This window comes from Pseudomonas sp. B10, from assembly GCF_900156235.1.
GTDB lineage: Bacteria > Pseudomonadota > Gammaproteobacteria > Pseudomonadales > Pseudomonadaceae > Aquipseudomonas > Aquipseudomonas siliginis.
In genome coordinates this window covers 630,983-744,827 of sequence record NZ_LT707063.1, presented here as the reverse complement: position 1 = coordinate 744,827, position 113,845 = coordinate 630,983, and the positions used below count along the sequence as shown (strand labels likewise).

Genomic DNA, 113,845 nt, shown 5'->3' with positions numbered 1-113,845 from the left:
ATCGGACATGTGGACTACTCGGAAAGACCATTACGAAGGAGCGGGATCATAGCAAACCTGTGCGCTTTTGGAGCATGTGCAGCTTTTGCATGAATATCGCTCATGTTGGTACGAGCGTCATAACGGTAGAATCGCAGCCTTTTTTTACCATCGAGATCAGCAGCATGCCGCATCGCTTCATCAGTTTATGGTTGCTGGTCCTGAGCGGGAGCGTTGCGGCGCAAGATCCTGCCATTTCTTCTTCCATCTCCTACAGCCGAGATATCCAACCGATCTTCACCGAGAAGTGCGTAGCCTGCCATGCGTGCTATGACTCGGCCTGTCAGCTCAATCTCGGCAGTGGCGAAGGCGCCGCCCGTGGCGCGAGCAAGATGCCGGTATATGACGGCGAACGCACCCAGGCGGCACCGACCACGCGCTTGTTTTACGACGCCTTCGGCAAGCGCGCTTGGCAGCAGAAAGACTTCTATTCGGTACTCGATGCCCAGGGCAGTCAGGCCGCGCTGATGGCGCGGATGCTTGAACTCGGCCACAAGACGCCGCTGACGCCCAACGCCAAACTGCCAGAAGAGATCGTTCTTGGGCTCAATCGCAACAATCTATGCGCAATGCCTGCGGAGTTCGACGGATATGCCGGCGCGCACCCGAAAGAGGGTATGCCGCTGGCCGTCACCGGTCTGACCGACCAGCAATACCAGACCTTGCAGCGCTGGCTGGCGTCTGGCGCGCCGATTGACGAGCAGAGCCTGGCGCCGAGTGCCAAAGAGGCCATGCAAATCCTGCAGTGGGAAAACCTGCTCAACGCCCCCGGCGCCCGGCAGAGTCTGGTCGGGCGCTGGTTGTTCGAGCACTGGTATCTGGCGCACATCTATTTCAAGGACGGCGAGCCGGGGCATTATTTCCAGTGGGTGCGTTCGCGTACGCCGAGCGGCCAGCCGATCGACCTGATCGCCACTCGCCGCCCTAACGACGACCCGGGCACGCAGGTGTATTACCGCTTGTGGCCGGTGCAGGGGGTGATCGTGCACAAGACGCACATCACTTATCCGCTGAGCGCGGCGAAAATGGCCCGGATCAAAAGCCTGTTCTACAGCGGCAACTGGCAGGTCAACGCGCTGCCGGGTTACGGGCCGCAGAGCCGTGCCAATCCGTTTGCCACCTTCGAGGCGATTCCGGCGCAGGCGCGCTATCAGTTCATGCTCGATAACGCCGAATACTTCGTCCGCACCTTCATTCGCGGGCCGGTTTGCCGTGGGCAGATCGCGACCGACGTGATCCGCGACAACTTCTGGGCGCTGTTCCAGGCCCCGGAACATGATCTCTATATCACCGACCCGAACTACCGCGGCCGGGCCACGCCGCTGCTGGCGATGCCGGGGCAGAACGACGATGTCGGCAGCGTGCTGAGCCTGTGGCGCAACTATCGCGACAAGCGCAACGAATACGAGGCACTGCGCCGTGACAGCTATGCCGATCTGCCGGCGCCGAGCTGGTCGACGCTGTGGGCCGGCAACGACAACGCCTTGCTGAGCATTTTCCGCCACTTCGACAGTGCTTCGGTGACCAAGGGGCTGATCGGTGAGGTGCCGCAAACCATGTGGCTGTTCGATTATCCGCTGCTGGAGCGCACCTATTACCAGCTCGCGGTCAATTTCGACGTGTTCGGCAACGTTTCCCATCAGGCGCAGACCCGTCTGTATTTCGACCTGATCCGTAACGGCGCGGAGCAGAACTTCCTGCGCCTTATGCCCGCCGACTCGCGCGAGGACTACCTCAACGATTGGTACCAGGACGGCGGTCAATTCAAGATGTGGCTCGATTACGAGGCCATCGATGACGACAAACCGACCGCGCTGAAGCTCGACGAAAAAGACCCGAAACATGATTTCGCCATGCAATTGCTGGCGCGCTACGGCGATCTGAATGCACGGCCAGACCCGATCAATCGCTGCGACGGCGCTTATTGCTCGCGACCGAATATCGATCCGGCCTTGCAGAATGCCGAGCAGGCCTTGAGCCGTCTGGCCTCGCGCCCGGCCGCAGGGCTGAAAGTCATCGACCAGATGCCCGAAGCGACTTTGTTGCGTGTCGAAACCGCCAGCGGCAAGCGCGAGGTCTACAGCGTGCTGCGCAACCGCGCCCACAGCAACGTGGCGTTTCTGCTCGGTGAATCGCTGCGCTATCAGTCGGGGCTCGACACCTTGACGATCTATCCGGGCGTGCTCAGCAGTTACCCGAATTTCATGTTCAACGTCCCGGCCGAGCAGGTGCCGGCGTTTGTCGATGCCATGGAAAACGCCAGGGATGTCAATCGGTTCGAAAAGATCGTCGAGCGCTGGGGCATTCGGCGCAGTCATCCGCAGTTCTGGCTGTATTTCCACGATCTGAGCCAGTACATCCATGAAACCGACCCGGTGGAAGAGGGCGTGCTGGATATGAACCGGTACGAGAATCTTTGAGTATTCGCAGGCGTGTGCCCGGGATTCTTTCCCGACAAAAATACTAGGACTTTGTCAGCCGCGCCGATTGGCGTAAACTGCGCCCACGCCTGCGAGGAGTTTTTATGACCGCTATTACCATTACCGACGCCGCCCATGATTACCTGGCTGATCTGCTCTCCAAGCAGAACACCCCGGGCATCGGCATCCGTGTCTTCATCACCCAGCCTGGTACCCAGTACGCCGAAACCTGCATTGCCTACTGCAAGCCAGGCGAAGAGAAGCCTGAAGACACCGCGCTGGGGCTGAAAAGCTTCACCGCCTACATCGATTCCTTCAGCGAAGCGTTTCTTGATGACGCGGTCGTTGATTACGCCACCGACCGCATGGGCGGCCAACTGACCATCAAGGCACCGAATGCCAAAGTGCCGATGGTCAATGCCGACAGCCCGGTCAACGAGCGCATCAACTACTACCTGCAAACCGAGATCAACCCGGGGCTGGCCAGCCACGGCGGTCAGGTCAGCCTGATCGACGTTGTCGAGGACGGCATTGCCGTGTTGCAGTTTGGTGGCGGTTGCCAGGGCTGCGGCCAGGCTGACGTAACCTTGAAGGAAGGCATCGAGCGCACTCTGCTCGAGCGCATTCCTGAGCTCAAGGGCGTACGCGATGTGACCGACCACACGCAGAAAGAAAACGCCTACTACTAAGGTGTTCGCTGCGAACATGAAAAACGGCGCCCCGTGAGCGCCGTTTTTTTATGGGTAACTTTTGCCGCCCCCATTCGCGAGCAGGCTCGCTGCCACATTGAAATGCAATCACCTGTGGGAGCGAGCCTGCTCGCGAAGGCGTCTTCAAGGGCGATAAAGATGCGCATGCCCGGCGCGATACAACGAAGACTCGCTGAACACCTCGCTGCCCAGCACCCTGCCAACCAGAATCAGTGCAGTTCGCCGAAACCCTTTGGCCTCGACCTTTGCGGCAATGTCCGCCAGTGTACCGACGACCCAGTCCTGATCCGGCCATGTCGCGCGGTGAATCACGGCAATCGGGCAGTCCGCGCCGTAATGCGGCAGCAGTTCAACCAGTATCTTTTCCAGATGATTGACCCCCAGATGAATGGCCATGGTCGCGCCGTGCTGCGCCAGGCACGCCAGTTCTTCGCCGGCGGGCATCGCAGTCTTGTCGGCGTAACGGGTCAGAATCACGCTTTGCGAGATGTCCGGCAGAGTGAGCTCTGCGCCCAGCAGCGCTGCGCATGCCGCTGTGGCGGTCACGCCCGGAATGATCTCGAAAGGAATGCTCAGTTCACGCAAGTATCGAATCTGCTCACCGATCGCGCCGTACAGACCTGGATCGCCGGAATGCACACGGGCCACATCCTGGCCTCTGGCATGGGCCGTCCTGATCAGATCGATGATTTGTTCCAAGTGCAGTTCAGCGCTATTGACCACGATTTCGGCCTGATGACCTTCCAGCACCGCGGCGGGTACCAGCGAACCGGCGTAGATAATCACCGGGCAGCTGCGAATCAGCCGTTGGCCTTTGACGGTGATGAGTTCAGGGTCGCCGGGGCCGGCGCCGATGAAGTAGACGGTCATCGTTGAATCCTTGTGAAGAGGCGCAGGCACACTGCAGATGAAGCGTGCTCATGATCGATGGCGGGGATTATCGGGATTTTATGCAGCGCCGGCCAATGCCAGCGTGGCCTGCGCATATTTCTGCCGGTGGATCAGCAGTTTCGCCGGCGCCTGAATCAGTTGCTCGGCCAGCGCCAGCGCGGCGCTTTCCGCCACGCCGTAGCAGCCGGTGCGCTCAAAGGCGATCTGCGATTGATGGCTGAGGCGCTGCTGATAGGGCGCCAGCTCGGCACTGTTGAAATACTGCAGCGGCAGGTTCAATTGTGTGGCCAGTTCCAGCAACCCCGGTTCGTCGCGCTTGAGATCGATACTCGCCAGAGCCTTGACCGCTCGCAGCTCGATGCGGTGCGCCTGCAATGCTTGATCAAGTAACGCACGCAGCGTACTGGCCGGACAGCCGCGCTGGCAGCCGAGGCCGACCACGAAGGTCGGCGCTGCGCGGTCATCGGTCATGCCTGATAAGGGCCTGCGCTCTTGCGGCGGAACAACCACGCACTGATCAGGCCCAGAGCCAGCCAGAACGCGACGTTGGTCAGCTGCGAAGCGATTTTGAACTGGGTTTCCAATGCCTCTGGAGCGAGCATCGAATGCACCTGCGGTTGCGGCGCGCCGATCACATGCGGCACGGCGAGAATCGCCACACCCAGAAGCTTCATCAGCCAGTGACGGCTGAAAGCGATCAGTGCCAGGCCGACAGCGGTCGAAGCGGCAGTGCCGATCCACCAGATCTGCCGCGAAGCCAGATCGGCGGCGGCTGTGCCCGGCAACTCAGGTGGCAGGCCCAGGGTCGGCGCGAGAACGAACGTGGCGTAACCGGCCAGACCCCAGAGCAATCCTTGCGAGGTCTTGGTCGGCGCGCGCAAGGTGTACAGGCCGGCGAGCATCAAGGCGAAACCCACTGCCACCACCAGATTACCGCCAGTGGTCGAGACCACACGCTGCCAGCCGTCTTCCGGCTCCCAGGCTTCGCCATCATGGCTGTGGGCGGCAGTGCCAGCGGCGTGTTCGTGAACTTGCGCGATCGGTTCGGATTTCTCGAAGGTTTCGGCCTGCAGAATCAGTGGCGATACCCAGAAACTCTGTAGCAAGGTCAGGAGCAGGGCGGCCAGCAAGCCGGTGAAGCCTGCGGTTTGCGCGATACGCTTGATCATTTCGGCAAGCCTCAGTGGCACGGGAACGCGGCGCTGTGGCGGGTATCGTGGGCGGCGTTGTGCACCGCTTCGATGTGCGAGAAACCGGCGAACCAGACCAGGCTGGCACCGAGGATCGAGGCGAAGAGGGCGGCAGCGACGCGTTGGCCGAGTGTGGTGCTGCTGGAAATGGGGTCAGTGTGGCTGACGGTGTTGCTGATGATCGACATAGCGCTTCCCTCTGAAATGTCAGCGGGTAAACAGAGCGCATGAAAATCCCTGCGGGCCGGGCACGCAGGGATTTCGAACAGCGCCCGCCCACCGCGGGTTTGTTTGTGGTCAGCGACGCTTGCGCGTGCTGGGTGTTGCGGGCCGGTCTCCGGGCTCGCGAGGGGTTGACTGGTCGCCGACCTGCAAGCATCACCTTCCCATGCCGGGGCACAGTGGATCTGACGCTTCGCTCGCTTACCGTTGCGGGGGCAGCACCGGACTGACATGGCTTTGAGTAAAGCACATGATTCACCGGTTTCCCGTTTCACCCTGTGAAGGGCACCCGTAACAAGGTGGGCAGGAGAACATGGGTTTGGGTTTTTAGTCAATTTCCGGGGAGTTTTCGGTGCTGCGGTGGGGGTGTTTTTCTGATGTTTTTGTGTGTATATCCGTTGCTGCGGGTGTTGCTGATTACGGTTTCGCCCTTACGGCGAGGCACTTTTTCCAAACGCCGAAAAAGTACCCAAAAAGGCTTGCTCCTACGTTCGGCCCTCGCAGGCTCGGGTTCCTTCGCTCCGGGACTGATCCGGGCGCAGCGGCTCCGGTTTGCTTCGCTGCACCTCCTTCCGCTGTGTTCGACTGCGTCGAACGGTCGCTGCGCTCCCACGCCCGGATCAATCCCTCCACTCAGCCTTCCGACGTCGCTGGTGGATCAAAAGCAAGATCAAAAGCACTCGAGCTTGCGCTCATTGTTGAGTGGGGCGGCTGCGCTGCTTTGCTTTTGCTTTTGTGGGAGCGAGCCTGCTCGCGAAGGCGGCCTGACAGCCGACCTGGTCTTGAAGCACGCGATCCAACTGTAGGAGCCGCCGAAGGCTGCGATCTTTTGATCTGGCTTTTGCTTTTGATCTTTTGCCACTTCGGCAGGCTTCGTTATGGGATCGCTCCGGGTGTGGGAGCGCAGCTACCGTACGACGCAGTCGTACATCTGGAAAATTGAGTCGCTGGAGCGATACCGCCCGCCGCTGCACCCGCAGCAACGGATATGCCCTCGGTTCCGAGGCTCAACGCCCATTGACCCATCCCCACACCATGCGTAGCCTTGCGCTTTCGAGGTTCTTCGGCACTTGCCGAAGCTAAGAAGGGAACGCGGTCAAAGCCGCGGCTGCCCCCGCAACTGTGAACGGTGATGTTCGTTGCCACGCCACTGCCAGCTCAAACGATGAGCCAGCGGGAAGGCGCAATGGACGCCAGGCCCAACGCCTGAACGCCGTCAGCCAGGAGACCTGCCTCGTCACAGATTCTCACTACAACCGGGCGGGGTGATCCGGTGGCGAATGCTTCCGGCGTGCACGCGCGCTGCCGGTTCTCGTCCCGTATGCCCGCCGCTTGCCAAAGGGCATACCGATGAAAACACTGGCCAAACTCCCCGTCACCATCGTCACCGGTTTCCTCGGTTCGGGCAAAACCACGCTGCTGCGGCACATGCTCGATAACGCTCAGGGCCGGCGCATCGCGGTGATCGTCAACGAGTTTGGCGAGCTGGGCATCGACGGTGAAATCCTCAAGCAATGCACCATCGGCTGCACCGAAGAAGAGGCCAGCGGCCGCGTTTATGAGCTGGCCAACGGCTGCCTGTGCTGCACCGTGCAGGAAGAGTTCTTTCCGGTGATGCGCGAACTGGTCGCCCGTCGCGGTGACCTCGATCACATTCTCATCGAAACCTCCGGCCTGGCCCTGCCCAAGCCGTTGGTGCAAGCCTTCCAGTGGCCGGAAATTCGCAGTGCCTGCACAGTCGATGCAGTCATTACCGTGGTCGACAGCCCGGCCGTCGCTGCTGGCACCTTCGCCGCGTTCCCGGATCAGGTCGATGCCCAGCGCAAACTCGATCCGAATCTTGATCACGAGTCGCCGCTGCACGAGTTGTTCGCCGATCAACTGGCCAGTGCTGACCTGGTCATCCTCAACAAAGCCGACCAGACCAGCGCGGAAGATCTGGCTCGGGTGCGCGCTGAAGTCGCCGAAGAGCTGCCGCCAGCGGTAAAAATCATCGAAGCCAGCAATGGCCGTCTGCCGCTCGACGTGCTGATTGGCCTCGGTGCCGGCTCTGAAGAACATATCGACAGCCGCCACAGTCACCACGATCACCACCATGATGGTGATGACGACGATCACGATCACGACGCCTTCGATTCGATCTCCATCGAACTGCCGCAAGCCGACGAAAGCCTGCTGCTCGACGCGCTGACGCAATTGGTGGTGCAGCACGGCATCCTGCGGGTCAAAGGTTTTGCGGCAATTCCGAACAAGCCGATGCGCCTGTTGATCCAGGGTGTGGGCACGCGTTTCGACAAGCATTTCGACCGCCAGTGGGGCGCCGACGAAGCGCGCGTCACGCGTCTGGTGCTGATCGGTCAGGAGCTTGATGCGGCACAACTCGAAGCGCAATTGCGCGCTGCGCTCAGCGTTTAAGCCATGCACCTGCTCAGGACCCAGCCCGGCGGATTCGTCTCGGATGACAACATTGCCGATCTCGGACAAACCCCCGCCGAGCTGGTGATCCTGTGCAGCGGCGATTCCAGCCTGGCGCTGCTCGCCGAGGCTGCGCAGCAACTGCCGGATGACTACCCGAGCTTGCGCCTGGCCAATCCGATGCAGGTGCAGAATCATGCCTCGGTCGATCTGTATGTCGATGAAGTGCTGCGCCACGCCAAGGTCATTCTGATTTCGCTGCACGGCGGCATCGCCTATTGGCGCTACGGCGTCGAGCGGCTGGTCGAGCTGTCCGAACGCGGCGTGCAACTGATTCTGGTGCCCGGCGATGACCGTCCGGATCCCGAACTCAGCGACTTGAGCACGGTCAGCGCCGAAGTGCGCGATCGACTCTGGCAATTTCTGCGTCAGGGCGGCATGGGCAATGCGCTGGATTTCTTCCGTTGCCTGGGCAACCAATGGTTCGCCCGCGATTACCCGTGGAGCGAGCCGCAAACCCTGCCGCGCACGGCGATTTATCACCCACAGAAAAACAGCGCTGCCCTGAGTGACTGGCAAGCCGAATGGCTGCCCGGTCAACCGGTGGCGGCGCTGTTGTTTTATCGCTCGCATTTGCAGGCGGCGAACACGGCGTTCATCGATGTGTTCTGTCAGCGTTTGCAGGCAGCCGGACTCAATCCGCTGCCGATCGCGGTGGCCAGTCTGAAAGAACCCGGTTGCTTGTCGGTGGTCGAGGACTGGCTGGATGAAGTCGAGGCGGGGGTGATTCTCAACACCACCGGTTTTGCCCAATCGAGTCCCGAGGCGCCGCATCTGCGCCCGTTTCGCCGCAACATCCCGGTAATTCAAGCGATCTGCGCCCAGGACAATGAGCCCGGCTGGCGCGACAGCGAACAGGGCCTTGGGCCGCGTGATCTGGCGATGCACATTGCTTTGCCGGAGCTTGACGGGCGCATTATCAGCCGACCGATCAGCTTCAAGGATCTGGCCTGGCGCAGCGAGCGCAGTCAGTCCGATGTGGTCTGCTATCGCGCCCAGCCCGAACGCATGGATTTCGTCGCCGAACTGGCGCGGCGCTGGGTTGCTTTGGCACGCGTGCCGAACGGCGAAAAACGCATCGCCCTGATCCTCGCCAACTACCCGACCCGCGACGGCCGCATCGGCAATGGCGTCGGCCTCGATACGCCGGCGGCGGCGCTGAATATCCTCCGCGCTTTGCGCGAAGAGGGTTATCCGGTCATCGCTGAATTGCCCGATAGCGGCACCGAACTGATCCAGCAACTGCTCGGCGGCGTCAGCAACGACCTCGACAGTCTCGACCTGCGCCCGTGCCAGCAAAGCCTGGCGATGGACGATTACCTGGCAATGTTCAATGCGCTGCCGCAGGCGAATCGCGCGGCGGTAGTCGAGCGTTGGGGATCGCCACACAATGATCCGATGTGCCGCGACGGTCGCCTGATGATCGCCGGTCTGCGTTTCGGTCTGACCTTTGTCGGCATCCAGCCGGCACGCGGTTATCAGGTCGATCCGAGCGCGGTGTATCACGACCCGGATCTGGTCCCGCCGCACGGTTATCTGGCGTTCTATTTCTGGTTGCGCAACACCTACGGCGCTCACGGCGTGATCCATGTCGGCAAGCACGGCAATCTCGAATGGTTGCCGGGTAAAGGCGTCGGCCTTTCGGATAATTGCTGGCCTGACGCGCTGCTCGGGCCGCTGCCGAATATCTATCCGTTTATCGTCAACGATCCGGGCGAGGGCGCCCAGGCCAAGCGGCGCACGCAGGCGGTGATCATCGACCACCTGATGCCGCCGCTGACCCGCGCCGAAACCTACGGGCCGCTGCGCAATCTGGAGTTGCTGGCCGACGAATATTACGAGGCGCAACTGCTCGATCCGCGCCGCGCCCGTGAGTTACAGCGCGACATTCTGCAGCTGGTGCGGGACACGCAAATCGACCGCGAATTGCAACTGGATGCCGCGCTGGACAGCGATGCCGATGCGGCGATCTGGTTGCCGCGTTTGGACACTTATCTGTGCGATCTGAAGGAGTCGCAGATTCGCGATGGGTTGCACATTTTTGGTGAATCGCCGAGCGAGCGCTTGCGTATCGACACCTTGCTGGCGTTGCTGCGCATCCCGCGCGGTGACGGCAAGGGTGCGCAGTCGAGTGTGTTGCGAGCACTGGCCAAAGCGTTTGAACTGGGTTTTGATCCGCTGGATTGCGCCTTGGCCGATCCGTGGAGCGGCCCGCGTCCGCCCGAGTTGCAGGCCATCAGCGAAGAAGTCTGGCGCACCGCCGGCGACACCCGCGAACGCCTCGAACTCTTCGCCGCAGACCTGATCTTCCAAACACTGAATGTCCCCTTTGGGAGCGAGCCTGCTCGCGAAAGCGGTGTGTCAGTAAAAGACCAGTTGTCTGACCCGACGCCTTCGCGAGCAGGCTCGCTCCCACACGGGTCGGGGTGGATTGAGGTTAATTCGATACTCGAGCATCTGCGCGAAGTCGTCGCCCCGCGCCTCGACGCTTGTGGCCCGGCCGAAATGCGCGGTCTGCTCGACGCCCTCAGCGGTCGTTTCGTCCCCGCCGGCCCCAGCGGCGCGCCCAGCCGTGGCCGCCTCGACGTGTTGCCCACCGGGCGCAACTTTTACTCGGTCGACGTGCGCAATCTGCCCACGACTACCGCATGGCGCATCGGATTCCAGTCGGCAACGCTGATTCTCGAACGACACTTGCAGGATCACGGCGATCACTTGCGCCACCTTGGCTTGTCCGTGTGGGGCACTGCAACCATGCGCACTGGCGGCGATGACATTGCTCAGGCCATGGCGCTGATGGGCGTGCGTCCGGTCTGGGCCACGGGCAGTCAGCGCGTGGATGATTTCGAGATTCTGCCGCTGAGTCTGCTCGATCGTCCGCGAGTCGACGTGACGCTGCGGGTGTCGGGGTTTTTCCGTGATGCGTTTGCCAATCTCATCCGCCTGTTCGACGCCGCCGTGCAAGCGGTGGCCGCGCTGGACGAGCCGGACGATTTGAATCCACTCGCCGCCAAGGTGCGCGCCGAACGCCAGGCGCTGTTGCAGTCGGGCGTCGATGAAGATACCGCGCGGCGTCAGGCCGGGTGGCGCATCTTCGGCGCGAAACCGGGGGCGTATGGCGCCGGAGTGCAAGGCGCTATCGACGGACGTCTATGGCAGTCGCGCGAAGATCTCGCTGAGGTCTACCTGAACTGGGGGGCCTATGCTTACGGCGGTGCCGACGAGGGCACGGCTGCCCGCGAGCAGTTCAGCCAGCGCCTAAGCCAGGTACAGGCAGTTCTGCAGAACCAGGACAACCGCGAGCATGACTTGCTCGATTCCAACGATTACTACCAGTTTCAGGGCGGCATGCTCGCGGCGGTGGAGACGCTGCGTGGCGAAGCGGCGGCCAGCTATCACGGCGATCACAGCCAGCCGGATCTGCCGAAGATTCGTACCTTGAAGGAAGAACTCAATCGCGTGGTGCGCTCGCGCGCGGCGAATCCGAAGTGGATCGACGGAATCAAGCGTCACGGCTACAAAGGCGCGTTCGAACTGGCGGCGACGGTTGATAATCTGTTCGCTTTCGATGCGACCACGCAGTTGATCGATGACCATCAGTACGCGTTGCTGGCGGAGGCATATTTGCTCGATCCGGCGACCCGGGATTTTGTTCGTGAGCATAATCCCCATGCGCTGCGCGACATGACCGAACGCATGCTCGAAGCGCAGCAGCGCGGGATGTGGCAGGAGCCTGGGGCTTATAAGGAAGCGCTTGAAAACCTCCTGCTGGACATTGAAGAAGACACCTGACAGAACGCGATCCCCTGTAGGAGTGAGCCTGCTCGCGATAGCGATAGTTCGGCAAACCCATAAGTTGACTGATACACCGCCATCGCGAGCAGGCTCACTCCTACAATTGAAAACCTTTCACCGACCATGAACGAGTATCCAAGATGACCGACACCCCGCATTTCCCGCTCTCCGCCGTGGTCGGCGCCGATGACTTGAAGCTCGCCCTGTGCCTGAGCGCCATCGACCCGAAAATCGGCGGCGTACTCATCGAAGGTCCGCGCGGCATGGCCAAGTCGACGCTGGCCCGGGGCCTGGCGGACCTGCTCGCCAGCGGCCAGTTTGTCACTTTGCCGTTGGGCGCTACCGAAGAGCGGCTGGTCGGCACCCTCGACCTCGATACTGCCCTGAGCGACGGTCGCGCGCAGTTCTCGCCCGGTGTTCTGGCCAAGGCTGACGGTGGCGTGCTGTACGTCGATGAGGTGAATCTGCTGCCGGATCATCTGGTCGACCTGCTGCTCGATGTCGCCGCCAGCGGCACCAACCTGATCGAGCGTGACGGCATCTCCCATCGGCATTCGGCCAAATTCGTCCTGATCGGCACCATGAACCCGGAAGAGGGCGAACTGCGGCCGCAACTGCTTGACCGCTTCGGCTTGAACGTTGCCCTCAGCGGCCACACTGCGCCCGCCGAACGCGGGCTGATCATTCGCCGGCGGCTGGATTTCGACAGCGATCCACAACGGTTCTGCGCGCAGTGGGCGAGCGAGCAACACATCCTGCGTTCGCGCTGTGAAAGCGCCCGCGAGCGCTTGGCAGCCATCCCGCTGGATGATGCGGCATTGGCGTTGATTACCGAGCGTTGTTTCGCCGCTGGCGTCGATGGCTTGCGCGCTGATCTGGTGTGGTTGCGCGCGGCTCGCGCCCATGCGGCATGGCGTGGGGCCGATGCGATTGCTGAAGAGGATATCGACGCGGTGGCCGAATTTGCCCTGCGCCATCGCCGCCGCGAACACCCTTCATCCAGCGCCCAATCACAAGCGCAATCTCCCTCAGGCACTGACAGCAAATCCGGCGAAGGCCAGGGCCAGTGGGGCGAGATGCCGGCAACGGTGCAAGCCACCGGTGCCCGCCGCGAAGTTCCGAGCTGGCCGCCACAGGCAAAAAAGCCCTAGGCATTCGCCCCCGATCCGACGCGGGGGCGAATGCCAGACCCCGTGCCGGACAACTCGACAATGGCCGCCAGGGCCAACGCCAGAGCGCCAGCAGCGGTTCGGTGAACTGGCCGGGCACGCTGCTCAATGGCCGTCCTCAGCGCCGCGCTGATCTGCTGTTCCAGCAGCGTACCCGTTCGCCCCATGAAATCTGGCTGGTGATCGTCGACGCGTCGGCCTCGACCCGTCGCCATCAGGCTTTGAGCGATGCCAAGGGCCTGCTCGCGCAGCTGTTCGACGACGCTTACCGCCAGCGGGCGCGGCTGGCGTTGCTGACTGCCAGTGGTTCTGCGCCGAAATGGCAGTTGCAAGGCTTGAAGGCCTCAAGCGGCCTGAGCGCCTGGCTCGACGGTCTGGGCGCCGGTGGCGGCACGCCGTTGCTCGCGGCACTGGAACAGGCGCAGCAATGGCTGACGGTTAGACGCAAGCGCTTTCCCGCCGAACAGCAACGCTGCCTGATCGTGACCGATGGTCGCTTGAAAGAACTTTCAGGGTTGCCAGTGCTGGCGTGTCCGGGATTGCTGATCGACATTGAGCGCGGGCCGATCCGACTGGGCCGGGCAAAGGATCTGGCGACCGCGCTGCAAGCGCAGTATCAGCATATCGATGAGCTGGGTCTACGCTGAAATCCGCCGCACCGCTCGCACCCTGTGGGAGCGAGCCTGCTCGCGAATGCTTCTTCAGCAACGCTGAAAGTCTCCGATCAAGGTCATTCATACAGATTTTGAAATGATTTACCGCTGTGGAGCAGGCCGGTCAAACCTGTACGCTCGAAGGCCATTTTTCATTCAGGATCTACATGAACACCCTCTCGGAGCCTCCCAGTCAGCATTCTCCAGCGCAAAATTGCGCGGTTTTGATCCTTTTGCAGTATCCCGTCTTCCGACTCCCGACTATGGTTGATAACGCGGCTCTTGAGCCTTCGCGTTGCACTTCGCCGTGTCCGGCCGCCTGAATTCACTGAAGAGAGATCGAGACGTTTTATGGAATGGTTAGCGGATCCCACGGCCTGGTTAGGCCTGTTGACTCTGATCGTGCTGGAACTGGTGCTGGGTATCGACAACCTGGTGTTCATCGCAATTCTTGCCGACAAACTGCCGCCGCATCAGCGCGATCGTGCGCGGATCATCGGTCTGTCCCTGGCGTTGATCATGCGCCTGGGCCTGTTGGCGAGCATTTCCTGGCTGGTTACGCTCACGCAGCCGTTGTTCGAGGTGTTCGACAAGAGCTTCTCCGGGCGTGATCTGATCATGCTGTTCGGTGGCGTGTTCCTGTTGTTCAAGGCGACGATGGAGTTGCATGAGCGCCTCGAAGGCCACGTCGGCGAGCGCTCGACCAACACAACCTACGCGCTGTTCTGGCCGATCGTCGCGCAGATCGTGGTGCTCGACGCGGTGTTCTCCCTCGATGCGGTGATTACCGCTGTGGGCATGGTCGATGAACTGGCGGTGATGATGATCGCGGTGATCATTTCCATCGGCCTGATGATCGTCGCCAGCAAGCCGCTGACCCGCTTCGTCAACGCACATCCGACCGTGATCATGCTGTGTCTGGGCTTCCTGATGATGATCGGTTTTGCCTTGACCGCCGAAGGTCTGGGCTTCCATATCCCGAAAGGTTACCTGTACGCCGCCATCGGTTTCTCGATCCTCATCGAGGTGTTCAACCAGATCGCCCGGGCGCGGCGCAAACGTTCGATGCAGGGCGTGCGGCCAATGCGTGAGCGCACGGCCCATGCAGTGATGCGTCTGCTCGGTGGCCGCAAGCTGGCGGCGGAGGAGGTTGGTGAGGAAATCTCCGACCTGCTGGACAACGGTGAAGCGCCGGTGGCCGAGCTGTTCGACCGTCGTGAGCGGGTGATGATCAGCGGCGTGCTGCAACTGGCAGAGCGGCCGATTCGTAACCTGATGACGGTGCGCGCCGACGTTGACCTGATTGATCTTGCCGATGACGCCGAAACCATTCGCACGAAGTTGATGCATTCGTCGTACTCGCGCTTGCCGTTGATTCGCGATGGCGCGGTGGATGAGCCCTTGGGCTTCGTACACAAGAAGGAATTGCTCAAGGAGTATCTGGCCGGCAACGAGCCGAACCTGGAGCATCTGGCACGCAAGACCGTCAATCTGCTCGACAGTTACTCAATCCTCAATGCCCTGGAGCAGATGCGCGCGGCCTCGACCCACATCGCTTTCGTGGTCAACGAGTTTGGCGATTTCGTCGGCGTATTGACCATGACCGACATTCTCGAATCGATCGCCGGTGAGTTGCCCGATGCCAGCGAAATCGAAGGCCCGGATGTGGTCGAGGAGCGCGGCGGTTTTCTGGTCAGCGGCGCGCTGCCCTTGGCTCGCGTTCGCCAGCGTACCGGCTTCGATGCCGAGCCGACCGAGGATTATCAGACCATGGCCGGGTTGGTGATGAGCCTGCTGGATCGGTTGCCGATGACCGGCGATCGACTGGAATACGAGGGCTGGCAACTGACCGTCAAAGCGGTAGAAGAACGGCGGGTGACGCGGGTGTTGCTGGAGCGCGCTGCCGCGTAATCCTTGCGTTTTCTAAAAGCTGTGCTGGCCTTTTTGCGAGCGGGCTAGCTGCCACATTGCAACGCAGTTCAATGTGGCAGCTAGCCTGCTCGCGAAGGCAATTTGGCAGGCACTTCACAGCTCTGGGCTCGTTCAGAACATCCGGCGTAGGCGCCCATGTGGGACGGTACGCAAAGTACGAAGTGTCTGACGCAGCCAAGGCAGATCATGCTTCCGTTTACGCGCTGCAAAGGGGGCTTTGGTCTTGCCGATGTGCACGGTGAAATCCCGTGCGAGGGTTTCTTCAGTGCCGATACCTTTGAGCTTTTTCAGCAGCCTGCCGTTTTTATAGAACAGCACTGTTGGCGTGCCCGTGACATTCGGGTGCTTGGGCGATTGGCTGGTGTTGAGCATATAGATGTTGGCGCGCAGTCGGTAAGGCTCGGCAATCTGCCGAAAGATCGGCCCGGCCCATTCGCAGGCGGGGCAGTGATCATTGGCGAAATACAGAATGACCGGGCGCCAGGTTTTCAGGGCTTTGCGGTAAACCGGGGCCAGCGTGGAGGTTGTGTTTGTGGCGTTCATCGAAGGGTCCTTTTCAACGAGCGGGTAGGCTCCTTGACGTTAAAGGAGTAGGGGCGTCGCGGTCTACTGTCAGAAATTACAGGTGGGGTGCGTAACCACGAGATTAATCCCACAAGAACGCCAGATAGACCTGACAACCAATGCGGGAACCTCACAAGAAACCGCGTGGTAACCTCAATGCATTGCGCCGAGCATCACTTGGAGTGCTATTTTGAGCACTAATCAGAGCACTTCAAGAGGCACAGTTCATGACGCACATTGTTCTTTCTCACGTCGTAGCGAGTATTTCCGAATTGAAAAAAAACCCTATGGGTACAGTGGCAGCTGGTGGAGGCCGGTCTGTGGCGATCCTTAATCGAAACGAACCGGCCTTCTACTGTGTTCCTGCCAAGGAATATGAAGCAATGATGGAGCGCCTGGAGGATCTGGAACTGATCGCCCTTTGCAAGGAGCGAGAAAACGATCCGACCATCAAGGTATCCATTGATGACCTATGAACTGGAATTTTCTGAAAAGGCTTGGAAGGAGTGGCGAAAGCTTGGGTCGGAGCTCAGAGAGCAGTTCAAAGATAAACTTGTTGAAAGGCTGGCAAATCCCCACGTTCCGGCGGCTCGTCTGAAAGGATTGAGTAACGCCTATAAAATCAAGCTTCGAAGCGCTGGATATCGGTTGGTCTATCGGGTCAGGGACGAGGTACTGGTCGTGACGGTGATAGCCGTCGGGAAACGGCAGGGTGATGTCTACAGGCAGGCGCTAAAGCGCTGATACCGGGTCTTGTTCAACTGTCACCCTGATTCGCACCACAACGGCGCGATCTGAACCAAGTTGGGAACGCATTACCCTTTTAATGGCTGTGTCAGCTATTTCCTTCGTTCTAGTTCGGGCCAAACCCTTTGGTCCACGAACCATATCTTGTTGATTCCAAAAGCGTTCAACGCAATTACAGATTTCGCGAGATTCCTGTGGCACAATTTCTGCTGTCTATTCCGTAGTAACAAACCGTGTTCCGGTATAGCGGAATAAACACAATTGTGGAGTGCTTGCCATGCGTCGCCATCCTTCGTTGTTCAAAGCGTGTGTTTTTGTTCTTGCGGCTTCTTCCTCGGTCATGGGCCTGGCCCAGGCTGCCGACAGCAAGCTCGACAGTGTTCTCGCCCGTGGCAAGTTGATCGTGGGCACTGGCAGCACCAATGCGCCGTGGCACTTTCAAGGCGCGGACGGCAAGTTGCAGGGTTTTGATATCGACATCGCCAGGATGGTGGCCAAAGGACTGTTCAACGACCCGAACAAAGTCGAGTTCGTGGTGCAGTCCTCCGATGCGCGGATCCCCAACCTGCTGACCGACAAGGTCGACATGAGCTGCCAGTTCATCACCGTCACCGCCAGCCGCGCGCAGCAAGTGGCATTTACCTTGCCGTACTACCGCGAAGGCGTCGGCCTGCTGTTGCCGAACAACAGCAAATACAAGGAGATCGAAGACCTGCAAGCGGCGGGCGATGACGTCACCGTTGCGGTGCTGCAGAACGTCTACGCGGAAGAACTGGTGCATCAGGCATTGCCCAAGGCCAAGGTCGACCAGTACGACAGCGTCGACCTGATGTATCAGGCAGTGAACTCCGGCCGTGCCGATGCCGCCGCAACCGACCAGTCCTCGGTCAAATACCTGATGGTGCAGAACCCGGGCCGCTACCGCAGCCCGAGCTATGCCTGGAGCCCGCAGACTTACGCCTGCGCCGTCAAACGTGGCGATCAGGACTGGCTGAACTTCGTAAACACCGCGCTGCATGAAGCCATGACCGGAGTTGAGTTCCCGACCTACGCTGCCTCGTTCAAACAATGGTTCGGTGTTGATCTGCCATCTCCAGCCATCGGTTTCCCAGTCGAATTCAAATGATCCCGTGAGAGTGGGGCGAGTCAAATCGCCCCGCTCAAGGTACTGCTGACCATGAATTATCAGTTGAACTTTGCCGCCGTGTGGCGCGATTTCGACACCTTGCTGGCGGGGCTCGGGCTGGGCTTGCAGCTGGCGCTGGTGTCGATCGCCATCGGCTGCGTGATCGGCCTGCTGATGGCGTTTGCCTTGCTCTCCAAACATCGCGCCTTGCGGGTGCTGGCCTCGGTGTACGTCACGGTGGTGCGCAACACGCCAATCCTGGTGTTGATTCTGTTGATCTACTTTGCGCTGCCCAGCCTTGGCATTCGTCTGGACAAGATTCCGTCGTTCATCATCACGCTGTCGCTGTATGCCGGCGCGTACCTGACCGAAGTTTTTCGTGGCGGCTTGCTGAGCATTCCCAAAGGCCAGCGCGAAGCGGGGCTGGCGATCGGTCTCGGGGAGTGGCAGGTCAAGGCTTACATCACCGTGCCGGTGATGTTGCGCAACGTACTGCCGGCGCTGTCGAACAACTTCATTTCGCTGTTCAAGGACACCTCGCTTGCCGCTGCGATTGCGGTACCGGAGCTGACCTATTACGCGCGCAAGATCAACGTCGAGAGCTACCGGGTGATCGAAACCTGGCTGGTGACCACGGCGTTGTATGTCGCGGCCTGTTACCTCATTGCCATGCTGCTGCGTTACCTCGAGCAGCGTCTGGCGATCCGCCGATAGGAGGCTGCGATGTACCAATCTCCCAGTTGGTTGCATGAATTGTGGCTCGCCCGCGAGCCGTTGTGGCAGGGCTTTCTGACCAGCGTGCAGGTCTCGGCGCTGGCCATTGTGTTGGGCACCATGCTCGGCGTGGTTGCCGGCCTGGTCCTGACTTACGGCAGATTCTGGATGCGCGCGCCGTTTCGGCTGTACGTCGATCTGATTCGCGGCACACCGGTGTTTGTATTGGTGCTGGCCTGCTTTTATATGGCGCCGGCGCTCGGTTGGCAGATCAGCGCGTTTCAGGCCGGAGCCCTGGGCCTGACGCTGTTCTGCGGCTCGCACGTCGCCGAAATCGTCCGTGGCGCCCTGCAAGCTTTGCCGCGCGGGCAGATGGAGGCGGGGAAAGCCATCGGCCTGACGTTCTACCAATCCCTCGGCTACGTGCTGTTGCCTCAGGCGCTGCGGCAGATCCTGCCGACCTGGGTCAATTCGTCGACCGAAATCGTCAAGGCCTCGACTTTGCTCTCGGTGATCGGCGTCGCCGAATTGCTGCTCAGCACACAACAGATCATCGCCCGAAACTTCATGACCCTGGAGTTCTACCTGTTCGCCGGTTTTCTGTTCTTCGTCATCAACTACGGCATCGAATTACTCGGCCGGCACATTGAAAAGCGGGTGGCCTTGCCATGACTCAAGCTCAAGTTGCTTCACAGAATCAGGCGTTGCTGGATATTCGCGGCCTGCACAAACAGTACGGCGCGGTGGAAGTGCTCAAGGGTGTCGACCTGAGCATGCAGCGCGGTAACGTCGTTACGCTGATCGGCTCCAGTGGCTCGGGCAAGACCACGCTGCTGCGTTGCGTGAACATGCTTGAAGAGTTTCAGGGCGGGCAGATTCTGCTCGACGGCGAATCCATCGGCTATGACGAGGTCAACGGTAAACGCGTGCGTCACCCGGAAAAGGTCATTGCCCGGCATCGTGCGATGACCGGCATGGCGTTCCAGCAATTCAACTTGTTTCCGCACCTGACCGCGTTGCAGAACGTCACCTTGGGCCTGCTCAAGGTGAAGAAGATGCACAAGGACGAAGCCGTGGTGCTTGCCGAAAAATGGCTGGAGCGTGTCGGCCTGCTGGAGCGGCGCAATCACTTTCCCGGTCAGTTGTCCGGTGGTCAACAACAGCGAGTGGCCATCGCCCGGGCCATTGCGATGAACCCGAGCCTGATGCTCTTTGACGAAGTCACCTCGGCTCTCGACCCGGAACTGGTTGGCGAGGTGCTCAACGTGATCAAGGGGCTGGCCGAGGACGGCATGACCATGTTGCTGGTGACCCACGAAATGCGTTTCGCCTTTGAGGTCTCGGACAAGATCGTTTTCATGAATCAAGGGCGAATCGAAGAGCAGGGGCCTCCCAAGGAACTGTTCGAACGCCCGCAATCGCCGCGTCTGGCGGAATTTCTCAAGAGCACGCGGTTTTGAATCTGTACTTTTGCAATCAGGAGAAACACCCATGAGCATTACGCGTTACGGCACCGGCAGCACCGCCGCCGGCGGCCAGCCTCGTCCATTCGCCCGCGCAGTCGAAGCGGATGGCTGGCTGCATGTGTCCGGCCAGGTACCGGCGGTGGATGGCGAGATCATCGTTGGCGGCATCGTCGAACAGACCCACCAGACCATGAAGAACCTGATCGCCATTCTCGAAGAGGCTGGTTATGGTCTTGAAGACGTGGTCCGCGCCGGCGTCTGGCTGGACGATCCACGGGATTTCAGCAGTTTCAACAAGGTCTTCGCCGAGTATTTCAAACCCGAACACGCCCCGGCGCGGGCCTGCGTGCAGGCGAGCATGATGGTTGATTGCAAGGTTGAGATCGACTGCATTGCCTACAAGAAGAAGGCCTGAAACAAGTGCAGCCCTCTTCGCGAGCAGGCTCGCTCCCACATTTGGAATGCGTTTTCCTGTGGGAGCGAGCCTGCTCGCGAAAGCGATGTAACAGGCGACACTGGACTCTCGGTAAACTCCCGGCGAAATTGAATGGAAACTACTGAAATGACCGAAGACACCATCAAGCGCCGGGCACGTGGTCTGGACCGGGCGTTCGATATCCTCGATTTTCTCAAGGAAATCGGCCAGCCCCTGCGCCCCAACGACATCGCCATCGGCATCGGCGGCCCGAAATCCACGGTCTACGAACTGGTCGCATCCTTGCTGGAACGGCGGATTCTGGAACCGGTGGGCAAGGACGGCCACGTCTATCTCGGCCGCCAGTTGTACTTCCTCGGCCAAGCGCATCTGCGCCATTTCGACCTCAGCCGCGAGGCCGATCACGCCTTGCAGGAGATCGTCAGCCAGACCCGCGAAACCGCGCAGATGTGCCTGCTCAACGGGCGCAAATACACGGTGGCGTTGATGAAGGAGGGCGAGCGGCATTTCCGCATCTCATCGGACATCGGCGAAAACGCGCCGATCCCTTGGACCGCCTCCGGGCGCCTGCTGCTCGCGCACTTGAGCGATCAGCAGATCATCGACCTGATCGACGAGGACGACTACATCCTGCCCGACGGCGAACGCCTGCCGCTGGAACGCTTTCTGGCGGAGATTCGTCAGGCTGGCCTCGATGGCTTCTTCTCCTTCGACAGCGTTGCCGACACGTTCACCCATTGCTTCGCCGCGCCGGTGAAAGACCCGCAAGGCGTGGCCATTTGCACGTTGTGCATCGTCGCGCCACGGGCCGATGCAAAAAACAATTACAACGACTATCGCCGGGTGCTGATCGAGAGCGCCAACAGCCTCGCCCGGCGTATCAACGAATAACCGCGGCTGCCTGCAGCCGCGACTGTGAGGATTCGACCATGACCACTGCCATCAACTCTGCTGTGGAAAAAGGCGATGCCGTGATCGGCGCGCAATTGACCCGCGACGTCAGCCTGCCGGCGCTGGTGCTGCACCGCGAGGCGCTGGAGCACAACATTCGCTGGATGCAGAAATTTGTCAGCGACAGCGGCGCCGAACTCGCGCCCCACGGCAAAACCAGCATGACCCCGGCATTGTTCAAGCGTCAGCTCGACGCCGGCGCCTGGGGCATCACCCTCGCCAGCGCCACCCAGACCCGCGCCGCTTATGCCCACGGCGTGCGCCGGGTGCTGATGGCCAATCAACTGGTCGGCACGCCGAATATGGCGTTGATTGCCGATCTGCTTGCCGATCCGACGTTCGATTTCTATTGCATGGTCGATCACCCGGACAACGTCGCCGACCTCGGGGCTTACTTTGCTTCCCGTGGGGTCAAGCTCAACGTGATGATCGAATATGGCGTGGTCGGCGGGCGCTGCGGGTGCCGCAGCGAGCAGGAAGTCATCGAGCTGGCCAAGGCCATCGATGCGCAACCGTCGCTGGCGTTGACCGGCATTGAAGGTTACGAGGGCGTGATTCATGGTGATCACGCGGTCAGTGGCATTCGCCAGTTCGCCGCATCGCTGGTGCGCCTGGCGGTGCAGCTGCAGGACAGCGGCGCTTTCGCCATCGCCAAACCGATCATCACCGCATCGGGTTCAGCCTGGTATGACCTGATCGCCGAATCCTTCGAAACCCAGAACGCTGCTGGCCGCTTCCTCAGCGTGTTGCGCCCGGGCAGTTATGTCGCGCATGACCACGGCATCTACAAAGAGGCGCAGTGCTGCGTACTCGACCGTCGCAGCGATCTGCACGAAGGCCTGCGCCCGGCGCTGGAAGTCTGGGCTCATGTGCAGTCGCTGCCGGAACCGGGTTTCGCGGTGATCGCCCTGGGCAAGCGCGACGTCGCATTCGACGCCGGTTTGCCGGTGCCGTTGTTGCGCTACAAGGCCGGTGTGGTGTTGGCGACAGGTGATGATATCGGTGCGTGCAAGGTCACGGCGGTGATGGATCAGCATGCGTTCATGACCGTGGCGCCGGGTGTAGAACTGCGGGTCGGCGACATCATTTCCTTTGGTACTTCGCATCCGTGCCTGACGTTCGATAAATGGCGGGTGGGGTTGCTGGTGGATGAGCAGCTGGCGGTCATCGAGACCATGGAGACTTGTTTCTAAGGCTTGAGACCGAGGCGCGGCCAATCGCTGGCAAGCCAGCTCCCACAGGGCCGGAGGTGATTACCCAATTTATGTTCACCTTGACTATGTGGGAGCTGGCTTGCCAGCGATGACGCCACAACAGCCACCACCGAACGACCAGAGACCCTACCAGATGACCACGCTCAGCCCTCTGGGGCCCAACACCCCACGCATCGCCCTTATCGGCGAATGCATGATCGAACTGCAACAACGTGCCGACGGCAGTCTGCAGCAAAGCTTCGGTGGCGATACCCTCAATACGGCCGTTTACCTGTCTCGCGCGCTGGGCGACAAGGCGCAAGTCGACTACGTCACCGCGCTGGGCGATGACAGTTTCAGTGACGCAATGTGCCAGATCTGGCGCAGCGAAGGCATCGGCCTCAATCTGGTGCAGCGCCTGCCCGGTCGGCTGCCCGGTCTGTACTGCATCCAGACCGACGCCAACGGCGAGCGGCGCTTTCTGTACTGGCGCAACGAAGCGGCGGTGCGCGATTGCTTCACTACCCCTGCGGCCGAGCCGATTCTCGCGGCTTTGCCGGACTACGACGTGCTGTATTTCAGCGGAATCACCCTCGCCGTACTTGGCATGCAAGGCCGTGCCCGCCTGATCAAGACGTTGAGCGAAGCCCGGCAGCGCGATGCGCGCATCGTTTTCGACAACAACTACCGCCCACGCTTGTGGGCTTCTGTGGAAGAGGCCCGCGCGGCATATCGCAGCGTCTTGCCTTATGTCGATCTGGCGTTGCTCACCGTGGATGACGAACAGGCGTTGTTCGGGTTTGCCGATTGCGCTGAGGTGTTTGCCACGTATGCGCAGATTGGCACGCCAGAAGTGGTGCTCAAGCGTGGCGCCGAGGCGTGCCTGATTCGTTGTCAGGGGGAGGCGTTTGAGGTGCCGGCGCAAAAGGTCGACAAGGTTGTCGACACCACGGCGGCGGGGGATTCGTTCAGTGCGGCGTATCTGGCCCGACGCCTGCTCGGCGGCAGCCCGGCAGAAGCGGCGCAAGCGGGACATGAATTGGCCAGTCGGGTGATACAGGTGCCAGGGGCGCTGATCCCCAGGTAGTCAGAGAATGGCCGCTTGCTGCGCAATCGGTTCGCGAGCAGGCTCGCTCCCACAATGAAAACCCGGTCGAAATGTGGGAGCGAGCCTGCTCGCGAAGAAGCCCGGCAGCCAGCCGATCAATCCCGATAAAACACCTGCACCAGGTGATAACCAAACTTGCTCTTGATCGGCCCATGCACGGTGCGCAGTGGTTTCTTGAAAATCACCGCATCAATCGCGCCGACCATCTGTCCCGGTCGGACTTCGCCCAGATCACCGCCGCGTTTGCCGGACGGGCAGGTGGAAAACTTCTTCGCCAGCACATCGAATGCTTCGCCCTTGGCGATGCGCTGTTTGAGTTGTTCGGCCTCTTCGGCAGTTTTCACCAGAATGTGGCGGGCTTGGGCTTTCATCGTGCAATACCTGATAACGGGGTGACAGCGGGGCGCGCGATTATGCCTCAAGTCGCGGGGGCGGGTTGCTCAACTTGCGAATCTTGCTCGCGAGCACTTCAAGGACAAAGGGCTTGGCGACCATGTCCATGCCCTCTTCAAGAAAGCCCTGGCGCTCGGCAGCAATCTGCGCGTAACCGGTCATGAACAGCACTTTAAGCCCCGGACGATGTTGGCGAGCAATCTCCGCCAACTGGCGTCCGTTCATACCCGGCAGCCCGACATCGGTAACCAGCAGATCGACACGTTGCGCGGACTCGAACAAGGGCAGGGCGATCTTGGCGTTTGCCGCTTCGAAGGTTTTGTAGCCCAGCTCCCTCAGCAGATCGAGCACCAGCATGCGCACTGCCGGATCATCCTCGACTACAATCGCGGTCTCGCCCGAAGATGAAGCGGCAATCGGTTCGGCCGTCTCCACAGACGAGGATTCGGGCGCCGGCTCAAGCAAACGCGGCAAGTACAGGCGCACGCAAGTACCTTGCCCCGGTACGCTGTCGAGGCTGACGTGACCACCGGACTGCTGGGCGAAACCGTAGATCATCGACAGCCCGAGCCCGGTGCCCTGGCCGATGGGTTTGGTGGTGAAGAATGGATCGAACGCCTTGGAGCGGATTGAAGGAGTCATGCCGGTGCCGTTATCGCTGACCGCGAGCATCACATATTCCCCGGCCTTGACCGGTTCGAGAATGGTGATGTCGCTGCTGTCGAGATACACGTTCGCAGTCTGGATCAGCAACGTGCCGCCTTCGGGCATCGCGTCGCGGGCATTGATCACCAGATTGAGCAGGGCATTTTCCAGCTGACTGACGTCGGTGCTCACCGGCCAAACGTCTTCGGGCAGGCGCAGTTGCAGGTCGATCGGATCGCCTTTGGTGCGGCGGATCAGATCTTCCAGCGAGTGCACTAGCTCATTGACGTTCAGTTGCTTGCGGTCCAGCGACTGGCGCCGCGAGAACGCCAGCAAGCGATGCGTGAGCGCCGCCGCGCGATTGGCCGATGACACGGCCGCTTCGGTAAAACGGCCGATCTCGTCGGCACGACCATTGGCGATGTAGCGCTGCATCAAGTCCAGACTGCCGATAATGCCGGTGAGCATGTTGTTGAAGTCGTGGGCGATGCCCCCCGTGAGCTGGCCGACGGCTTCCATCTTCTGCGCATGGCGCAAGGCATCTTCGGCGCGCTCGCGTTCGAACATCTCGTTCTGCAAACGCTCGTTGGCCTGAGCCAGTTGCTCGGTGCGCGCGCTGACCCGCTCTTCGAGGGTCTCGTTGAGATTACGCAGGGCTTCTTCGGTTTTCTTGCGCTCGGTCTCGTCGATGACAAAGATGTAGAAGCCATTCACTGCACCGTCTGCGCCATGTCGCGGCAGATAATTCATGAGGGCATGACGGGTGCTGCCGTCGCGGTGGGGGGTATAGAAACTGAAGGAACAGGCGCGCCCGGCCAGCGCTTCGGCGATGTACGGCGCACGCAGGAAATACGCCTCTTCGCCGATGACCTCGCGAATCGTGCGCCCGTACAACTCCTGCGGTGTGAGGCCGTACCAGTCGAGATACGCTGCGTTGTTCAAGCGAAAACGTTCTTCGGCGTCGACATAGCTGATCAGGATCGGCATGGCGTTGATGATCAACTGCAATTCGGTCTGGCTCTGACGCAGCGCCTGTTCCGTGTGTTTGCGTTCGGTCAGGTCCAGCGCCGCGCCGAGAAAGCGCATCGGCCGACCATGATGATCCTTGTAGCAACGCCCCCGCGCGAACACCCAGCGCAGCGTGCCATCGGCCTGCAACAAGCGATATTCCTCAGCGTACTCGGTGCCGTGGGTGATGCAGTGCTTGATGCCGCGCGCAACCATTGCGCGATCTTCGGGGTGCACCCCGTGCATATATTCGCTGATCGGCAATTGCCCGGCCTTGCTCGGATCAACGCCATGCAGTTCGGCAAAATGCGCATCGGCAATGAATCGGTCTTCGCCAATGTCCCAGTCCCACGTACCGACGGCGTCGGCGGCGGCAAGGGCCAGTTGCAGACGCTCTTCGGACTGGCGCTGAGCCTTGAGGCTTTCCTCGGAACGGCGCTGCAATTCCAGGGCAATGCGGCGGCGCTCGTTGGTCTCAATGGCAGTGATCAGAATTCCGGCGACCTGTGCGGTTTCATCGCGAATCGGACTGTAGGTCAGATCCAGCCAGAAATCGGTTTTTTTGCCGTCGCGCTGCACGCTGAAACGTTGCTCGCTGAAGCTGCGCACCTGACCCTGCAGCACCGCTTGGTAAATCGGCTCGGCAAAATCCCGCACTTCCGGCCAGATCTCATGGGTTGGCTGCCCGAAGGCTTCGGGATGCTTGCTGCCAGCTAGCAGGGCAAAACCATTGTTGTAGATCTGCGTGAGTTGCGGGCCCCATAACAGCAGCATCGGCATCGGCGAATGAATCACGATGTCCACCGCCGTGCGCAGGCTCTGCGGCCAGGTGCCGGCGGCGCCTAGCGGGCTGCGGCTCCAGTCGGTGCGGGCAATCAAGGCCTGAGCGTCATCGGTGGTGGATACAGCATTCATGTTTCAATCCTGAGCGTGGTTCGGTGAGACGGGGTCTATCATTGTTGCAGGAGCCGCGCCAAGCGTCGGCCAAATTTGCTCATTCAATGCTTCGCGGGTGCTTTCAGCCATGGAAATCGATGCACTGTTGTCAACATTGTCGCAAAAAAACGGCTCGGATCTATTCCTCTCTACCGGCGCAGCGCCGAGCGCGCGCATTGATGGCGTGCTGACGGCGCTCAGCGATCAGCCATTCAAACCCGGCGAAACCGCGGCCATCGCCACCTCCCTGATGGACGCCGAGCAGCGCCGGGAGTTCGACCGGGATCTGGAAATGAACCTGGCAATCTCCCGAACGGGCGTCGGCCGGTTCCGGGTGAACATTTTCAAGCAGCGCAACGACGTTTCGATCGTTATCCGCAACGTCAAGGTCGACATCCCCCGATTCGAAGACCTGAAGCTGCCGCCGGTGCTGCTGGAAACGGTGATGCTCAAACGTGGCCTGATTCTTTTTGTCGGCGCTACCAGTTCGGGAAAGTCGACCTCCCTGGCGGCGCTGATCGATCATCGCAACCGCCACAGTGCCGGGCACATCGTGACCATCGAAGACCCGATCGAATATATCCATCGGCACAAGCGCTCGATCATCAATCAGCGTGAGGTTGGCGTCGATACGCGCAGCTTTCATGCTGCACTGAAGAACACTCTGCGCCAGGCACCGGATGTAGTGTTGATTGGCGAAATACGCGATCGCGAAACCATGGAGCATGCGCTCTCGTTTGCTGATACAGGGCATCTGGTGTTGTCGACATTACATGCGACCAACGCCAATCAGGCGCTGGATCGCATCATCAATATGTTTCCCGAGGAGAAGCGCGAACAGCTTTTGCAGACATTGGGCAACAACCTCAAAGCGTGTGTCTCGCAGCGTCTGGTCCGCACTGTCGACGGGCAAAGGCGCGCGGCGGTCGAGATTCTTCTGGGCACGCCGACCATCGCTGATCTGGTCCGCCGCGGTCAGTTCGAGGAACTCAAACCGCTGATGGAAAAATCATTCGAACTCGGTATGCAGACCTTTGACGCAGCACTGTTTGCGCTGGTTGCAGAAGGTGCTGTCAGCGAGCAGGAAGCATTGAAGAATGCCGATTCGGTGAATAACCTGAAGTTGCGAATTAAACTTCAGCACGATCAAGCGAGTGTTAACAATTCAGGCGCCGGCGAGTGGGGTTTAATGGACTGAGTCAATGTATTTGAATGTATCGAGTGTCTCGGCTGCAACAACGCTTAATAATTAACTCGTGGTGCGCTTATATATGCTTGGGTAAAACGTCAGCAGCTGAATGGTCAGCGGGTTTTTTGATGAGGTTTTACCGTGAGTGAACTAAACAGAAATAAAGTATTCAGGCCGTCGAAAGTTGCGTTGGCTGAGTGGAAGTTTCGATCTGAAGCAGATGGTGCCGAGCGTGACATGGTTCTTCGGCATCTGGAAGAAGCGTTAACCAAGTACAACGATAATGAGAAGATCAACTGGTACGCGCATGAGATAGAGCTGGAGCCTGGATCCTCGCTGTATGAAATCTACAATCCCGGCAGACTTCTGCTTGACGAGTTGCTGAGTACCGGGCCAGTCATTGGTGCGCTTGCTCGGGAAAATGCGACCGATCACAACGGTTTGGTGCGGATAACACCGGAAGGCAAGATGGAAGTCCGTGCCGTCAGAGGTTGGGTTGATCTGGTTGCGGCGCAGCACTTTCAATTCAGTCAGCCAACACGCTCGACGGTAAGTCTGATAGCGGATATCGCTGCGGTAGCCGGCGGTTATATCTGGCCTGATCTTGATATAACCCTGGATCAGTGGTTCAAGTTTCATGAAATCGATCTGCCTGATACCAAGGCCAGGATCACTAACTTGGTCGGTTTGTTCAGGTTTTCACCGCAGGTCAAGGAGCCAGTCAACTATTGGGAGCATTTTCAGACAAATGATACGAGCCTGAATGCATTATCCGAAGAGCAATTTTCCGATATTCGTGGCGCTACCGCCAAGTTGATGCCAAGGCCCAAGCTGCTGTTGGCTTTGTATAACATTACAGGCCAGGCTGAGATAGCTCACGAGACGGCAGCGCAGCGCCTGATTGAATTTGTCGCCTATCCAATTTCGCTGAATCTTGCCAGAAGCTATATCAAAGAGCTGAACTGGTACGGAGTGAATGAAGGGCAAACGGTTTCCGAAAATATCCTTCGCCAATTGCTGATGACCGCAATATTGCTTGATCTGGATCCATCGATCGGTCATTGCCACTTGATCAATCGACGAGACCTTTATTCGCCTGACAACATAGAACGTCATCCGACAGAAATACTCGACGAGTACACCGCGTTTGTGCGCAGTAAAAACTGGGTAAATCCAGTATTGGCGCCGCTGGTGGCCCATCTTCTTCTGGCACGCGTCGCGCCTGAATTGCTGGTCAGAAAAATTCCGGCTGAGGTCAGACTCGGGTCGATTGCGTGGATCAACTTCTGTCGTGCAGTGGTATTGGTCGAGGCTGCAAAAACCGGGGCTTCGCGGGAACTGACCTATGCGCAGATCATTGCTTACGGCGAATTGCAGCCCGTGAGCGAAGCGCAGAAACACATGCGCGATCTGGCGCTGATCGACCCGATCGTCGAGTGGGCGCTGCTCAACCGGATTTTTTCAAGAGCCGAGCTCGAGCAGGCGGAAGAGGCTTGTACAAGGCTGGCTATTGAGGCGTTTGAGCACCACGCAGAGCAATTCGCCCAAACAGCTCGCGCTTTTTCGACCCCCTTGCCCAACCGTGCGGAAATTGCCCGCACTCAATTGAGAAAGGCTGCGCCGGGCTGCGACACACTGGACGAAAAGGCGCTGTCCGAGGTAGGCGGGCAGCAGATCATGTCCATGGTCGATCTGCATCAATCGGGCGACATGGTCACTGGCCAGTGGGACAGACGCACTGTGCGACTGATCGTCAACGGATTGCCGCAACCGGCCATCAATTACAACCCTTCAGGTGTCAGTCTTTACCAGCGTTATCCGCATCTGCTTACGCTTGAATCCTGTGAAGAGGAAATGGAGCGTCAACTGGCGGCGCATTTCAAAGAGCTGAACAGCGGCATGCTGACTGCCGTCAAACTGGCGTTGGCGCACATGCCGGAAGCAGATCTGCAGGTGTTCATGAATGCCGACATACATTTTTTCACCGTGCGCGGATCTGCGTCCTATGTCACTACCCGTCGGGCCGGCGGCCCTCTGAATGTGGGGCTCGAACAAGAAACACAACAAAGCAGAGATGCCGCCACAGGACGTTTCGGGGTTGTGATGTATACATCCCATGGAGATGCGGATCTTTGTTATGAGCTATTTACCTCGCGCGCAGAATCCGGAAAGAATGATGCCCTCGGTGCATTCATCAGGCGGGAGCGGAAGCTCCAGCAACGCTCGAGAATGAGCGCCAGTGCCAATATGACGCTGCCCCTGAGCAATACTGCAACTCAGAGCGTTCCGCTGAACATCAAGCGCTATACCCATGCCGCAGCCGAGGACGCTTCAATTACCAGCAGCATGGCGATCATCGATTACTTCGGTGCGCTGGAAGCACCAACGCGATCTTCACAATCGCAGCGCGGCTTCTATCAAAAATTCAATGAGCCGAACGTCGCGCGCATCGCCGGATTTCTCGCCGATAACCGACCGTTCCTGAACAAGAGTGAGCTCAGAGAACTCGTGCGTATACCGACACCGCTGGAACTCTCCAAAGATGAAGGCGAACGGTTGCTGACTTATTTCATCGACCTGATCGTGCCGTTCAAGAAGTGCATTGAGGACATCGTCTCGGGCGAACACAATAAGATGGTGGACGGGTTCTACGGTTGTTTGATGGATGGCATCGGGCTAGTGGGAACTGTCGCTGGCGCCAGCTCGAAAGTGTTGAGTATTTCCGCCAAGGCCATTTCCACTACCGCCAAGGCTGCAAGCTTTACCCGATTGGCGTTTACTTCAGCCATCTCGCTTTTTAACCCCTTCGACGGCGTGCCCTCTGGCCTGCAGAGCGGTGGGAAACTGGTACACAAGGGCTTGTTGCGTTTTAACAAAAACAGCCACGACCTGATTGCCAGGGCGAATAGCCAGTTGCACAAACTCACTGGTCGCCGGCAATCCTATGATCTGCTCGACGCCTCCAATTCTGCACAACTAGGGATGGGCAGTTGGCGACCACGCGGGTTCGCTGGCGACGCCATCAATGTATTGGCAGCCCGCACTGGCGACAAATGGTATGCGTTGAATCGTCGTGGCAATCTTTGGGGCAATGCCCTGGACGGTTTCGCCTTTCACGCGCCGGTGCAACTGCCGTATTCACCGCGAACATTGCCGACGAGCTATACACGCCAGTTCGTCGAACACAGTCTGCCCCGTGCGCGGACCAAGATCGATAATGCCATCGAGGTGTTCCAGCGACATGACTTCAAGCGCGATCGCGAGTCGCTGATGAAGATTGTGTTCGGCAATGCCTCAGAGGTTTCCACTGATCGCCTGGTCAACTATCTGCGTTTGATCCGCTTCGACTTTGCGGGCTTTTCGATGAGCAACATGATTCTCGATGGCCTGAAAATCAACGACACACTCGCCTCGTTCGATGCCGACAACTACCAGCGCTGGAAAGATGCCGATGCGGGCGACAAGTCTGAAATCGCCTTCGTCGAAATCTACACGCGAAACCTCAACAGGCATTTCGTCAGTATGGGTTTCAACCACGACGTGGTCGCCGACGACCTGATTCATGAGCTGTTCCACGCCAGCGCGCAGACCGACGATGTCGGCTATGCCAGCGACGCCGTGCATGCCAGTGATGGCGGGCAGCGGCTGGACGTGAGCGAACTGATCAATCTGGGCGCCGGTTGCCTGGCGGCATCGGAGTCCGGCACTGACTGTCATGCGCCGTCGAGGGCCTTTGAAAACGCTGATTCACTCGCGCTGGCTACCTCGTTGCTGAGTCAATTGGCCACCGACAAGGCCACCTTCGATGAAAACATGTCGGTACTTCGCGGCGCACTGGAGGCCAGTGCTGGCAAAGCCATTGGCGAGCCGGTCGTCATCACCTTGAACAAACCTCGCTGACCCCAGGCACTGGCGTCACCCTGTCAGGTGAAACGCCAGTGCCTGCTTCACTCGGCCAGTTCGCGCCGATCCCGAAACTGCTCCAGCGCTTCGGGATTGGCCAGTGCGTCGGTATTTTTCACTGGCCTCCCATGCACGACATCGCGCACCGCCAGCTCCACGACTTTTCCGCTGATGGTGCGCGGTATATCGGTAACTGCGACGATGCGTGCGGGAACATGCCTGGGTGTGGTATTGGCGCGGATCACGTCGCGGATTCGCTGTTCAAGCCCTTTATCCAGCTCGACGCCGTCGCGCAAACGCACGAACAATACGACTCGCACATCCTCCTGCCATTGCTGGCCGATGGCGACGCTATCCAGTACCTCAGGGATTTTCTCGACCTGCCGATAGATTTCCGCCGTGCCGATGCGCACGCCACCCGGGTTCAACACCGCATCCGAGCGGCCATGGATCATCATCGCGCCATGGGGCAACTGTTCGGCGTAATCACCTTGTGCCCAGACGCCGGGGAACAGGCTGAAGTAGGACTGGCGGAGTTTTGTGTCGTCGGGGTCATTCCACAACCCGATCGGCATCGCCGGGAAGTGCCGCGTGCAGACCAGTTCACCTTTCTCACCGACAACCGGCTGGCCAGCGTCGTTCCACACCTCGACGGCCATGCCCAGGCTCTTGCCCATGATTTCTCCGCGCCGTACCGCTGACAGCGGGTTGCCATTGACGAAGCACGAAACGATGTCGGTGCCACCGGACATCGAGGCCAGACACACCTCGGTTTTGAAGTCGCGATAAACGAAATCGTAGCTTTGCGGTGACAAAGCCGAGCCTGTGCACAGCAGGGTTTTCAAACTGCTCAAGTCATGACTTTCGCAGGGCCTGGCGCCGCTGCTTTCCAGCGTCGCGAGGAATTTCGGACTGGTGCCAAACACGCTGATGCGTTCATCGTCGATCAGGTCGAGCAGGCGCTGGTGATCCGGGTGGAACGGCGAGCCGTCGAAGAGCACCACGGCGCTGCCAACCGCGAGCGCCGAAACCAGCCAGTTCCACATCATCCAGCCGCAGGTCGTGTAGTAGAACAAGCGATCACCGGGACCGAGGTCGCAGTGCAAACCATGTTCCTTGATGTGTTGCAGCAGCACGCCGCCGGTGCTGTGGACGATGCATTTCGGCACGCCGGTGGTACCGCTGGAGTACAGCACGTAGAGCGGATGATTGAACGGCACCGGGGTGAAATCCGGTTCGCCGCCGGGTTGATAAAAATCTTCCCACAAGCAGACATCGGCCAGGGTTTGGTAATCCTCGATGCGCGCTTGCGGACGGGCGTACGGGCGTACGGGACGATGATCAACTGCTGCAGTGACGGCAGTTGTGCAAGGATTTCGTTGAGCTTGGCGGTCTGATCCAGAGTTTTTCCGGCGTATTGATAACCGGCACAGGTGAGCAGCACTTTCGGTTCGATCTGGCCAAAGCGATCGATCACGCCGTGGGTGCCGAAGTCGGGCGACGAGCAGGACCAGATCGCGCCGAGGCTGGTGGTGGCCAGCATCGCCACCAGGGTTTGCCAGGTGTTGGGCATGCAAGCCGCCACGCGATCACCCCGACCGACGCCCGCAGCGCGCAGGCTCGCCTGAAACCCGGCGACCTGTTCGGCCAACTCGGCCCAGGTCAGTTGTTCGCGCTGACCATTCTCTGCAACTGCGATCACGGCCACGGCATCGTCGCGGCGGCGCAACAGGTGTTCGGCGAAGTTCAGCGTCGCGCCCGGGAACCACTCGGCGCTGGGCATTTCTGCACCTTCACGCAAGACGGCGTCGGGCTGAGTGTGGAAGCGGATGTCGAAGAAATCGACGATCGCCTGCCAGAACGCCGGGCGCTGATCGATGCTCCATTGGTGCAGGGCAGGGTAGCCGTCGAGCTTAAGCGAATGCCGCTGATTGATATCGCGCCGGAAGGCATCCATACGCGAACCTGCGATACGCTGGGTGTCGGGTTGCCAGAGGATGTCGGACATGGGGTTGCCTCTTCTTATCGGATTACACATACCCCTCTAGGAGTGAGCCTGCTCGCGATAGCGATTTTCCAGTCGACTTCAACGGTGAGTGGCCGTCCGTTATCGCGAGCAGGCTCACTCCTACATGGGGGCGACGCGGATTATTGCGCCAGCCAGCCACCATCAATATTCCACGCCGCGCCGCGCACCTGGCTGCCGGCTTCGCTGCACAAGAACAGCACCAACTCACCCAGATGCTGCGGTGTGACAAACTCCAGCGAGGGCTGTTTTTCCGCCAGCAGATCATGCTGCGCCTGCTGCGGATCGACACCCTTGGCCGCGCGATCGTCGATCTGCTTCTGCACCAGCGGCGTCAACACCCAGCCCGGACAGATCGCATTGCAGGTGACATTGCTGGTCGCGGTTTCCAGCCCGACCACTTTGGTCAGGCCGATCACGCCATGCTTGGCGGCAACGTACGCGGCTTTGCCGGTGGAGCCGACCTGACCATGCACCGAGGCAATATTGATAATGCGCCCCCAGTTCTTGCGGCGCATGCCCGGCAGACTCAAACGGGTGCTGTGGAACACCGATGACAGGTTGATCGCAATGATCGAATCCCAGCGCTCAACCGGAAACTCTTCTACCGCCGCAACGTGCTGAATGCCGGCGTTGTTGACCAGAATGTCGACGCCGCCAAACTCGCGCTCGGCGTAGGCGACCATGTCGGCAATCTGCGCCGGGTCGCTGACATCGGCGGGATGATGGCCGACCTTGCCGCCGAACTGAGCGACTTCGGCGATCATCTTCGAGGCGTCGCCGAAGCCATTGAGGATCAGGTTGGCGCCGGCCTTCGCGAGAGTCAGCGCGATGCCCAGGCCGATGCCGCTGGTGGAGCCGGTCACCAAAGCTGTCTTGCCGGAAAGAGTGGTCATGAATACCTCACACAATGCCAGTAGCGTAGAAAGTGCCGATCACCACGAAAACCGCGAGGGTCTTGATCAGCGTAATACAGAAAATGTCTTTATAGGCTTCGCGGTGGGTCAATCCGGTCACCGCCAGCAGGGTGATCACCGCGCCGTTGTGCGGCAGGGTGTCCATGCCGCCGCTGGCCATCGCGGCCACGCGGTGCAGCACTTCCAGCGGGATATTCGCCGCGTGCGCCGCGCTGATGAACTGCTCGGACATCGCCGCCAGCGCAATGCTCATGCCGCCCGAGGCCGAACCGGTGATACCGGCCAGCAGCGTTACGGTGATCGCTTCGTTGACCAACGGATTGGGAATCTGCTTGAGCCAGTCGGCCAGCACCAAAAAGCCCGGCAGCGAAGCGATTACCGCACCAAAGCCGTATTCAGACGCTGTGTTCATGGCCGCGAGCAACGCACCGCTGACTGCGCTTTTGCTGCCTTCGGCGAGCTTGCTTTTAATCGCCTTGAAGCCGAACGCCAGCACCATGAGGATGCCGACAAGCAACGCCGCCTGCACCGCCCAGATCGCCGTGAGCTTGGCGATTTCGGTGGTGACCGGTGCGGCCATGCCCGGCAGTGCGAGGCTGTGGGTCTTGCCGTACCACTGCGGAATCCATTGGGTGAACAGCAGGTTCATGATGCCCACGGCCAGCAATGGCGACAGGGCAATCCACGGGTTGGGCAGTTTCAGGTCTTCGGCAGTTTCCGGTTCGTTGCGCAGTTCAGTGCCGTAGCCTTCGCCGGCACGTTGCGCCTTGTTGCGTTGGCGCTGCAAAAACAGCATGCCGGCGCAGAACACGAAAATCGTGCCGATCACCCCCAGCCAAGGCGCCGCCCAAGCGGTGGTGTTGAAGAAGGTGCTGGGGATGATGTTCTGGATTTGCGGCGTGCCGGGCAGGGCATCCATGGTGAACGAGAATGCACCGAGGGCAATGGTCGCCGGGATCAAACGCTTGGGGATATTGCTCTGACGGAACATCTCCGCTGCAAACGGATAAACGGCGAAGACCACAACGAACAACGACACGCCGCCGTAAGTCAGCAGGGCACAGACCAGCACGATCACCAGCATCGCTTGTTTGGTACCGAGCAGGCGAATCGCAGCGGCCACGATCGAGCGTGAGAAACCGGACAGTTCGATCAGCTTGCCGAACACCGCGCCGAGCAGGAATACCGGGAAGTAGAGCTTGATGAAACCGACCATCTTGTCCATGAACACCCCGGTGAACGCGGGGGCAACGGCGGACGGATCGGTCAGCAGCACCGCGCCGAGAGCGGCGATCGGAGCGAAGAGGATGACGCTGTAGCCACGGTAAGCGGCGAGCATCAGCAGCGTCAGGGCTGCCAAGGCAATGATCACACTCATGGTGTGTCTCTCCAGGATTGTTATTTTTGTGGGTGGAACGGGTGCGGAGAGTGGGTTAGCGAGATTTGTGCCAATCTTCTAACTGGTTGAAATATAAGGAAATTAGATCAGAGTCGCGTTCTGGGAGCTGTTTTTGTCTCTTTATTGAGATTTTCTTTGAATGGGTCGGCGCCTTCGCGAGCAGGCACGCTCCCACATTTGACATGGATTTCCATGTGGGAGCGAGCCTGCTCGCGAAGCTTTTGTTTTGTCTTCATGCAGAGACTCGATATCTCTTTATGTAGACTCTGCGATCCCCAGCGCAGCCATTTTCTTGTACAGCGTCGACCGCCCCAGCCCCAGCCGAACCGCAGCCTCCGGTACATTCCCCGCGCATTGGGCCAGGGTCGACTCGATCAAATGCCGATCAAACCGCGCCCGCGCCTGTGCAAATGTCTCCCCAGCGGAGACTTGCATGCTCGGCTCCGCCGTCCGCTCAACCGGAGTAAAGGTGCCAATCGCCCCGCGAATATCCTGCTCCGTCAACATCAGATCATCACTGAGCAACGCCGCCCGCTCCAGCACATTACGCAACTCACGGATGTTGCCTGGCCAGGCATGCTGGCCGAGCAACGCCAGCGCGTCGCGGTGCAGTTCATGCTGGCTGCGCAGCTCTTCGAGAATCGCCTCGCTCAGCGCCGGCAAATCGTCGAGACGTTCACGCAGCGGCGGCACCTGGATCGGCAGGACATTGAGGCGGTAGTACAAATCGGCGCGAAATTCGCCGCGCTTGATCGCCGCCTGCAAATCCGTCGACGTCGCGGCAATTACCCGCACATCGCTCTGAATCACTTCATTGGAGCCGACCGGCTCGAACTCCTTTTCCTGCAACACGCGCAGCAGTTTGCTTTGCAGCGGTAGCGGCATATCGCCGATCTCATCGAGAAACAGCGTGCCACCCTGAGCGATTTGTAATTTACCGGTGCGGCCCTTGCGGTCAGCGCCGGTAAAGGCGCCGGGGGCCGTGCCAAAGAACTCGGCTTCCAGCAGCGCCTCGGGAATTGCCGCGCTGTTGATGCTGACGAAGGCTTTGTGCGCGCGTGGCGAGGCGCTGTGAATCGCTTGGGCAAGCAACTCCTTGCCGGTGCCGGTTTCTCCCAGCAGCAACACGGGCGAATCAGCGCTGGCGCTTCGTCGCGCACGTCGTTTGACTTCAAGGCTGGCAGCGCTGGTACCGATGAAATGGGCGAAGTTGTATTTGGTCTGCCGCGCACGCAGCAGCGAGCGGGTCGAGGCCAGTTCCTCCTGCATGCTCAGGTAACGCTTGAGCATCGGCGACAGCGTGCGCAACTCGTCGAACAGAGCGAAACCGATGGCGCCGATCACGCTGCCAGCGTCGTCGTGGATCGGCAGGCGCATCACCACCAGCGGTTCCTTGGGCGTGTCCTGCATGTCCAGCAGAATTGGCCGACCGGTGCGCACCACCTCGCGCAGCAGGCTGCCGGGGATCACGCTTTCGCAAGGCTTGCCGATAGCGCCTGCCGCCGATTCGAGACCAAAGCGCCGGGCATAGCGTTCGTTCATCCAGACGATGTTCGCATCGCGATCGACAATCACCGTGCCCTCACTGGATTGCTCGATGATCTCGAACAGCGAACGGATCGCCAGAGTGCGGACTCGTTGGTAGTCCTTGAGGCTTTCGGTGGTGTTCATGGAGGCTGGTCCTGATTGTTTGTTGCCGGTACCGATCCCTTCGCGAGCAGGCTCGCTCCCACAGGGGCCTGCATTCCAAATGTGGGAGCGAGCCTGCTCGCGAATGCCGCGCCGCGGATTAACAGAAAAAAACTACCCCGGATGCGCCGCCGCCAACAGCTCTTTGGTATACGGATGCTGCGGGTTGTCGAACACGTCATGGCTTGCACCACGCTCGACCACCTGACCGTCCTTGATCACGATCATGTCATGCGCCAACGCGCGCACCACCGCCAGATCATGACTGATGAACAGGTAGGTCAAACCGTATTTCTCCTGCAGATCACGGAGCAGGGCGACCACTTGTTTCTGCACGGTGCGGTCGAGCGCAGAGGTCGGTTCGTCAAGCAAAATCAGCGCCGGTTTCAGCACCAGAGCCCGGGCAATGGCGATGCGTTGGCGCTGGCCACCGGAAAACTCATGGGGATAACGGTGGCGGCTCTCGGGGTCGAGGCCAACTTCCCTGAGCACGCGAATCACTTGCTCATCGCACTCATTGGCCGTCGACTCGCAATGCACTTCGAGGCCTTCGCTGATGATCTGTGCCACCGACATGCGCGGGCTCAGGCTGCCAAACGGGTCCTGAAACACCACCTGCATCTGCCGCCGCCACGGCCGCAGCTGCTTTTGATTGAGGCCGTCCAGCGCTTCGCCCTGAAAGCGAATGCTGCCCTCGGAATCCAGCAAGCGCAGGATCGCCTGACCCAGCGTCGACTTGCCCGAACCGGACTCGCCAACAATGCCCAAGGTCTTGCCGCGCTGGATATTCAGGCTGATGCCATCGACAGCGCGCAGATACTGCTTGCGCCTGAACAATCCGCCGCCGACCTGGAAATCGACGCGCAGGTCAGCGACTTCCAGTACATTTTCACGTTCGTCACGGGGCAGGGCTTCACCTTCCGGCTCAGCGTTCAACAGCACGCAGCTGTAAGGGTGTTTGGGTTCGGTGAACAGGGTTTCGCAGGGTGCCTGCTCGACGATCTCGCCAGCCTTCATCACGCACACCCGCTGCGCGATGCTGCGCACCAGATTGAGGTCATGGCTGATCAGCAACAGTGACATGCCGAGCCGCTGTTGCAGGGACTTGAGCAGCAAGAGAATCTTGCGTTGCACGGTGACATCCAGCGCCGTGGTCGGCTCGTCGGCAATCAACAACTCCGGTTCGCAGGCCAGGGCCATGGCGATCATCACCCGTTGCCGTTGCCCGCCAGAGAGTTGATGCGGATAAGCTTTCAGGCGTTCCTTGGGCTTTTGAATGCCGACCAGTCCGAGCAATTCGAGAATGCGCTGCTGCGCTTGCTTGCCGCCGAGGCCGCGGTGCAGCAACAGGGTCTCGCCGATCTGCTTTTCGATGGTGTGCAGCGGATTGAGCGAAGTCATCGGCTCCTGAAAGATCATGGCGATGCGATTGCCGCGCAGTTCTCGCAAGACCTTCGGATCAGCACCGAGCAACTCCTGCCCGCGATAGCGGATGCTGCCACGGGTTTGCGCCTCACTCTCAGGCAGCAGTTGCAGGATCGAATGCGCGGTCACCGATTTCCCCGAGCCCGATTCGCCGACCAGCGCCAGGCACTCACCGGGGCGGATATCCAGGCACAGGTCACGCACCACAGTCTGACCATGGAAGGCGACATTGAGGTTGCGTATTTCAATCAGGTTTTCAGTCATGGTCACGCTTCAGGATCGAGGGTCAAAAGCGTCACGTAACGCTTCGCCGATGAATACCAGCAAGGAGAGGATCAGCGCCAGGGTAAAGAACGCGGTCAACCCGAGCCACGGTGCTTGCAGGTTCTGCTTGCCCTGACCGATCAGTTCACCCAGCGAAGCGCTGCCGGCCGGCATGCCGAAGCCGAGGAAATCCAGCGCGGTCAACGTCGAAATCGCCCCGGTCAGAATGAACGGCAGGTAGCTGAGCGTCGCGTTCATTGCGTTGGGCAGGATGTGCCGGAAGATCACCTTGCGGTCAGTCAGGCCCAGGGCGCGTGCGGCTTTGACGTATTCCAGATTGCGCCCGCGCAGGAACTCGGCGCGCACCACGTCCACCAGCGCCAACCAGGAAAACAGCGCCATGATCCCCAGCAGCCACCAGAAATTCGGCTCGACGAACCCGGAAAGGATGATCAGCAGATACAACACCGGCAGCCCCGACCAGACTTCCAGCACGCGCTGACCAAGTAGATCGACCCAGCCGCCGTAATAGCCCTGCAACGCGCCGGCGGCGATACCGATCAGCGCGCTGACAAAGGTCAGCATCAAGGCAAACAGAATCGACACCCGAGCACCAAAGATGACCCGCGCCAGCACATCCCGCGCCTGATCGTCGGTGCCCAGCCAGTTCACCGAAGTTGGTGGGCTCGGCGCCGGTTTGTTCAGGTCATAGTTGGGCGTGTCATCGCTGAACGGAATCGGCGGGAACAGCAACCAGCCGCCGTCCTTGCGAATCAGATTCTGCACGTACTCGCTGCGGTAATCGGCCTGAAACGGCAGTTGCCCGCCGAACTCCTGTTCGGTGTGGCGCTTGAACACCGGGAAGTACCACTGGCCCTGATAACTGACCATCAACGGTTTGTCGTTGGCGATCAACTCGCCACCCAGCGTCAGGATGAACAGGCCGATGAACAGCCACAGCGACCACCAGCCACGACGGTTTTTCTTGAAACGTTCGAAACGGCGACGACCCAAAGGCGAGAGCTTGAACATCAGGCATTCCTCGCGGCGAAGTCGATACGCGGGTCGACCAGGGTGTAGCAGAGGTCGCCGATCAGTTTTATCAGCAGGCCGAACAGGGTGAAGATGAACAGTGAACCGAACACCACCGGATAATCCCGCGATACCGCTGCTTCATAACTCATGCGCCCAAGGCCATCGAGGGAGAAGATCACTTCGATCAGCAGTGAGCCGGCGAAGAACACACTGATGAACGCCTGAGGTATCCCCGAGACCACCAACAGCATGGCGTTGCGAAACACGTGTCCGTACAGCACGCGGCGTTCGCTCAAGCCTTTGGCACGGGCGGTTACTACGTACTGTCGGGTGATTTCATTGAGGAACGAGTTTTTTGTAAGGATCGTCAGCGTCGCGAATCCACCGATCACCAGCGCCGTGACCGGCAGCACCAGATGCCAGAAGTAATCGGCGATCTTGCCCAGTGTCGACAGCGATTCGAAGTTGTCCGACACCAGCCCGCGCACCGGAAACCAGTTGAGCGAAGTGCCGCCGGCGAATACGACGATCAGGAACATCGCGAACAGAAACGCCGGCATGGCGTAACCGATGATGATCGCCGTGCTGCTCCAGATATCGAAATGGCTGCCGTGGTGCACAGCCTTGCGGATGCCCAGCGGTATCGACACGAGATAGGTGATCAGCGTCGCCCACAGCCCGAGCGAAATGGTCACCGGCATCTTTTCCAGAATCAGGTCGGTGACTGTCGCGCCACGGAAAAAGCTCTTGCCGAAGTCCAGTTGCGCGTAATTCTTCAGCATCAGCCACAGACGCTCGTGGGCCGGTTTGTCGAAGCCGTACTGCTTTTCGATGTCCTTGATCAGTTGCGGGTCGAGGCCACGGCTGGCGCGCGAAGCGTTGCTTGAGGTCTCGCTGGCACCGCCGCCGACACTGGCGCCGCCAATGCCTTGCAGGTGGGCGATGGCTTGTTCCACCGGCCCGCCGGGCGCGGCTTGAATGATGACGAAATTGACCAGCAGGATGATCACCAGCGTCGGAATGATCAGCAGCAGGCGCCGCAGTATGTAACCCCACATCAGTGCGGCCCTCCGGGTCTGCCGCGACTGATTTTCTCGGCAGTCATTTGCTGATTGGTCAGCGGCGTTCGGCTGATTTCCCACCAGCTCTCGATGGCTTCGTCATTGCTCGCCTGCACCGTGGGAATGCCGAAGCGGTTCCACCACACGGTCGAAGTGCCCGGCGGGTAATAGTTGGGAATCCAGTAGTAGTTCCATTGCAGCACCCGGTCCAGCGCATGGGCGTAATGCAGCATGTCCGACTGAGTAGAGGCGCGGATCAGGCCGTTGATCAAAGTGTCGACTGCCGGATTTTTCAGCACCATGTAATTGTTCGCGCCCGGATCGTTGGCCGCTGCCGAGCCGAAGTAGTTGAGCAACTCGCCGCCCGGAGAAGTAGTAACGGGGTAGCCGGTGACGATCATGTCGTAGTCGCGACTCATCAGGCGATTGACGTATTGCGAGGCGTCGATGCGGCGGATATTGAGCTCGATGCCGATCTGCTTCAGCGTGCGCTTGTATGGCAACAGCAGGCGGTCCATGCCGTTCTGGCTGACCAGAAAAGTGAAGCTCAGCGGCTCGCCGGCGCCGTTGACCAGTTGATCGCCATCCGGTTTCCAGCCGGCCTGCTCGAGCAGCTGCAGGGCTTGCAACTGCTTGTCACGGATGATGCCGCTGCCGTCGGTCTTCGGCGCCTCGAAGACTTTGCTGAACACTTCCTCAGGCACCTGACCGCGCAGCGGTTCAAGAATTTCCAACTCTTTCGCATCGGGCAACTGCCGGGCGGCGAGGTCGGTGTTGGAGAAGTAGCTCTGCTGGCGGATATAGACGTTGCGCATCATCTGCCGGTTGCTCCACTCGAAATCCCAGAGCATCGCCAGAGCCTGGCGCACGCGGCGGTCCTCGAACATCGGCTTTTGCAGGTTGAACACGAAACCCTGCGCCGACTGCGGCGCTTCAGTGGCCAGGTGGGCCTTCTGCAAACGGCCATCGCTGAGGGCGGGACTGTCGTAGCCGATCGAGTAGCCGGTCGCGGAAAACTCGCGGTTGTAGTCGTAGGCGCCACCACGCAGCACCTGGCGGGCGACATCGGTATCGCCGAAATATTCGATACTGAAATGGTCGAAGTTGTAAAGGCCGCGACTGACCGGCAGGTCCTTGCCCCACCAGTCGCCATTGCGTTCGAACGTGATGCTGCGCCCGGAATCGACCTTGCCAACCCGATACGGCCCGCTGCCCAGCGGCGGTTCATAACCACCCCCGCTGGCGAAATCGCGGCTCTTCCACCAGTGTTCGGGGAATACCGGCAAGGTTGCGATGTCCAGCGGCAAAGTTCGGTTTTCGTTGCTTTTGAAGTCGAAGCGCACGGTCAGCGGTGCCTCGATTTCGACGCCTTTGACGTCGGCGAACTGGGTGCGATAACGCAGGCTGCCCTGGGTCATCAGCAGGTTGTAGGTGTAGCGCACGTCTTCGGCGGTAATCGGTTTGCCATCGGCAAAGCGCGCCTTCGGGTTGATGAAGAAACGTAGCGAAAGACCGTCGTCCGAACGTTCCATCTTCTGCGCGACCAGACCGTAGACGGTGTAAGGCTCGTCGAGCGAGCGCTGGGCCAGCGGCGAATACAGCAGGCCGTCGATCTGCGTCACGCCGATGCCTTTGTCTATATAAGGCAGCAAATGGTCGAAGTGGCCGATCTCGATGGCCGAGCGCCGCATCGTCCCGCCCTTCGGCGCTTGCGGATTGGTGTAGTCGAAATGGCTGAAACCGGCGGGGTATTTGGCCGGTTCGCCGTAAACGGTCAGTGCGTGTTGCGGGGCAGCGTTCACGCCAGCGGCGCCAATGAGAAAGGCGAGGGCGGTGAGCATCAGTGTGGGAAAAACCAGTCGCATCGTCAGCCTTGGAACGCAAAATCGATAAGCGCAAGTTGTACGCGAGCCACGCGCCACTCGCCAGCCGTATGTGTAACTGAAACGCAACGGCCCACCAGAAGGCGGGCCGTTGTCAGCAATCGGACGACGAATCAGTCCTGACGGCTGGTGACTTCCAACAGGTGATAACCGAACTGGGTCTTCACCGGGCCTTGCACGACGTTGATCGGCGCGCTGAATACCACGGTGTCGAATTCCTTGACCATCTGGCCTGGACCGAACGAGCCCAGATCGCCGCCCTGACGGCTGGACGGGCAGGTGGAGTTGGCTTTGGCGACTTCAGCAAAATCGGCGCCGGCTTCGATCTGAGCCTTGAGTTCGTTGCACTTGTCTTCGCTGGAAACCAGGATGTGGCGGGCAGTGGCTTTGGCCATGGGGAATTCTCCGAACTGTTTCAATAAAAGGTGGAGCGTACCGGAATCAGTCGGCGAATTCTCGGCAAAGTTCCATTCTGCGTTCCTTGCCCGATTCATAGATCCGCCGCTTGCAGACGCTGGGCATGTTCGACGTACAGGTCGATCGGATCCGGCGAGGGCGCTTTTGTGCCCACGCTCCGCCGCAGGCTGGCCAAATGATCCATTGGGTAATCGGAGCGGATCACTTGGCCGAGATGGCTACTGAAGCGTCCGACGAAACCGTCATTCTGTTGAGGTTCGGTGGTGAAATATTGCGACAGGACCCGGCAGGTTGCGTGAACCGGATCCAGCGCTGGCAGCCTGGATTGCGCAACAACCCCGCTCCACGAGTAGTAGCGCACGCCGTTGACTTGCTCAGGACCTTGCCCGCCCCAGGTTTGCGGCAGCCCTTGGGGAAATTTGTCATTGAATTGACCGACGCCGACCGTGGTCAATGCGTTGAGTGCGGCTAACGCATTCTGCGGCAATGTCACGCTGCCGCTCAGTAGCGACAGCAAGTCGGCAAATTGTGTCGCCACGTTCTGTGCGACGGCTTCGGGAAGCTTGCCTGGAATCAGTGCCCTGCGCAGGAAGTCGGCGAGCTCCGAGCCATGGTTCGGGCCACTGACGGAGGTGACCGAAGCGACGACGTCTGGCGCAAGCGCCGCGGCATAGCGCGCAGCGAGTGCGCCCTGACTGTGTCCTATGAGGTTGACTTTCTTCGCGCCTGTGCCTCGCAGCACGCAAGCAATCTGTGACAGCAGTTGCTCGCCCCTCATTTCATTGTCGTGGGTGGCCGAAAGGTGTGGAACAAACAATCGACATCCGGCTGTTTTCAGCGCGGACTTGACGTCATGGAACAGCTCGAAATGACCGATATGCTCGAACCCGAACAGACCGTGGACCAACAGGATGGGATAACGAGTTGTAGCATTCCGTTGCATGTTCTTACCTTTTTCGTAGAAGTTCATCGGGAAATCACCGGGCCACTCTAAAACACTCATCTCGTTGAAGAAGTACGAAGAGGCTTCACGTTGCGTTTGAAAATGGACTACGGGGCGTACGAAATTTCGGAGAGCTGTGAAATCCGAATCGGAAGTTCAGTGGGTCGTTTGTCGGCGTAACCGCGTGGCCTCTGCTGTTGCCTACTTTGCAAGTAGCGGTTACGCCGTTGTCGCGGTGGATTCGGCTGACATCCAGAACATTCAAAGAGGTCCTCAATGTAGATGTCAGTGTCGTCATTCGGGGCGGCACGTTTTCCAGGGAGTGGAAGCGAAAATGAATAGCCATGAAATCGAGTTTTGCTGGCGGATGCGCCAGCCGATGGTTGCCGAAGCGTCTATCGAACCTCTGGTCGCGCCAACGATTGACGGGCTCCAAGGGAGCGTGTTGGATCCTTCGCTGGCCAAGGCCGTCGTTCGCATTTTCCCTTATGCCAACATGAGCTGCGGCGATCAGTTGGTGCTGTACTGGGAGGGGCTGGATATCGAAGGCTTTGCCTATCAATACGAGAGCGTTCGATTCATCAGCCAGGCCCAGGTTGGCAAAGACGTCATCTTCGTCATCAAGGCGATGCATGTCGCTGCACTGGACGGGGGTTCGCTTGAGGTTTACTGGGCACTTCAAAGTGCGTCCGCACCCAAGGCAGTAGAATCTGCTCGCCTGCAACTGTCTGTCGGGGATGTTGGACCGCATCTGTTGGCGCCGCAGATAGACGGCGTTGTAAACGGAGCGCTGGAGCCGTCGCGAGTGGCCGAAGGCACCCTGGTGACCTTGCAGCCTTACGCTCGGATGTCAGTGGGCGACCGGATCATGCTGTCGTGGCATGGAGATGCTTCGCCCGAAATATTCACCGACTCGTTGAAAGTCGAGGCCTACGCCGTCGCGCAAAGTCTGTCGTTCTGGGTGCCGGGCAGCTACATCGAGGCGCATCGTGGTGGCGAGGTGGTAGTCGCCTACCGTGTTGAACAATGCTGTGGAACGATCCGAGCGTCGGAGCCTGCGACGATTTTCATTGGGCCGGCAGTGCGTGCTGAACTGGCCGCGCCAGATATTGTTGGGGCGATCGATGATGTGCTGTCGGTGAAGGACTCGATAGAGGGGGTTTCCATTCTGATTGAAGACCCGCTGGTGCAGGAAGACGAGTTGGTCTATCTCAAGTGCGATGGTGATTTTTTCAGTCATCGCGATGATCTTGAAATCACTCGGGAGACGGCCGGGCAACCGGTGAGTTTCATTGTCCCCCATCGGTTCTGGCGCGAGCACCACGGCACGACGGTGGAGATTGCCTACACCATCGAACGTCTGGACGACATCAGTCAGCAATCTGCCGTGAGGCGGATCAGCGTCGTGGCCTAGACCGGGGCGATGAGCCCTCCGCGCTCATGATGGAGCGGGAGGGCAATCTGCGATCAGGCTTTGGCTTGTGCCAGGCGCGTAGCAGCGTCGGTCAGCAATTGTTCCGTTGCGCTGAAGCCGAGGCAGCCATCAGTGATCGATACGCCGTAGCGTAGAGAGGTGCTCAGCGGCTGGCAGCCGTCGAACAGATGAGATTCCAGCATCGCGCCGATCAGCGAGTGGTTGCCACGCAGGCGTTGTTCAAGCACCCCGTTGAAGACGGCTGGCTGGCGCAGTGGATCCTTGCCGCTGTTGGCATGGCTGCAATCGACCATGATCCGGCTGGGGATCTTCAGTCGGCTGAGCTCGGCGCTGATGTTGGCCACGCTGGTTGCATCGTAGTTCGGCCCTTGATGGCCACCGCGCAGCACAATGTGGGTGTCAGCGTTGCCGGCTGTCTGCACGATCGCCGGATGCCCTTGGCTGTCCACGCCGAAGTGCCGATGCGGATGGGCTGCCGAGCGCATGGCGTCGACAGCAACGGCGGCGCCGCCGTCGGTGCCGTTCTTGAAGCCCACCGGCATGTTCAGGCCGCTGGCCATTTCGCGGTGGATTTGCGATTCGGTGGTGCGGGCACCAATGGCCACCCAGCTCAGCAGGTCATCAAAGTAGTTGGCGGCCATGGGTTGCAGGAGTTCGGTAGCGACCGGTAGTCCGAGCTGGATCATTTCCAGCATCAGTTCGCGCGACAGCGTCAGGCCGGTAGCCATGTCGTCAGTACCGTCCAGATGCGGATCGTAGGCCAGGCCTTTCCAGCCGACCGTCGTACGCGGCTTTTCGACGTAGGCGCGCATGACCAGCAGCATTTCACTGCTGACATCTTCGGCCAGGCGAGCGAGTTTGCTGGCGTATTCAATTGCCGACTGCGGATCATGGATAGAGCAGGGGCCAACGATGACCAGCAGGCGCGGGTCTTCACCGTCGAGGATGGCGCGCACCGCCTGGCGATGGGCATTGACCTGCTGATGCAGGGAATGACTGAGCGGTAATTGCTGTTTGAGCTGCAACGAGCTGGGCAGGCGCAGGGTCAGCGCTTCGTTGGCAGAATCGATTGTGGACAGCGGCAAAGCGGAAACTGAAGAGTTCATGTTCGGTCTTCCTGGGCGGATGGCGGGTCTTTCCCGCGCAATCGGCCCTACTGGGGTGTTCGACAAATGGCCGTACTGGCTAGGCATGTGTGTTTGCCACCTGTGGGTGACCGATCGGAGGCGGCAGGCTGTCCCGAGCGGAGGCTGGTAAATCGCCAGGCGCTAAAGCTGTCGTAACGGTAATAAGTGGCGTAGTTCATGGTGTAATCCTCGAAATGTGGTGTGTCGCTGAAAGTGATGGGCCTGAAAAAACAAAACCCCCGGTCGGGAGGCCGACCGGGGGTTGAGAAATCTCTGGTAGGCGACCCGTTATCATGGGCGCCGTTTGGGTATCAGGCGCGCCAGTGGCTAAACCAATACCCAAAATAAAAATTGTCTGCAGCGCAAGTGTGATTCACCCGGGCAGCCGCAACCGAGCGCAGGGCGCTGGTGGTGCAAGACTGTGGAAGGGTGTTGAACATGTGCTGTCTCCGTTGAATGCGCCGAGCTTACTCGACGCTGATACGCATCAGCAATCAGAAAATGCTATTGCCCGCCGCTCAAAACGACTATCACTGGCAACTCATGCAGGTGAAGGGCATTTTTGCCATTATGGAGAAAGCTGAATGAGTTACCGAATCCGGCATGCCACCCATGATGATCTTGCTTTTGCGCGGGATCTGACCTGTCGCAACATGCTGCGCTATTACATTGACCACGATCTGTTGTGGCAGGACGAAGCGTTCGACACGGGCTGGCAATATCGTGACAACCGGATGATCCTCCAGGGTGAACTGCTGATCGGCTTTTTCAGTCTGAGCGAGGATGCGCGAGCGCTGTACATACGTGAATTGCAGATTGATCATCCCTGGCAAGGGCAGGGCGCCGGTTCCTGGGCCATTGGTCAAGTTACCGAAATGGCTCGTCAGGCAAGACGACCGGCACTGCGACTGACAGTGTTTGACAATAACCGGGCGCAAGAACTGTATGCACGCAAAGGACTGCGCATCGTGGGCAGGGATGAGTGTTTCCTCAGGATGCAGCTCGATTTGAGTACAGCTGTGCTCTGAAACCCACAGCCGGCAAGCCCTGAATGATGAATTGAAACTTTTTAAATGCGGCTTTCCGCTAGGTCTGTCTGGCACTTTTTGCTAAGGTGTCCGGCATCCCAATAAGACCATATCGCGAGGTGTCTGCTTGATTAGGGTGCTAGTGGTCGACGACCATGATCTCGTTCGCACAGGCATTACACGGATGCTGGCCGATATCGATGGCCTGCAGGTGGTGGGTCAGGCCGAGTCAGGTGAAGAGTCCCTGATCAAAGCCCGTGAGTTGAAGCCTGACGTTGTGCTCATGGACGTCAAGATGCCCGGCATCGGCGGCCTCGAAGCCACACGAAAACATCTAATGACGGCGGCTGATTGCAAGGCTGCTGCCCGATCCTCTCTATGAGAGCGCATCGGGGTGTGATCTGAGGCTAAGTCTCGGGCAGCGGATGTGCCAACCGGTCGCCTTCAGGGTTACCCCTTCCGCCGAATGCCGGTTGAGCCCCGGCCAGATCAAACCCCGATGCGGAAAGACAGCGGCCTGTAACCGCCGACATGCATCAGGCATCGCTCTCAGCAAAGTAAGAAAGCGAGGCAATTACTTAGCAGTAATCAATCCACCGCAGAGGCTTTCCAGCAAATCCTGGCCGCCTTTGGAATTGAAAAATTCAGTCGACTGCTTCACTTCCATTTCGTACCGAGGATTTGTAGCAACATCACGGATGTGTTTCGCCATCTCGTCAGTCATGCCCTCTTTCTGCTCCGTCAGGAATTTTTCTAGAGTGATACCTGCTTCTGGATGTTTCTTTGCGCACGCCTGGGTGGATGCGACAGCCATAACCGCAGTGTTGTGGTCTGCGACAACGTCGGTGGTAGCCGAAGCTGGGACAGCATAAGCGAGGGCAATCACCGCGATGGCTGTCGCACTGCGAACTTTACTCAGAAACATTCAGATCTCCAGATCTCAATTATTTGGCATTGATGCCAAGACGTATCGGCCAAGCTCGCTGGTTCCTTTAGCGATTTAGTCATCCTCCCCCGACACCACCCGAATGCACTCCCCTCGGCGTCGAGGCCAAGATGCAGTTGAACGCCAAAGTTGCCGACCAGATCCTGCCCTGTCGCGGCGACGACCTTTACGGGCGCGCCGGCCCAGATTATCGGCTGGTGATCGTGAGCAAAATCACCGATGCCAGCAAAGGCATCGTGAAGATGCTGGAACACCTCGGCGTCAGAGTGATGGTGCCGAGACAGAGCTGGACCCGACAAGGCAACTGCCTGACCTTCAGCCTCGACCATTCTCTGCTGGAGGTAAGCGGGCACAAACCTTTCTACGACTGGTACATGTTCGACTGGAACCCGCCTGAGCGCTGCCAGGTGCCGGCTGGCGTGCCATCCCCTGTGCGCCTGACACCGTGGAAAGAGTCAGCGTTGAAGGTGCTGGCCCAGCTCCGGCGCCAAGGCTTCATCACCGCCAATCAGATCGCCAGCCACGGCATCGGCGTCAGCGCGTGGACGCAGGCACCGGGAAGCAAACCGGCATGGCTGGCAAAGGGCGCCGTGCGCGGTACCTGGATCGAAACTGAACATCTGCCGGCCTTCGACAAGCAGCCCCCGGACGTGTACGCCTTGGCCGTCCAAACCCTGGCCGCAACAGCGCCAGCAGAATTGGAGCTGTCGCCATGATCACCAAGTGCGCAATCGGCTGCACCCTCTTCTTCTGGCTTCCATTGGTACTGACCATAAGGCTGAATCCAGTGGCGATATCTTGCAAGCCAGAGATCAACTTGGGCATACGACGGTGGTTATGACCGAGCAGTACATCCGCAATCGAAAAGGCAAAAAGGTCATGCCTACCAAGTGAATTGCGGACCAAGTTCAAAATAGCGGACCAGAAACAAACAAGGGTTTGCATCAGCTTTCGCCCGCAAACCCTTGATTTAAGATGGTGCCCGAAGCCGGAATCGAACCGGCACGCCCTTACGAGCGGGGGATTTTAAGTCCCATGCGTCTACCAGTTTCGCCATTCGGGCGGTAGCGCGGTGTTGCTCTGTTCAGCCTTGCGGTTGGATCCTGACAGGATGTCCGCTTGAAAAGCCGAGCGGGGAATATATACATCACGTCCCGGTGAAGCAAGTTTGGAGTGCGCGATTTGAGAACTAAATATCGCTGACCGCGGAAAATCAAAAAGCCTCAGAAATCAGGTAGCTACGGAGTTTGCTTGAAGTAGAGGCCGAGGTTAGTGGCAAATCGCAGCAACCAGACTGGAAATTGGGGCGATAAACTCAAAAGATTCAGATGCTCACCATCACCTTAGCTGCACGGGTGACAGATGTTTCATCGATTGAGATTATGAGCAGGCAACCCAATTCTGGACGGGATGTCTACGCTAAAGGTTGGCGCCGAAGTCAATAATCAAAGGGTATCAGCACGCCCCCCTTCAACCACGATCACGCCGCACAGAACGTCACCAGAGCAGAGCTCAGGGATGTACAAGCAATCAGGAGATTTGATTCCATGCAAATGAGTGACACCGTTCTAAAAGCGTCTTTAAGCCAAGAGGAGCGCTCGGCGATCGCCGAGATCGAAGCGACCACCAATATCCTGCAGCTTGTCACCCGTCTGACCGGTACACGCTTTGCCGGAATCGCAAAATTCACGGAAACGGAATGGATCGTCTGTTCGGCATACGATCCGATTGAACTGGGAATAAACGTAGGCGATACGCTGGATCTGGAAACTACGCTCTGCAGTGAGTTTCGACGAAATCCTCAAGCCCTCTTCCTTCCACAAATCAGCAAGGATGGACGACTGTCGTCACGTCCTGTGGTGAAGCAATATTCGATTGAAAGCTACGCAGGCGCGCCTGTTTTCCTGCCGGACGGAAGACTCTGGGGTGCCCTCTGTGCTCTGGATTCAAGGGCCGTTCTGTTTGATAACCCGGATCTTGCGGACACACTGACGTTATTCGCACGCCTTATTGGCTGCATCTTTTTCTCGAATCTGACAGTGGAAGGCGCCAGCCATATCAAGACCGGAGCGTGTCTGACTGAGTGACCCTACACAAACGATGCGGAAAACCACACTTTTTCCACAAGCAACAAAAAACCCCGTAGATCATTGATCTACGGGGCTTTTGATAGTGGAGGCCGAGGTCGGAATCGAACCGGCGTAGGTGGATTTGCAATCCACTGCATAACCATTTTGCTACTCGGCCTCAAAGTATTTGCTGTCAGTAGCGCAACAACAAACACTGTACAAATTGGAGCGGGAAACGAGACTCGAACTCGCGACCCCGACCTTGGCAAGGTCGTGCTCTACCAACTGAGCTATTCCCGCTTGGTGTGGCGCATTCTATAGAATTAAGAAGCCCCGTCAACCCCTTGATTCAAAAAACTTTTATTTCTTTTCGACATCGGTCTTCAGGTGCGGCCAGGCGGCGCGAAGGTATTGAACCATCGACCACAGGGTCAGCCCTGCCGAGACGATCAGCAGCGTATAACCGAGCACGACCCAGAAGCTGAATGCCTTTGGATGAGCCAGCAGAATTACCAGCGCGAGCATCTGCGCAGCGGTTTTCCATTTGCCGAGATTAGAAACGGCCACCTGCGCTCGTGCGCCGAGTTCGGCCATCCATTCGCGCAGTGCCGAAATCACAATCTCGCGACCGATGATGACCGCTGCGGGCAGCGTCAGCCAGAGATTGCCGTGCTCCTGCACCAGCAAGACCAGGGCAACAGCGACCATCAGCTTGTCGGCGACCGGATCGAGGAAGGCCCCGAACGGTGTGCTTTGCTCCAGTCGGCGCGCCAGATAACCATCGAGCCAGTCCGTTGCGGCCGCGAAGGCGAACACCGAAGCGGAGGCCATGTAACTCCATTCGTAGGGCAGATAGAACAGCAAAATAAAGATCGGGATGAGCAGGACGCGTAGAACGGTAATCAGATTAGGGATATTCATCGGCACAACTGGCTACGAGGTGAAGGGGCATTCTACTCACTATGCAGGTTCGCATAAATCGACTCAGCGAGCTTTTTACTGATCCCCGGGGCTTTGGCGATCTCTTCGATGCTTGCACGAGACAGCTCCTGCAATCCACCAAAATGTTTCAACAGGTCACGGCGGCGGGTCGGCCCTACACCTGCCACGCCTTCCAGCGTTGAGGTTCGGCGGGTCTTGCCGCGACGGGCGCGATGGCCCGTGATTGCGAAGCGGTGCGCCTCATCGCGGATCTGCTGAATCAGGTGCAACGCGGGCGAATCGCCGCGCAAGGTGAACTCGTGCGCTGCATCATTCAGATACAACGTTTCGAAACCGGCCTTGCGCGTGGCGCCCTTGGCCACGCCCAAAAGAATCAGATCCGGCACCGCCAGTTCGTTCAGCACATCACGGGCCATCGACAATTGGCCCTTGCCACCGTCGACCAGCAGGATGTCCGGCAACTTGCCCTCGCCGTCCTTGAGTTTGCTGAACCGGCGGGTCAACGCCTGGTGCATGGCCGCGTAATCGTCGCCGGCGGTGACGCCTTCGATGTTGTAGCGGCGGTAATCCGACTTGATCGCACCTTCCGGCCCGAACACCACGCAGGAGGCAACCGTCGCTTCGCCGCTGGAATGACTGATGTCGTAGCATTCCAAACGTTGCGGCGGCTCATCCAGATTCAGCACTTCGGCCAGCGCGTCGAATCGCGCGGCGGTGTGCTGACGGTTGGCCAGACGCGCGCCCAAGGCTTGCTCAGCGTTGGTCACTGCCAGTTGCTGCCAGCGCGCACGGGTACCGCGCACCCGGTGACTGATGGCCAATTCGCGGCCGCGCAAGGTATGAATCCCTTCGATCAGCGCTGGAAAATCTTCATGAACCACGTTGACGATCAGTTCGCTCGGCAAATCCCGCTCGGGGCTGCTGATGTAGTACTGGCCGAGAAACGCCGCCATGACTTCGGAAACATCTTCCTCGATGCCGACCTGCGGGAAGAAATTCTTGCTACCCAGCACTCGCCCGCCGCGCACGCTGATCAGGTGGACACAGGCGCCGCCGGGGTTGACGAATGCGGCAATAACGTCGATATCGCCGGTTCCGCCTTCCATGCTCTGCTGGTCCTGTACCCGGCGCAGCAAAGCGATCTGGTCGCGCAATTCGGCCGCGCGTTCGAATTCGAGATTGATCGCTGCCTCTTCCATCGCGGTGGACAGCTCGTTGGTCAGCGCATGGCTGCGACCTTCGAGGAACATCACCGAGTGGCGCACGTCTTCGGCGTAGACGTCAGGCTCGACCAACCCCACGCACGGCGCCTTGCAGCGTTTGATCTGGTATTGCAGGCACGGACGGGTACGGTTCCTGTAATAGCTGTCTTCGCACTGGCGAACGAAAAAGGTTTTTTGCAGGATGCTCAGGCTTTCGCGTATGGCACCGGCACTCGGATATGGGCCGAAATACTTGCCCTTGGCCTTTTTTGCCCCGCGATGAATGCTCAAACGCGGAAATTGCCCGTCGGAGAGAAACACATACGGATAGGATTTATCGTCGCGCAGCAGGATGTTGTACGGCGGACGCCACTCCTTGATCAGCGTCTGTTCCAGCAGCAGCGCTTCGGTTTCGTTGGCGGTGATGGTCGTCTCGACCTGAGCGATACGGCCGACCAGTGCAGCCGTCTTCGGCGCCAGCCCGGTCTTGCGAAAGTAGCTCGCCAGACGTTTCTTCAGATTTTTCGCTTTGCCGACATAGAGCAGGCGCGCTTCGCTGTCGAACATGCGATAGACGCCGGGCCGACCGCTGACGGTTGACAGGAAAGCACTGGAATCAAATGTCTCGGTCATGGTCAGGCGCTGGCATCCACCATGCCGTGACGCACCGCGAGCAGTGTCAACTCGACGTCGCTGCTGATCGAAAGCTTTTCGAAAATGCGGTAGCGGTAGGTATTCACGGTTTTCGGTGACAGGCACAACTTGTCGGAAATGATCTGGACCTTCTGGCAGCCGACAATCATCAACGCAATCTGGATTTCCCGCTCCGACAAGGCATCGAACGGCGAATCATTGGTTGGCTGGAATGATTTGATCGCCAACTGCTGAGCGATCTGCGGACTGATGTAACGCTGCCCGGCGAAGACCAGACGAATGGCCTGAACCATTTCCGGCAGACCCGCGCCCTTGGTCAGGTAACCGGCCGCCCCGGCCTGCAGCAAACGCGTCGGGAAAGGGTCTTCTTCGCACACCGTAACGGCAACCACTTTGATATCCGGGTGGCTGCGCAGATGGCCGTCTTCGCACTCAACTACGCGCACGCCGCTGGTGAGTCCACGTTCAGCGTTGAGCCTGTTCGCCTATCGGATGAAGGCGTTCAAGTCGGCATCGGCGAAGACCTGCCGCTCTCCGCGCAGGGTGATGTGGATGATTTTGTTCATTGTCTTGCCCTCGGTTGTTTTCCCAATGCCCCCGTCACCAGGTGCATCGCTGAAAAATCCCGTGTTTCTCCGCACCCGCTTACCAGGTCATTCACTCAGTTCGGTCAACACCTCGTCCGCCGTCGCAGTGGGCTGCGCGTGGGTAGGCTTTCGGGCCTGTCGGATCGCCGGTCGCCGGTAGAGGCAAGTGCCGTTTTGTTCATCGGTTTACTGACCTCCCACCGATGGAGCCGGGAGTGACCTAACCGGACTGGCCGGGTAGTGGTTCATGGCGCGGGTTTTTAAAGAGCGGCGGGTCTGTCGACCCTGGCGCCGGATTGCTTTGGCGTTGAGGCAGGCTACAACAAAAATTGTAATGTGCAGGCGTGAGTTGTAATTATTTTTGCAGTTATGCATGGGAGGATTTCCTGCAGGCGTAAAAAAGCCCGCGCTTGGCGGGCTTTGTAGGGCACTAGATTATTTTGCGCGAGAGGCCCATCGGGTATGTGTCCAGTAAGTAGATCGGCTTAGGCCGGGCGCTTTCGAATACTCGGCCCCGCTCTTCAGTTCGATCTCCATTCGGTCATCGCGCATTTGTACAACCGTCCACGAGGTATTTTGACTGATATCCATCTGCTCAAAGCATAATCCGCGCGTGACCATAACAGCGCTCAACGCATAATCGCCATGTGTGTAGCTGGAATAAGCTCGATCAAAATCGTCAGGAGTGATGCAGCCGAAAGCCTCTATGTCGAGATGAATTAGATCTTTCGCCTTCAGCTTATAGGCGACAGATTTTTGCTGAACAGGAACCGCTGAGCTAGCGGAGGTCTCGCGGTAGACGAATGCACAAAGGGTCACGCAAACCAGGAAGGCACACAGAATCACTGTCCAGTGAGTGCCTAAAATTTTCAGAAGAGGTTTCTCGTCGGGCCGCGAGTGGCAAACACCACCCTCCACTGCCTGCGAAGGAACATCAGCACCGCAGTGCTTACACTTGATGGCCTCGGCTTTGATCGTTTCTGCGCAATAGGGGCAGGCTTTTACCGCTTCTTCCATGTTGAAGCCTCTGAATTCAATTCGCGCGGGAGTACATCGCCCACCAAAAAACATGTCCAAGAATCGCTATCTGCTGCTCCTGGATCTGCTCGAAGGTGTAGTTCTCGTCCGGATGTTCGTCGTGGTTGAAGCTGCGAAGCTTGATGCCCGTCGGAGTCCGGTAAACCTGCTTCACACGAAGCTGACCCTTATGGTTCACCGCATACATCTCGCCATCGACGATATCGCCGAGCGAGTTTTTGCCCATGTTGACGCCCACGGTGGCGCCATCCCGAAGCACCGGCATCATGCTGTTGCCGCTCACCGTCACGCACTTGGCATTGCTGAATTGAACGCCGTTGTTGCGTAAATCCTTCTTGAAGAAGCGAAGCCTTGCACTGTCGCTTTCTTCTATCGCGAATCGCCCAGTGCCCGCCGCCAGTTCGACTTCCTTGAGGAAGGGGACGTAGACCTCGTCGTCGCCAAGTGGCGTCTCGTCACCCCACGTTTCGATTGAGCCCAATGAAGTGTCGGCAGTGCGGCTCTGACTTTCGAGCGGGCCAGCCTCGCCCATCAGATAGGCGACTGAAACTCCAAGCACGTCGCTCAGCATTTTGATCTTCGGGTTTCTCGGGACAGTTCGCCCGGATTCCCAGGCTTGGACGGATTGCGGGCTCACATCGAGCTTTCGCGCCAGCTCGGACTGATTTAGCCCAGCAGCCTCGCGGGCCGCAGCGATTCGGGAGGAGGTAATAGTCATGGCAGCGAGAATACAACTCGAACTTGTAGCTAGAACTGCAATTATAAATTGTAGTTTCGATTTAAAACCTGTAACTGTGCGTTGTAATTACCAGTTTAACGAGGACGCTATGGAACAGAACGCACATCGGGAGGTGGTTCTGATGCGCATAAAGCTATCACCCAGCAGAATGGATGCCAGTCTTGAGGTCGTGCGTGTTGGTGATGTTCTACCGTGAATGGTGAAGTCTTCAATTTTAAAACGTGGGCGAAGGCGACACGTTGCCTAGTGCCGCGATCAAATCGTCATGGTTTGCAGGCGCTGTCAGCCGCGTCGACGGGGAGCTTGAGCTTACTCTGATCCTTCCGCTCCCGATCAATTACAGCCCAGAGCAGGCATTCCCGTCGCCGCTTGAGGATGTGCGTGACGGCCCGATTCCCCTACCCATGCCTCTGCCAGAGCCTGGAGAACAAGCATGAACATCGACTGGACTCAACTGATTACCAAGGCCATGAAGGACGCCGCCATTCAGGCCGCTGAATTGGCAGCCGCGAAGGGACTGCTCGCCTCACGAAATGCACAGGCGATTGCCCAGATCTCGCGAATTCAAGACCGCATCGATACGATCAATTTCGGCATTGATATCGGTGAAGCCGCGGCAGAAGACGAGGCCGAGCAGGCCGCACTGACGTTGAACCTGAAAGCGTGGAAGAGCTATAAGTTTGCACTGGGCAAGGTCACTGTCAGCCGACCTAGTATCAGGCGCCGATATGGCCGATCGAACCGCCCATCCCGGAAATCATTGCTGCGCCGCTGCTGAGTGAGTCGAATGAGCTCTGAACGGATCGAATGCCGATACACGAAATGAGTGAATTTGGGTGCGTTAATAAACGCTGCTCATTAATCAGATGAAGTTTATGCTGGTCCTGCGGAGCGCCGGCGTACTCGCCGACGCCCCTTAAGGGACACCGTTCACGGACTAAGCAAGTACAGGCTCCCGAGTGCCGGCTTTGGAAGCTGGATATCTTTTGGACTTCTCAATGTCTCGCTTCCGGAGTGGCGTTTCGATAAGTCGGTAGTTCAGCTCAGCGAAGACTGCGATTAGGATAATAGCGGTTACGCAAAATCTAATGTTGTAATGAGAGTTGAACTCGAATCCTACCCCTTCAATTCGCGACCAGATTTCTCTGGTCAGCCAAAATGACGGGTTGTGAACAAGATATATTGCGAAAGATCGCGCGCCGACATATGCCAAGATATTTCTGATTTTCCACTCTGGGAATAAGTATCCGCCTTGATATGATCCCAGCCAGACGGTGATCGTGCAGAGCAAAGTAACCATTGTGAGAACGAAGGGAATTACGCCTCCATTAGACGGAGTCACCAAAATCGCGCCTATCAAGGCGCTTGATTCTGGCGCGGGGCTTAAAATCCCCCGCTCGTAAGGGCGTGCCGGTTCGATTCCGGCTTCGGGCACCATAAATATCAAGGGCTTGCATGACATATGTCATGCAAGCCCTTATTTTTTGTGCCGTGGAAATGTTTTCCACGCTCCTGACTGGCCATTCCGTCGCCGTCTGGTGCCTGGAGATCCACTCCTTTCTTCAGCGTCGACTGCATCCATCAGCGACTAAGCGTTTCCGGCGCCACCACCCACACACTACAAGGCATTTTGTACAACAGATGCTCGACCGTACTGCCAACCAGTCGGCCGATTCCTCGGTGGGTGACACGGCCCATTACGATCACATCGATGTCGTAAGCATCGGCATAGCTGGAAAGCACCTTGGCGGGATCGCCCACAATCATGTGCTGGTTTTCTGCCGGAATGTTGTTGCGTGCAGCCAGCGCCTGGAAAGCTTCGCCTTGGGCGTCGAACAGTTTCTTGGCTGCGCTGGAAGAAAAGATCGCGGACGCGTTATTGAAGCCGAATTCGGCAGCGCTGATCGATGACAGGTCATGGGCATAAATCACGTCCAGGCTGCCATTGCAGACACTGGCCAGTCTTGCTGCTTCGCGCAGGATGCGGTCGTTGAGGCCCTGGTATTGGCCCTCACGATGGAAAGGGTCGACCGCCGCGACGATTCGGCGTGGCAGAGCGTTTTGAGCGTGGCTGACAAAATGCAGCGGCACCGGGCATTCGCGCAACAGATGGATGTCCAGCGGGGTGAACATCAGTCGCGACAGAAGTGATTCGTGCTCCAGAGCCTTGATAAGGGCGGCCATCGGCTGTTCCTTCAAATGGATCAGGATCTCCTTCAAAGGATTGTCCACCCAGACGACCTCGGTGGTGACGGTCACTCCGATCTTGCGCAGCGGCCGGGCCTGGTCTTCGAGCCATTGATGATGGCGTTCGACATAGCCCAGGCGCATCTGCTCCAGGGCTTGCTCGTTGACCATTCCTGCGGTCGCCAGGCCCTCTAGGTAATCAAACGCGACAATATGCAGTGCGGCATCCGACGCTTTGGCCAGGGAGGCGGCGCGGTCGAACGCCGGACTGTTTTTCATCAGCGGCGACACGACCAGCATGAAACGCGATTGCTCAGACATGACAGAACTCCCGAGGGTAGTCACCCAGGCATTGCGCTGCATGCCTGGAAAAAGTGAGTAGTGGGCATGCGCCTATCGTGGAGCGAGCCAGCAGGGCGGGGTTGATATTTATCAACCAGACATCAGCGCGTGGTCGTGAGCGGATGTACGGTCGAGCAAGACCACTGATCCTCGGATAGTTGACCATTATCAACTACGACCCTGTCGCCGCGGCTCAAGCTCTGCTCTGCACTCACCTGTCGGCGGAGGGAAAGTCATCATGGCCACCATGAAAGCCGCAATATTCGTTGAAAAAAACCGCATCGTGCTCGATGACAAGCCGATTCCCGAGGTCGGGCCGCTGGATGCGTTGATCCGCGTGACCACCACCACCATTTGCGGCACCGACGTGCATATCCTGCGCGGCGAATACCCTGTGGCAAGAGGACTGACCATCGGCCACGAACCGGTCGGCATCATTGAGCGATTGGGCTCGCAAGTACGCGGTTTTGTCGAAGGGCAACGGGTGATCGCCGGGGCCATCACCCCTAGCGGGCACAGTTATGCGTGCCTGTGTGGCTGCGGCTCGCAGGACGGCCCCGACACCCGGCACGGCTTCAAGGCCATTGGCGGCTGGAAGTTTGGCAACACGATCGACGGTTGCCAGGCCGAGTATGTGTTGGTGCCGGATGCACAGGCCAACCTGTGCCCGATCCCCGATGAGTTGAGCGATGAACAGGTGCTGATGTGCCCGGACATCATGTCCACCGGGTTCTCGGGGGCGGAGCGGGGCGAGATCGCCATCGGCGACGCTGTCGCAGTATTTGCATTGGGTCCCATCGGCCTCTGCGCCGTGGCCGGAGCTCGCCTGAAGGGCGCCACCACGATTATCGGTGTCGACGCGGTGCCCGAACGCATGGCCATGGCGCGCCAACTGGGCGCGACCCATACCGTCAATTTCAAGGACGGCAATGTGGTGGAGCAGATCATGGCGTTGACCGATGGCCGTGGCGTGGATGTGTCCATCGAAGCGCTGGGCACCCAAGGCACGTTCGAGTCGGCATTGCGGGTGCTGCGCCCGGGCGGGCGTTTGTCCAGCCTCGGGGTGTATTCCAGCGATCTGCACATCCCGCTCGGCGCGTTCGCCGCCGGACTGGGCGATTACAGCATCGTTTCCACCCTGTGCCCGGGCGGCAAGGAACGCATGCGTCGACTGATGGCCGTGGTGCAGAGCGGCGCCGTCGATCTGTCAGCGCTGGTGACTCACCGTTTCAGACTGGACGACATCGAGCAGGCGTATGAGTTGTTCGCTCATCAACGCGACGGAGTCATGAAAGTCGCAATCACTCCTTGAAAGCACCTTGGCGTGCCGCTGAAACCGGGGTTTGCATGAACATCAAGATCGCTGAAAAACACGCTCCCCATGGCTGGGTCGTGCACATGGATGACTGGGATGTGGGCTTCAGGAGCCTCAAGGCTGCGCAGGAATTTGTCGAGGTGCTTGAGGCCCGTATCAACGCCCCTCACGAGTGGCCGAATGCGTTTGCCCAGCCGTTGCCAGCGAGGCCGGCAACGGCTCGCCGCATCAGCGCAAGTGTTGAATGCTCGCCATAAGCCAAGTGCAGAGCAGGGTGCACAAACCCTGCGGGACGCTACCCATCATGAATGAGGTTTTTGATCTGTCCGGCGCCGCTGCGGCGTTGGGGATCGGCATGCTCATCGGTCTTGAGCGTGAACGGCAAAAGGGTACTGGCGATGCGCGACACTGCGCCGGCTTGCGCACGTTCGCCATTACCGCGCTGTTGGGATATGTCGCGCTACAGGTCGGCGGTGGCCTGCTGCTGGGGATTGTCGCCGGCTGTGTCACGTTGCTGACCAGCGTTGCGTACTGGCGTAGTCAAAGCGACGACCCTGGGTTGACCAGCGAGGTGGCATTGATCGCGGTGCTGATCCTGGGCGCGTTGTGCGCAACCGCGCCGGCGCTGGCCATTGCCCTTGGCGTGGTGATCGCGGGTTTGTTGGCGTATCGCCAGACGCTGCATCACTTTGCCAACAGCCAGTTGTCCGAAACTGAAATGCGCGATGGCCTGATCTTGCTGATCGCCGCGCTGGTAATACTGCCATTGGCACCGGACCGATATATCGGCCCGTACGCCGCGATCAATCTGCGCACCATTTGTACCGTGACGGTGTTGCTGATGCTGGTCGGCGCGTTCGGCCACATTGCCGTGCGCGCTTTGGGCTCGCGCTATGGCTACGTCATCAGCGCGATTGCATCCGGCTTCGCCTCCAGTACCGTGACGATCGCGACCATGGGCCAACGCCTTGCTCATGAGCCGGGCAATATCCGCATCCTCAGCGCGGCCGCGATTTTCTCCAATCTGGCAACGGTGATACAGGTCGGACTGATCCTCATGATGGTTGATCCGAATCTGCTGAAAAGTATATGGACGCCTCTGCTTTTCGGCCTGATCGCTACGTTGTTGTACGGCGCCTGCCTGATGTTCCCCGACCCCACGCGAGGGAGCCGCAGCAAACCGGTCGACACGGCAGGGGCGTTCAATCTGAAACTCGCGGTCATCGTGACACTGACGCTTACCGGCATCACATTCGTCTCCTCGGCCATGCTCAGCCACTTTGGTCAGGCAGGCTTGTGGCTGACCGCAATGCTTTCGGGCTTTGCCGATGCGCACTCTGCCACAGCGTCCATCGCCAGCCTGGCCAAGGCGGGCCAGGTGCCTTATGACTCGATAGTCGTGCCAGCGCTGATTGCCGTGAGCAGTAACTCGGTGAGCAAATGCGTGGTGGCGTGGGTCAGCGGCGGCAGGCGTTTCGCTGCCTGCGTGATCCCGGGCCAGATATTGCTGACCTTGGCCATGTGGGCGGGCACTGTGCTGTTTTGAGCGCAATCGGTGCTCTTGCTGACAAAGATCAAGCTGCCAGTGGCTACAGCATTCACCCTGAAGTCTGTTTCTTCTGGCTGGCCGCATGCCGAGGTATCCCATGTCACAGACTCCGCGTTTACTGTTGATCGCTCCTTCAGCCATGGAGCGCACGCCGGCGTTCGAGCGCGCGGCTGCACTGGCCCAGGCCATGCAGTTGCCGCTGCACATCGTGGCCTTCGACTACTTGCAGGCGCTGGCCGTGGCAGGGCTGTTTGCCCCCGAGCAGATCCGCCTCGCCCGCGATGGTTATCTGCGCACTCACCGGCAGTGGCTCGCAGAGCAGGCTTCATTGCTGGCGAGGCATCAGATCATGGTCACCAGCGAGGTGATGTGGGTCCAGGATCCCTTCGCCGAGATCCTGCAGTTCATCAACGAGATGCCGTTGCTATTGATCATCAAGGATGTGCAGCACGAATCCGTGCTGGAGCGTATTTTCTACACCCCTCTGGACTGGCAACTGTTACGCGATTGCCCGGTGCCGGTGCATCTGGTGACCGACGACACTCATCCGCGCCCACGCCGTGTGCTGGCCATCGTCGATGTCTTGCGCAGCGAAGAGCAGGACTGCCTGTTCAACGATCAGATCATCGATGCCGCCGCCCAACTGGCCGCGCAGTGCGATGCCAGTCTTGATGTGGTGCATGTTTACGACTGGACGGCGGTTTACGCCACGGACATGGGGTTCGGCGCACTGCCATTGGCCACCGGGATCCATGAAACGCTGGGCACTGCGCAGCATGAGGCATTTACGGCCCTGGCCGAGCGCCACGGCGTGCCGGTCTCACGCCGGCACTTCATCGAGGGCGCACCGGTGCGCAGTATCTGCGAGTTCGCCATCAACAAGCAGATCGACGTCATTGTCATGGGCACAGTGCAGCACCACGGCTTGAGCAAGTTGTTAGGCACCACCGCCGAACAGCTGCTGCATCGGGCACCTTGCAGTGTGCTGGCGATCAAGCCGCAACCCACACTGCAATCCTGAAACTCGATCGCCCCGAGGTGAATCGTTGGCCGACTCACCTCGGGGCGATTCATTTACAGGTCAAGACGATGAATGACCTGGCGTGCGTCGTCAGGATCATTGTGGGTCTCGAAGCCCAGGCTTTTGGCCAGATCGCGCATCGCCGAGTTACTGGCGGCATCGACCGAGTACATCTGGCGGAATCCGTTGTGGCGGGCTGCCTTGATCAAGTGTTCCATCAGCAACGTGCCCAAGCCCAGGTGCTGCCATTCATCGGCGACCGTCACCGCGCACTCGCATTGATGGGCGCCTGTGCCGGCGTAGCGGCTGATGCCGATTTCGATCAACTTGCCGTTCTCGTGAACCAGTGCAATGAAGGCGGTGCGCTGTTTGTTATCGGTGTCCATCAACTGGTCGAGCAGAGCGGTGCCGGGTTCGCCGATCTGGGCGAGAAAACGCATGTGCCTGGATTCGGGGGACAGGCGCTTGATGAAGTCGTATTCGCGCAGGCGATCCTTCTCCGTGAGCGGCCGGATCAATACATGGCGACCGTCCTTGATCGCCTCAATCCAGTATTGACCGGAAACCGCTGCATAAGCGGCCACGGCCTGATCGTTGTGGTCTTTGACGGTGAGCATGGTCATTCTCCATCCGGTTCGAGAGGCTGGCGGGCGGTTGGAAAACCGTCCGCTTGCCTCCCTTCTACGCGGTTGCCCATGGCGACATCTGATCTACATCAGACAGCTGCCATGCGCCTCGTTGATTGACCCGGGTTTGATGTAAATCAACGCCCGGCCAGGGCGAGCGGGCGCAGTCTTGAAGCCTGCCGGCCCACCGCGCCGGTGCCGAGGGGAGGTGTGTGATGGGCCAATATGAACGTCTGTTGCTGGTCGCTGACCAGACGCTGCATCAATCAGCGGCGATGCTGCGTGCCATCGCGCTGGCCAAGGCGAGCGGGGCGGCGCTGGATGTGCGGGCCTTTGTCTCGCCGGTGCCCGTCACCCATCTGTGGGAGGAAAAAATCGATGACGTGGATGCTCAGCGCTATCAGCGGCGCTACCGTCGCTGGGTGGCCGATGAGCTCGAGCAGCTCAGCAACCAGGGGCTGGACGGCACGGTTGATGTGGTCTTCTCCAGCCATCCGCTGCTGGACATCCTGAAGACCGTCCATGTGCTCAAGCCCGACCTGTTGATCAAGGATGTGCGACTGGAACCGGCGCTCAAGCGCGTGTTCATCACGCCGCTCGATTGTCACCTGCTGCGTGAGTGTCCGGTCCCCGTGCATCTGGTCAATCAGATTCGCTATGCGTTGCCGCATCGTGTCGTCGCGGCCGTTGACCCGTTTGATCCTGATACCCAAATCAATGGCTTGAACGACGTCATCATACGATCGGCGAACGCTTTGGCGTTGCAATGCGACGTGCCGTTGCACCTGCTATGCGCCTACGATTTGTCCGCTGCCTTCAACGGCGAAGCGCCAATGGTCAATGGTGGCTGGAACGAAGATCTGGCGAACGAGCTGCGTCAGACACTGCATCAGGCTTTTGTCGCCCTTGCCGATCGCCACGCTGTGCCCCCTGAGCGTCGACACTTCGTCATGGGCCATCCAGTGCAGGTCATCAATGAGTTCGTCGAGCAGTACCTGGCCGATGTGGTGGTGATGGGCACGGTTCATCGCGTGGGCATCGAACGCGTGATCGGCAGCACCACCGAGCGCGCCTTGTATTCGGTGCCGGGGAGCATTCTGGCGGTGAGGAAAGAGCCTGTGCGGTGAGCATGATCGCACAGTAGCGAGCCAGCCTGTTCGCTGGCCCGCTACGGTATTGCATAGATCTTGAACAGCTTCCTGGCCGCATCGCCGGCGCCGCCCAGATGTTTGTCGAATGCCTGTTCAATTTCGCCGGATCGGTACATTTCACTCAGCGCCGTGTCGACCAGCAGACGGAAATCCTCATCCTCTCGATCCACTGCCATCGCGGTCGGTGCGTACTCGAAAATCCGCTCCAGTAGCACCAGGTTGCCCGATGGATAATTTCTGGTCAGCAGATGCTTGAGCAGCATGCGTTCAGCAAAGAAGGCATCGGCTTTGCCATTGGCCACCAGACTCAGACCGGCTTCTGCGTTCTCTACCGTGACCAGCGTGGCTACCACACCCAGCAATCGCATCTGCTGTTGTATCCACGTTTCGGTGACCCCGCCGGCGATGGCGGCATACGTCTGGTTGGCCAGACCACGGTTCACCGTGGCTCGCCACGTTGGGCCGGTATGGGCCACTTTGCCATTCAGCACATTGAGCAAGGTTTCGGACGCATCCTGGCGCACCACAGCCGAGAGGCCAGCGGTGTAAATCGGCACCGAATAGCTGACGACCCTGCGCCGCGCCAGCGTGGGTGGGGTCGGCGTACAAAGAATGTCGATCCTGCCGGAACTGACGGCGTTCATCTCGTCGTTGAGCGAGACCGCTTGGTACTGAATTTTCAACGCCGGCAGATTCAGATCGATTCTGACCCTCTCGGCTATTTTCAGACAGAGATCGATGGCGTAGCCGCTGGCTTTATCGGCGGCCTGATCACTGAAAGGCATGAAGTCAGGCACGTAGCCAAGGGTGATCGCTTGACTGGCACGGATGCGCTCCAGCGTGTTGCCATAGGCAATTACCGGTAGAAGCGCAATCAGGCAGACGAGCAGTAGATGGTGGGCTCTGATCAGTTTCACGTTCATGCGCGCGGTTCCTCGAATTCAGATTTCTGTGCTGTACCGAAGACTTCGATCAAGGGTTATCAGGCCGGGGGCCGACAGGCGCAGGGGCAGCGACAAAACGTTTGGCAAGGAAACCATAAAGCAGGTAGCCGAACACCAGGACCAGGATGCCGCCGAATACCGCGTCCTTGCCGCAGGCATACAGCGCATACAAGGAATAGGCCACGGCAACCACTAACAGCAGGGTATTGCGCGTGTATACGGCTGCGCTGACTCTGGCTTTGTACATCATGACCAGCAGCCCGGTGGCTGCCGTCACGTAGGGGATCAGGTTGGTCACCGCCGCGAGGCTGACGAGTTTTCCAAACTGCGCGCTCGCGTTCGGCGAAATGGTCGACAGCGCCATCAAGGTCTGCAGGACGCCGCAGACCAGCATCCCGACGATGGGGGCGTTGCGTGCGCTGACCTTGCAGAACAGTTTTGGAAACATGCCCTGATCAGCGGTCACCTTGGCCGTTTGCGCCAACGTGAACTGCCAGCCCAGCAGCGAGCCGACACAGGCCATTACCGCGAGCGCCATGATGATGTTGCCGACCAGGGGATTGAACATGTGTGCATAAACGAGCGCGAAAGGAGCAGATGAGTTGGCCAGTTCGGCGTTGGGAATAATGCCCTGAATGACCGTCGTCGATAGCACATAGACCACCGCTGCGCCCAATGTCCCGAACAGACAGGCCAGCGGTACGGTGCGCTTGGGGTTTTCCACCGCATCTGAGGCCTGGGCTGCCGACTCCATGCCGAGAAACGCCCAGAGCGTGAGGGGAATCGCTTTGCTGATGGCCTCGGATATCGGCAGTTGGTTCGGGTTCCAGGCGGCGATGATCAGATCGGGTTTGAACCAGAACCAACCGATGATGCTCAAGCCCGCTACAGGAATGATCACCCCCCACACCGTAACCGCACCAATCCTGCCGGTGATGCCTGGGCCGCCGAAATTCGCCACGGTGGTCAGCCAGAGCAGGCCGACCGTTCCAACGAATAAAGGAATGGCGCCGCTTCCCAGCCAAGGCATGAACGATGTCATGTAGCCCACTGCCGAAATGGCCACCGCCACGTTGGCGATGGCCAGCGACAGGAAGTACAGGTAAGAGCACAGAAAAAAGCCTGACTTTGCATGCGCCTCTTCGGTGTAGGCGGATAACCCGCCAGAGCGCAGGCAGAAGATGCCGCACTGGGAAAAGCAGTACGCGATGGCCATCGAGCCGACAGCGGTGACGATCCATGACAGCAATGAAACAGCCCCGAGTTGGGCCATACTCGTCGGCAACATGATGATGCCTGAGCCCATCATGTTCACCGTCACCAGTGTGGTGAGCCCCATGAGGCTCATTTTCTTGCTTGAGTCGGCCATCGGAGTTCCCTCGATTTGCGCAACGCGTCACCGCTCAGCCATCGAACGCACTGGGAGACAGGCTCAGGCTGCCGACGAAAACGGCGACGGGCTATCTGAGCAACTGCCGGAAAAGGCTCATGCGACTGCCCATTCCTTGCGCTGTGAGGGTTGTTCGGGCAGACGCTTGATCACGTCCCGTCACAACCCTAGTCGCGGCAGACGGTGGCATTTCTGACAATTATCAATTAATCCGATTTGCCAGCCGTGACACCCATGGATTGGCACTCAAGCCATGGAGCAGCACGCTGAGTAAAACGGTACAGGCCGCCACGGCTACCAACGTCCGACCGGTTTGCAGAGGGTAGTCCAAAATCATTATGGCGAAGACGATGCTGGCCAAACCTCGCGGGCCGAACCAGCCGATGAACAGGCGGGTTTCGAAATCGAAGCCGGTCCCCGCCAGGCTGACAAGTACCGGCACGATGCAAATCACGGTCAGACTGAGCAACGCATACAGCCAGACATCGACCGTGAAACTGCTCCAGACCGAAGGGATCACCAGCGCGCCGAACACGACCCAGGTGATGATCGACAGCAGGCTGGCGAACTCTTCACTGGCCTTGAGCAGGTCATGTTTTTGTTCAGCAAACAGATAGCTGGCGAGCAGCCCGCCGACGAACGCGGCGATAAACCCGCTACCACCCAGTGTTTGGGCGGTGGCAAAGCAAAGCACCGCCAATCCGGGCAGCGTCAGCTGCGACCACATCGGTGTCTGCCAGTGATGTTTTCCAGAGTAGCGCTGCATCAGCCAGGCCATGAAAGTCAGGGTGCCGCCGATGAGCGCGCCGATACCAAACTCCTCGAAAAAAAGCTCTATCGCCAGCGAGAGGGGGGACTGCGTGTGCTCTTCGATCAACAAGGCCAGGAACATCAACAACACCGGAACACAAATGCCGTCGTTGAGCCCGCTTTCCACGTTCAATCCCTCACGCACGGGCGCTGCAACCTTGGGATTGCTCACGACAGCCTTGCCCAGCGCTGCGTCTGTGGGGGCCAGAAGGATTGCCAGCAATGCCAACTCGATCAAGGGCGCCTGCGGGAACAGCCAGATGCCCAGCAGCCAGCCGCTCAGCATGGTCAGCGGCAGACCGATCAACAGCAAGCGCAGCGGTAATCCTTCGTGCGCCTTGAGCACCTTGAGATCGGCATTGGCTGCATCACTGAACAGGACGATCGCCAATGTCAGTTCTGCAAGAATCCTGAGCCCATGACTATCGATCCGGGGTTGCAGAATGCCCAGAAACGCCGGGCCGAGAATCAGACCCGCCAGCATGAACATCAGTGGTCCATTGAGCAGACGTGACTCGAAGCGCCCGGCAAATATGCTGTAGGTCAGAAGGAAAGCGGCAAGCAGGGCGAGGTTCTGATACATGACCGCTTGCCTGTTCTGATGGCTGCCACAGCCATGGCATTACGGGCCTTCTCAGGCGGGCATGGACGGGCTCAATGGCTCTGGCGGTTGCATCCGGACACCATCTGCTTGAGGCCGTCCATGTTGCGGATTTTTACGTCGCGTGCGGTGATTTCCACCAAACCCTGATCGCGCAAGTGGGCAATGCCGCGGCAAATGGTTTCCAGACGCAGCCCAAGGTAGGAGCCGATTTCTTCGCGGCGCATTTTCAGCACGAACTCTTTCGAGGAATAGCCACGGGAGCTGAGGCGTTGCGAGAGGTTGAGCAGGAAAGCCGCCAAGCGCTCATCGGAGTTCATGTTGCCCATGAGCATCAACATGCTGTGATCGCGCACGATTTCCCGGCTCAGCAACTTGTTGAGGTTGTGCTGCAGCGATGGCAGGCTTTGCGCGAGTTTTTCCAGCTGTGCGAAGTGAATCGGACAGACTTCGCTGTCTTCCAGTGCACACGCAGTACACGCGTGTTGATCGATGCTGATGGCGTCCAGCCCGAGCATTTCGCCGGGAATATGAAAACCGGTCACTTGCTCGCGGCCATCGACGGAGACCACGCTGGTCTTGAACGAGCCTATTCGCACGGCGTACAGCGAGCGTAGCGGGTCCCCCGTCCTGTAGAGAGCAGCGCCTTTCTTCACCTTGTATCGCTGCACGATCAGTGTGTCGAGTCGATCAACCTCCGGGCCAGTCAGGCCGAGCGGCAGGCACAACTCAACCACGCTGCAGTTGGAACAGGCAGTTTTGAGAATCGGCGGGGGCGAGTGGGCTTCAAGCATGGATAAGCAGCCTCCAGTGAGTGTGATAAGCATAGAAGTCTTCGCAGCGCACGTGCCTTTCGTTTGGGGTGTCGGCGTGATTACGGACGAACGGCGGGGAGGGGAATCACAGAGGCGTCGGGCTATTCGCCGCTCTTGTATTGCAGGGTTAATGGGGAGACTTGATGCATATCAAGCGTGGCGGTTGGCAGAGTTGCAGAATCGTCCAATGGCGCTGACTGGAAATACACGTGATGTTCAGGCTCAAACGAATTCTGTTGATCGCACCCGCCGAAATGACCCGCACCCCGGCGTTTGATCGCGCCCAAGCGCTCGCTCGGGCCAGTGGCGCGGTGCTGCATATCGTCGCGTTCGATCATGTCCAGTCCCTGGCGTTGGCCGGTCTGTTCGATCACGACGCCATGGCGCAAGCGCGTGAAGGCTATTTGCAGATGCATCGCCAGTGGCTGGAGCAGCAGGCCCGGTTTCAACGTGGCGCCGGCGTGCAAGTCAGCACCGAAGTGGTCTGGGCCAAGGCCACGCCGGCGCATGTACTTGAGTACATCAATGACTTTCATGTCGATCTGGTGATCAAGGACGCTCACCATGTTTCGGCGCTCAATCAAACGTTTCACCAGCCGTTGGACTGGCTATTAATACGAGATTGTCCCGCCTGCGTGCATCTGGTCACCGAGGCCGCACATCCGAAACCCTTGAAGATACTGGCGGCCATTGACCTGTCGCATCTCGAGGATCTGACCCAAGGGCTCAACGACCGGATACTTGGCGTTGCATCGACATTGGCAGCGAAATGCGATGCCTCGCTGCACTTGTTGAATGTGAGCAACTGGTCAGTGGTGGGTGATGCGGCGATGAGTGTGCCGAACTTGAGCCTGGACCACAGTTTGCGCGATGCGATCAACGATACTCAGCAGGAAGCCTTCGATACGCTGGCCGAGCGCTATGGTCTCGATGAAGAGCATAGCCACTTGCTCTCGGGTGTCCCGTTCCGGGTGATCGAAGACTTCGCCCGGCAGAACGCGTTCGACCTGCTGGTGCTCGGCATCTGTCACCATCAAACGCTGGACGGCTTCATCGGCGGCACGGCCGAATGCCTGATGAACCGGGCTCCTTGCAGTTTGTTGATGGTCAAGGCAATGCCTGCCACAGCCTGACCGGTCATCGCAGCAGTTGATGGTAATCGGTTGGGGATAATCCATCAGTGACTGCGCCCGCCGTGTGCGTATTGCCATTGTTGCCAGGCGTGCCGATATTTCTCATCGGCGCGTTTCCTCGCTTCAGTGAACTTGTGCATGGTGTCTGTAGAAAACGGCTCTTCAAGGACGGCATAGGCCCGTTCGCTGAGCCGATCGGCTTCGTGAAACAGTGCGCCACTGTCATCTATTGCGTCGCGGACATTGGCGGTTGTCATGGCTGGATCATTGATGACCATATCGTGAACCTCGCAAAGCAAGAATGAGGGTGGGTTGCGGACCTGTCACCCTGTGGCAGCATCTGTAACTTTCACGCCTTCGAGCAGCTTGTGACTGTCCCTGATCCGAAACGCGGGCGCCGCCGAATCATGACCCTATTTCGATCCAGTTTGTCGTCGCAGCGATTGATCCAGATCAATGTCGCTCGCCGGTTTCATCGCCGCTTTGTCGGTTTTCCAGGCGCTTGCGCAAGGGTGGTGGACAAGCCTCGATATTCAGGTTTTTCAGGAGGAGGACGCGCACCAGGGGCCTTGCATATGACATTTATCAAGGACGTCGCCGGGCTATGGCGCAACCTCGATTGACGTTGTTGTCTGATTCTTTCGGCCCGGGTCAGCTGCGAGTGACATGAGCGCAGATTTCCATCTCTCTGGAGACAAACATGAGCCAATATCAACACTTGTTGCTGATCATCAACCCGGCCCTGCGCCATTCCCCGGCGATAAGCCAGGCCGCCGCCCTGGCTAAAGCCAGCGGCGCGTCGCTGCATATCGCAGCGTTGATCAAATGGTGGGATTTCCTGTCGCTGCTGGAGGAAGGGGATCGGGCAAGGGCCCGTGCGGCCTATTTGCAGGACCATCACGAGTGGCTGGCAAGCCAGGCTGCCAGCCTGCGAGCCGAAGGTTTGCGGGTGACGACGGAGGTTGGCTGGTCCGAAGACATGAAACGGGAGATCCTCGATCACGTCACCGTGAACCAGCCCGACTTGCTGATCAAGGAAGTGCAGCACGAATCCTTACTCAAACGCGCTTTGTTTACCCCATTGGATTGGCAACTGCTGCGTGATTGTCCGGTGCCGGTCTACTTGTTGGGCGCTGCTGGCCCGGGTCTGCCGCGCAAGGTCGTAGCGGCAGTGGATGTAGCTGCAAGCGAAGATGATGGGGGCGCTCTCAATGACCGGATCGTCGAACAGGCCACATCCTTCGCCACTCAGTTCGGTGCAGAGTTGCACCTGTTATATGCCTATGACGTCTCGCAAAACTATCTGGATGAAGTGGTGAACAACTGGACGGTTTCGGAACTGATGAATGCCCGGCGCCAGGAACTGCAAGCGCATTACAGCGCTTTGGCGAGGAAATTCGGTGTGACGGCCGAACACAGGCATAGCAGGGAGGGACATCCCGTGGCGGCGATCAGTGAGTTTGCCGAAGAGCACGATGTGGACGTGATTGTGATGGGCAGGGTTCAACGTCACGGGCTGGAAAAACTGCTGGGAAGTACCACCGAACATATTCTGTACCAGGTCCCCTGCAGCGTACTGGCGGTCTAGCGCAAACGCTGGTGCACCTTACAAAGTCAGCGTTCCGGCCCACAACATCCGGCCAGCGTAAATCGCGGCGGCCCAGATGATGATCAACACACCCGTTTCCGGACCGCTGAGCGGCTGACCCTGACGCGTTTTCAGCGTGCCCAGGTAAATCAACGAGCCAGGCGCGTAGAGCAGAGCGCTGAGCAGCAGGTATTTGGGGCCGCGGCATACAGCTGAATCAATCGGATGATTATTCCCCTGCCGGAATCGATAACGTCGCCCTCAAACCTCCCTCTGCGCGGTTTGTCAGTTCAATCCGTCCGTTCAGTCGCATCGCGATGGTGTTGACAATGGTCAACCCCAACCCGGCGCCATGCGCCGTGCCACGGCTGTAGAAACGCTCGAACAATCGCTCTCTGTCCGATTCATCGATTCCCGGCCCTTGATCGTCGACTGTCAAATGACAGAAGCCATCGGACTTGCTCAGGTGCACGGTGATCGCACCGTGTTCGGGGGAGAAATTCGCCGCGTTGGTGATCAGGTTATTCAGCGCGATATCGATGGCGGCGGGGTCGGCGAGGACATGAAACGGTTGGTCGCTGACCTCGAAGATCAACTCAAGGTGTTTGCTCAGCAACCACGGTGTCAATTGCACCAGGCTGTTGCGTACGGTTTCGCTGAGATCAATGCGTTGCAGTGGCGGCGGATTTGGTTTGGGTTCAAGACGCGCCATGGTCAGCAGCTGATTGACCAGTCGGCTCGTGCGGTCGACTCCGGAGATCAGAAACTCAAGTGACTCACGACGCTCCTCTTCGGTACCGGCCTCCTGCAGATTTTGCGCATGCACCCGCAGCACCGCCAGCGGCGTGCGCATTTCATGCGCGGCATCGGCGATAAAGCGACGCTCCCGGCCGAGCACTTCCTGAATCTGCGCGAGCATGCGATTGAGCGCTGCCTGCATTGGCTCCAGCTCACTGGGCAGGGGCGTCAGTTGCAGCGGCTCAAGTGAACCACTGTGACGGGCGCGCAGAGTCGCCGCCATGTCTGCCAGGGGCTTGAGCCCCCAGCCAATGGCCAGCCAGATCATCGCGGCGAGGATCAGGCTGCCGAGCATGTTCGGCCACAGCGTGTGGCGTACGATGCGGTCGACCAGGTCGGTGCGCACATCGTCGCGCTCGCCGACCCAGATGCGCAGGCCGTTCTGCTTGTCTTCCAGCATGAACGCTCGCCATTGCCGACCTTTCAGATCGACCACATCGCTGAAGCCCGTTCTCGTCGGCGGCGCAGTGAAGGAGGGCGCACTGGCGGTGTGTACCAGCACCTCGCCTTGCGGGTTCCACACCTGGAAGGCGATTTTGCTTTCGTAAGGATGTCCATCAACCCGTGGCTTGGCTTCCCCGAGAGCCTGATTGAACGCCTGATACAACTGCGCGTGCTCGGTACTCGCCATCGGCATACGCATCACGCCCTGCAGCAGGCGTGCGTTCTGCGCCAATTGCGCGTCGTAGACCTCGGCGATTTCGTGGTTGCTGTCATGCACGTTGAAGAGGCTGAGTACCGCCAGACCGGCCAGTAACAGGCCGATGATCAGGGTCAGCGTGCGCCGGCGGATCGAGGTCATCGACGCTCCTCCACCAGATAACCCACGCCGCGGATGGTGCGGATCAGGTCGGTGGAGAACTTCTTGCGCAGGTGATGAATGTGCACTTCCAGGGTGTTGCTTTCCGCTTCTTCATTCCAGCCGTAGAGCAACTGGATCAATTGATCGCGAGTCATCACCCGCCCCGGCGGCGACAGCAGTTCGTGCAGCAGCTGATATTCCTTGGGGGTGAGCGCGACCGGTTGGCCTTGATAACTGACCTGCTGGGTGCCGGGGTTGAGGCTGATGCCGGCGTGTTCGATCAGCGCCTGAGCGCGCCCGGCACTGCGGCGCAACAAGGCGCGCAGACGGGCTTTGAGTTCGGCGAGGTCGAACGGCTTGATCAGGTAATCGTCGGCACCGGCGTCGAGTCCGGCAATGCGGTCTTCGGTGGCATCGCGCGCGGTGAGAATCAACACCGGCAGGTTCGAACCGCTGTCACGCAGACGGCGCAGCACTTCGAGGCCATCCATGCGTGGCAGGCCGAGGTCCAGCACGGCGACATCAAACGTTTCGCTGAGCAGGGCATGCAAGGCGCTGCTGCCGTCCTTGAGCCAGTCGACCGTGTACCCCTCGCGGCCCAGCGCCTGATAGATGCCTTCACCCAGCGCCACGTCATCCTCGATCAGTAATAAACGCACGCGCACTCCTTTCAGTCGAGTTTCTTGTTCACGTCCACCAGCAAGGCGTCGATCTCTTTACGACGCCCGGCATCGGCACTTTCGCGGCCCGCACGGGGTGCGGCTTGTCTGGCCTTGATCAGCGCTGCCTTGGCTTCAGCGTAGCGCTTCTGACGGTAGAGATGGTCGCCCCAGAAGTACAGACTGTCGATGCCATCGGGGTTGAGCTGCAGGGCTTGTTTGAGCAATTGCTCGGCCTTGTCGCTGTCGCCGAAGCCGATCGGCCAGCCCGGTACCCGATCGTACAATGCAGCGAGGCTGGTATAGGCCGAGCCTTGCAGGGCTTTAGGGTCAAGCGTCAGGGATTTTTCCAGGTCTGCTTTGGCGTCCTTGGCTTTGCCCAGGGCACCGAGCCCGCCCTCGGCACCGGCCCAACTGCTGGTAACGATGCCTTTCCAGATCCAGGCTTCGGCCACATTCGGGCGTTGCGTGGTGAACGCGTTGGCTTCGTTGGCCAATTGCTCGAACGCCGCGGCGCGCTGTTTTTCCGCAATTTCGTATTGAATGCGCGCCCAGTTCTGCTGGATGCCGGTGAGACGTTGCTGATCAGCCGGCTCAAGCGCCCAGACACTTTGACTGAGGGCGGCAAACAGCAGACAAGTGGAAAGTTTTTTCATGGCTTTGAAGCCTCGTTGTCAGGTTTTTCACTGAGAAGGCGGATCAGTGGCAATTGCTTGCGCAGGCCGCGATCCACCAGATGCGGAAGTAAGCTGTTCAAACGGACGAAAAATCGCTCCGGCCAGCCTAGGTACAGATCACGACGGTCGCCGGCAATCGCATGGATCACTGCCGACGCCACGGTCTGCGGATCGTCAACGCTGGCCTTGAGGGCATCGTTCAAGGCTTGCGCAGCGGCGCTGTTCATCGAGGTGCGGGTGGCCCGGGGCGCGACATACAACACGCTGACCCGCGTATCGGCCAGCTCGCGGCGCAACGCCTCGGAGAATCCGCGCAGGGCAAATTTGCTCGCGCAATAACTGGCGTAACCGGGGTAGCCGATCGAGCCATAGGTCGAGCCGACGTTGACCACCATCGCGCTGTCAGCCTGCTTGAGCTGCGGCAACAGCATTTTGGTCAGGCAGATTGGCGCGCTGATGTTCACCGCCAGCATCGCGTTGATGTCACTGTCATCGAGCTGTTCGAGCATGGCGAAGTGATTGACCCCGGCGGCGTTGATCAGCAGGTTGATGCCGCCGATGGCGTCGGCGGCGGCCAACACTTTGCGCCGATCGCTGAGGAAGGTCAGGTCGGCGGCGACCCAGCACAGGTTCTGCGGATACCGCTCAAGCAGCGGCAGCAGCGCCTCCTGATGCCGCGCCACGGCCAATACCCTGGCACCGGCGGCGCACAAGGCACTGGCGATGGCCAGGCCGATGCCGCCACTGGCACCTGTCAGCACCACGCGGGCTTCATGCAGCTGCATGTTGGGCCTCAGCGTCGCGCGGCAGATCACGGAACATGTCGGTGTAGAGCCGATAGACGACTTTCGAGGCATGAATGACCGCCGCTTGATCGTCAGGGTCTTGCAGCTGATTCATCAACCGCCGATAGGTCTGCATGTGCTCGATATCGAGTGCGCCGTGGGAGCTCAGATAGCTGAATGCCGTTTCCGGCAGCGCCAGGCGATCGCGAATGCTCCCCGCCGCGTGGGTGGCCAGGGCAATGCTGGTGCCTTCGAGCACGTTTACCATGCCGAACATACCCACCGGATTGCCCCGGGCGATCAGATCGTAGAGAAAACTGACCATCAGCTCGATTGACAATGACGGCTGACCATCGCGCACGGCGTCGCGATCACCGCCACAGGCGGCAATGTCGTTGAGCACCCATTGTTCGTGGCCGTATTCATCCTCAATGTACTCGCACACCGCTTTGCGCAGCCATTCCAGGCGCGTCGGCAGGCGTGCACCGCAAGCCATCATCAGCGGTACGGTGTGGCGCACGTGGTAGTAGGCCTGGGCAAGAAAGGCCCGATAGCTGTCGAGGCTGACCTTGCCTTGCAACGCATCGACGATGATCGGCAGGTTGAACAGCTCGTGGCGTTCGCGTTGTGTGGCTTCTTGCAGGGTGTCGAAAAAACTCATTATGCGGATTCCTCGGAAGTGGCGTATTCGGTCAATTGCGTGTGGTACTGCGCGATGATGGCGTCGCGGCGCGGCCGGCCATTGGCGGTGAGCAGGCCGTTGGCGGCGGTGAAGGGCTGCGACAGGCGCGTCCACTGATGCACCTGGGCGTAATCGGGCAACGCCGCGTTCGCTTCGGCGACGGCGGCGGTCAGCTCGGCATCGGTGCAGTTCGGACGATGCGGCCAGAGCAGGGCGTGGTTGTGCGGCATCGCCTCGCCATAGACGAACGCTTGAGCGATGTGGCGGCGCTGGGTCAGTTCCGACTCGACCCATTCCGGGTTGACGTTTCGCCCGTAGCTGGTGACGAATTGGTGTTTTTTGCGGCCCTTGAGATAGAGAAAACCTTCCGGATCGAACTCGCCCAGATCGCCACTCGGCCACCATTGATCGGTATACGCCGGCTCCCCCAGATAGCCGAGCAACACCGAACCCTTGATCAGCACTTCACCGTCCTCGGCCAACCGCACCTCGAGGTGGGGCAGAGGGCGCCCGACGCTGCCCGGACGGCGCGCGCCGGGGCGATTGAGGCATACGACCGAGGCGCACTCGGACAAGCCGTATCCCTCGTAAACCGCTAACCCGACCCGTTGCGCGCGGTGCAGCAGATCCGCTGACACCCGCGCGCCACCGACCGCGGCGAAGAGCAAGGTTTGCGGATCGAAAGCCTTCTGTTCAGCGGCGCTGACCAGAACTTGCAGCAGCTGTGGCACGAGTATCAGGCTCTCCGGCGCACGCTTGGCCAGATAACCGAGCAGGCGCGCAACATCGATGCCGCTGGCGCCTTGAATGCCGAGGGTTGTCTGGCTTGGCAGGCTTAACACCGCACCGGCGTACAGCGCGGCATAACAGCCCAGGTTCTCCAGCAGGATCGCCAAAGGCAACAGCGCCAGATGGTGCTCCGGTCCAGTGGCTGCGCTTGCCTGATCAAGCTCCCGGGCAACGCGCAGGAAGCTGTCGGCGCTCAGGCACACCCCTTTGGGCGTGCCGGTGGTCCCGGAGGTAAACGTGAGTTTCGCGGTGCCCGCCGGCATGCGACTCGGGCCATTGAACGAGCGACACCAGAATTCACCTCGTAATTCATAGCCAGCCGCCAGCAGCTCGGCTTGCAGTTGCGGCTCGGCGATCACCCGTTCGGCCTGGCTCTGCTCCAGACAATGGGCGCGCTGCGCGGCGTTGAAAAACGGCGGCAGCGTTACGCAGGTCAAGCCTTCGAACAACACAGCCAGATCCCAAAGCATCGCGTCGACGCCGTTGTCCAGCGCCAGCGCAATCACCTGCACCTGCTCATCGCGCAGGCGCTCCTGGCGATACAACACCTCGGCATACAGCGTGGCGTAATCTATTCTCAGCGTGTCGCCCCACAGGGCTGAGGCGTTGTCATTGCGCCGGGCATGGTCGCGCAGGGTTTCCTGGAAACGCTGCAATTCAAGCGACATGGCAGGCTCCTTCAACAAAAGTCGGCAAACCCAGGCGAGTGAACAGGCCAATATTGCGCAGGTGAACAAATCCCGCGCGAATGTTGCCGACGTGCACCCAGGGTTTGCTTTCGTAATAACTGCCCCAGTGTTGACGCTCGTCACCCAGTCGCTGTGGATCAGCGGCGCACAATGTCACGGGCTTCAAACCCAGGCGATGGAAGCTGTTGACCAGCCCGATGTTGCCGGTGAAGGTCACCCATTCCAGGCCGCCCATGGCCAGCAGATAGGTGATGGCGATGATGCTCAGGCGCGCACTGCCGGTATCGCTGGCGGCGAGGTTGCCGACTTCGACGATGACCGTGCGATCCACTGCACGACCGGCGGCGGCACTGATCAACGACTGGATCGGTTCATCCAGATAGCGCTCGAGAAACAGTGCCTCCAGATGCGCTCGACGGACCCCGGCCACAGCACACAACTGGCCATCGCTGTTGTGCATGCCGAACAGCTCGGGCATGAAATGGCGGATTTCGGCACCGTGAGCCGTGCGGAAACGCTGCTGGATAAAGGCTTCAAACGGCGTGCGCAGCTCGTCCTCCGGCAACGCGTTTCTCAGCGTCATCGGCATCGATTCGGCCTGGCCGAAGTGCAGGGGCAGCGGGATGTTCCAGTCGAATTCGGGCATGGGCAGAACGCCTCCCTCAATGGGTTTGAGCGCAGTATCCAAGCCATTTCTTAACGAAGTCTGAAGATGAAAAACCGTTAACAGCAGCGCCGATCTTCAGACTCCCTTAAGGCTGGGCAAGCATGGTTAGCCTTGATTCAGGGCAACCGGATCGATAATTTCGAGCGAGATGATCGTCGCTCCACAACAATCACGAGGCGTTTCCTATGATTCGCGACACCGCTGTAACCCGTTATGGAAAACTCTCAATCATCCTGCATTGGCTGATGCTGGCGTTGTTCGTCGGTGTGTATGCGTGCGTCGAAATCAAAGGCTATATGCCCAAAGGCAGCGAAGCACGCGGCCTGCTGATGGGTATGCATGGGCTGTTTGGCGCAAGCATCTTCGCGTTGGTGTGGATTCGCCTGATCGGCCGCCTGACCCCGCGTCCACCGATCACCCCCAAACCACCGGCGTGGCAGACCGCAGTTGCGCACCTGACGCACCTGGCGCTGTATGGATTGATGATTGTCACACCGCTACTCGCCTGGCTGATGCTCGCGGCGGGCGATAAACCGTTTCCGTACTTCGGTTTCCATGTGCCGGCGCCGGTGGCTATTGATCCGGACCTGGCCAAACAACTCAAGTACTGGCACGAATGGATTGGCAGTGCCGGCTACTGGCTGATCGGCCTGCACGCGCTGGCGGGGCTGTTCCACCATTACTGGGTGAAGGACAACACGTTGCAGAGGATGTTGATTGAGCGTGTCCGCTCTTGAGGCAGGCATCTTGCGCTGTTCGTCGAAGGGAATGTTCGCCGCAACTCAAGCGCATGGCTGCGGTGGAGCTGAAAATCCGGAACTGCCAGCCCTCGCCGATGCCGAAATAGCATCGACAACGAGGGCAAAGCCATGACTGAAGAAGAACCCGAAGTGCCGCAAGAAGTACCGGATCAAACCACCCCGGCGCATTCCACCGAAGAAGAGCGCGAGCGCTTGAAGGACTTCAACAAGGACGGCATCCCGCCGGGCAGTTGCTGATCACCGGTTACCGCGGCTGCGTCACCAATTCTCCGCTGATCGCATCCATCATCGCCGGATGCTCCTCAGCGGCGACGCGCAAATCCTCGGTGACCCGCAACTCCGCACCCGTCGGTGAGTAGGTTGCTGCCGCCGTGAACGGTGCGGGGTTGGCCGGCACCGGGCGTTTGCCACGGCGCCAGAAGAAAAAGCTGACCATGCTCAGATTGACCACAGCGAAGACCCAGAACAGACCGTTGGCGCCGAACGAGTTCATCACCGGCGAGATCATCATCGGGCTGATGGCCGAGCCCAGCGAGTTGATCAGCAGCAAACCCTGAATCATCGGCACCAGCGCTTCGGCCGGGGCGCGGTCGGCCGCGTGGCTGACGGCAACCGGGTACAGCGCGAAGACGCCGCCACCGAGCAGAAACAGCATCGCCGCGAGCATTGTCGAAGACAGCGGCAGCAGCACAATCACCAGTGATAACGCGGTGCACGCCACCGTTAACAGGGTCAGCACCTGCAAGCGATCGGTGCGGTCGGACCAGCGTCCGACCGGATACTGCAGCAACATCGCGCCGAGAATCGTCCAGGCCATCATGCTGCCGACTTCTCCGACGTCCAGACCTCTGCGTTGCAGATACAGCGGCAACAAGGTGTAGATCGCCGCGATGGTCACGCCCGAACCGAAACAGCCGACCAGCCCGGTCGGCGTCACGCCCAGCAGTTGTCGGGGCTTGAGCGGCTCGACCTGATCGAGCAGCGGCGACACGCGCGGCAGGATCACGATCGGCAGCACCGACAACGCAGCGAGCATGCCGGCGACCATGAACGGCGCGCTGTCGCTCATGCCGGTGATGGTCCCGAGCGTCGCCTGGCCCAAAACGCCAGCGCCATAAAGGACGATCATGTACAGCGCGAGCAAGCGCCCGCGAATCTTCTCGTCACCGGCCAGCAGCAGCCAGCTCTCGATCACCAGAAACACACCCACCGTGGCCCAGCCATTGATCAGCCGCAGGACGAGCCAGCCCCAGGTGTCATAGAACAGACCTTGCAACAGGATCGTCACGGCAATCAGCGAGGCGAAGCTGCCGTAGGCACGAATATGGCCGATGCGCAGAATCAGCCGGTCATTGAACACCGCGCCCAGCGTCAGGCCGATGAAATAGGCCGACGAAACAATTCCGATCATCGTCGCCGAGGCGCCGGCGGCGTCCAGGCGAAGGGGGGTCAGGGAAGACAGAAAACCGTTGCCCAGAGCAATAATGAACAGCCCGAGCAGGGGCGCCAGCGCCATGGCCAGCAAACGCGGAGACATAAAAACCTCAAGAAATCGTACAGCGCAACCTGCGCCTCTGCGCATGCGGTTGCCAGGCTGGAACAGGTGTTGTGCAAATGTCTGCCGATCGGGCAGGGCGGTGGCGTCGGCCATACGTCAATGAGGCATGGCCAGCCTGCGAGATCTTGCCGATGACCAGACCGGACCTCTGCAAGAGCGCGCGGGATTCTACGGCTTGCGCAGGATTTGCCAATAGCTGAAGGCTGCGACGTTAGGACGCAGGCTGTTTTGAGGTTCGAGAGGAGAATGAAAACCGATCATCGGGCTGAGCTCCGACAAGGGCCATGCATGCAAAAGCTACGCAGGCCCTTGCTCGTTTCAGCGCCTAAGTATGCGAAATCAACAAGTCACTGATGATGCAGATCGAGCCATCCTCCGGCGGCGTGGCGTCGGTGTAGTCGATCTGGTTGTAGACGCCGCCGTGGAAATTGAACACCTGCGAATTCCACGTTGAGTCGAGCTGCAAATCACCTGATGTACCGACAACGCCGTTGTAGTCAACGGTGACTCGAGCTACGCCGGCAGAGTTGGCGCGAATGGTGATCTTGAACTTCGCCCCCAGCGGCACGCCCTTGAGCACCGTGGTGTTGACCGGGGTGGGCTGGTTGAAGCTCTGGCGGAAGCCCATCGTGATGTTGCCTTTCTGCCAGAACACTTTGATGACCGGGCCGTCGTCGTTTTTCACATGCATCTGCGAGATAACCACTTTCTGCGCAGAGTTGACCTTGGTCACGGTCATTTCCTGATAGTTGAGGTGGTCAGCGGCGCTGGCCAGCGACCAATAGAAGGATTCTTTCCATTCGCAGCGAGTGCGGTGAGTGCTCTTGCTCGAGGCGCCTTTGGTTGGCGCGGACAGTTGCAGTGATCCGTCCGGCAGCACCGTGACGATGCTGGGGAACTGAGCAATGGCTTCGGCGCCGTTGAGCTCCAGTGCGACCGGATTGGTTGCCGAAACGGCCACCGGGGTGGACAGGGTGAGATTGCTGATGTTTACGGCCATGGTTTGTACTCCTGACGATAAAAATCATTAGCGACCCAAGCCTTCGGTGGATTGGCACATCTGTCTGCTCGGACTTTCACCATCTCTTGGGCACAGCACCATGGCGGCGCAAGCGGCCGCCGCGAAAACACACAGGGCAAAGGTCACGCCCGTTGCCTCCAGCACTGCGCCGAAAATTGGCGTGCCGGCGGTTTGGCCGAGTGCCAGAAGCAGAAACGGTATGCCCAATCCCAAGTCCGGACGATCCGGAAACAGGCGGATGCCTTGCAGCAGATAAACGCCTGAAGAAACGATGTAGGCCGCGCCAAACAGGCACATCGCACCGAGGCCGGCCGCGGCTGAAACGGAAGCCGCAGCGAGTCCCAATGTGCCGAGGGCGATGCCCGCGAGCGCCAGATGCTGAATGCGCACGACACCGAATCGGCCTGTGAACACGCCGGTCATGCATCCGCTGATCCCCGCCGCGCCCAACACTATCCACGCCCATGCAATCGACCGATCGGAGAACCCAGCCTCGCTGCGCAGGATATCGGCACCGAATGTCCAGATCGCCGTGCTCGCCAGGCCCATCAGGAAAGCACTGGCGCACAAAGGCAGTACGCCGGGTCGACGCAGCATTGCCAGCGAGAAGTTCTGCGCGACGTCACGCTCGACCCGGCGCGGTACCGCAAACCAGAGCCAGATCGTGACGCCGATGCCGATCAAGGCAAATAGGGCATACAGCTGGCGCCATTGCCCGGCCGCCAATATCGCCGCCAAACCGGAAAAAACGATGCCCGCCGCTGTCCCGGCATTGATAAAGCCATTGGCCCGCGGACGATCCGCATCATCAAGACGCGCTGCCACCGCACTGGCCAATGGCGGCGAGGTCAGACCCGTGCTCAAACCCGCCAGCGCCACGCCGCAACCCAACGCCAAGCCCGACCAAGCCATCACCACCAGCCCCATGCCCAGCGTCGCGGCGGCGCCGGCCATCACCGTCAACCCGCGCGGACTGATTTTGCCATTGCAGACAAACGTCGCAACGATGCCCACACAGTAAGCGGCGAACGCACTGCCACCGATCCAGCCGGCAGCGGTCACGCTGAGCGTCAGATCCTGACGAATCTGCGGCAGCAGCAGTCCATAGGCGAAGCGCGCCAGGCCATAGGACAAGGCGGTCAGCGCGAACGCTGCCGCGACAAGATTGAGGCTGCGCCGGTCAAGACTCACGGGGAAATCGGATCGCTGGCAGGAAAGGTTGTCTCGACCGCATGCTCCGGCCTGGACCAGATGCGATCGGAGTTGGAGGGTTCATTAGCCATGAGTGTCCTCAAGCATGTCTGTTGCTGGAGTGGTTACCGATTCTGATAACGGACTTGCACCTGGGTTTGATGAATTTCCAACACAGCCGATGGATGGTAGAGCAAAGGGCGAGGGCAGCTCTCGGTTGGCTGGGCGCACGTCAACCTTTGCGAGCAGGATCGAGGGGTTTTTGCAGGTATCGAGGGGCAGGGGATGGCGCTTGGAGGGAGGCGAGATCGTGCAGAACGGCACGCCGGAAGAATTGCGCGTGGGTCAGGGAGTTTTCTGCACGCGGTGGCGGATGTAAGCGAGGGTACAAAACCGTTGAACACAGCACTACTGCGCTCCAGGTGCTGCCGGAACTCAGGTGTTGATCATTCTGCGGTCTGGCCCAGACATGCGCGTTCATGATGTAGCGACGATCGAATGCTTCATTGCGGGTTTGCCGCCGATTTCGAAGATATCGATCTCCGTGGCATTGTCCGGCAGCCCGGTCCACGCAAGCCAGAAAGCACTGGAACCGGCGGAATTCATCGGTTTCGCCCGCGCTTCGTAATAGCCGTACATGCCCCGTTCGTTGGTGCGCACCATCGCCGAGCTGTAGTCCTTGTAGCCCAGGGCGACGTATTTTTCCGGCAAGGTCTGCTTGCGGAAGGTGATGTTCAGATTGCCGTTGCCGACCTTGGCGTTCTCCGGCAAAAACAGCGCCGGTTTGCGTCCGAGGGAATCGGTCCGGTGGCGTTGTTGACGTGCCAGCGGTCGGCATTAAGGGCGCTGCCGTTGAATTCGTCGGACAGGCGCGTATCCAGCTTCCAGCCGCCGGCGTTGGCCTGATCCGACAGCGGCAGATCGGGCGTAACGTGCGTCGGAGTCGGCCCTAACGGGCCAACCCGGGTCCCGGCATCGGCCTGCTGCGCAATGGCCACCGCCCATTTCTGGGGCGATGTATTGAAGACTTGGGCCGACGTGTCGGCGCTGGCACGCTGCATCGACTTCAGCCCGCAGGTGCCGATCGAGCAGGGCGTGCAAGCGTTCGTGCAGTGGTATCGCGAGTTCTATCAGGTTTGATTCAGTGCAGCGTAACGGCCCTGCGACTTTCCCCGATGCGGATCCGGTCGAGGGCGCGGTTCAGCGCATCCAGCGCATCGAGCAGCGCCTTGGCCTCGGCTTCACGCCCGTCGCCCCACAGGCGTTCGGCCATTTTGTTCAAGGCCAGAATGGCGCGTTCGATGTCGGCTGCACTGGCGGTGTTCTCAGGGGCTGGTGGTTTTTTCGGCATTCACGGTTCCTCGGCGGTCGGCAAATCACCATACCGCCAAGGCGCCGAGCTATACAGCGACAAGTGTCCCCGATCAGCAGCGGACGCAGTTTGGTCAGCGATTAGCCTCAGTCAATCCCGCCTCGATAAACCGCACCGAACTCTCCAGCGCCTGCTGCCCCTCGGCCAGCATGCCCGCGTAGAAATGCCAGGCGTGAAACATGCCGGGCCACACTTCAAGATTGACCCGGACGCGGTTTTCCGCCAGGTGATTGGCCAGACGCATGGCGTCACTGAGCATCAGTTCGTTTTCGCCGATCTGCACCAGAATCGGTGGCAGTCCGGTGACGTCGGCGAACACCGGCGACGCCAGCGGATGGTTGGCCAGGGTGTCGCCGAGAAAGGCTCGCGCGAGGATATCCAGCACGGGCTTGGAGTTCAGCGGATCAAGGCCTTCACGATTGCTCATGGAAGCGCCGGTGTGTTCGAGGTTGGCCCATGGCGAGATGGACGAACCCACTGCGGGCAAGGGCAAGCCTTTGGATTTTGCCGCGACCATCACGCTGACCACCATCGCGCCACCCGCCGACTCGCCTGCGAAGGCAATCTTGCTGGCGGCGATGTTCTGCTCAAGCAACCACTCGTAGGCGCGCAAAGTGTCATCGATGGGGGCGGGGAACTGATGCTCGGGTGCGAGGCGGTAATCCGGCATGTACACCCGCGCGCCGAGCATTTTTGCGTAGTTGCCGCCGATGCCGTGGTAGCCGTCAGGTCGACCGACGATGTAGGCACCGCCGTGGATGTACATCAGCACCGCGTCGGTCTTGAGTTCATCCGGAGTCACCAGCGTAGCGGGCACGCCGCCCATGTCGACTGCTTCAAACCTCACGCCAGCCGGTGGTTGATTCTGCCCTAGCATTTTTGCGTAGGCATCGCGGATGTCGCTCATCTTAGTGGTGGTATCGATACCCTTCAGCACGGGCACCAGATCGCTGAGGCTGTTGGCCCAGGTTTTTACAGCTGCTTTTACTTCAATGTTCATATGACCTCGACCAGACGTTAGTGATGGCTTAACTAATCGAGATGGTATGCTCATGATTGGGGAATAGGGTTCCCCATAACCGGTGCCAAGCCGCCTGAATGCCAAACCCGGAGGCCACATGGAACTGCATAACCTGAACGACATCGCCGCCTTCGTCGCCTCGGTGGATACCGGAAGTTTTACGGCGGCTGCCAGGCAACTCGGGCTGACCCGCTCGGCCGTTGGTAAATCGATCGTGCGGCTTGAATCGCGTTTGCAGGTCCGCCTGCTCAACCGCACCACCCGCAGCCTGAGCCTGACCGACGATGGTCGGGTGCTGTATGAGCGATGTGTGGGCATCCTGCAGGATCTGGACGAGGTCGAAGATGCCTTGGCGTTCCGCCGTTCGACGCCCAGCGGCCGCTTGCGCATGAGCCTGCCGGTAGCACTGGGCCGGCTGCACGTTGTGCAGCACATCGAGCGCTGTCTGAGAGACTGGCCGTCGCTCGCCATCGACGCGACGTTTTCCGATCGGCTGGTCGACCTGATCGACGAGGGTTTCGATCTGGCGATTCGCATCGGTCCGCCCAAGGAAGACTCCGGGCTACTCACGCGCACGGTGGCTTACCAGCAAATGATCACCTGTGCCTCGCCCGATTATCTGAAAGAACATCCGGCACCGCAGACACCCGAAGATCTGGCCGGGCATGCGTGCCTGCACTTCGTCAGCGGCGGCCGATTGCTGGCGTGGAATTTTCGCGTCAATGGTCAGCCTGTGCCGGTCATTCATGCTGGACGGCTGCAGATGGACAGCGCTGAAGCCTTGCATCAGGCGACTGCCGCCGGCCTCGGTATCGCGACGTTGCCATCCTATGTGGTCAACGATGACCTGCGCAGTGGCAAGCTCGTGCAATTGCTCGCAGAGTACGCCGAGGCTGCCGAGCCGATCCGGGTGATTTACCCGAGCAAGCGACACCTGTCGCCGAAGATTCGGCTGTTCATCGACAGGCTGGTGGAAGCGTGGTCACCGGCGCCTTGGGAGTGATTGCCTGGTCATTGCAGCTGTTTTGCAAACTCCGATGTTATTGATGACGGCAATGTCCAAACTGTGCGCATTAAAAAGCCCTGAATCATCAGGGCTGAGTTCTGGCTGAGGGGGCGCAGAGTGACAAGTTCGCGGTCGGTCTACTTCGCGCTCGAAGAGCAGGCCAACCGATATTGCTCGTAGTTCAAACCTTCGACCTTTTCCGGCAGCTTGTATGGCACGGGGCAGCTTTTGCCCTGCCACTTGATGGTGATGACACCGTGATCTTTGGTCACCAGCGCCAGGGCCTTGCCCATCGGATCTGACAATGCCAGTTGTTTGCCGTCGCTATCCAACAGCACCGCGCCGAATGGAATCGGCTGGCCGTTGGCATCGTACAGTTCAAACTGGACGCGTCTGCCTTTGCTGCCTTCGAAGCGTGCAAGAACCACCGAACCTCGTCTTGGCACCAGTTGTTGGGTGGCATTGTCCAGCTCGATCTCACCGCCCAGGTTACGCGTGTCCAGCGTTACCCAGTTCACGCGGTACGGTTGCGCGTTAGGCAGAACCGCATAGCCGTTCAGGCCGGTTTTCACACCCGAATAGCTGCTGACTTCGACGCCCGACATGCCGGGGACTTCCACCAGGCCGAACGTTTCACCGACGGTCTGGCCCATATTGATGCCGCCGGCATGAGCCACGATCGATCCGGCCGCACTCAGGTTCTGCGACTCATAGCCGCTGCCTCGGTTGTAGCCAAAGCCCAGATCGCCCATCGACGTGCGGGTACTCAGACTGAGCGAGCCAGAGCGCTCGCCCTGGACGCTGCGCCCGGTCTGCACCGAATAGTAGGTGTCGCTGTCCTCGGTCAGATAACCATTGATCCCGGCTTGCGTGCTGGTACCGGCGTTCTGATGGTTACTGGAAACGTAGGCACGCGGTGCGCGTGGTGTCGATCCGAGCGGGAACGAAATTGAAACGCTTAATTGCGTGTCGTTGCTGGTGTCACCGCGTGCGCCGAATTCCTGGGTTTTGCTCAGGCTGATGTTGTAGTTCAGGTCGCGCCAATTGTTGTTGTAGCCGGCGGAAAAGCTGCGCGAGCCACCGCGATCCCAATAGCGCTGGTCACTGGCATTCAAATACAGCGAGCCGAACTGGCGCGCTTCGCCAAGGGTCTGGTTGACCGTGAGGTCGGTACGGGTTTTGGCATTGCCCGCGCGCCGCGTAGCGCCGGCGCTGGTGTCCTGCACATGGTCGGTCAGCGTGCGGTAACCCTCGGTCGAATAACGATAGGCGGCGAGAGTGAAGCTGGTATCGGTACCGGTGAAGGTCTTTGCATAGAGCGCGCGGACACTGCTGCCCTGGGTAGTTTTGCCGAATGCCTTGCTGGACGATTGCGTAACGTCCAGGGACATCGCGCCAATCGAGGTGTTCTTCGCCGCACCGATGGACAGCGCCTTGAAGCCGTTGCTCGCCTGAATGCCGGCAATGCCCGTCAGATTGCTGGTCAAGCCGTAGGCGAAAGTGCCCCCAAGGAAAGCCGGTTTGTCATAGCCCTCGCTGTTGTTGTTGAACTTGCCGCTCGACAGGCTGTACTTCAGTTGCCCCTCACGCACCATCGTCGGCAGGGCGGAGAACGCCTGCCGGGTTACCTTGCGCCGACCATCCGCTTCGACAATGGTGATCTCCAGGTCACCGTTGGAGCCCGATGGGTAGATATCACTGATCTCGAACGGACCCGGCGGTACATTGGTGGTGTAGAGAATGTAGTTGTCCTGGCGGACCTCGATCTTCGCATTGGTTTCCGCCACGCCACGAATGATCGGTGCATAACCGCGCTCACTGTCTGCACGCATGCCTTCATCAGAAGCGATCTTGACGCCTTGGTAGCGCACGCTGTCGAACAGATCCGAGTCGGAAAAGATTTCACCCGCGCTCAGTTGCCCCTTGATCGCCGTGAGGTCGCGCTGGATGAACGTGCGGTTGCTGACAAAACGGTTGGGCCGGCCGGTGGAGCTGCTCAGGTTGGATTCGTTGCGCAGACGCCAGGCACCAAAGTTGATGCCGTTGCGCAGCCCCAGGTTATTGGAGATTTGCGTGGTGTAATCGGTTTTGCTGCGGGTGCTGCTCAGCTGGTAGTTGATGAAACCGGCGGCCACACCTTGGTCCCAAAGCTCTGGATCTACATAGCCGCGCATGCCACGCGCCATGGCGACCTGCGGCACGCTGATATTGAGGCGCAGGCGGTTGGCATCGAAATTGAGACTCGCTTGCTCGATCATTGCAGGCAGGTCGTAGTGATCGGCAGGGTGTTGCTCGTCAACCAGACCCTGCTCACGCAGTTTGCGCATGTCCACACCCAGCTGCTGCAACAGTTCCAGGGTGATGCGTGGCTCGACTTTACCGTTGACCGGGTTGGCCGCGAAATCGATATCGCGACGCCCGACCAGCGTGCCGTTGCTGAACACGTCGACGCGGTATTGGCCTGGCAAGACGCTGTTGGCATTCAGCAACGGTTGCAGATCGACCGCCGATGAACCTTCAAGGAACAGCGTATTGAAAGATTCACTCGCCATTGCGGCCGGGGCTTCGGCGCCCACGGCGAATCCGCAAATGGCCATGTTGATAGCAAAGCACAATGGATGCAGGCAGCCCAACGCCGCTTTGTTTTTCTGGCGCGCAACATGATGCTTAACACAACTTTCAGATGTGTGGTGTTGGGAGGAAAACATGCAATTTGCCTTATCAGTCCGTGTTGCTTCAACCGGAGTCCGGAACTTTTGAATAGCTTGTAAGTTGGCAGGGTGGGGTGGGGGATTTACTGGGCGGAGGCATCTTTCACGCGCTCGGCATGGCTTTCGGCAACGCTTAGTGGTGCATCGAATCGTTGTTGTGCGCCGTAATCGTTAATTGCTGAAAAACTCAAATGCGAAGTACCAGCTGGCAGATCTTTCAGATTGAATGAGCGAACTTCCCCTGGAACGATCATTGTCGAATCAATTACCAATTCCGCTTTTTTCCCTGCAACGACTTTCAGATCCGCCAGCGACACGTGGTAGTTGCTTTGGTTTTTTACTTTCAGCACCGACTTGCCAGCCTGAGTGACCAATTGCCATGCAAGTTGCTCCGGTGCCTTTGCGGCATCACCGGTGAGTCCGTCCGGGCGGAAGAAGACCTTGATACGCTGACGTACCGCCAATTGCAGCGTGTTGACATCGGCAGCACTGGCCTGGGGGATTTCCTGCACGTTCAGCCATACCACCGACTCCTTGTCCGCAGGCATGCCGCGGCCTTCATAAAGAATCCTCAGTAATTGCTGTTGATTGGGCTCAAGTTTGGCCAGTGGTGGAGTAACTGCGAAAGGCGGTGCGCTGCCAGCCGTGTCGCCGGCATCCAGCCACGATTGCGCCAGAATGGTTTGTCCGCCGTTGCGCACGGTGACATTCGCCTCTTTGTGCGCGCCATCGAAGATAATCCGGGTGGAGCTCAAGGAGATGCTGGCGAATGCCGAGTGCGTCATCAACACCCCGGCAAGCCCCAGGCAAAGCGGAAAGTAGCGACTTAACATAGATTTCACCGATTAATCTGGTCGGGAAGGACGAGGCACAGCGGCCCCGTCCAGGTATTGCGGGCTGCTTATTCGTATTCGAGAACGAACGGCAGAGTGGCGTTACCGGTACCGGCAGTAGCGGTGGTCTTGTCGCCGGTGGTGACGTAAGCGGCTGCGAACGACAGGGTGCCGTCACCGCCTGTGGTTGCGTCGCCAGTCAGGTTGGTCTGCACTTTGGCAGTGGCTTCGGAGCTCAGGTCGATCAACTGGCCATTGCTGTCCAGCAGTGCGATACCAACGCCTTTGGCCGCGTCTGCACCCTGCAGCTTGAGAACTTTTTTGCCATCAACCAGGCCCGAACCGCCGTTTACGGTTGGTTTGAACAGCATCGAAACCTTGGTGCCAGCGTTGCAGTTCACTTTCAGGTTGAAATCGTTGGCGGCCACACGACCGGCGCCCGGAGCAGAGTCGGTGCCCATGTCTTTGATCGACACGCTGCCCATGTCCACGGCAATCATCTTGTCGTTACCCAAGGCGCCATCTACCGAGCAAGCGTCGTTATTGATAACGCCGGTGAAGCTGATTTGACCGCTGCCGCCCTTGACAGCTTTGGCCGCTTCTTCTTCAGCCACTGCGCCAGTGGAGGCAGCCAGTACGGAAAGAGTGAGTACTGCGAAAGCGAACTTTTTCATGTTTATATCCGAAGTTATTGTGAAGTGCTGCATTGAAATGCCAGGCCATATTAGGTGTGCGGTGGTGGCGGGTCTTTGGGATTTGTCTTAAAGCGATAAAGGTGCGAGCCAGTCAGTAATATGGCAGTGGCGTATTCATATTTGCGGTAATGGTGCAGCGAACCAAATGAGACAATTCTCAAAGTCGTGCGGTCTTTGTCTGGCTAGTATTCACGGATGCAGAAATTCTCAGTCAACGCAAAGTTTGTGAGCGGGCGTCCTGCTTGAAAGATTATTCAAACTTTCGCTATTAACGACTGATAGAAAGAGGTTCCAGGTTTGTGAACACGCTTCGTATATTGGTCTTGGAAGATCACGCCTTTCAGCGCACGGCGGCAGTCAGTGCGCTTAATAGTCTGGGGTACAAAAATATCTTTCAGGCGGCTGACGGCAAGGATGCGCTGGCTGTGATATCCCAGGCTGGAGGCGTGGACGTTGCATTGTGTGACTTGAGCATGGCCGGGATGGATGGTTTGACGTTCTTGCGCCTGGCGAGAGAGGCCGGTTTGATTCGTGCAGTGATCATCTGCAGTTCACTGCCTGAAGACTTGTTGCGCACGGTTGACCGGATTGTCACGTTGCAGGGGCTGGAATTGCTTGGCAGTGTCGGCAAGCCTCTGATGGTCGATGTGCTGGGGCCATTGTTGGCGCGTTATCGGCCGCACACTCCGGGCGATGCCAAAGTGGTGGAAAGTCATCTCGATCAGCCTTCGGAGAACGAAGTGCTCGAAGCGATACGCCGTCAGGAATTTCGCGCCTATTTCCAGCCCAAGTTTCATCTGCGCAGTGGTGAGGTGGATGGCGCCGAGGTGCTGGTGCGATGGCAGAGCCCCAGTCGCGGCTTGCTCTCGCCAGGCATGTTCTTGCCGACGATCGAGCGTTGCGGTCTGCTCGATGAGATGTTTTTCAGCCTGCTCACGCAAGGCTTGAGTCTGCAGCGCTTCGTCCAGTCTCACGGCAAGCCGTTCAAGCTGGCGTTCAATCTCGACGTGACGCAGATGGCCAATCCGAATCTTGTCGACCGGATCAAGGCGCTGTTGCGCATCCATGGCGCCTCGCCAGCTGGGCTCATTTTCGAGCTCACGGAAACCGGCCTGCTGCAGATGCCCGAGATCAGCATGGAAAACATGGTGCGTCTGCGCATGCTCGGCTTCAGTCTGGCAATCGATGATTTCGGTGTCGGCTATTCTTCACTTGAGCGGCTGTGCCAGATGCCGTTCAACGAAATCAAACTCGACGCCGGCTTCGTGCAGAATTTCCATCAGGCGCGCTACAGCGCGGTCATCCACGGGGCGTTGGCCCTGGCCCGGGAATTGGACATGCGCGTGGTGGCAGAGGGTATTGAAACCGCAGATCAGGTTCAGCATCTGGCGCGGCTTGGTTGTCAGTGGGGGCAGGGCTTCTTCTATGCTCGCCCGATGAATTGGGCGCATTTGGTCGACTGGCGTTTCGAAGGCCAGAAGTCGTCCTGGCGCCGCGCAATAGGCACGTCCGATCGTTGATGCAAGCGGCATTCTGACTTTTGGGACAAAGCCCTATTTCGTCACGCCTTTAAAACACTCATCATGTGCCGAGAAATCAATCAGATGCACCTGAATGCTTCGGTGATGCCCGGGATTTGCTGCGGTTGCCAAGTGCTGATGGTCCTCCAACACTCTTCATCATGGAGCTGTTCATGCATTGGTCAGTCGTGAATCCGTTACGCGTTGCCATCCTTGATGATCACTCGCTCATACGTCTGGCGATGAAGTCGCGGCTGACGCGCGAAGCCGAGTTCAGTGTCGTAGGTGTGTATGGCAGCAGCGCGCAGTTGCTCGCCGGATTGCGCGAAATCGACATCGACCTGCTGATACTCGATTACAAACTGCACGATGGGGAGCTGGACGGGCTCAATCTGATCCGCCTGCTGCGCAAGCAATATCCGGGCATGCGCATCCTCGTCTCATCTTCCGAAGAACGCCCGGCGGTGGTGAACATGGCGATCGGGGCGGGCGTCAGCGGATTCTTCGGCAAGTCGCAGTCGGTCGATGACCTGATCACCGCCATCCGCAGTGCTGCGTCCGGGCAGTTGTATCTGTCGCCGGAAATGGCCTTCGAACTCGATGTGCTGCCTGCGTCGGTCGATGAACCTGCCGGTGCCAATGACGACGGTGCGGCGCACAGCGACGATTTCCTCAGTAATCCTCTGCTGTCACCTAAAGAGAAAGAAGTCTTGCGCTGTTGTCTCGAGGGGATGGGGGTGACGCAGATTGCCTTGAAGTTCTCGCGCAGTCGCAAAACCATCAGTGGGCAAAAACAGGCCGCTTTCAAAAAGCTTGGCATTCGTGGTGACGCAGAGCTGTTCAAGTTGCAGCACAGCCTGAAAGCCGACAACCAGGGATAACACGCTTATGTTTCATCTGTTGCGCGGTGTTTTGCTAATCAGTGTGCTTTTCGTATTCAGTAGTGGTGTGTTATTGGCAGCAGAGCCGCGCACCTTGCAGGTGTTCGGTCGCTCGGACTGCAAGGAGCTGCAAGTCGACCTGGCCAATGAAGACTGGAGTTGGCTGCGGCAAAAGCGCAGCCTGATATTGGGTTCTGCGCTTCCGGATTTCCCGCCTTATGTCATGACCGCCAGCGGTACGCGCTATGAGGGGATTGCCGCCGATATCGCGTGCATTATCGGTCAGGCACTGCATGTTGAGATTACCGTCAAGGCTTACCCTGACCGGCGTGACGCCATGGCCGCACTTGAGCGCGGTGACATTGACATGTTGGGCAGTTCCAACAGTTTCGAATTGATCGATGGCCTCGTCACGCTCAGCAAACCTTATGTCGAAGACGTGCCGGCGATGTTCATGCGCGGCGATGATCGACGACCGATGCCGGCCAATCTGGCCGGTTTGCGTATTGCGGTTGCCGACGATTACCTGCCTTCCAGTCAATTACACGCGTTATACCCCAACGCCGAATTCGTGCTTTTTCCATCGAACGAGTTGGCACTGGCTGCGCTGGCTTTTGGCAAGGTCGACCTGTTTCTCGGCGATACGGTGTCGAGCAATTACCTGATCAACCTCAACTACTTCAACTATGTGCGGCTGCACTCTTTCGTCAAAACCCAAACCAGCGGTTTCAGCTTTGCCTTGCGCCGGGGCAACGACCAATTGCTGCGTCTGATCGATTCGACCCTCGAGTCGCTGGGTGATGCGAAGATTGCCGAAATTACCAAGCGCTGGTCGGGCGGCGGCGGGGCGCTGACGCCCAAACGCATTGACCTGACACCCGGCGAAGCACGTTGGCTTGAGCTGCATCCGGTCGCGCGGTTCGTGATCAATGACGATCAGGCACCGTTTGCATTCTTTGATGGTGACGGCAACTTTGGCGGGATCGGCGCTGATCTGCTCGAGCTCATCCAGCGGCGTACCGGCTTGCAGATCAATGTCGAGCGCACCGACAGCTTTTCCAGTCTGAGCACGCGTCTGCTGGCTGGCAGCGCGGATATTTCTCTGCTGACACCAACGGTCTCGCGGGAAGTCGGCATGCGTTTCACTCATCCGTTCCTTGCCAGCCCCTTTGTGATCGTCACCACCAAGGACGCAGGCGCGCCTTCAAGCCTGCAGGAGCTGCGCGGCAAGCGCGTCGCAGTGCCCGAAAGTTCGGCTGAGCGTGAGCTGCTCAAGGACTACCCCGACATCGAGATCGTTGATAACGAAACAGTTCTGGGCGCCTTGGCTGACGTGAAGGACGGTCGAGCGGACGCGATGATTACCACGTTGCACAGTGCGCGCTACTACATCGCCCACATCTACAGCGACAGCTTGCGTATCTCCAACATCGTCGGCATGAACAAAGGCTTCCTCGCTTTCGCCGCGCGGCGTGCCGATACCGAACTGGTCAGCATTCTGAACAAGGCGCTGCTGAGCATTCCGCCGGATGAGCTGGACGTAATTCTCAACAGGTGGCGTCCCATTGCAGCGTTTTCGGGTTTGTCGTGGCGCGATTACAAGGCGCTGATCTACCAGATCAGCGCTGGCGCGTTCCTGATTATCCTGGGATCGCTGGCGTGGAATTTCTATATTCGCCGGCAGATCCGCGAACGCAGCCGGGCAGAGCGCTTGCTGGGCGATCAGTTGAAGTTCATGGGCGCGTTGATCAACGGCACGCCGCATCCCATCTACGTACGTGATCGTGAAGGTCGGCTTGTCACCTGCAATAATAATTATCTGCAAACATTTGGCCTGCTGGAAAAGGACGTGATCGGCAAGACCGTGCTCGAAAGCGGCAAGCGCAATCGTCAGGAGGCGTTGCAATTTCACGACGACTACCTGCGCGTCATCGAGCAGGACGAACCTTACGAGGTGGATCGCACGCTGCATGTCGGTGATACGCGGCTGATCATTTACCACTGGATCCAGCCGTATCACGACACGGCGGGTGAAGTCAGAGGCGTGATCTGCGGCTGGATCGATATCAGCGAACGCCGTGAACTCATCGAGGAGTTGCGTTCGGCGAAAGAGCTGGCTGACGAGTCGAGCCGCGCCAAAACCACGTTCCTGGCGACCATGAGCCACGAAATCCGTACGCCGATGAGCGCCGTGATCGGCATGCTCGAACTTACCCTCAAGCGTGCCGAGCAGGGACACTTCGATCGGCCGGCGATTGAAGTGGCATACGACTCGGCAAAAGGTCTGCTGGAACTGATCGGCGATATCCTCGATGTGGTACGCATCGAATCGGGCCATGTCAGCCTTTCGCCGAAACGTGCCAACCTGCGCGAATTGGTCGAATCCGTGGCGCGGGTGTTCGACGGCTTGGCCAGGCAGAAGAGTCTGGTGCTGAAGCTCGACATCGACGCCACTGTCGGCTGTGACGTATTGGTTGATCCGATGCGCTTCCAGCAGGTGCTCTCGAACCTGGTGGGCAACGCGATCAAGTTTACCGACACCGGTCATGTCAGCGTCTCGATTCGCGGCCAACGTCTCGCTGACGAACGCTTACAGGTCGACCTCAAGGTCGAGGACACCGGCATCGGCATTTCCAGCGCCGATCTGCAGAATCTGTTCCAGCCGTTTTCCCAAGCCAATCATGGTCCCTCCAGCAGAGGCGGCACCGGTCTGGGACTGGCGATCTCCCGTTCATTGTGCGAATTGATGGGCGGGCGGCTGAACATTACCAGTACGCTTGGCAAAGGCACCTGCCTGGAAGTGTCGCTCTTCTTCAATATTCTCAGCCCGCTTGGCGGCAAAGTGCTGCCTGTTTCGGTTGTTCAGGACAAACCGGTACCGACACTCAGGATTCTCGTAGTCGATGACCAGAGCGCCAACCGCCTGCTGTTGACGCAGCAGCTGAGTTTCCTTGGCCAGGCGGTGCGTGATGCCGCCGACGGTGCCCAGGCATTGGCGCTGTGGCGCTCGGAGCCGTTCGACATTGTGATCACGGACTGCAACATGCCGGTCATGAACGGCTATGAGCTGGCCCGCACCATTCGCCAGGACGAACGCGAAAGTGGTGGATCGCCGTGCATCGTACTGGGCTTCACGGCCAACGCGCAGCCGGAAGAAAAAGTGAAATGCCGGGAGGCCGGGATGGATGATTGCCTGTTCAAACCGATCAGTCTCGGCACCTTGTCGATCATGCTTGCAGGCTGGGAAAAAAATGTTGAAACCCAGCCATTTGAAAGCCCGCCTGCGGCGACTATCAAGGAGCTGGGTTCGATTCGCGAGCGTCTTGACGAGCTCACCGGGGGCGATCTCGACATGATGAAAGAACTTCTGCGCGAGGCGCTGTCGAGTTGCGAAAAGGATCTGGAGGAGTTGCATTCGCTAATACCCGAAAGCGATCCCGGGCTGTTGGCTGACCTGGCGCACCGCATCAAGGGGGCGGCGCGCATTGTTGCCGAGCATCAGGTCATTGAGGCGTGTAACGAGCTTGAGGCCGAGTGCGAGGCGCCTGTTATCGATCCGCTGGACCTCAATCGCAGTGCATTGAAGCTGGAGCATGCACAGGCTGATCTGATCAAGAAAATCAAACGGATCGAGCTGTAAACGTATCGGCTCATGACCATCCGACTGGCCTTGCATTGAAGCTGACGTTAAAGATCATTTTGCAGCGGGCGATACCTTGGTTAATAACCATGGAGTTTCGCGATGATCATTCGACGTCCTTTATTGATTGCCTGCCTTTGCCTGCTCGGTTTTGACACCGTCAGCGCAGCCCAGTCTGCGCCGGTCAGCGGAGTGATTCGCTTCAGCGGTCGAATTGTCGAGGCAAGTTGCATTGCGAGTGGCGCCAGCCATTCTTCTGTCGAGTTGCTTGATTGCCCCCAGGCAAGCACCGGGCAGATTTTTACCGTGAACAACGTCAGTGCGGCAGGGCGAGGTGAGTCGCGCCAGCAGGTGTTTGTGAAGGTGATTGCCGATACTCATGAGCAGGACGATTATTACGACCAGCGCTTGCTGCTCACGGACAACAAGGGTCACCAGATAACGAGCGGTAATTACGTAGTGACGATGACGCTGCCTTGATGGCTTGGAAAGAATGAGTCTGCGCCCCTTGTTTCAAGGTTACTGACAAAAAGGGGCGTTAATAATGAGAATTGTCTGGTTCGCACAGAACCGTCCCGCGCTTCTGGCTCGTCGCGACTCCCCTGCGTTGCAAAATCCCTCCTTCAACACTTTCTGAGCCAGACCATGCGCCGATCGCGTGGGCTGTCGTCAAGGTGTGGCTTTTTATCATCTATCCCTGCGTTCATTTTTGAGACAAGTCTCATATCAGGCAGCTTGGCCCTTGGTTATTTTCTTGAAAGGAAGAATGGAGCTGCCAAAGGTGTCCGATGTTTCTTGAAAATAACCGCAGTCGATCCTTGCGGATCCTGATCGCCGACAGCGACGTGCGAAGAGGCCAGTCGATCGAACAGCAGTTCAATAAGCTGGGCTGTCTCAGCGTCTTGAACGTTTGCACTTATCGTGACCTGAAAATACTGACGTATTACTGCCCTCAACGGTTGAGCCTGGTCGTCGTCAATGCTGAGTTGCTCAGCGAAATGGCGATGGATCCGCTCGACTTTTTCGGGGAAAACCCGCTGATTCGTCATCTGCTGATTTTCAATCCCAACGATGATCACCAGTGGTCGAAGACCTTCTTCAACCCGCATCCGCAACGCTGGATGCGCCTGGTCTCGAAAATCAATCTGCCGCGACTGGCAGATTTTCTGATGCTGGCCGATCCGGCGCTCAAGGAAATTGCGGAGCCGGCCTCGACCAACTCCACACTCTCTCCGTGCGCCAACCGCTAGCTACCGCACCTTCCCGCGTTGATCCAGGTATGCGCCGAGGCGCTATACCGCAGCGCCGCTCTGCTGCCCACTCGTTTACCCCATTGTCTTGAATACACTCTAAGGTAAGGCATCATGCTGCTTCGTAAACTCAATCTCGCGCCGCGTTCGGCGCTGTGTTTCGGCTTGTTCTGTCTCATGATTATCGCGATCGGATTGATCGCTCTGCAGCAAGTCGACTTGCTCAACAAGGCAGAAACGTACGTCGAGACGACGATCGTGCCGAGTATCAAGCTGCTCGGCCAACTCGATCGAGAGTTCGTCGAAATCAAGGGCAACAACGCTCGCTTGCGCAATCCCATTGAAACGAGTGAGCGCAAAGCGCAGGCCCTGATTGACATCCAGCAGTCGCGTCAGATGATCAAAAATCATCAGCGTGCGCTCATTGACCTGCTGGCGACTGACGCCGGGCGCGAGGCGTTCGAGGAGTTTGCCAAAGCACAGAAGGTCAACGATCAGGCGCAGGATCAATACCTTGAAACAGTGGCGAACGGGCAGCTTGAAGCGGCCATTGCGCTGTCCAGGAATCAGATGCGTGCGGCGTCGGATGGCGTACAGGTCGCGCTAAAAAAGTTGATTGCTCTCAACGAGATAGAAGCTTATGAGGCGGGCAAGCAGGCCGACAATGTCTATGAGCACACGCTGTTGATCGTCAGTGTGTTCATTCTCATCGCGATCGGTGCTTCGTTGGCCCTGGCCGTGTTGTATACCCGCAGCCTGACGGTACCCATTGCAGGCTCGCTAAGGGTGGCCGAATGCATCGCCGCCAATGATTTGAGCGAAACCATTGCGCTGGATGGCTCCGATGAGGCGGCGCAAATGCTGTCGTCATTGGCGGCGATGCAAACCAGTCTGCGAGATGCCTTGATCATGATCCGTGATTCGTCCACGCAGTTGGCCGAGACCTCGGAGGTCATGCACGGCGTCACTGAAGATATCTCGCGTATCACTCAACGTCAGAGCCATGAAATCGAAATGGCCGCCACCGCCGTCACTGAAATGAGTGCAGCGGTGGAGCAGGTTGCAGACAACGCCGCATCGACCTCGCAGCTGACGTCGGAATCAAGTGCGGCAGCCATTGCCGGTCGAAGTCAGGTCAGCGACACGGTAGCCGCAATCAACCTGATGGTGTCCAGCGTGCACAGCACCTCGGCTGAGGTGCAGGCGCTATCGACCATGGCGAGCGATATCAGCAGCGTGCTGGACGTTATCCGAGAGGTTGCCGAACAAACCAATCTGCTTGCCTTGAACGCAGCGATCGAAGCGGCGCGGGCGGGGGAGGCGGGTCGCGGTTTTGCCGTGGTTGCCGATGAGGTGAGAGGGCTGGCGCAGCGTACTCAGAAGTCGACCGAGGACATCGAGTCCATGGTCAGCTCCATTCAGTCGGGCACCAGCCGCGCAGTTTCCTCCATGAGCCACACCCGCGCTCAGGCCGAGAGAACGCTCGAAATGGCCAATATCGCCGGCGAAGTGCTGACCGACATCACTGGCTCGCTGAATCTCATCAACGAGCGAAACCTGCTGATGGCAACCGCTGCAGAAGAGCAGGCTCAGGTTGCGCGTGAAGTGGATCGCAGCCTGATCAGCATTCGCGACCTTTCGTGTGAAACCGCAGAGGGATCGAAACAGACCGCAGTCGCATCGGCGGAGCTGTCGCAATTGGCGGCGTCGCTGAACAAATTGACCAAGGAATTCAAACTTTAATCAGTAAACGTAAAGCCCTGGCTATCAGGGCTTTTTGATCAGCGCTCGATCGGCGCAGCAAAGTCTTGCGCATGGGGTGCAGAGTCAGTTTGTGCTGGCGATGCGGTTTGTGCTGTCAACTGCTCAATGCAGCTGGCGAGTTGTTTTTCATAGCTTTCAAGTACCGCTTCGGCTTCAGCTTCGCGCTCATCACGCAGGCGGAAGAAATCGTCGCGATTGAGTTGGTCCGCAACAAGTCGGATGTTTTGCTCGATGATCGCGCACAGTGAATCTTCATCCTCTAACGCCGCGCTGGTCAGGGCTGCCTGTCGATTGTTTTCGAGTTCGGTTTTTGCGTGCTCAGCGGCCTTCGCCTGTTCCTTTGCGCTAAGCAGGTCGGCTTCCAAAACCTGTTTCTGTTCCGCCAGGCGCTTTAGTTCTGCGCTCATCGACTGGATTGCATCGGCGCGCTGGGTGAGTTGGACCTCCTGTTGTTGCACCACAGCCTTCAGTGGAAACAGTTCATTGAGTTGGTAGCCGGCGACCACAGTCATGGCGATCAGTGCCAGCGCAAGAATGGTCAGGCAGTAGATGGCGGCGTTGCTCTGGGGTTTTGAGCTATTGAGGGTATCGAGGGCTCTCACGGAATCGTTTCTCCTATCAAGAGTAGACAGTGTAATAACCTCGATTCGCTGGGCCTTTAAGACGAGTCTTAAATTGTGCTCTATTTGCGTATGTCGATAACGGCTAACATTTGTTAACGAATTCGCAGAAGGCTTCTTGTTTAAACCGACTATCAAAAGTTTCTTGTGGGTCCATGAGAATTGTCTTGTTTGCGAATAAATAAACTTTTTGCTCAAGCTCCTTTTTTTCATTATCGTCTGCTGCCGCTTTGGTGGCGTTTACTGCTGATAGTTCACGCAATCGTCCGCCATTCAAATGTTTGCAAACACGGCGAGTTCAGAGAGATTGCTATGAAGTTTTCCCATGTTTTAATTGTCGGTTTTTTGTATTTACTGCCATTTAACGCAATGGCTGCAGTTTGCGAATTTTATCCCGACCATTCCAAGGGCAGTGTCAGGGTGGTTCTTCCAGCCACGATCTCGGTGCCTCGTGACACGCCCAACGGCACGGTTATCTATGAAAGCCCGATCGTGACCCTGGGCGCCATACCCAGCTCATTCAGGTGCTCTGCGGTACACAACGAAGGTGTACGCAATACTGTCGGCGTTACTCAGCCGGGCGCGGAGATTTTTCCTATCGGAAATACCGGAATCGGCTGGCAATGGGTCCGACCGCCATCGGGGAAAGCGTGGAAAGGCTTTCCAGGAACTACCGACACTGCTGGCGGTTGGGGTTGGAATGGTTCTGAGCACATCTTGCGTTTTGTAAAGACGGGAACTATTTCCGGCAGTGCGACGATACCCTCAGGCCAACTTGGGACCTTCGTCGCTGCAGAAATCGAGCCTCTGGCAATGAATACAAATGGCACGCGGATCGTCTCGCAGTCTTGTGAAACACCTGATGTGAAAGTGGATATGGGCAGCTACACCATGAGCGATTTTTTGCAGAACGGTGACTATGCCAAGGAGAAATATTTCTTTCTTGATATGAAAAACTGTCCTCCCGGAATCAATAACTTCAGGTACTCCTTTTCGCCCACTGCGGGCAGCCCTGCATGGAGCGCTGATACCGGCGTGGTACACCTCAACAGTAATTCCACTGCCAAAGGTCTGGCATTGCAGATGCGCTTCAGTGACAAGTCGACACTCAAGCTGAATCAGAACTACATAATGAAAGCGCCCACATCGCAAGGCGGCAATGCATATGTTTCCTTGCAAGCCCGCTTCGTGCGCATCGAGCCTTCCAATGCGCAAATGCGAGCGGGCGATGCCAATGCCGAAATTGCCTTTGTCGTCGAGTATCTATGAGCCCAACAGCCTCTTCACCTCAGCCACAATCACCGCAATATCAAACGGCTTGGGCACTACCACATCAAACAGATCCGAGCGCTGCATGCCGATGTGCGCTTGCGCGCCACTCATGAGAATGATCGGCAAGTGTTTGACGGACGGCTGGGCACGCACGGCTTCGGCGAATTCGAGGCCGTCCATGACCGGCATCATGAAGTCAGTGATGACCAGGGCTGGACGTTCTCTTTCCAGCACTTCGAGAGCCTTCTTGCCATTGCTCGCGGTCACAGTCATGAAGCCCTCATCCTCAAGCGCAAAGCCAAGAATGTCAGCAATCAGATACTCGTCGTCGACTACCAGGATGGTGGTCATGTTATTTCAACCCGCTTGCAGACTTACGAAATTGAACCAGGCAATGACTCAGCTGTGACTGAAGGTTCATTTTTCAAAGCCTTTTCCAGGAACACATCTTGATCACGGATAACCACCTCGAACCGCGACGGGTTGTAGGAGCTATCACGTATCTTGAGAATGGAAAGCGTCCTGTGAAGTTCAGCGTGATTCTCAAAGAAACGCATGAGCATCAGGTTGTCGACAATACTGGACAGGTCGGAGTTCGGTGCGCTGACCTCGGAGCCGAACAAATCGCGCATTTCCCAGGAGGCAAAGACCGTCACGCCTCTGGACCGCAGTTCGTTCATCAATGCACTGAAAAAGTCGGTGATGCGTTCCGGTGTGGTTGAAACCCGAGTCATGCCGCTGAGGCTATCGATGAACAGGCGCTTGATGCCTTTTTCATCGACCAGGCTGAGCAGGCGTGCGCCGAGGCCGTCCAGCAAGCCTTCGGTAGTTGGCTGCCAGGCAATGCTCAGCGCACCGCTGTGTTCCATGTGTTCGATATCGATGCCCAGCGAACGGCCTTTCAGGCGCAGCCGCTGCGGGCTTTCATAGAAACCGAAGTGCAGGCCCGGCGCTTCGGCCGTCGACTGCGCGATGAACTTCAGACCCAGCGTGGTCTTGCCGATCCCGGAAGGCCCCATGACCAGCGTCACGCTGGAGCTGTGCAAGCCACCACCGAGGATGTCATCCAGTGAAGCAATGCCGCTTGGGATGCGCGTCATGTCCGCGCTGTCAGGGGCGGAAGGGCGCTTGTAGAGACTTTCGAGGCGCGGGTAGACGACCAGGCCGTTATCGGTGATTTCGCATTCGTGAAGACCGGTCAACGCGCCGCTGCCGCGAGTCTTGCGCAAATGAATGCGCCGTACCGAACGGGTACCGAAAAGTTCTTCGCCCATTTCGATGACGCCGTCGACCATCGTGTGCTCGGGGCTGCCGTCATCCAGGCGCGAGCTGGTCAGGAACAGCACGGTGCAACCGGCAAATGCGGCATGGCCTTGCAGTTCAGAGATGAATTTTTTCGTGTCGATCGGCGAGTCGGCTTTGGAACGTGCATTGAGCAGGCCGTCAACGACCATGACGGTCGCCTTCTGCCGGGTGATTTCGCGTCGCAGCAGCTTCACGACTTCATCGAGGCCTTCGTTTTCCAGCGTATCGAATGCGCTGACAAACTGAATTTCCGCGCCGACTCGCGAAGCGTCGAAAAAACTCATGGTCGACAGGAACTGGAACAGGCGGTCGTGGGACTCGGCCAGCAACGTGGCGACCAGCACACGACCGCCATTACGGGCATGGTGAAACCCTAGCTGGTTGGCAAGGATGGTCTTGCCGGAGCCCGGACGCCCTTGAATGATGTACGAGGCACCGGCGACAAAGCCCCCCTGAAGCAACGCGTCGAGCCCTTCGATCCCGCTTTGAAGGCGTTTTAGCTTTTCCACAATGCGACCCTGATCTGAATAAACAGGCTTGTTCAGCCGAATGAGTGAAATGCTAACGCCATTTCCGGTTGAGGGCCATAAAGGCTGGGGAAAAGTAGCGTTTTTGCAATGTGAACCTGGCACGTGAATGCTCGGGATCAGGGGGTAGTGACAAGTCCGGCACAGGAAGATTCGATTTTTCGAAACCCGGAAGCCGATTACGTCGATATGCGCTGCTGCGGACCATGAGGGTCACGCTTGCCACTTTGCTTTCATGAAATCGTCACAAAACTGCTGCAGAGTTCGGGAGCCCGTAATCACTAGGTGTCATTTAATGAAAAGTTTGATGAAGTCTGCTGCGCTCGCCATTGCGGTATCTCTTTGTGCCACCTCGGCCTCATTTGCAGCAGAAAATGTTCGCCTGACGGGGTCCGGAGCAAGTTTCCCGGCACCGATCTACCTGACCTGGTTCAAGGATTTCAGCAAGAAATCCGATGGCGTCACTGTCGATTACCAATCCAAAGGCAGTGGCGCGGGCGTACAGGACTTCTTGAACAAAACCGTAGATTTCGCTGCCAGTGACTCGGCAATGAAAGACGAAGATATCGCCAAGGTCGCCGAAGGCGTGCAGTTGCTGCCAATGACCGCCGGTGAAATCGTGCTGGCCTATAACCTGCCGGGCAATCCCAAGGGCCTGAAGCTGCCACGCGACGTCTATTCCAACATTTTCCTGGGCAAGATCACGCGCTGGAACGATCCGCAGATCGTCGCAGCCAACCCGGACCTGAAACTCTCCGATACGCCGATCACCGTTGTAGTGCGTGCAGATTCCAGCGGTACGACCGCGGTATTCACCAAGCACCTGGCAACCGTCAACGCCGAGTTCAAGCAGGCGTTGGGTGAGGGCAACACCGTCAACTGGCCGGCCAGTGACAAGTTCATCAAATCGCCGAAAAACGATGGCGTAACCGCTACCGTACGCCAGACCCCTGGTGCGATTGGTTACATCGAATATGGCTTCGCCAAGCTGGCCAAGGTCGACTTTGCCCAGTTGCAGAACAAGGCAGGCAATTACGTCGTGCCCAACGCCGAAAGCGGTGCCGAGGCCCTGGCGGCGGTGAAGATGCCGGAAAACCTGGTTGCCTGGCTGCCTGATCCGGACGGTGCCAAGTCCTATCCGATCACCTCTTATACCTGGATGATTTTCCGCAAGGACAATGGCAACCCGGCCAAGGCCAAGGCCATGCGTGAAATGGTCGAATACAGCCTGACCGAGGGGCAGAAGATTGCCGATTCGATGGGTTACATCCCGTTGCCACAATCGGTCGTCGAACAGGTTCGCAAAGCGTCCGCCAACATTCAGTAACGCCGTGAGGTCTCTCTCGGCGTGTGCGTCTGCGCCACGCCGGGAGAGTTTTCCCCCTGTTCCGGACTTAGCCCATGAACAAACCTTTTGTCGTACCGGTTAATCCCGACTCTGCCTGCCAGCCGCCTTCGACGAAGGATTTTCTGGTTGATCGCACCTTCCGCGCGCTCGCGCGCATCGGTGTGGTACTGATTCTGGCGCTGGTATTTGCACTGGTGTTCGAAGTCGGACGCAAGGCACTTCCCGGTATGGAGAAGCACGGCTTCGATGTGCTTCTGGGCAGCGTGTGGGACGTCAACCAAGGCAAATACGGCATCCTGCCGGCCATCTGGGGCACGCTTTACAGCGCCTTCATCGCGTTGCTGATCGCCGGCGTTTTTGGCGTGAGCATGGCGATTTTCCTGACTCAGGATTTCCTGCCGACCAAGCTCGCTGCGCTGTTTCGCACCATCGTCGAACTGCTCGCGGCCATTCCCAGCGTGGTCTATGGCCTGTGGGGGATCTATGTGGTTATTCCGGCGATTCGGCCGCTGACGACCTGGTTGAACAGCGAACTGGGCTGGATACCTTTTTTCGGCACGTCCCTGAGCGGCCCGGGCCTGCTGCCCGCAGCGCTGGTGCTCGCGATCATGATTCTGCCGACCATTGCCGCCGTGTCGCAGGACGCGCTGACGGCTGTGCCGATGAAAACCAAACAGGCCGCGTACGGCATGGGCACTACCCATTGGGAAGCGATTCTCAAAGTGATGGTGCCTTCGGCCGCCACCGGCATTTTCGGCTCGCTGGTACTGGGCCTGGGACGCGCACTGGGTGAAACGATGGCGCTGGCCATGCTGGTCGGCAATGCCAACAACATTTCCCTCTCGTTGTTTGCACCGGCCAACACGCTTGCCGCTCTGCTGGCGCTGAACTTCCCCGAAGCCGGGCCGAACGAGATCGAGGTGTTGATGTATGCCGCGCTGGTGCTGATGTTGATTACGCTGATCGTGAACATTTTCGGCTCGATGATCATGATGTACGCCCAACGGGGTAACAAGTGATGACTGATCTGACCGCAGCAACAGACCTGACGGCGCCAACCGGTGCGATGCCCAGCTTGCAACGCAGGTTCGAAGGCCGTGCGCTGCGCAGCCTGATCCTGACCACCCTGGTCTGGGCAGGTGCTTTGCTGGCCAGCGTGCCGCTGATTTCCGTGCTCTACATGCTGATCACCCGCGGTGGCGCGCGTCTGAACCTGGAAGTCTTCACCGAACTGCCGCCGACCGGCTTCGAGATGGGCGGCGGTTTCGGCAACGCGATGGCGGGTACCTTTGTGATGGTCGGTATCGCGGCAGCGATCGCGGTGCCGGTCGGGATCATGGCGGCCATTTTTCTGGCTGAACTGGGGCCTGACAGCAAGCTGGGGAACGCCGCACGTTTTGCCGCCAAGATGCTCACGGGCCTGCCGTCGATCCTGGCGGGGGTGTTTGCCTACGCTTTGGTAGTAATGACCACCGGCACGTATTCGGCACCGGCAGGTGGCGTGGCGCTCGCCGTCCTGATGCTGCCTATCGTGGTGCTGACCGCCGAAGAATCGATGCGGATGGTGCCCAAGATCATGAAAGATGCTGCTTATGGCATGGGCTGCACCCGCTCGCAGGTCATCTGGAAAATCATCTTGCCGACCGGCATGCCGGCGATCCTGACTGGCGTGATGCTCGCCGTGGCGCGTGCCGCAGGCGAGACGGCCCCTTTGTTGTTTACCGCGCTGTTCAGCAACTACTGGATCTACCACCAGGGCAATCTCGATGTCATGAATCCGACTGCCTCGCTGGCGGTGCTGATCTACAACTTCTCCGGCATGCCTTTCGATAACCAGCTCGAGCTCGCATGGGCGGCCTCGTTGGTGCTGGTGATGATCGTGCTGTTCGTGAACATCATCAGCCGGATTTTCGGCAAGCCCAAGTATTAAGAACGGGAGCATCTGATTTTGAACGTATCCACTGCGCAAATTGCCGCTCCGTTTGTCACCCAGGCGCCTGTAGTCATGGACTGCAAACTGGACAAGATTTTCTACGGCAACTTCATGGCAGTACGTGACAGCCACGTGCCCATCGAGAAAAACAAGATCACCGGATTCATCGGTCCCTCAGGCTGCGGCAAAAGTACCGTGCTGCGCAGTCTCAACCGGATGAACGATCTGGTGAAGGGCTTTCGTTTCGAGGGCCATGTGCATTTCCTCGGCCAGGACGTCTACGGCAAGGGTGTCGACCCGGTGGTCGTGCGCCGCTACATCGGCATGGTGTTTCAACAGCCAAACCCGTTTTCGATGAGCATCTTCGACAACGTCGCGTTTGGTCTGCGCCTCAATCGCTATAAGGGCGATATAGGCGACCGCGTCAAGCATGCGCTGCAAGGCGCCGCGCTGTGGGACGAAGTCAAGGACAAGCTCAAGGTCAGCGGCCTGTCGCTCTCCGGTGGCCAGCAACAACGCCTGTGTATCGCCCGGGCGATCGCCACTGAGCCGGAAGTCCTGCTGCTGGATGAGCCTTGTTCGGCACTGGACCCGATCGCCACTAGGCGCGTCGAAGAATTGATGGTCGAGTTGAAGAAGGACTACACCATCGCACTGGTGACCCACAACATGCAGCAAGCCATCCGTGTTGCTGACACCACGGCGTTTTTCTCGGTAGATATTTCCCAGGGCACGCGCACCGGTTATCTGGTCGAAATGGGGCCGACCGCGCAGATCTTCGACAACCCGCGTGAACAGATGACCGGCGATTACATCAGCGGCAAGTTCAGCTAAGTCACAGCACCGGTCACGGCCGCCTACCTGCACAAGCCAAATGGATTTGGCGGGCATCGGTGGACATTTACCAAGCGTTTCCAAGGAGCTCCAATGCCTGCCACGCATCGCCTTGATTTGCCTGCGATTGAACGCGCACTGCGGAAAGTGCAGAGTCGTTTCGCCGAACTCAGCCGGCACTTCACCGAGCCCCGAGACCCGTTCACTGACGAAGTTCTGCACAATGTGCTTGAAGGCTATGCGTTGGTTGACGAGTATGTTGCCCGCGGCGTCGACCTGTTCGATCTGCAGCAACTGAACCTGATGCTGGAGATCAATGCCACGGTGCTTTGTGGCCGGGATCCGGCGCGCCGGCTGGAATACGCCCAGCATCTGGCAGCCACCGAGGCGCATTTCTTCAACAACGTCGAGGGCGGCATCAAGGACTTGTACAACTGGTATTGCGCGTATCGCAGTGAGTCAGTCTGGAAACGTGCAGCGGGTGTCTATGTGCGCATTCTGAGCAAGCCGCAGCTGTTTATCGAAGGCAACAACCGCAGTGGCTCGCTGATTGTCAGCTACTTGCTCATGCGGGCAGGGCTGCCTCCATTCGTGTTGACCCTGGAAAATGCCGAGGGCTATTTCAACCCGTCCTCGGTCATCCGCAACTCCGCCAAGCATGGCGTCAAGGCATTGTACGAATTGCCCAAGATCAAGAAAAAATATGCAGCATTCTTAGAAGAACAGGCGCCCGATCCAATGAAGTTCTTTCTCAAAGGCAAGCCTTTGCCTCTTTCTCAGGGTGGCCATTGATGAACTGGGCACCAGCATTTGCCAGATTGAGAACCTTCGGCAGCCGGGCAGGGCAGGCTATCCGCTGCGCTTTGCCGCAGTTGTTCGAACGTCAGCGTATACGGATTTCGTTCGATATCGATGACACGCTCGCTTGCCAGCTCCATCACTGCGCAGTCGAGAACAGTCGACTACCGGCCTGTATCCATCGTTGGCTGGGTGAGCCGTTGCGGATGGGCACACGATCGCTGATCCGAGAACTGCGTCGCCAGGATTGCAGTGTTTGGGTCTACACCTCATCCGGGCGCACGCCGTCCTATATCAGGCGCTGGTTGGCGCTATACGGTATCCGCGTCGACGGCGTGGTCAACAGCGTGCTGCACAACCGTGCGCTGACGGCGCATGGGATGTCGAATGCGCCTTCCAAGTATCCGCCAGCATTCGACATCGACTTGCATGTCGATGATTCGGAGGGTGTGCAGATTGAAGGCAAGGATCATGGCTTCCGGGTGGTCGTGGTGCATCCCGAGGATGATCGCTGGGCGCAGAAAGTGCTGGATTCGGTGGCCAAGGTCCAGGCGCAGCTCGCCTGGCAGCAAATGCTCAGACCTCAGGCGCCGGTGCAACAGCGTGCGGAGGCTGTCTATGAGTCGCTTGGCTGAGCGAGTACGCATTGGCTATCTGGGCAGCAGCGCCTCAGGTGTACGAGGCACTGCTGAGATATGACTCAATAGATGCGCAAAACATGTCTCGCAGAAACAACAAAGCCCTGAATAATCAGGGCTTTGTCGTATAAAGATGGCGGAGGCGATGGGATTCGAACTCATGGACCTGTTACAGTCGACGGTTTTCAAGACCGTTGCCTTAAACCACTCGGCCACACCTCCGTTTGCGTTGCGGGCGCCATAATACCTGAATGAAACACACTGTCAAACTCTCTGCATGGCTTGTTACAGAGCGTCTGTTATGATCTTTGCGACTGAACGTTTCAAACCAACAGGAGTGTCGCCATGCGCGAACAGGATTACGCAGTTAATAACAGCGTGCAGGCTGAGCAGCTAGAGGTTAGCCGCGTCCTGCGCAACACTTATGGTCTCTTGGCTCTGACCCTCGCATTCAGCGGCGTGATGGCCTTCGTAGCCCAGCAGATGCGTGTCGGCTACCCGAACATTTTCGTGGTGCTGATCGGCTTCTACGGGCTGTTCTTCCTCACCAACAAACTCCGTGATTCCGCGTGGGGCCTGGTATCCGCCTTCGCGTTGACCGGTTTCATGGGTTTCCTGCTCGGCCCGATCCTCAACCGTTACTTGGGCATGCAGGGCGGCGCTGAAGTGGTCAGCTCGGCGTTCGCCATGACCGCACTGGTGTTCGGTGGTCTGTCGGCCTACGTGCTGATCACCCGCAAGGACATGAGCTTCCTTGGCGGCTTCATCACCGCAGGTTTCTTTGTCCTGCTGGGCGCTACGCTGGCGAGCTTCTTCTTCCAGATCAGCGGCCTGCAACTGGCGATCAGCGCCGGCTTCGTGCTGTTCTCGTCGGTCTGCATTCTGTTCCAGACCAGCGCGATCATCCACGGCGGCGAGCGCAACTACATCATGGCGACCATCAGCCTGTATGTATCGATCTACAACCTGTTCGTCAGCCTGCTGCAACTGTTCGGCATCATGAGCCGCGACGACTGATCGTAATGGCTGCAATAAAAAACCCGCTTCGGCGGGTTTTTTATCGTCTGGAGAAAAGTGTCTGCTCAGTTGATGACGATGCTGCCGTCCACTTGCTGACGGTAGATCGTGTACGGCAGCAGCAGCGTATCGAGGGCACCGGAGACCACGGCATCAACCAACAGCCCCGGGATCGCAGTGTTGCGATGATTATCGGCATCAACACCCGAGGCCAGCGGCGCATTCAAAGAACAGAAGTCATAAGCGAGGCCGCTGTAGATTCTCGGCACCGCGCCGCAATAACTTTTCTGCTGCTTGAGTCCGTCAACAGCAGCCTGATCGTTGCGCGCCACCGTTTGAATCGTGCCACAACCGCCGAGCAGCATGCCGGCCAGCAGTATTGCCTGAATTTTCATAGCGCCATTCCTTAGCCGCGAAAAACCCCAATCTACCCTGATCATTGGTAAAAGACACCTACGCCATCGGTGGCAGGCGTCGCTTGACCGGGGTCTTCTTGACGATCGCGGTGTTGGTTTCGGCCAACGTATTCAGTCGGTCTAGCAGGGTATCGAGCTGTTCCATCGAGCGCACGTGCAGGCGGGCGATGAAGCAGTCGTCACCGGTGACCTTGTCGCACTCGGTGAACTCCGGAATCGACATGATCTGCCGCTCAACCTCCTGCAGTTGCCCTGGCAGCGGCCGTACGCGAACGATCGCCTGCAACTGATAGCCGAAGCATTTCGGATCGATCTCCACCGTGTAGCCCTTGAGCACGCCGCGTTCTTCCAGCCGCCGCAACCGCTCGGCCACGCTGGGCGATGACAAGCCGCTGATCTGCGCCAGCGCTTTGAGCGAGCGCCGCGAGTCTTCCATCAGCGCGCTGATAAGGATCTGATCGATATCGTCAGTCACATTCAAACTCCGGATTAGGCGAAGGGCGCGAATCACCCTCGATAAAAAAGGCGAAAACCAAGTTTAGCCTGCTTTATGCGCTGGAGCAGCCCGAGGTGCGCTTGGCATACTTTTGCCATGCTTCGCTCACAGCCTCAGGAGAAGATGATGGACAACGCAATCCGCCGCGGTTCGCTGGAAATGACCGCCGCCATGCTGATATCCGGGACGATCGGCTGGTTTGTGCTGGTGTCCGGGCAACCGGTGCTCGACGTGGTGTTCTGGCGCTGCGTGTTCGGCGCTGGCACCTTGCTGTTGGTCTGCGCCGCGTTCGGCTTCCTGCGTCCGGGAATGCTGACCCGTACAACGTTTCTGCTGGCGGTGCTCAGTGGAATGGCGATTGTCGGCAATTGGGTGCTGCTGTTCGCATCCTATTCCCGCGCCTCGATTGCCATCGGCACCGCAGTCTATAACGTGCAGCCATTCATGCTGGTCGGTCTGGCGGCACTGTTTCTCGGCGAGAAAATTACCCTGCAGAAGCTGTTCTGGCTGGCGATTTCGTTCATGGGCATGCTGGCGATCGTCAGCGCCCACGGCACGCAAGGCGAGGAGGGTAACGATTACTTGATGGGAATTGCCCTGGCGTTGGGCGCGGCGTTTCTGTATGCGATCGCTGCACTGATCATCAAGCGCCTGACCGGCACGCCGCCACATCTGATCGCGCTGATTCAAGTCTGCACCGGGGTGTTGTTGCTCGCGCCGTTCGCGCATTTCGATGCGTTGCCACAGGGCGCCGATGCGTGGGCGAGTCTGGTGACGCTGGGCATTGTGCATACCGGTTTGATGTACGTCTTGCTGTATGGCGCGATTCAAAAGCTGCCGACGGCATTGACCGGCGCACTGTCGTTCATTTATCCGATCGCGGCGATTTTCGTTGACTGGTTCGCCTTCGGCCATCGCCTCGAATTGCTGCAGTGGATCGGCGTGGCGGCGATCCTGCTGGCCGCCGCCGGCATGCAACAAGGTTGGGGCTGGAAAGCCCGGCGGCTGGCGGCACAATAAGGATCAGATGTTCCAGCGCGGTGCGGTTGCTGCCAAGCGCTGGCGCATCTCGCTGATATTGGCCGCCAGTTGCCGCGTCAGCATCCGGTAGCCGTCGAGCGTATTGGCGACTGGCGCATCAAGGTCCGCTGCTGGCAGCTCCATCGGTCGCTCCAGCCGTTGCGAGGCCCCGGTTTTCAACGCGCGAGCCATGCCGATCAGTTGCACACGAATCTGCCGGTGCTCAGCCTTCAGTGCCGTTTGCAGATGTGCCGTGGCCTGCGGGTCGCTTGCGTTGGGGCGGATATTGCCGAGAATTTCCAGCGTACTGATGCACATGCGCAGGTTGCGCTGAATCGCGTCGAGCTCGGTCATGGAGATTTTCACTTCCTTGGACACCGACGGCATCAGCGAGCGCAACTGCACCATCACCGCCCCGACCTTGCTCATCAGCCGCACATGCTCGTCGGCGCTGACCGCTTCACCGTTGATGATGCGCCCGTACACCGTGGCGCAATCGCGCAAGGCATCGGCGAGGTTGTAACGCCACGAGTAGACCGCGTACAGCGGCAGGGCGAAGGAAAACGCCAGGGCGAGGGCGATGCCGATCAGGATGTCGACGCCGCGCCACAGTCCATCGGTGATCGGGTTGTCGCCATGCCCGGCGACGATGAACACCGTGATGGCGGAGAGCAGGGCGGTGTAGCCGCCCTTGCCAATCGCGTGATACGAGAAAAAACCGCACACCACAGCCATGGAAAAGTAGGTCAGCCACGGCATGCCCAGCCAGGCGTGCTGCGCCACTAGGGCCAATCCGACCCCCGCGCCGATCAAGGTGCCAATGGCGCGCTCGGCGGCTTTTTTGCCGATGTTGCCGTGGTGCTGCAAACCGCCGATCACCACCAGCATGGTCACCGATGCCCATTCGCCGTGGGGCAGATTGATGCCAGTGGTCAGCAGAATCGTCGCCAGCAACCCCAACGCCACCCGCACGGAATGGATCAGGCGGGCGTGACGGTAGCGCCGATACGGGTCCAGCAACGGACGCAGGATACGGCGCAACAGCGGTGGCAGGCGGTGGGTGCTGTAAGTAGTCAGTGCGAACCTCGTGAGTCAGTCAAATCAATGGAAGGGGAAAATGTAATTCATCCAGGCGGACATGCGCAGCAGGATTTTGCGCATCGCGCCGATGTGGTGAAAGTGCTGGCTGTAAAGCGCCGCTTGCCCGTAGGCGCCGCCCGGCATGAGCGCGCTGTATTCGGCGAACGCCGGGTCAGTGATTTCAATGATCACCGGCACCCGTCCGGGCGGTGGCGAGCCGGTGTAGCTGATCAGCGTGCCGGAAGGTTGCACCTGGCCCTCGGCGATCACCCCGATCACACTTTTCACCCGACCGGCGAAGACCTTGCCGGGAATGCCATCGAAGGCGACTTCGGCCTCGTCGCCCACGGTCAGACGCAATAGGCTGTTCTGGCGCATCCAGGCGGCGAAGTACTGACCTTCCTGCGGAATAAACACCATCGACGGGCGCAGCGGCAGCTTGCTTGCCATCATCCCCGGTCGCAGCGAAACGTGGGTGACGAAGCCTTTGCTCGGCGCTCGCACCACGGTGTTGTCCAGCTCGAACTGAGCGTTGTCCAGTTGCGCCTGCAGATCGTCAGTGCGGGCGATGGCCGCGTCCAGTTCACGCTGGGTGC

102 protein-coding genes, 4 tRNA genes, 6 pseudogenes and 2 riboswitches (2 of these 114 cut by a window edge) are annotated in these 113,845 nt (G+C 58.9%); of the genes and pseudogenes, 53 read left to right on the top strand and 59 right to left on the bottom strand.

The annotated features are described in order from the left end of the window. On the bottom strand, positions 1-9 hold the beginning of the coding sequence (gene metH, locus BXA01_RS03305) for a methionine synthase (protein WP_076563203.1). It extends 3,702 nt beyond the left edge of the window; only the first 9 of its 3,711 coding nucleotides appear in the window; its start codon is at positions 7-9; its stop codon lies beyond the left edge, outside the window. Positions 10-164: 155 nt separating this feature from the next. Between metH and BXA01_RS03300 the strand changes: the two genes are divergently transcribed. Both BXA01_RS03300 and nfuA read left to right on the top strand, forming a co-directional pair. Next, positions 165-2,459 carry a fatty acid cis/trans isomerase gene (locus tag BXA01_RS03300; RefSeq protein WP_076567634.1) on the top strand — a complete coding sequence of 765 codons (2,295 nt, stop codon included), beginning with the start codon at positions 165-167 and terminating at the stop codon, positions 2,457-2,459. 104 nt (positions 2,460-2,563) lie between these two features. Then, entirely contained in the window at positions 2,564-3,148 is a 585-nt protein-coding gene (nfuA, locus tag BXA01_RS03295) for a Fe-S biogenesis protein NfuA (protein ID WP_003225494.1), read from the top strand. A gap of 144 nt (positions 3,149-3,292) precedes the next feature. Here the strand turns inward: nfuA and cobM are convergent, their stop codons facing one another. The 4 genes from cobM to BXA01_RS03275 form a co-directional block, all read right to left on the bottom strand. Beyond that, positions 3,293-4,039, bottom strand: a complete 747-nt coding sequence (gene cobM / locus BXA01_RS03290) for a precorrin-4 C(11)-methyltransferase (RefSeq protein ID WP_076563202.1) — start codon at positions 4,037-4,039, stop codon at positions 3,293-3,295. 78 nt (positions 4,040-4,117) lie between these two features. Continuing rightward, positions 4,118-4,531 carry a cobalamin biosynthesis protein gene (locus tag BXA01_RS03285; RefSeq protein ID WP_071172073.1) on the bottom strand — a complete coding sequence of 138 codons (414 nt, stop codon included), beginning with the start codon at positions 4,529-4,531 and terminating at the stop codon, positions 4,118-4,120. Beyond that, on the bottom strand, positions 4,528-5,229 hold the full coding sequence (locus tag BXA01_RS03280; RefSeq protein WP_076563201.1) for a CbtA family protein: 702 nt from the start codon (positions 5,227-5,229) through the stop codon (positions 4,528-4,530). Before BXA01_RS03280 ends, BXA01_RS03285 begins: the two co-directional genes overlap by 4 nt. Positions 5,230-5,240: 11 nt before the next feature. Next, a complete protein-coding gene (locus BXA01_RS03275; RefSeq protein ID WP_041478703.1) occupies positions 5,241-5,438 on the bottom strand; it encodes a CbtB domain-containing protein in 198 nt (65 codons plus the stop codon). 123 nt (positions 5,439-5,561) lie between these two features. Further along, positions 5,562-5,780, bottom strand: a riboswitch (cobalamin riboswitch). Positions 5,781-6,511: 731 nt separating this feature from the next. After that, a riboswitch (cobalamin riboswitch) is annotated at positions 6,512-6,723 on the top strand. A gap of 99 nt (positions 6,724-6,822) precedes the next feature. Between BXA01_RS03275 and cobW the strand changes: the two genes are divergently transcribed. The 5 genes from cobW to BXA01_RS03250 all read left to right on the top strand — a co-directional run bounded on the left by cobW (position 6,823) and on the right by BXA01_RS03250 (position 15,475). Continuing rightward, complete coding sequence (gene cobW / locus BXA01_RS03270; protein ID WP_056785227.1) at positions 6,823-7,887, top strand: cobalamin biosynthesis protein CobW; 1,065 nt, start codon at positions 6,823-6,825, stop codon at positions 7,885-7,887. A gap of 3 nt (positions 7,888-7,890) precedes the next feature. Beyond that, positions 7,891-11,739, top strand: coding sequence for a cobaltochelatase subunit CobN (cobN, locus tag BXA01_RS03265; protein WP_076563200.1), 3,849 nt, complete (start codon positions 7,891-7,893; stop codon positions 11,737-11,739). A 143-nt stretch (positions 11,740-11,882) separates the two neighbouring features. Continuing rightward, positions 11,883-12,893 (top strand): ATP-binding protein, encoded by a 1,011-nt coding sequence (locus BXA01_RS03260; RefSeq protein ID WP_076563199.1) that lies wholly within the window; start codon positions 11,883-11,885, stop codon positions 12,891-12,893. Further along, positions 12,866-13,558 carry a vWA domain-containing protein gene (locus BXA01_RS03255; protein WP_231991037.1) on the top strand — a complete coding sequence of 231 codons (693 nt, stop codon included), beginning with the start codon at positions 12,866-12,868 and terminating at the stop codon, positions 13,556-13,558. The genes BXA01_RS03260 and BXA01_RS03255 overlap by 28 nt, the downstream gene beginning before the upstream one ends. A gap of 357 nt (positions 13,559-13,915) precedes the next feature. After that, entirely contained in the window at positions 13,916-15,475 is a 1,560-nt protein-coding gene (locus BXA01_RS03250; protein ID WP_076563197.1) for a TerC family protein, read from the top strand. Between the two features lie 132 nt (positions 15,476-15,607). Here the strand turns inward: BXA01_RS03250 and BXA01_RS03245 are convergent, their stop codons facing one another. Further along, positions 15,608-16,039 carry a thioredoxin family protein gene (locus tag BXA01_RS03245; RefSeq protein WP_076563196.1) on the bottom strand — a complete coding sequence of 144 codons (432 nt, stop codon included), beginning with the start codon at positions 16,037-16,039 and terminating at the stop codon, positions 15,608-15,610. 248 nt (positions 16,040-16,287) lie between these two features. Here BXA01_RS03245 and BXA01_RS03240 point away from each other — a divergent pair, with 248 nt between their 5' ends. The 10 genes from BXA01_RS03240 to BXA01_RS03195 all read left to right on the top strand — a co-directional run bounded on the left by BXA01_RS03240 (position 16,288) and on the right by BXA01_RS03195 (position 23,780). Next, the gene (locus tag BXA01_RS03240; protein WP_039758605.1) at positions 16,288-16,536 is read left to right on the top strand and encodes a type II toxin-antitoxin system Phd/YefM family antitoxin; all 249 of its coding nucleotides are present in this window, start codon (positions 16,288-16,290) and stop codon (positions 16,534-16,536) included. Beyond that, complete coding sequence (locus BXA01_RS03235; protein WP_076563195.1) at positions 16,526-16,804, top strand: type II toxin-antitoxin system RelE family toxin; 279 nt, start codon at positions 16,526-16,528, stop codon at positions 16,802-16,804. The genes BXA01_RS03240 and BXA01_RS03235 overlap by 11 nt, the downstream gene beginning before the upstream one ends. 280 nt (positions 16,805-17,084) lie before the next feature. Beyond that, the gene (locus BXA01_RS03230; RefSeq protein ID WP_076563194.1) at positions 17,085-17,933 is read left to right on the top strand and encodes a transporter substrate-binding domain-containing protein; all 849 of its coding nucleotides are present in this window, start codon (positions 17,085-17,087) and stop codon (positions 17,931-17,933) included. Positions 17,934-17,984: 51 nt separating this feature from the next. Continuing rightward, the gene (locus tag BXA01_RS03225) at positions 17,985-18,647 is read left to right on the top strand and encodes an amino acid ABC transporter permease (protein ID WP_076563193.1); all 663 of its coding nucleotides are present in this window, start codon (positions 17,985-17,987) and stop codon (positions 18,645-18,647) included. Positions 18,648-18,656: 9 nt separating this feature from the next. Next, the gene (locus BXA01_RS03220; RefSeq protein WP_041478712.1) at positions 18,657-19,319 is read left to right on the top strand and encodes an amino acid ABC transporter permease; all 663 of its coding nucleotides are present in this window, start codon (positions 18,657-18,659) and stop codon (positions 19,317-19,319) included. Further along, positions 19,316-20,107: an amino acid ABC transporter ATP-binding protein gene (locus tag BXA01_RS03215; RefSeq protein ID WP_041478713.1), complete on the top strand. Its 792-nt coding sequence runs from the start codon at positions 19,316-19,318 to the stop codon at positions 20,105-20,107. Before BXA01_RS03220 ends, BXA01_RS03215 begins: the two co-directional genes overlap by 4 nt. A 31-nt stretch (positions 20,108-20,138) precedes the next feature. After that, entirely contained in the window at positions 20,139-20,528 is a 390-nt protein-coding gene (locus BXA01_RS03210; protein WP_016774497.1) for a RidA family protein, read from the top strand. A 147-nt stretch (positions 20,529-20,675) separates the two neighbouring features. Further along, a complete protein-coding gene (locus BXA01_RS03205) occupies positions 20,676-21,440 on the top strand; it encodes an IclR family transcriptional regulator (RefSeq protein ID WP_076563192.1) in 765 nt (254 codons plus the stop codon). 38 nt (positions 21,441-21,478) lie between these two features. Beyond that, positions 21,479-22,693 carry an amino acid deaminase gene (locus BXA01_RS03200; protein WP_076563191.1) on the top strand — a complete coding sequence of 405 codons (1,215 nt, stop codon included), beginning with the start codon at positions 21,479-21,481 and terminating at the stop codon, positions 22,691-22,693. Between the two features lie 154 nt (positions 22,694-22,847). Continuing rightward, positions 22,848-23,780 carry a sugar kinase gene (locus tag BXA01_RS03195; protein WP_076563190.1) on the top strand — a complete coding sequence of 311 codons (933 nt, stop codon included), beginning with the start codon at positions 22,848-22,850 and terminating at the stop codon, positions 23,778-23,780. Positions 23,781-23,896: 116 nt separating this feature from the next. Here BXA01_RS03195 and BXA01_RS03190 read toward each other — a convergent pair whose 3' ends face one another. Both BXA01_RS03190 and BXA01_RS03185 read right to left on the bottom strand, forming a co-directional pair. Next, on the bottom strand, positions 23,897-24,172 hold the full coding sequence (locus tag BXA01_RS03190; protein ID WP_007912322.1) for a peptidylprolyl isomerase: 276 nt from the start codon (positions 24,170-24,172) through the stop codon (positions 23,897-23,899). Positions 24,173-24,212: 40 nt separating this feature from the next. Further along, positions 24,213-26,762 (bottom strand): PAS domain-containing hybrid sensor histidine kinase/response regulator, encoded by a 2,550-nt coding sequence (locus tag BXA01_RS03185; protein ID WP_076563189.1) that lies wholly within the window; start codon positions 26,760-26,762, stop codon positions 24,213-24,215. Between the two features lie 109 nt (positions 26,763-26,871). Between BXA01_RS03185 and BXA01_RS03180 the strand changes: the two genes are divergently transcribed. Together BXA01_RS03180 and BXA01_RS03175 are read left to right on the top strand one after the other, a co-directional pair. Next, positions 26,872-27,981 (top strand): PilT/PilU family type 4a pilus ATPase, encoded by a 1,110-nt coding sequence (locus BXA01_RS03180; RefSeq protein ID WP_076563188.1) that lies wholly within the window; start codon positions 26,872-26,874, stop codon positions 27,979-27,981. A gap of 132 nt (positions 27,982-28,113) precedes the next feature. Further along, positions 28,114-31,872, top strand: coding sequence for a hypothetical protein (locus BXA01_RS03175; protein ID WP_076563187.1), 3,759 nt, complete (start codon positions 28,114-28,116; stop codon positions 31,870-31,872). 47 nt (positions 31,873-31,919) lie between these two features. On the opposite strand, the pseudogene BXA01_RS03170 reads toward BXA01_RS03175, so the two are convergent. The 10 genes and pseudogenes from BXA01_RS03170 to BXA01_RS03125 form a co-directional block, all read right to left on the bottom strand. Continuing rightward, a pseudogene (locus tag BXA01_RS03170) lies at positions 31,920-33,832 on the bottom strand (acetoacetate--CoA ligase). 191 nt (positions 33,833-34,023) lie between these two features. Next, the gene (gene hbdH, locus BXA01_RS03165; RefSeq protein ID WP_076563186.1) at positions 34,024-34,797 is read right to left on the bottom strand and encodes a 3-hydroxybutyrate dehydrogenase; all 774 of its coding nucleotides are present in this window, start codon (positions 34,795-34,797) and stop codon (positions 34,024-34,026) included. A 7-nt stretch (positions 34,798-34,804) separates the two neighbouring features. After that, entirely contained in the window at positions 34,805-36,196 is a 1,392-nt protein-coding gene (locus tag BXA01_RS03160; RefSeq protein ID WP_016774505.1) for a GntP family permease, read from the bottom strand. A gap of 276 nt (positions 36,197-36,472) precedes the next feature. Continuing rightward, complete coding sequence (locus tag BXA01_RS03155) at positions 36,473-37,888, bottom strand: sigma-54 interaction domain-containing protein (RefSeq protein ID WP_076563185.1); 1,416 nt, start codon at positions 37,886-37,888, stop codon at positions 36,473-36,475. 132 nt (positions 37,889-38,020) lie between these two features. Beyond that, positions 38,021-39,595: an ABC transporter ATP-binding protein gene (locus BXA01_RS03150; protein ID WP_076563184.1), complete on the bottom strand. Its 1,575-nt coding sequence runs from the start codon at positions 39,593-39,595 to the stop codon at positions 38,021-38,023. 9 nt (positions 39,596-39,604) lie between these two features. Beyond that, positions 39,605-40,627 (bottom strand): ABC transporter permease, encoded by a 1,023-nt coding sequence (locus BXA01_RS03145; RefSeq protein ID WP_041478730.1) that lies wholly within the window; start codon positions 40,625-40,627, stop codon positions 39,605-39,607. Further along, positions 40,627-41,688 carry a microcin C ABC transporter permease YejB gene (locus tag BXA01_RS03140; RefSeq protein ID WP_039758569.1) on the bottom strand — a complete coding sequence of 354 codons (1,062 nt, stop codon included), beginning with the start codon at positions 41,686-41,688 and terminating at the stop codon, positions 40,627-40,629. The genes BXA01_RS03145 and BXA01_RS03140 overlap by 1 nt, the downstream gene beginning before the upstream one ends. Further along, entirely contained in the window at positions 41,688-43,556 is a 1,869-nt protein-coding gene (locus BXA01_RS03135; RefSeq protein ID WP_076563183.1) for an extracellular solute-binding protein, read from the bottom strand. The genes BXA01_RS03140 and BXA01_RS03135 overlap by 1 nt, the downstream gene beginning before the upstream one ends. A 131-nt stretch (positions 43,557-43,687) precedes the next feature. Next, complete coding sequence (locus BXA01_RS03130) at positions 43,688-43,969, bottom strand: peptidylprolyl isomerase (RefSeq protein WP_041478733.1); 282 nt, start codon at positions 43,967-43,969, stop codon at positions 43,688-43,690. Between the two features lie 95 nt (positions 43,970-44,064). Further along, complete coding sequence (locus tag BXA01_RS03125) at positions 44,065-44,934, bottom strand: esterase/lipase family protein (RefSeq protein ID WP_076567631.1); 870 nt, start codon at positions 44,932-44,934, stop codon at positions 44,065-44,067. Between the two features lie 334 nt (positions 44,935-45,268). On the opposite strand from BXA01_RS03125, the gene BXA01_RS03120 reads away from it, so the two are divergent. Beyond that, positions 45,269-46,348 carry a hypothetical protein gene (locus tag BXA01_RS03120; protein ID WP_076563182.1) on the top strand — a complete coding sequence of 360 codons (1,080 nt, stop codon included), beginning with the start codon at positions 45,269-45,271 and terminating at the stop codon, positions 46,346-46,348. 53 nt (positions 46,349-46,401) lie between these two features. On the opposite strand, the gene BXA01_RS03115 is transcribed toward BXA01_RS03120, so the two are convergent. Then, complete coding sequence (locus BXA01_RS03115) at positions 46,402-47,475, bottom strand: 3-deoxy-7-phosphoheptulonate synthase (protein WP_076563181.1); 1,074 nt, start codon at positions 47,473-47,475, stop codon at positions 46,402-46,404. A gap of 314 nt (positions 47,476-47,789) precedes the next feature. On the opposite strand from BXA01_RS03115, the gene BXA01_RS26900 reads away from it, so the two are divergent. The 3 genes and pseudogenes from BXA01_RS26900 to BXA01_RS03105 all read left to right on the top strand — a co-directional run. Next, a complete protein-coding gene (locus BXA01_RS26900; RefSeq protein ID WP_157115950.1) occupies positions 47,790-48,080 on the top strand; it encodes a hypothetical protein in 291 nt (96 codons plus the stop codon). Continuing rightward, positions 48,081-48,524: a GNAT family N-acetyltransferase gene (locus BXA01_RS03110; protein WP_076563180.1), complete on the top strand. Its 444-nt coding sequence runs from the start codon at positions 48,081-48,083 to the stop codon at positions 48,522-48,524. It begins immediately after the preceding gene. 127 nt (positions 48,525-48,651) lie between these two features. Further along, positions 48,652-48,882, top strand: a pseudogene (locus BXA01_RS03105) (response regulator); the annotation flags it as partial. Positions 48,883-49,098: 216 nt separating this feature from the next. Here the strand turns inward: BXA01_RS03105 and BXA01_RS03100 are convergent. After that, positions 49,099-49,449 (bottom strand): hypothetical protein, encoded by a 351-nt coding sequence (locus BXA01_RS03100; protein WP_041478739.1) that lies wholly within the window; start codon positions 49,447-49,449, stop codon positions 49,099-49,101. A 131-nt stretch (positions 49,450-49,580) separates the two neighbouring features. On the opposite strand from BXA01_RS03100, the gene BXA01_RS27230 reads away from it, so the two are divergent. Both BXA01_RS27230 and BXA01_RS27460 read left to right on the top strand, forming a co-directional pair. Further along, positions 49,581-50,186 carry a hypothetical protein gene (locus tag BXA01_RS27230; RefSeq protein ID WP_231991010.1) on the top strand — a complete coding sequence of 202 codons (606 nt, stop codon included), beginning with the start codon at positions 49,581-49,583 and terminating at the stop codon, positions 50,184-50,186. A 31-nt stretch (positions 50,187-50,217) separates the two neighbouring features. Beyond that, positions 50,218-50,364: pseudogene (locus BXA01_RS27460) on the top strand (integrase); the annotation flags it as partial. Positions 50,365-50,446: 82 nt separating this feature from the next. Here the strand turns inward: BXA01_RS27460 and BXA01_RS03085 are convergent. Further along, positions 50,447-50,533, bottom strand: a tRNA-Leu gene (locus BXA01_RS03085). A 490-nt stretch (positions 50,534-51,023) separates the two neighbouring features. Here BXA01_RS03085 and BXA01_RS03080 point away from each other — a divergent pair. Continuing rightward, positions 51,024-51,557, top strand: coding sequence for a GAF domain-containing protein (locus tag BXA01_RS03080; RefSeq protein ID WP_164488345.1), 534 nt, complete (start codon positions 51,024-51,026; stop codon positions 51,555-51,557). An 86-nt stretch (positions 51,558-51,643) separates the two neighbouring features. Here BXA01_RS03080 and BXA01_RS03075 read toward each other — a convergent pair. The 7 genes and pseudogenes from BXA01_RS03075 to BXA01_RS03045 form a co-directional block, all read right to left on the bottom strand. Next, positions 51,644-51,717 (bottom strand) — tRNA-Cys (locus tag BXA01_RS03075). A 46-nt stretch (positions 51,718-51,763) separates the two neighbouring features. Then, positions 51,764-51,839, bottom strand: a tRNA-Gly gene (locus tag BXA01_RS03070). Positions 51,840-51,899: 60 nt separating this feature from the next. Beyond that, positions 51,900-52,460 (bottom strand): CDP-diacylglycerol--glycerol-3-phosphate 3-phosphatidyltransferase, encoded by a 561-nt coding sequence (gene pgsA, locus BXA01_RS03065; protein ID WP_016774513.1) that lies wholly within the window; start codon positions 52,458-52,460, stop codon positions 51,900-51,902. A 32-nt stretch (positions 52,461-52,492) separates the two neighbouring features. Beyond that, positions 52,493-54,316 (bottom strand): excinuclease ABC subunit UvrC, encoded by a 1,824-nt coding sequence (gene uvrC, locus BXA01_RS03060; RefSeq protein ID WP_076563179.1) that lies wholly within the window; start codon positions 54,314-54,316, stop codon positions 52,493-52,495. A 2-nt stretch (positions 54,317-54,318) separates the two neighbouring features. Next, a pseudogene (gene gacA / locus BXA01_RS03055) lies at positions 54,319-54,756 on the bottom strand (response regulator transcription factor GacA); the annotation flags it as partial. A gap of 603 nt (positions 54,757-55,359) precedes the next feature. Then, on the bottom strand, positions 55,360-55,941 hold the full coding sequence (locus BXA01_RS27195) for a hypothetical protein (protein ID WP_076563178.1): 582 nt from the start codon (positions 55,939-55,941) through the stop codon (positions 55,360-55,362). A 16-nt stretch (positions 55,942-55,957) separates the two neighbouring features. After that, entirely contained in the window at positions 55,958-56,680 is a 723-nt protein-coding gene (locus tag BXA01_RS03045) for an XRE family transcriptional regulator (protein ID WP_076563177.1), read from the bottom strand. Positions 56,681-57,134: 454 nt separating this feature from the next. On the opposite strand from BXA01_RS03045, the pseudogene BXA01_RS03035 reads away from it, so the two are divergent. After that, a pseudogene (locus BXA01_RS03035) lies at positions 57,135-57,499 on the top strand (phage tail protein). A 783-nt stretch (positions 57,500-58,282) separates the two neighbouring features. Here BXA01_RS03035 and BXA01_RS03030 read toward each other — a convergent pair. Then, positions 58,283-59,209 (bottom strand): universal stress protein, encoded by a 927-nt coding sequence (locus BXA01_RS03030; RefSeq protein WP_076563176.1) that lies wholly within the window; start codon positions 59,207-59,209, stop codon positions 58,283-58,285. 259 nt (positions 59,210-59,468) lie between these two features. Between BXA01_RS03030 and BXA01_RS03025 the strand changes: the two genes are divergently transcribed. From BXA01_RS03025 to BXA01_RS03010, 4 genes are all read left to right on the top strand, one after another. Next, on the top strand, positions 59,469-60,542 hold the full coding sequence (locus BXA01_RS03025; protein WP_076563175.1) for an NAD(P)-dependent alcohol dehydrogenase: 1,074 nt from the start codon (positions 59,469-59,471) through the stop codon (positions 60,540-60,542). A gap of 35 nt (positions 60,543-60,577) precedes the next feature. Beyond that, on the top strand, positions 60,578-60,802 hold the full coding sequence (locus BXA01_RS03020; RefSeq protein WP_076563174.1) for a hypothetical protein: 225 nt from the start codon (positions 60,578-60,580) through the stop codon (positions 60,800-60,802). 47 nt (positions 60,803-60,849) lie between these two features. Next, on the top strand, positions 60,850-62,091 hold the full coding sequence (locus BXA01_RS03015) for an MgtC/SapB family protein (protein WP_076563173.1): 1,242 nt from the start codon (positions 60,850-60,852) through the stop codon (positions 62,089-62,091). Between the two features lie 100 nt (positions 62,092-62,191). Beyond that, positions 62,192-63,115, top strand: a complete 924-nt coding sequence (locus BXA01_RS03010; protein ID WP_076563172.1) for a universal stress protein — start codon at positions 62,192-62,194, stop codon at positions 63,113-63,115. A 53-nt stretch (positions 63,116-63,168) separates the two neighbouring features. On the opposite strand, the gene BXA01_RS03005 is transcribed toward BXA01_RS03010, so the two are convergent. Beyond that, positions 63,169-63,732 carry a GNAT family N-acetyltransferase gene (locus BXA01_RS03005; RefSeq protein WP_076563171.1) on the bottom strand — a complete coding sequence of 188 codons (564 nt, stop codon included), beginning with the start codon at positions 63,730-63,732 and terminating at the stop codon, positions 63,169-63,171. Between the two features lie 224 nt (positions 63,733-63,956). Here BXA01_RS03005 and BXA01_RS03000 point away from each other — a divergent pair, with 224 nt between their 5' ends. Beyond that, positions 63,957-64,868, top strand: a complete 912-nt coding sequence (locus BXA01_RS03000) for a universal stress protein (RefSeq protein WP_076563170.1) — start codon at positions 63,957-63,959, stop codon at positions 64,866-64,868. Positions 64,869-64,909: 41 nt separating this feature from the next. Here the strand turns inward: BXA01_RS03000 and BXA01_RS02995 are convergent, their stop codons facing one another. The 4 genes from BXA01_RS02995 to fnr form a co-directional block, all read right to left on the bottom strand. Next, complete coding sequence (locus BXA01_RS02995) at positions 64,910-65,815, bottom strand: amino acid ABC transporter substrate-binding protein (protein ID WP_076563169.1); 906 nt, start codon at positions 65,813-65,815, stop codon at positions 64,910-64,912. 49 nt (positions 65,816-65,864) lie between these two features. Continuing rightward, the gene (potE, locus tag BXA01_RS02990) at positions 65,865-67,205 is read right to left on the bottom strand and encodes a putrescine-ornithine antiporter (RefSeq protein WP_076563168.1); all 1,341 of its coding nucleotides are present in this window, start codon (positions 67,203-67,205) and stop codon (positions 65,865-65,867) included. A gap of 223 nt (positions 67,206-67,428) precedes the next feature. Next, entirely contained in the window at positions 67,429-68,619 is a 1,191-nt protein-coding gene (locus BXA01_RS02985; protein WP_076563167.1) for a cation:proton antiporter, read from the bottom strand. A 71-nt stretch (positions 68,620-68,690) separates the two neighbouring features. Continuing rightward, complete coding sequence (gene fnr / locus BXA01_RS02980; protein WP_076563166.1) at positions 68,691-69,431, bottom strand: fumarate/nitrate reduction transcriptional regulator Fnr; 741 nt, start codon at positions 69,429-69,431, stop codon at positions 68,691-68,693. 233 nt (positions 69,432-69,664) lie between these two features. On the opposite strand from fnr, the gene BXA01_RS02975 reads away from it, so the two are divergent. Further along, the gene (locus tag BXA01_RS02975; RefSeq protein WP_076563165.1) at positions 69,665-70,585 is read left to right on the top strand and encodes a universal stress protein; all 921 of its coding nucleotides are present in this window, start codon (positions 69,665-69,667) and stop codon (positions 70,583-70,585) included. A 44-nt stretch (positions 70,586-70,629) separates the two neighbouring features. Here BXA01_RS02975 and BXA01_RS02970 read toward each other — a convergent pair whose 3' ends face one another. Further along, a complete protein-coding gene (locus tag BXA01_RS02970) occupies positions 70,630-70,863 on the bottom strand; it encodes a hypothetical protein (protein ID WP_076563164.1) in 234 nt (77 codons plus the stop codon). Between the two features lie 422 nt (positions 70,864-71,285). On the opposite strand from BXA01_RS02970, the gene BXA01_RS02965 reads away from it, so the two are divergent. Then, entirely contained in the window at positions 71,286-72,173 is an 888-nt protein-coding gene (locus BXA01_RS02965) for a universal stress protein (protein ID WP_076563163.1), read from the top strand. A gap of 229 nt (positions 72,174-72,402) precedes the next feature. On the opposite strand, the gene BXA01_RS02955 is transcribed toward BXA01_RS02965, so the two are convergent. The 7 genes from BXA01_RS02955 to BXA01_RS02925 are packed head-to-tail and all read right to left on the bottom strand — an operon-like array spanning position 72,403 to position 78,700. Next, positions 72,403-73,773: an ATP-binding protein gene (locus BXA01_RS02955; protein WP_073474675.1), complete on the bottom strand. Its 1,371-nt coding sequence runs from the start codon at positions 73,771-73,773 to the stop codon at positions 72,403-72,405. After that, a complete protein-coding gene (locus BXA01_RS02950) occupies positions 73,770-74,432 on the bottom strand; it encodes a response regulator (RefSeq protein ID WP_024012790.1) in 663 nt (220 codons plus the stop codon). The genes BXA01_RS02955 and BXA01_RS02950 overlap by 4 nt, the downstream gene beginning before the upstream one ends. 11 nt (positions 74,433-74,443) lie before the next feature. Then, positions 74,444-75,088, bottom strand: a complete 645-nt coding sequence (locus tag BXA01_RS02945; RefSeq protein ID WP_076563162.1) for a tetratricopeptide repeat protein — start codon at positions 75,086-75,088, stop codon at positions 74,444-74,446. After that, complete coding sequence (locus tag BXA01_RS02940; protein WP_076563161.1) at positions 75,085-75,894, bottom strand: SDR family oxidoreductase; 810 nt, start codon at positions 75,892-75,894, stop codon at positions 75,085-75,087. Before BXA01_RS02940 ends, BXA01_RS02945 begins: the two co-directional genes overlap by 4 nt. Then, positions 75,881-76,555: a TenA family transcriptional regulator gene (locus tag BXA01_RS02935; RefSeq protein ID WP_076563160.1), complete on the bottom strand. Its 675-nt coding sequence runs from the start codon at positions 76,553-76,555 to the stop codon at positions 75,881-75,883. Before BXA01_RS02935 ends, BXA01_RS02940 begins: the two co-directional genes overlap by 14 nt. Continuing rightward, the gene (locus BXA01_RS02930; protein ID WP_076563159.1) at positions 76,555-78,033 is read right to left on the bottom strand and encodes an AMP-binding protein; all 1,479 of its coding nucleotides are present in this window, start codon (positions 78,031-78,033) and stop codon (positions 76,555-76,557) included. The genes BXA01_RS02935 and BXA01_RS02930 overlap by 1 nt, the downstream gene beginning before the upstream one ends. Next, positions 78,023-78,700: a thermostable hemolysin gene (locus BXA01_RS02925; RefSeq protein WP_076563158.1), complete on the bottom strand. Its 678-nt coding sequence runs from the start codon at positions 78,698-78,700 to the stop codon at positions 78,023-78,025. Before BXA01_RS02925 ends, BXA01_RS02930 begins: the two co-directional genes overlap by 11 nt. 206 nt (positions 78,701-78,906) lie before the next feature. Between BXA01_RS02925 and BXA01_RS02920 the strand changes: the two genes are divergently transcribed. Next, complete coding sequence (locus BXA01_RS02920; protein WP_076563157.1) at positions 78,907-79,458, top strand: cytochrome b; 552 nt, start codon at positions 78,907-78,909, stop codon at positions 79,456-79,458. Between the two features lie 132 nt (positions 79,459-79,590). Beyond that, on the top strand, positions 79,591-79,719 hold the full coding sequence (locus tag BXA01_RS27400; RefSeq protein WP_264082188.1) for a hypothetical protein: 129 nt from the start codon (positions 79,591-79,593) through the stop codon (positions 79,717-79,719). Positions 79,720-79,726: 7 nt separating this feature from the next. Here BXA01_RS27400 and BXA01_RS02915 read toward each other — a convergent pair whose 3' ends face one another. The 4 genes from BXA01_RS02915 to BXA01_RS27225 form a co-directional block, all read right to left on the bottom strand. Beyond that, the gene (locus BXA01_RS02915) at positions 79,727-81,019 is read right to left on the bottom strand and encodes an MFS transporter (protein ID WP_076563156.1); all 1,293 of its coding nucleotides are present in this window, start codon (positions 81,017-81,019) and stop codon (positions 79,727-79,729) included. A 346-nt stretch (positions 81,020-81,365) separates the two neighbouring features. Beyond that, a complete protein-coding gene (locus BXA01_RS02910; protein ID WP_076563155.1) occupies positions 81,366-82,040 on the bottom strand; it encodes a polysaccharide lyase family 7 protein in 675 nt (224 codons plus the stop codon). 27 nt (positions 82,041-82,067) lie between these two features. Further along, positions 82,068-83,252: an MFS transporter gene (locus BXA01_RS02905; RefSeq protein WP_076563154.1), complete on the bottom strand. Its 1,185-nt coding sequence runs from the start codon at positions 83,250-83,252 to the stop codon at positions 82,068-82,070. A 477-nt stretch (positions 83,253-83,729) separates the two neighbouring features. Next, positions 83,730-84,023: a family 16 glycosylhydrolase gene (locus BXA01_RS27225; protein ID WP_231991009.1), complete on the bottom strand. Its 294-nt coding sequence runs from the start codon at positions 84,021-84,023 to the stop codon at positions 83,730-83,732. Between the two features lie 240 nt (positions 84,024-84,263). Here BXA01_RS27225 and BXA01_RS26895 point away from each other — a divergent pair. Continuing rightward, positions 84,264-84,392, top strand: a pseudogene (locus BXA01_RS26895) (protein CapI); the annotation flags it as partial. 1 nt (position 84,393) lies between these two features. Here the strand turns inward: BXA01_RS26895 and BXA01_RS02895 are convergent. Together BXA01_RS02895 and BXA01_RS02890 are read right to left on the bottom strand one after the other, a co-directional pair. Beyond that, positions 84,394-84,603, bottom strand: a complete 210-nt coding sequence (locus tag BXA01_RS02895) for a hypothetical protein (protein ID WP_076563153.1) — start codon at positions 84,601-84,603, stop codon at positions 84,394-84,396. A gap of 94 nt (positions 84,604-84,697) precedes the next feature. Next, positions 84,698-85,624 (bottom strand): alpha/beta hydrolase, encoded by a 927-nt coding sequence (locus BXA01_RS02890; protein ID WP_076563152.1) that lies wholly within the window; start codon positions 85,622-85,624, stop codon positions 84,698-84,700. A gap of 118 nt (positions 85,625-85,742) precedes the next feature. Here BXA01_RS02890 and BXA01_RS02885 point away from each other — a divergent pair, with 118 nt between their 5' ends. Continuing rightward, positions 85,743-86,648 carry a LysR family transcriptional regulator gene (locus BXA01_RS02885; RefSeq protein ID WP_076563151.1) on the top strand — a complete coding sequence of 302 codons (906 nt, stop codon included), beginning with the start codon at positions 85,743-85,745 and terminating at the stop codon, positions 86,646-86,648. 140 nt (positions 86,649-86,788) lie between these two features. On the opposite strand, the gene BXA01_RS02880 is transcribed toward BXA01_RS02885, so the two are convergent. From BXA01_RS02880 to BXA01_RS02870, 3 genes are all read right to left on the bottom strand, one after another. Continuing rightward, positions 86,789-89,248: a fimbria/pilus outer membrane usher protein gene (locus BXA01_RS02880; RefSeq protein WP_076563150.1), complete on the bottom strand. Its 2,460-nt coding sequence runs from the start codon at positions 89,246-89,248 to the stop codon at positions 86,789-86,791. A 197-nt stretch (positions 89,249-89,445) separates the two neighbouring features. After that, the gene (locus tag BXA01_RS02875) at positions 89,446-90,195 is read right to left on the bottom strand and encodes a fimbrial biogenesis chaperone (RefSeq protein ID WP_041478776.1); all 750 of its coding nucleotides are present in this window, start codon (positions 90,193-90,195) and stop codon (positions 89,446-89,448) included. 68 nt (positions 90,196-90,263) lie between these two features. After that, positions 90,264-90,869, bottom strand: a complete 606-nt coding sequence (locus tag BXA01_RS02870; protein ID WP_016774577.1) for a fimbrial protein — start codon at positions 90,867-90,869, stop codon at positions 90,264-90,266. Between the two features lie 320 nt (positions 90,870-91,189). Between BXA01_RS02870 and BXA01_RS02865 the strand changes: the two genes are divergently transcribed. The 6 genes from BXA01_RS02865 to BXA01_RS02840 all read left to right on the top strand — a co-directional run bounded on the left by BXA01_RS02865 (position 91,190) and on the right by BXA01_RS02840 (position 99,924). After that, positions 91,190-92,410: an EAL domain-containing response regulator gene (locus tag BXA01_RS02865; RefSeq protein ID WP_024012832.1), complete on the top strand. Its 1,221-nt coding sequence runs from the start codon at positions 91,190-91,192 to the stop codon at positions 92,408-92,410. A 173-nt stretch (positions 92,411-92,583) separates the two neighbouring features. Further along, positions 92,584-93,291: a response regulator transcription factor gene (locus tag BXA01_RS02860; RefSeq protein ID WP_076563149.1), complete on the top strand. Its 708-nt coding sequence runs from the start codon at positions 92,584-92,586 to the stop codon at positions 93,289-93,291. Between the two features lie 7 nt (positions 93,292-93,298). Further along, a complete protein-coding gene (locus BXA01_RS02855) occupies positions 93,299-96,931 on the top strand; it encodes a transporter substrate-binding domain-containing protein (RefSeq protein WP_076563146.1) in 3,633 nt (1,210 codons plus the stop codon). Between the two features lie 102 nt (positions 96,932-97,033). Beyond that, the gene (locus BXA01_RS02850; protein WP_016774580.1) at positions 97,034-97,411 is read left to right on the top strand and encodes a type 1 fimbrial protein; all 378 of its coding nucleotides are present in this window, start codon (positions 97,034-97,036) and stop codon (positions 97,409-97,411) included. A 308-nt stretch (positions 97,412-97,719) separates the two neighbouring features. After that, positions 97,720-98,181: a hypothetical protein gene (locus tag BXA01_RS02845; protein ID WP_073474637.1), complete on the top strand. Its 462-nt coding sequence runs from the start codon at positions 97,720-97,722 to the stop codon at positions 98,179-98,181. Positions 98,182-98,295: 114 nt separating this feature from the next. Then, positions 98,296-99,924: a methyl-accepting chemotaxis protein gene (locus tag BXA01_RS02840; RefSeq protein ID WP_073474635.1), complete on the top strand. Its 1,629-nt coding sequence runs from the start codon at positions 98,296-98,298 to the stop codon at positions 99,922-99,924. A 38-nt stretch (positions 99,925-99,962) separates the two neighbouring features. Here BXA01_RS02840 and BXA01_RS02835 read toward each other — a convergent pair whose 3' ends face one another. After that, positions 99,963-100,547, bottom strand: a complete 585-nt coding sequence (locus BXA01_RS02835; RefSeq protein ID WP_056785683.1) for a hypothetical protein — start codon at positions 100,545-100,547, stop codon at positions 99,963-99,965. 330 nt (positions 100,548-100,877) lie between these two features. On the opposite strand from BXA01_RS02835, the gene BXA01_RS02830 reads away from it, so the two are divergent. Further along, a complete protein-coding gene (locus BXA01_RS02830; RefSeq protein WP_076563144.1) occupies positions 100,878-101,834 on the top strand; it encodes a fimbrial protein in 957 nt (318 codons plus the stop codon). On the opposite strand, the gene BXA01_RS02825 is transcribed toward BXA01_RS02830, so the two are convergent. Together BXA01_RS02825 and BXA01_RS02820 are read right to left on the bottom strand one after the other, a co-directional pair. Continuing rightward, positions 101,829-102,188 (bottom strand): response regulator, encoded by a 360-nt coding sequence (locus tag BXA01_RS02825; protein ID WP_016774585.1) that lies wholly within the window; start codon positions 102,186-102,188, stop codon positions 101,829-101,831. The genes BXA01_RS02830 and BXA01_RS02825 overlap by 6 nt on opposite strands. Positions 102,189-102,211: 23 nt before the next feature. Beyond that, positions 102,212-103,651 carry an ATPase domain-containing protein gene (locus tag BXA01_RS02820; RefSeq protein ID WP_041478782.1) on the bottom strand — a complete coding sequence of 480 codons (1,440 nt, stop codon included), beginning with the start codon at positions 103,649-103,651 and terminating at the stop codon, positions 102,212-102,214. Between the two features lie 313 nt (positions 103,652-103,964). Here BXA01_RS02820 and pstS point away from each other — a divergent pair, with 313 nt between their 5' ends. The 6 genes from pstS (at position 103,965) to BXA01_RS02790 (ending at position 109,217) form a co-directional block, all read left to right on the top strand. Then, on the top strand, positions 103,965-104,996 hold the full coding sequence (gene pstS / locus BXA01_RS02815; RefSeq protein WP_051600442.1) for a phosphate ABC transporter substrate-binding protein PstS: 1,032 nt from the start codon (positions 103,965-103,967) through the stop codon (positions 104,994-104,996). A gap of 74 nt (positions 104,997-105,070) precedes the next feature. Further along, a complete protein-coding gene (gene pstC, locus BXA01_RS02810) occupies positions 105,071-106,036 on the top strand; it encodes a phosphate ABC transporter permease subunit PstC (protein WP_024012838.1) in 966 nt (321 codons plus the stop codon). Beyond that, a complete protein-coding gene (gene pstA / locus BXA01_RS02805; RefSeq protein ID WP_016774590.1) occupies positions 106,036-106,947 on the top strand; it encodes a phosphate ABC transporter permease PstA in 912 nt (303 codons plus the stop codon). The genes pstC and pstA overlap by 1 nt, the downstream gene beginning before the upstream one ends. 75 nt (positions 106,948-107,022) lie before the next feature. Beyond that, complete coding sequence (gene pstB / locus BXA01_RS02800) at positions 107,023-107,784, top strand: phosphate ABC transporter ATP-binding protein PstB (protein ID WP_016774591.1); 762 nt, start codon at positions 107,023-107,025, stop codon at positions 107,782-107,784. A gap of 93 nt (positions 107,785-107,877) precedes the next feature. Continuing rightward, positions 107,878-108,576, top strand: coding sequence for a hypothetical protein (locus BXA01_RS02795; protein WP_076563142.1), 699 nt, complete (start codon positions 107,878-107,880; stop codon positions 108,574-108,576). Next, positions 108,576-109,217, top strand: coding sequence for a hypothetical protein (locus BXA01_RS02790; protein ID WP_076563140.1), 642 nt, complete (start codon positions 108,576-108,578; stop codon positions 109,215-109,217). Before BXA01_RS02795 ends, BXA01_RS02790 begins: the two co-directional genes overlap by 1 nt. A gap of 137 nt (positions 109,218-109,354) precedes the next feature. Here BXA01_RS02790 and BXA01_RS02785 read toward each other — a convergent pair. Further along, positions 109,355-109,442: transfer RNA gene (locus BXA01_RS02785), tRNA-Ser, on the bottom strand. Positions 109,443-109,565: 123 nt separating this feature from the next. Here BXA01_RS02785 and BXA01_RS02780 point away from each other — a divergent pair. Further along, a complete protein-coding gene (locus tag BXA01_RS02780) occupies positions 109,566-110,237 on the top strand; it encodes a Bax inhibitor-1/YccA family protein (RefSeq protein WP_008006561.1) in 672 nt (223 codons plus the stop codon). A gap of 65 nt (positions 110,238-110,302) precedes the next feature. Here BXA01_RS02780 and BXA01_RS02775 read toward each other — a convergent pair whose 3' ends face one another. Next, positions 110,303-110,632 (bottom strand): YceK/YidQ family lipoprotein, encoded by a 330-nt coding sequence (locus BXA01_RS02775; protein WP_076563138.1) that lies wholly within the window; start codon positions 110,630-110,632, stop codon positions 110,303-110,305. Between the two features lie 58 nt (positions 110,633-110,690). Beyond that, positions 110,691-111,128 (bottom strand): Lrp/AsnC family transcriptional regulator, encoded by a 438-nt coding sequence (locus BXA01_RS02770; protein WP_056785725.1) that lies wholly within the window; start codon positions 111,126-111,128, stop codon positions 110,691-110,693. Positions 111,129-111,275: 147 nt separating this feature from the next. Here BXA01_RS02770 and BXA01_RS02765 point away from each other — a divergent pair, with 147 nt between their 5' ends. Next, positions 111,276-112,169, top strand: coding sequence for a DMT family transporter (locus BXA01_RS02765; RefSeq protein ID WP_076563136.1), 894 nt, complete (start codon positions 111,276-111,278; stop codon positions 112,167-112,169). Between the two features lie 3 nt (positions 112,170-112,172). Here the strand turns inward: BXA01_RS02765 and BXA01_RS02760 are convergent, their stop codons facing one another. Beyond that, positions 112,173-113,213 (bottom strand): FUSC family protein, encoded by a 1,041-nt coding sequence (locus tag BXA01_RS02760; protein WP_038861649.1) that lies wholly within the window; start codon positions 113,211-113,213, stop codon positions 112,173-112,175. Positions 113,214-113,270: 57 nt separating this feature from the next. After that, positions 113,271-113,845, bottom strand: partial view of an HlyD family secretion protein gene (locus BXA01_RS02755; protein WP_076563134.1) — the 3' portion only. Its footprint extends 385 nt past the window's final position; the window shows 575 of its 960 coding nt (coding positions 386-960); the start codon falls outside the window, past its right edge; it ends in the stop codon at positions 113,271-113,273.

Coding starts and splice junctions, on each gene's coding strand:
- BXA01_RS03030 (WP_076563176.1), bottom strand. CDS start 59,209: ATGTCTGAGCAATCGCGTTTCATGCTGGTCGTGTCGCCGCTGATGAAA.
- BXA01_RS02885 (WP_076563151.1), top strand. CDS start 85,743: ATGGAACTGCATAACCTGAACGACATCGCCGCCTTCGTCGCCTCGGTG.
- cobN (WP_076563200.1), top strand. CDS start 7,891: ATGCACCTGCTCAGGACCCAGCCCGGCGGATTCGTCTCGGATGACAAC.
- cobM (WP_076563202.1), bottom strand. CDS start 4,039: ATGACCGTCTACTTCATCGGCGCCGGCCCCGGCGACCCTGAACTCATC.
- BXA01_RS03220 (WP_041478712.1), top strand. CDS start 18,657: ATGTACCAATCTCCCAGTTGGTTGCATGAATTGTGGCTCGCCCGCGAG.
- BXA01_RS03120 (WP_076563182.1), top strand. CDS start 45,269: ATGAATAGCCATGAAATCGAGTTTTGCTGGCGGATGCGCCAGCCGATG.
- pgsA (WP_016774513.1), bottom strand. CDS start 52,460: ATGAATATCCCTAATCTGATTACCGTTCTACGCGTCCTGCTCATCCCG.
- pstC (WP_024012838.1), top strand. CDS start 105,071: ATGAACAAACCTTTTGTCGTACCGGTTAATCCCGACTCTGCCTGCCAG.
- fnr (WP_076563166.1), bottom strand. CDS start 69,431: ATGCTTGAAGCCCACTCGCCCCCGCCGATTCTCAAAACTGCCTGTTCC.
- BXA01_RS02790 (WP_076563140.1), top strand. CDS start 108,576: ATGAACTGGGCACCAGCATTTGCCAGATTGAGAACCTTCGGCAGCCGG.
- BXA01_RS02870 (WP_016774577.1), bottom strand. CDS start 90,869: ATGAAAAAGTTCGCTTTCGCAGTACTCACTCTTTCCGTACTGGCTGCC.
- BXA01_RS02840 (WP_073474635.1), top strand. CDS start 98,296: ATGCTGCTTCGTAAACTCAATCTCGCGCCGCGTTCGGCGCTGTGTTTC.
- BXA01_RS02995 (WP_076563169.1), bottom strand. CDS start 65,815: ATGAACGTGAAACTGATCAGAGCCCACCATCTACTGCTCGTCTGCCTG.
- BXA01_RS03160 (WP_016774505.1), bottom strand. CDS start 36,196: ATGAGTGTGATCATTGCCTTGGCAGCCCTGACGCTGCTGATGCTCGCC.
- BXA01_RS03115 (WP_076563181.1), bottom strand. CDS start 47,475: ATGAACTCTTCAGTTTCCGCTTTGCCGCTGTCCACAATCGATTCTGCC.
- BXA01_RS02955 (WP_073474675.1), bottom strand. CDS start 73,773: ATGACCTCGATCCGCCGGCGCACGCTGACCCTGATCATCGGCCTGTTA.
- BXA01_RS03080 (WP_164488345.1), top strand. CDS start 51,024: ATGAGTGACACCGTTCTAAAAGCGTCTTTAAGCCAAGAGGAGCGCTCG.
- BXA01_RS02855 (WP_076563146.1), top strand. CDS start 93,299: ATGTTTCATCTGTTGCGCGGTGTTTTGCTAATCAGTGTGCTTTTCGTA.
- pstB (WP_016774591.1), top strand. CDS start 107,023: ATGGACTGCAAACTGGACAAGATTTTCTACGGCAACTTCATGGCAGTA.
- BXA01_RS02915 (WP_076563156.1), bottom strand. CDS start 81,019: ATGTCTCCGCGTTTGCTGGCCATGGCGCTGGCGCCCCTGCTCGGGCTG.
- BXA01_RS02880 (WP_076563150.1), bottom strand. CDS start 89,248: ATGGCCATTTGCGGATTCGCCGTGGGCGCCGAAGCCCCGGCCGCAATG.
- BXA01_RS02985 (WP_076563167.1), bottom strand. CDS start 68,619: ATGTATCAGAACCTCGCCCTGCTTGCCGCTTTCCTTCTGACCTACAGC.
- BXA01_RS27230 (WP_231991010.1), top strand. CDS start 49,581: ATGCAGTTGAACGCCAAAGTTGCCGACCAGATCCTGCCCTGTCGCGGC.
- BXA01_RS02845 (WP_073474637.1), top strand. CDS start 97,720: ATGTTTCTTGAAAATAACCGCAGTCGATCCTTGCGGATCCTGATCGCC.
- BXA01_RS02795 (WP_076563142.1), top strand. CDS start 107,878: ATGCCTGCCACGCATCGCCTTGATTTGCCTGCGATTGAACGCGCACTG.
- BXA01_RS03000 (WP_076563170.1), top strand. CDS start 63,957: ATGGGCCAATATGAACGTCTGTTGCTGGTCGCTGACCAGACGCTGCAT.
- BXA01_RS03150 (WP_076563184.1), bottom strand. CDS start 39,595: ATGACTGAAAACCTGATTGAAATACGCAACCTCAATGTCGCCTTCCAT.
- hbdH (WP_076563186.1), bottom strand. CDS start 34,797: ATGACCACTCTTTCCGGCAAGACAGCTTTGGTGACCGGCTCCACCAGC.
- BXA01_RS02945 (WP_076563162.1), bottom strand. CDS start 75,088: ATGAAAAAACTTTCCACTTGTCTGCTGTTTGCCGCCCTCAGTCAAAGT.
- BXA01_RS03015 (WP_076563173.1), top strand. CDS start 60,850: ATGAATGAGGTTTTTGATCTGTCCGGCGCCGCTGCGGCGTTGGGGATC.
- BXA01_RS03110 (WP_076563180.1), top strand. CDS start 48,081: ATGAGTTACCGAATCCGGCATGCCACCCATGATGATCTTGCTTTTGCG.
- BXA01_RS02935 (WP_076563160.1), bottom strand. CDS start 76,555: ATGAGTTTTTTCGACACCCTGCAAGAAGCCACACAACGCGAACGCCAC.
- BXA01_RS03225 (WP_076563193.1), top strand. CDS start 17,985: ATGAATTATCAGTTGAACTTTGCCGCCGTGTGGCGCGATTTCGACACC.
- BXA01_RS03185 (WP_076563189.1), bottom strand. CDS start 26,762: ATGAATGCTGTATCCACCACCGATGACGCTCAGGCCTTGATTGCCCGC.
- BXA01_RS03235 (WP_076563195.1), top strand. CDS start 16,526: ATGACCTATGAACTGGAATTTTCTGAAAAGGCTTGGAAGGAGTGGCGA.
- cobW (WP_056785227.1), top strand. CDS start 6,823: ATGAAAACACTGGCCAAACTCCCCGTCACCATCGTCACCGGTTTCCTC.
- BXA01_RS03200 (WP_076563191.1), top strand. CDS start 21,479: ATGACCACTGCCATCAACTCTGCTGTGGAAAAAGGCGATGCCGTGATC.
- BXA01_RS03010 (WP_076563172.1), top strand. CDS start 62,192: ATGTCACAGACTCCGCGTTTACTGTTGATCGCTCCTTCAGCCATGGAG.
- BXA01_RS03300 (WP_076567634.1), top strand. CDS start 165: ATGCCGCATCGCTTCATCAGTTTATGGTTGCTGGTCCTGAGCGGGAGC.
- BXA01_RS03205 (WP_076563192.1), top strand. CDS start 20,676: ATGACCGAAGACACCATCAAGCGCCGGGCACGTGGTCTGGACCGGGCG.
- pstA (WP_016774590.1), top strand. CDS start 106,036: ATGACTGATCTGACCGCAGCAACAGACCTGACGGCGCCAACCGGTGCG.
- BXA01_RS03245 (WP_076563196.1), bottom strand. CDS start 16,039: ATGAACGCCACAAACACAACCTCCACGCTGGCCCCGGTTTACCGCAAA.
- BXA01_RS03145 (WP_041478730.1), bottom strand. CDS start 40,627: ATGTTCAAGCTCTCGCCTTTGGGTCGTCGCCGTTTCGAACGTTTCAAG.
- BXA01_RS02825 (WP_016774585.1), bottom strand. CDS start 102,188: ATGACCACCATCCTGGTAGTCGACGACGAGTATCTGATTGCTGACATT.
- BXA01_RS26900 (WP_157115950.1), top strand. CDS start 47,790: ATGGGCGCCGTTTGGGTATCAGGCGCGCCAGTGGCTAAACCAATACCC.
- BXA01_RS02975 (WP_076563165.1), top strand. CDS start 69,665: ATGTTCAGGCTCAAACGAATTCTGTTGATCGCACCCGCCGAAATGACC.
- BXA01_RS03100 (WP_041478739.1), bottom strand. CDS start 49,449: ATGTTTCTGAGTAAAGTTCGCAGTGCGACAGCCATCGCGGTGATTGCC.
- BXA01_RS03240 (WP_039758605.1), top strand. CDS start 16,288: ATGACGCACATTGTTCTTTCTCACGTCGTAGCGAGTATTTCCGAATTG.
- BXA01_RS03285 (WP_071172073.1), bottom strand. CDS start 4,531: ATGACCGATGACCGCGCAGCGCCGACCTTCGTGGTCGGCCTCGGCTGC.
- BXA01_RS03155 (WP_076563185.1), bottom strand. CDS start 37,888: ATGAACACCACCGAAAGCCTCAAGGACTACCAACGAGTCCGCACTCTG.
- BXA01_RS03140 (WP_039758569.1), bottom strand. CDS start 41,688: ATGTGGGGTTACATACTGCGGCGCCTGCTGCTGATCATTCCGACGCTG.
- BXA01_RS03125 (WP_076567631.1), bottom strand. CDS start 44,934: ATGCAACGGAATGCTACAACTCGTTATCCCATCCTGTTGGTCCACGGT.
- BXA01_RS03190 (WP_007912322.1), bottom strand. CDS start 24,172: ATGAAAGCCCAAGCCCGCCACATTCTGGTGAAAACTGCCGAAGAGGCC.
- BXA01_RS02860 (WP_076563149.1), top strand. CDS start 92,584: ATGCATTGGTCAGTCGTGAATCCGTTACGCGTTGCCATCCTTGATGAT.
- BXA01_RS03260 (WP_076563199.1), top strand. CDS start 11,883: ATGACCGACACCCCGCATTTCCCGCTCTCCGCCGTGGTCGGCGCCGAT.
- BXA01_RS03275 (WP_041478703.1), bottom strand. CDS start 5,438: ATGTCGATCATCAGCAACACCGTCAGCCACACTGACCCCATTTCCAGC.
- BXA01_RS27195 (WP_076563178.1), bottom strand. CDS start 55,941: ATGGAAGAAGCGGTAAAAGCCTGCCCCTATTGCGCAGAAACGATCAAA.
- BXA01_RS02925 (WP_076563158.1), bottom strand. CDS start 78,700: ATGCCCGAATTCGACTGGAACATCCCGCTGCCCCTGCACTTCGGCCAG.
- BXA01_RS03005 (WP_076563171.1), bottom strand. CDS start 63,732: ATGCTCACCGTCAAAGACCACAACGATCAGGCCGTGGCCGCTTATGCA.
- potE (WP_076563168.1), bottom strand. CDS start 67,205: ATGGCCGACTCAAGCAAGAAAATGAGCCTCATGGGGCTCACCACACTG.
- nfuA (WP_003225494.1), top strand. CDS start 2,564: ATGACCGCTATTACCATTACCGACGCCGCCCATGATTACCTGGCTGAT.
- BXA01_RS02965 (WP_076563163.1), top strand. CDS start 71,286: ATGAGCCAATATCAACACTTGTTGCTGATCATCAACCCGGCCCTGCGC.
- BXA01_RS02780 (WP_008006561.1), top strand. CDS start 109,566: ATGCGCGAACAGGATTACGCAGTTAATAACAGCGTGCAGGCTGAGCAG.
- BXA01_RS02765 (WP_076563136.1), top strand. CDS start 111,276: ATGGACAACGCAATCCGCCGCGGTTCGCTGGAAATGACCGCCGCCATG.
- pstS (WP_051600442.1), top strand. CDS start 103,965: ATGAAAAGTTTGATGAAGTCTGCTGCGCTCGCCATTGCGGTATCTCTT.
- BXA01_RS03130 (WP_041478733.1), bottom strand. CDS start 43,969: ATGGCCAAAGCCACTGCCCGCCACATCCTGGTTTCCAGCGAAGACAAG.
- BXA01_RS27400 (WP_264082188.1), top strand. CDS start 79,591: ATGACTGAAGAAGAACCCGAAGTGCCGCAAGAAGTACCGGATCAAACC.
- BXA01_RS02895 (WP_076563153.1), bottom strand. CDS start 84,603: ATGCCGAAAAAACCACCAGCCCCTGAGAACACCGCCAGTGCAGCCGAC.
- BXA01_RS03250 (WP_076563197.1), top strand. CDS start 13,916: ATGGAATGGTTAGCGGATCCCACGGCCTGGTTAGGCCTGTTGACTCTG.
- BXA01_RS02910 (WP_076563155.1), bottom strand. CDS start 82,040: ATGGCCGTAAACATCAGCAATCTCACCCTGTCCACCCCGGTGGCCGTT.
- BXA01_RS02830 (WP_076563144.1), top strand. CDS start 100,878: ATGAAGTTTTCCCATGTTTTAATTGTCGGTTTTTTGTATTTACTGCCA.
- BXA01_RS03230 (WP_076563194.1), top strand. CDS start 17,085: ATGCGTCGCCATCCTTCGTTGTTCAAAGCGTGTGTTTTTGTTCTTGCG.
- BXA01_RS03210 (WP_016774497.1), top strand. CDS start 20,139: ATGAGCATTACGCGTTACGGCACCGGCAGCACCGCCGCCGGCGGCCAG.
- BXA01_RS02890 (WP_076563152.1), bottom strand. CDS start 85,624: ATGAACATTGAAGTAAAAGCAGCTGTAAAAACCTGGGCCAACAGCCTC.
- BXA01_RS03195 (WP_076563190.1), top strand. CDS start 22,848: ATGACCACGCTCAGCCCTCTGGGGCCCAACACCCCACGCATCGCCCTT.
- BXA01_RS03045 (WP_076563177.1), bottom strand. CDS start 56,680: ATGACTATTACCTCCTCCCGAATCGCTGCGGCCCGCGAGGCTGCTGGG.
- BXA01_RS02970 (WP_076563164.1), bottom strand. CDS start 70,863: ATGGTCATCAATGATCCAGCCATGACAACCGCCAATGTCCGCGACGCA.
- BXA01_RS02775 (WP_076563138.1), bottom strand. CDS start 110,632: ATGAAAATTCAGGCAATACTGCTGGCCGGCATGCTGCTCGGCGGTTGT.
- BXA01_RS03135 (WP_076563183.1), bottom strand. CDS start 43,556: ATGCGACTGGTTTTTCCCACACTGATGCTCACCGCCCTCGCCTTTCTC.
- BXA01_RS02850 (WP_016774580.1), top strand. CDS start 97,034: ATGATCATTCGACGTCCTTTATTGATTGCCTGCCTTTGCCTGCTCGGT.
- BXA01_RS02940 (WP_076563161.1), bottom strand. CDS start 75,894: ATGCAGCTGCATGAAGCCCGCGTGGTGCTGACAGGTGCCAGTGGCGGC.
- BXA01_RS03025 (WP_076563175.1), top strand. CDS start 59,469: ATGGCCACCATGAAAGCCGCAATATTCGTTGAAAAAAACCGCATCGTG.
- BXA01_RS03020 (WP_076563174.1), top strand. CDS start 60,578: ATGAACATCAAGATCGCTGAAAAACACGCTCCCCATGGCTGGGTCGTG.
- BXA01_RS02930 (WP_076563159.1), bottom strand. CDS start 78,033: ATGTCGCTTGAATTGCAGCGTTTCCAGGAAACCCTGCGCGACCATGCC.
- BXA01_RS02875 (WP_041478776.1), bottom strand. CDS start 90,195: ATGTTAAGTCGCTACTTTCCGCTTTGCCTGGGGCTTGCCGGGGTGTTG.
- BXA01_RS03180 (WP_076563188.1), top strand. CDS start 26,872: ATGGAAATCGATGCACTGTTGTCAACATTGTCGCAAAAAAACGGCTCG.
- BXA01_RS03280 (WP_076563201.1), bottom strand. CDS start 5,229: ATGATCAAGCGTATCGCGCAAACCGCAGGCTTCACCGGCTTGCTGGCC.
- BXA01_RS02920 (WP_076563157.1), top strand. CDS start 78,907: ATGATTCGCGACACCGCTGTAACCCGTTATGGAAAACTCTCAATCATC.
- BXA01_RS03215 (WP_041478713.1), top strand. CDS start 19,316: ATGACTCAAGCTCAAGTTGCTTCACAGAATCAGGCGTTGCTGGATATT.
- uvrC (WP_076563179.1), bottom strand. CDS start 54,316: ATGACCGAGACATTTGATTCCAGTGCTTTCCTGTCAACCGTCAGCGGT.